Consider the following 110,902-nt stretch of genomic DNA (forward strand, 5'->3'; position numbering starts at 1 on the left):
GTACGAACTGACCCGACTCCTGCGGCGGAGCCGGCGGGCGCGTGTACCCCGTCTCCTGCGGCCGCACGAACTGCCCGGACTCCTGCGGCGGAGCCGGCGGTCGGGCGAACTGCCCCGACTCGGGCGAAGGCTGACGAACGAACCCGGAATCCTGCTGCCCGTTCACCGGCCGGACCGACCGCGTCGGCGGGCCGGAAGGGCCACCAGGGCCACCCGGACCCGCAGGACCAGGACCAGGACCAGGACCAGCCAACCCGCCCGGTCCCTGAGGACCGGCAGGCGGCACAGGAGCAGCAGGCGGACGCTGCAACGGCCCCGACTCCTGCGGCACCGCCCGCGGCGCGGGGGCCGCGGGCCCGTCCGAACGACGACGGCCACCCGCCGAGCGCGAAGGCGGCGGCGGAGTGCCGCCGTCGCTGGTCACGCGGTCGATGATCGCCTGCGGGGCGGTGTCGCTCACACCCGCGGCGCGACGGCCGCTCTCCGGCTGCTGCTCGGGGGCTTCGTCGTCGTCGGCTGCGCGCCGCCTGCGCCGCCGTGAGCCCTCGACCTGCTGCCCGTGCTGGGCGAGCAGTTCGGCCACGGTCTTCTGGGGCGGGGCGCCGTTCTCGTCGGTCATACCGTGCTGTCCAAAGCGCGCTCGGGGTTGGCCACGGCACGTGCCGGCGGCCGGACGCAGGCGGCGCCGCGCGCGCTGAACACCGTGCTGTGCATATCCGTCACCTCTCCACCGTGCCTGTTTTCCGTCACCGAAGTCCAGTCCACTGCTGTCACCGGTCCTCCCCGTTCGCCGAAACGCCGGTGAGGGCGGCCCCAGTTTCGTCCGCGCCGTTGGAATGGTCCAGCCGTCGCAGAATGACACCCTCTCGGAGTGCCCACGGGCAGATCTCGAGTTCTTCGAGGGAGAGCGCCCGCATAGCGGCTTGCGCCACCAGCGCACCCGCCACGAGCTGGTGCGACCGGCTCGAGCTGACCCCCTCGAGTTGCGCGAGGTCCGCTGCGGGCATGCGCGAGATGAAGGCGATGAGCTGGCGCAACGCGGTGTCCGTGAGCGTACGGCGCACGCGCGGGCCTGCCGCCGAGGGGGCCGCACCGGTGAGCCTGGCCAGGGAGCGGAACGTCTTCGACGTCGCCACCACCCGATCGGGTTCACCCCATTTCGCGACCTTCTTCGCGAGCCCGCTGAGCTCGCCCTCCAGCCACGCGGAGGTGGCCACGACCTCCGAGCGCGTGGGCGGGTCGTGGCGGAAACGTGTGCGCGTGGTGCGCCCGGCTCCCAGCGGCAACGACTCCGCGAGCACGGGTTCCTCGTCGCGGCCCATCGCGACCTCCAGCGAGCCGCCGCCGATGTCGAGCACCAGCACCTGGCCGGCCGACCAGCCGAACCACCGCCGCACGGCCAGAAAAGTCAGGCGCGCCTCGTCGACGCCGGAGAGCACCCTCAGCTCGACGCCGGTCTCTTCCGCGACTCTGGCCAGCACCTTCGCCGCGTTCTTGGCTTCTCGCACGGCCGACGTCGCGAACGCCAGCACGTCTTCGCACCCGAGCCGGACGGCCGCGGCGCGCGCCGACTCCACGGCCCGGACCAGCTCGTCGGAGCCCGCACGGCTGAGCTCGCCGGATCGCGTGATCTGCTCGGCGAGGCGCAACACGGCCTTCTCCGAGTGCATGGGCGTCGGGTGCGCACCACGATGGGCGTCGACCACCAGCAGGTGGACGGTGTTTGACCCGACGTCGAGTACCCCTAGGCGCACGAGGATCCAGCGTACCGGTCCCACAGCCAGGTCTCGAAACTGTAACCAACACCACTCGGTCCGGGCTCGACTCTGCGTGGCCGGACGCCCGCACAGGGTGAAAAATGAAGCGTTTCCCCAGGGACCCAAAACGGCCGGAGCGGCAAGAAAAAAACCCGCCACCCCGGCCGTGTTCCGGTGTTTCCCTACCGGCGGCTCACGTCTCGAACTTGTACCCGAGGCCGCGCACCGTCACGAGGTGGCGAGGGGAGCCCGGGTCGGGCTCTATCTTCGAGCGCAGGCGCTTCACGTGGACGTCGAGGGTCTTGGTGTCCCCGACGTAGTCGGCGCCCCACACGCGGTCGATCAGCTGGCCGCGCGTGAGCACGCGGCCCACGTTGCGCAGCAGGTACTCCAGCAGGTCGAACTCCTTGAGCGGCAGCGAAACCTCGGCGCCGTCCACGGTCACCACGTGCCGCTCGACGTCCATCCGCACGGGCCCGGCCGAGAGCACCAGCGGCGCCAGCTCGCCCTCCGCGCCCGGCTCGCCGCCGCGGCGCAGCACCGCGCGCACTCGCGCGATGAGCTCCCGGGCCGAGTAGGGCTTCGTCACGTAGTCGTCGGCGCCGAGCTCGAGACCCACGACCTTGTCGATCTCGCTGTCGCGCGCCGTCACCATGATCACCGGCACGGCCGAACGCTGGCGCAGCTGCTTGCACACGTCCGTGCCGCTCATGCCTGGGAGCATGAGGTCGAGCAGCACGATGTCGGCACCGTTGCGGTCGAACTCCTCGAGCGCCTGCTGTCCCGTCCCGGCCACCGCGGCCGTGAAACCTTCCTTTCGCAACAGGAAGGCGAGCGGGTCGGCGAAGGACTCTTCGTCCTCGACAATGAGAACCCTCGTCACAGGTTTCCTCCATGGTCTGGGCCGGAGAGCTCCTGCCCGGTTGCCACGAGCCGGGGTGTCCGCTCGGGGGTCTTGTCCTGCCGCACCACGGTGGCGGGCTGGGTCTGCTGTTTGCCACGCGCGCCGTCGCCGCCGGGCTCGGGGCTGACGTGCGCGGGGATCCGCAGCGTGAACGTGGACCCGGTGCCGGGTCGGCTCCACAGGCCCACCGAACCGCCGTGGTTGGCCGCGACGTGCTTCACGATCGCCAGGCCCAGCCCCGTGCCGCCGGTGGCGCGGGAGCGGGCCTTGTCCGCGCGGTAGAAGCGCTCGAACACGCGCTGCTGCTCGTCTTCGGCGATGCCGATGCCGCGGTCGGTCACGGCGATCTCGACCATGCCGTCGGCGAGCCGGCGCGAGATCGACACCGGGCTGCCCGGCGACGAGTACGCGACGGCGTTCTCCAGCAGGTTCGACAGCGCCGTGACCAGCAGTGTCCGGTCGCCCTCGATGAGCAGGCCGCTCGCCGTGTCGGTGGTGATGGTGATCTCCGCCGACTCCGCTGACAACGTTGTCCGGCCGAGCGCCTCCCGCACCACGGCGTCGACCTCGACGACGTTGAGGTCCGGCAGCCGTTCGGCGCCCTGCAGGCGCGAAAGCGCGATGAGCTCGGTCACGAGCGTGCCCAGCCGGGTCGACTCGCGGAGGATCTTGCTGCCGAAGCGGCGGACCTCGTCCACGTCGTCGGCGGCGTCGAGCACGGCCTCGGTGAGCAGCGCGATCGCGCCGACCGGGGTCTTGAGCTCGTGGCTCACGTTGGCCACGAAGTCGCGCCGCACGGCTTCCAAGCGGATGGCCTCGGAGTGGTCCACGGCCTCGACCACGGTGAAGCCGTCGCCGAGCGGGCGGACCTCGCCGAGCACCGCCTCGGGCTGTCGCCGCCCGCGGTTCTCGAGCGGCGACAGGTCGATCTCCATCGGCTCGTCGGTCTCCACCACCTGCTCGGCGGCGGCGCGGGCCCGCGGGTCGGCCTGGTTCACGCGCACCAGGCCGAGCTCGTAGGCCCTCGGGTTGTGCAGCACGAGGTCACCGAAGCGGTTGAGGACGACAACGCCGCTCCGGGACGACCGGATCAGCCGTTCGAGGAGCTCCGCCACGGTCGGTCCCGCCGGCCGTGCCGTCTCCTTCCGGGCCCGAGCCCGGGCGATGAGGAACCCGACGACCGCGCCGACGACAAGAGCGCCGATGGCCGAGATCAGGGCAACAGGCGTGGTCACGAGGGAATCGTAAGCATCCCGGTAGCCTTTCGGACCAGTCCTGGAAGCCCGGTCGTGAGGCGCGTGACACCTACAGGGGACAAGTTCGCCCTGGTGTCAGGCCCCGTTCACCCGGCCGAGATCTTCCGGACAAATGTTCACGCTCCGTCGAGCTCGGCAAGATCGTCGGCCGTCAGGCGCAGCTGCGCGGCGGCGACGTTCTGTGCCAGATGGTCCGGGTTGCCCGTGCCCGGGATCGCGAGCACGTGATCACCTTGAGCGAGTGTCCACGCGAGACGGACCTGGGCCGAGGTCGCGTCGTGGCGCTTCGCGACCGTCGCCACCCGCTCTTCGACGGCCGTTTCGTCGGTTTGTCCACTCGCGACGGCGAACCACGGCACGAAGGCCACGCCGTGCTCGCCGCAGAGCCGCAGCAGCTCGTCGTCCTCGCGGACCGCGGTGAGGCCGTACTGGTTCTGCACGCAGACCACGGGCGCGATCGCCAGCGCCTCCGTGAGGTGCTCCAGGCCGACGTTGGAGATGCCCAGCTCGCGGATGAGGCCGGCCTCGCGCAGCTCGGCCAGGGCGCCGAAGTGCTCGGCGATGGAGCCCGAGCCGCGGCCGAGGCCCGTGCCGATGCGCAGGTTGACCACGTCGATGTGGTCGCGCGCGAGCTGGCGCAGATTCTCCTCGACCTGGCCGCGCAGCTGGTCGGGCCGTGCGAAGGGCAGGAACTCGCCGGACGGGTCGCGGCCGGGGCCGACCTTCGTGGTCAGGACCAGGTCGTCGGCGTACGGCGAGAGCGCCGTGTTGATCATCTCGTTGGAGGAGAACTCCGGCGTGAAGTAGAACGCCGCCGTGTCGATGTGGTTCACGCCGAGCTCCAGCGCGCGGCGCAGGACGGTGAGGGCGCGCTCGCGGTCGGCGCCGGTGCCGCCCGCGAACGGGACGAGCCGCATGGCGCCGAAGCCGAGACGGTTGACGGTCAGGGAACCGAGCTGCCACGTGCCGGCGGCCGCGGCGGGAAGTGCTGTCTGGGTCATGACTTCCAGCGTGACCCGGCGGCTTTCGCGTCGCCCGGATTGGCAGGAAGCTGCCACCCGGCAGTGGCCGCGGTCGCTCCACGAGGTGACACTGGAGTGCGTGACTCGAGTCGACGACGTCGTGACCGTGCGCGGCGAACGCGAGCTTTTCGACCGCACCGCCCACCTGTTCGGCAGCGCCACGGACATCGCGTGCGCCGCGAACACCCTCTTCACCTGGGCGGCTTCGCGCCCGGGCACCGGCGTGCCCCCGGTGCCCGACCTGCAAGGCCGGCGGGCGCGCAAGATCTACGTGCCGAGCGTGCTGCTGGACGAGGCGAGCGTCGAGCACCTGCGCCTCCTGCGCGAGGCCGGCGCGCAGATCCGGATCACCGAGCGCGAGATCAACGAGACGATCATCCTCGACGGGCGCCTCGCGATCCTCGCCGCCGAGGTCACGCCGGACGGGCGCAGCTACACCGTCCTTTCGCGACCCGACCTCGTCAACGGGATCTCGTCGCTGTTCGAGGCCGCGTGGCGGTCGTCGACGGATCTCGCGGCGTTCGAAACGCGCTACGCCGAGCTGCGCCGGCACACGCCGCAGCTGCTGGACTTGCTGCTGTCGGGCTGCACCGACGAGACCGCGGCGCGCACGATGGGCGTCGGCCTGCGGACCTACCGACGCTACGTCGCGGAGCTGATGGCAGCGTTGGGGGCGACGTCGCGGTTCCAGGCCGGGGCGCGCGCGAAGGAGGCCGGTCTGCTGTGAAGCGTGGTGTCGTGGTGCTCGCCCTGTTCGCTGCCGGGTGCAGCTCGGCGGTGGGCGGGAAGGCCGTGGTTCCGCCACAGCCCGCCAACCTGGCCTACGTCGACGCGAAGGCCACGAGCGACGCTACGGCGGGGATCAAGAAGGCCATGGAGACCGTGTTCAGCTTCGACTCCACGGACACGGCCGCGGTGGCGAAGAACGAGCAGGAGTACTTCACCGGCAACGCCCGCACGCAGTTCGACCAGACCTTCGCACAGATCAAGACCACTCCGGTGAAGACGCAGACGCACGTGATCGATTCGGGCGTCGCCGCCCTGTCGCCGAGCGGGGCCACGGTGCTCGCCGCGATCAAGCAGCAGAGCCAGACCCCCGACGGCAAGACCAACGCGGCGCTCGCGGTCGTCCTCGTGACCGCCGCGCCGGCCGGCGACCACTGGCGCGTCAGCGACCTGAACCTCAACCCGCGCGGCACCCTCGGCCCGGCCGCCGACCCGGGCGCCCCGCGCCCCGCCGTCACCCGCGACTCCGCCCTCACCGCCGCCCGGCACGCCGGCTCGGTGTTGCTGACCGTCGACGCCCAGAACGCCGACGCCGTGTACGACGGCTACGAGAGCGTCGCCGTCGACCCGCTCCTCACGCAGTTCCGCGCGACCCGCCAGACCACCGTCGACAGCATGAAAAGCAGCGGCGCCAAGGCTTCCTTCAACCCCCAGTCCGCGGCCGCCGTGTCGTCGGCCTCCGCGGACGGCAAGACCGCCACGGTCCTCCTCGACGCCGTCGTCTCGACCCGGCAACAGGGCGGCCCACAGGACCGCACCATCCCCGTCCGCCTCACCCTGGCCCGCCAATCGGACGGCGGCTGGAAGGTGTCGGCGATCGACCCGTTGAACGCTGCCTGAGCCACTCCCGTCTACGCCGAAGGGCCACCGCGCAGCTCGCGCAGTGGCCCTTCGTCCGTGAGTTGGTGAGGCTCAGCGACCCTGGTTCGCCACCGCGGCAGCGGCTTCCTCCGCCGCCTCCGGGTCGAGGTACAGGCCGCCCGGCTTGATGGGCTGGAGGTCGTCCGTGAGGTCGTAGCGCAGGGGGATGCCGGTGGGGATGTTGAGGGCCGCGATGTCCGTGTCGGAGATGCCGTCGAGGTGCTTGACGAGCGCGCGCAGCGAGTTGCCGTGCGCGGCGACCAGGACGTTCTTGCCCGCGCGCAGGTCGGGGACGATCGCGGACTCCCAATACGGCAGGAGGCGCTCGACGACGTCCTTGAGGCATTCGGTCAGGGGAGCGTTGTCGCCGAGGTCGGCGTAGCGCGCGTCGCCGGCCTGGCTGAACTCGTCGGCCGGGTCGATGGCGGGCGGCGGGGTGTCGTAGGAGCGGCGCCAGAGCATGAACTGCTCCTCGCCGAACTCCTCCAGCGTCTGCTTCTTGTTCTTGCCCTGCAGCGCACCGTAGTGGCGCTCGTTGAGCCGCCAGTCGCGCTTGACGGGGATCCAGTGCCGGTCGGCGGCGTCGAGGGCGATGTTCGCCGTGCCGATCGCGCGGCGCAGCAGCGACGTGTGCACCACGTCCGGCAGCAGCTCCGCCTCGGCCAGCAGCTGGCCACCCTGGCGAGCCTCGCGCTCGCCCGTCTCCGAAAGCGGCACGTCCACCCATCCGGTGAACAGGTTTTCCGCGTTCCACGTGCTCTGTCCGTGACGCAGCAGCACCAGCGTCCCAAGTTCGGCCATGGCCCACAGCCTGCCAGAGCGGACCAGGTTCGTGACTGGTGAGTCCCGCTTGAACGATGTTCTACAGAGAGTGTGTTACCCTATAGTAACACCTTCACCCGAACAGAAGTCAGCCCGTCAACAAGCCGCGAAAAGGGTGCAATGTGCTGCGCGCTGTTATCCCGCTTCGCGAAGTTCACTCGAATAGAGTAACGAGTAGTCTTGTGATTACAGGTGGACATCTGACAGGTTTGGCATGTCCCGCTCAGCCGGATTCCACGCACTCCCCGGCTGACGGCGGGCTATGACCGCGGCTCGTCTCCCCCCTGCCGAGCCGCGGCCCGCCGGCCCCGTTGGCATCCCCCTCGTCACCGGGTCCTTGATCGGCGGGAACTTCAGCGGGGCGGCTCGAGATCGCGACTCCCCCCTCCCTCGAGCCGTCCCGCCTTTCCCGTTATCCCGCAGGTCCGGCGGGGACAGCCGCGTCTGCCGTGTCACCGGCCGGCCGTGAACGGCGCCGCTTGCGCACCCACCACCACACCGCCCCGGCCGGGATCCCGAGCACCACGGCGAACGGTGCGATCGCCCCCAGCGCCGTCAGGACGCCGCCGCCGAAGGTCAGGAACGCGTCCCAGCCACCGGCGAGCCCCGCGAGGAAGCCGGGCAAGTCATCGGATGTCTGCCCGGGACCGGTCACGACCTCGGCGGTCACGGACAGTGCCACTGTCGCCATCGCGACACTCCCCGCGAGCGCCTTCTGCTGCTGTTCGAGTGACTCGAGCGCGGCTTCGCGGTTGGTGAGCTCACTCTCCACACTCGCGATCTCGGAGATCGACGTCGCCTTCGCCAGCAACGCCCGGATCCGGTCGACGCTCGCGCGCTGCGTCGCCAGGCGCGCGTCCACGTCGACCACCTGGGCGGTGACGTCCTGGGAGCTCAGCTCCCGCTTGGTGACCTTGCCGAGCCCGGCGAGCTGGTCGAGCACCTCGTCGAGCTTTTCGGCGGGCACGGCGAGGCTCAGGGTCGCGGACGACTCCAGCGTGCTCTCCTGGCCCGTGTACCCGCCGGCTCCGGTCGCGATCACCCGCGCCCGCGAGACGACATCGTCGAGCTTCGGGGTCGAGAGGTCCAGTCGTGCGCTTCGGGCGAGCTTGCGGTCGGTGGTCCCCGCGACCCCCACCGCCGGCGGAACCGGGCCCTTCGTGGTCAGGCCCTGCTGCGGCACACCGGGTTGCGCCACCCCCTGCTGAGGCAGTCCCTGCTGGGGCACGGCCGCGCGCCCGGCGGCCACCCCGCTGTCGGCCTCCGTCGAGCTCGGCCCGTTCGCCGTGCACCCCGCCAGCGCCACCAGCAACCCGGCGCCGGCCAGCACCCATCTCCATCGAGTTCTCATCCGTCCTCCTCCACTCGGGTGGCAGACGGACGGACCCCGGCGTCAGCGGCGTTGCACGGGCCGAGTCACGACTCGGTCAAGCCCGGCTCGTGCGGCTTCTCGGGCGCCACGAGGTGCTTGAACGCCTGGAGGTTCGCCAGCGACTCCCCGCGCGACACACGCCAGTCCCACTCGCGCTTGATCGATGACGCGAACCCGATCTCCAGCAACGTGTTGAAGTCACCGTCGGCGGCTTCGAGCACCTGCCCGAGGATCTTGTCCAGCTCGGCGTCGGTCACGGTCTCCTTGCCGAAGCGCCCGACGAGGTAGATGTCGCCGATACTGTCCACTGTGTAGTGCACACCGTAGAGCCGGGCGTTGCGCTGCAACAGAAAGCGGTACACCTGCTCGTGCGCCTCGTCCGGACGGCGGCACACGAACGCCTCCACGGAGAACGCGTGGTCGCCGTCCACGAGCCAGCAGTTGGTCTGGAGCTTCTTCGTGCCCGGCAACGTCACGAAGTACTTTCCTTCGCCACGCCGGTCGTACGTGAGCTCGGCGGCGTCCAAAGTGGACTTGATCGTCGCGTCCAGGCTCACACGGCCACCTCCGCCCGCACTTCGAGCGCTCCGCGGAACGCCTTGGTCGCCTGAGCATAGATCTCCAGCAGCGAGTCCGTGGTGCGGCTCCAGGAGAAGCGGTGGGCGTGCAGCACGGCGTTGGCACCGAGTTCACGCCGGCGTTCCGGCCGCAGCGCGACGGCCGCCAGCGCGTCGGCCCAGTCGGTGGCCGTGTGCGAAGGCACGAGCAGTCCCGACACGCCGTGCGGCACCGCGACCGGCAGCCCGCCGACCTCGGCGGCCACCACGGGGGTGCCGCAGGCCTGCGCCTCCAGCGCCACGAGCCCGAACGACTCGTTGTAGCTCGGCACGGCGACCACGTCGGCCGCGCGGAACACGTCCACGAGCTTCTGCCCCGGCTGCGGAGGCAGGAAGCGCACCTGCTCCTGGATGCCCAGCGTCCACGCCAGCTCCTTGAGCGCCTGTGGCTGCTCCAGCCCGGTACCCGACGGCCCCCCGACCACGAGCACCACGAGCTTCGAGCGCAGCTCCGGCCGCTGGGTCAGCAGCTCGGCGGCCGCGCGCAGCAGCACGTCCGGCGCCTTCAACGGCTGGATCCGGCCCGCGAACGCCAGCACCACGGCGTCCCGCGGCAGTCCGAACGCGTCGCGCGCCAGCGCCTGCGAACCGGGCGTGAAGCGGTCGAGGTCGACGCCCGGCGGCACGGCGTGCACCGCGTGCGGGTCGGCGCCGTAGAGGTCCACGAGCTGGCGGGCCTCGACCTGCGTGTTGGCGACCAGGCAGTCGGCCTCGGCCACCACCTGGTCCTCGCCCATCACGCGCGTGCGCGGCTCGGGCTTGTCGCCGTCGGCGAGCAGTGAGTTCTTGACCTTCGCCAGCGTGTGCGCGGTGTGGACCAGCGGCACGCCCCAGCGGTCGCGCGCGAGCCAGCCGACCTGGCCCGAGAGCCAGTAGTGCGAGTGGATGAGGTCGTAGTAGCCGGGCTCGTGAAACGCCTCGGCCCGCAGCACGCCCGAGGTGAACGCGCACAGCTGCGCGGGCAGCTCGTCGCGGCCCAGCGGCTCGAACGGGCCGGCCTGCACGTGGCGCACGGTCACGCCCGGCGCCAGCTCGGCCAGCGGCGGCTGGTCCGACGAGGTCGCGCGGGTGAACACCTCGACCTCGACGCCGCGGCGCGCCATCTCGGTGGCGGTCTCGCGCACGTACACGTTCATGCCGCCCGCGTCGCCGGTGCCCGGCTGTTCGAGCGGCGAGGTGTGCACGGACAGCACCGCGATGCGACGCGGCGCAGCGCGGAACCCCGACAGAGAGGAGATGGTCACCTGGTCACTACTCCTGTGTGCGCTACTCGGCTGTTTCCCCGGAGAACCGCCGCAGCGCGGAGTTGAACTCCCCCGCGTCCTCGACGAACGGCAGATGCCCCGCATCAACGAACCAACGCAGAACGGCCCCTGGAATCTTCCCGGCCGAATATTCCGCTGCCGACGGATCGACCACGCGGTCGGCCGTGCCGTGCACGACCAGTACCGGTTTGTCGATCTTGGCCAGCTCTTCCGAGCTCTCCACGTCGCGCTTGAACAGCGCCGCGCGGACAGCCGGCGGCACCGCCAAGGACATCCCGAGCAGGGCTTGCGCGAACGTGCCCGGCACCGAGGCGTTCGCCTGGGCACGGGTGAACTCCACCAACGCCGGCACGGCGACCTCGGGATCGTCCGAGAGCGCCGCGGGCAGCGCGGCCCGCATGACCGATCCGGTCTTACCGCCTTCGCGGCCCCGGCCGATCTCGGTGATGGCACCGACGAGCACGATCCCGGCCAGCCGTGCCGTTCCGTGCACCCGCAGGTAGTCGGCGATCACGAGCCCACCGTAGGACCAGCCGACGACGATCGCGTCGGGGCCGGCGAAATCGAGCACGGCGGCGAGGTCGTCGGCCCACTGGCGCGGGTCGTCGTAGCCGGCCGCCGGGACGTCGGACGCACCGTGGCCCCGCAGGTCCATCGCCACCAGGCGGAACCGCTCCGTGAGCGCCGGGTCGGCCAGCTGGGCCGCCCACGCGCGCGACGACTGGGCCCAGCCATGCACGAAGACGATCGGACGCGAGTTCTGGGCACCCTCGACGCGCAACGCGATACGCACGCCGGAGGTACCGACCACTTCGGTGTTCACGACGTCAGTTCGTAGCACGCTTCACTTGACCGCCGACAGCGTCTTCCAGGTGGACCAGTCGTAGAACCAGTCCTTGACGTCGGAGCCGGTGGGGCTGGAAAGCTGCGAACCGGTCACCTCCACCGGGTCGCCGATGAGCGCGGAGTCGAAGTAGTCCTTCGCGTCGGCTTCCAGCAGGTTGACGCAGCCGTGGGAGTTGTTGGTCTTGCCGATGTTGGCTGCGTTGTCCTGGTTTTCGTGGATGTACTCGCCGTGGTTGGAGATGCGGCAGGCCCACTTCTTGTTGACGTTCGTGTAGCCGTAGCGGGCGTTGTCGAACACCGCCGTGGGCTCCTTCGACATCACGATGAACGTGCCGTTGGGTGTGTTGCGGTTCACATCGGAGTCGAGGCCGTTGGCGCACGGGTAGCTCTTGTACTCGGAGCCGCCGCGGTAGACCTTCATCACGTGGTCGGGGGTGTTCACCTTCACGACCTGGTTGCGCCCGATCTTGAACTTCGTGGTCACGTCAGCCTTGCCGTAGGCGCCGTTGCCGAGGTCGACGCCGTAGAGGTTGGCCTCGACCTCCACGGTCGTGTTCTCGGGCCAGTACTCCTTCGGCCGCCAGTCCACCTGCGTGGCCGAGAGCCAGCCCCACGAGCCCTCGACGTCGGTCTTCACCTTCAACGCCTTCTCCACGGCCGCGCGGTCCTTGGGCGCTTCCTTGAACTTCACGCTGATCGGCATCGCGACGCCCACGTGGGCGTCGTCGGCCGGGTTGAGCGTGGCGCGCAGCTGCTTGGCCGGGTTGACCGTCGCGAAGGAGCCCTTGAGCTCCACGGGCCGGTTGTCGGTGCCGGTGGCCTTGGCGGCGTAGGTGTAGGTCTTGCCGTAGCCGAGGGATTCTGAGCTCTTCCAGGTGAGGCCGTCGGCCGCGAGGTCACCCTTGACGGCGTCGCCGTCGGAGTTGGTGACCTTGACCTCGCTGAGCTTGCCGTCGGTCACCTTGATGACCACGGGCTCGCGGACGTCAGCGTCTTTGGCGTTCACGGCCGGCGTGGCGGTGATCTTCGCCACCGGGTCCACGGGCTTGCCGCCGTCCTCCCCGCTCCCGCCGAGCGGCAACGCCGTGCCGTTCGTGGTGGTCGAACACGCGGCCGCGAGTGCCCCCGCCCCCGCGGCGAGCACCGCCTTGAACACCGTGCGCCGTTCCATCCCCGTGAACCTCCCCTGTTCTTGAACAACGCCGTGCCCGCACCAGCCGATGCTTCCACGCTGTCAGCGCCGGTGAGCGCCTCGACGTTACCTGCCGACGCCGGGTTCACCCAGTGAGTGCGGCCCGCGTCATGTCGACAAGACGTTTCATCCGCCGGGCGGTTCCGCTGGTGACAGCGTTGTGACGGGATCAGAACGAACAGGCGATCAGCAGCGGTTCTGGGTGCAGCGTCACGCCGAAGCGGGACTGGACGCCGTCGCGGACTTCGCGGGCGAGGGTGAGCAGGTCGGTGGTCGTGGCGGTGCCGCGGTTGGTCAGGGCGAGGGTGTGTTTCGTCGACAGCGACGCGCGGCCGCCGGGGCCCGGGTGGCCCTTGGCGAAGCCGGCGCGCTCGATCAACCAAGCGGCGGAGAGCTTCACGCCGGCGTCGGCCGGGTACTGGGGCACGGCGACATCGGCACCGACGACCGCGGTGATCCGCGCGAGCACGGCCTCGACGTCGGACGAAGGGAGGATCGGGTTCGTGAAGAACGAGCCGGCGCTCCACGTGTCGTGGTCGGCCGGGTCGAGGACCATGCCCTTGCCGCGGCGCAGGCCCAGGACCGCGGAGCGCGCGGCGGCGGCGGGGACCTTCGCGCCGATCTCGACACCGAGCGTGCGTGCGAGCTCGGCGTAGCGGATGGGCGCGGACTCGCCGGCCGGGTCGATGCGGAAGCGCACGCTGAGCACCACGCCGCTGTCGGTGCCCTTGAGCACGCTGGTGCGGTAGGCGAAGCCGAGCTCGTCGGCCTTGACCGTGCGCACCTCGCGCGCGGCGCGGTCGTAGAGCTCGATCGAGACGATGGACTCGGCGACCTCGCAGCCGTACGCGCCGACGTTCTGGATCGGTGTCGCCCCGACGGAGCCTGGGATGCCGGACAGGCACTCGAGCCCGCCGATGCCCGCCGCCACAAGCCCGGCGACGAACGCGTCCCACTCCTGTCCGGCGGCCGCCTCGATGACGTCGCCGGTGTCGCCGGCCCAGGTCCAGCCGGTGTTCGCGACCTGGACGAGCGTGCCGGGGAAACCGCTGTCGGCGACCACGAGGTTCGAACCGCCGCCGAGGAGCAGCACGCGTTCGCCGGCGGCGTCGGCCTCGCGCACGGCGGCGACGAGATCGTCGCTGGTCGTGGCCCGCACGAACCGGCGCGCGGGCCCTCCGAGGCGCAGCGTCGTGTACTCGGCGAGGCGCGGCGGCGCGGGCGTTTCGACGGGGTTCACGCTGCCTAACGGTACTGTCCGGCCCATGGGATCCCGGATCGAGCACCGTGCCGAGTTCTCCGCCGGACTCGCGGCCGTGCTGGCCGCCGTGTCCGGTGAGGACGCGTTGCGGGCGCGCCTGAAGGAGCTGGGCGGAGACAGCGCCGCACTCCTGTCACATGCCGTCGACGGCGACACCGTGCGCTACGAGCTGCAGCACGGCATCGCCGCGCAGCGCCTGCCCCAGGCCGTGCAGGCCCTGCACCGGGGCGACATCGTCGTGCACCGCAAGCAGGTGTGGCAGCGCTCCGGCGACGCGTACGCGGGCAAGGTCGACGTCAGCGTGAGCGGCGTGCCGGGCGAGATCGGCGCGCAGACCTTCCTGACGCCGCGTGGTGAGCGCGTGGAGTTCCGGACGTCCGGCGAGGTGCTGGTGCGGATCCCGCTGTTCGGCGGAAAGATCGAGGAGTTCGTGGCCCAGCAGGTGACGAACCTCTTGGCCCGCGAAGCCGACTTCACCACGTCGTGGCTGGCCGAGCACGCCTGAGCCCGGTGGGCGCCCCGACGAGGGGCACCACCAATCCCAATCGGTTACGCAGAGTCGATCGCTGGCTCGCGAACGACCCCGCGGTGACGCGGCTGTTACGGCGAACGCCGGACCCGCTCGTGGTCGACCTCGGCTACGGCGCGTCACCCGTCACGACCATCGAACTCCTGCGCTGGCTACGCCGGGTCCGCGCCGACGTCAGTGTGCTCGGGCTGGAGATCGATCCGGAGCGAGTGGCGTTCGCGCGCCGCGCCGCTGACCCTCCGTGGCTGGACTTCCGCCGCGGCGGCTTCGAACTGGCGGGTGCGCGGCCGATGGTCGTGCGGGCGTTCAACGTGCTGCGCCAGTACGCCGAGCACGAGGTCGCCGGCGCGTGGAAGGTGATGCTCGACGCGATGCCCGACGAGGGGCTGATCGTCGAGGGCACCTGCGACGAGATCGGGCGGCTGGCCTCGTGGGTCGTCGTGGGCGCGGACGGACCGGTGTCGCTGACGGTGTCGATGCGGCTCGCGGACCTGGATCGTCCGTCCATTGTGGCCGAACGACTGCCCAAGGTTCTCATCCACCGCAACGTTCTCGGTGAGCCGGTGCACTCGTTCCTGTCCACTTTGGACGACTGCTGGGCCGCCGCGGCGCCGCACCGGTCGTTCGGGGTGCGGGCGCGGTGGGTGTCGGCGGTGGGGATGCTGCGGGACCGCGGCTGGCCGTTGCTCGGCCGGCCGGAGCGCTGGCGCCTCGGCGAGCTGACGGTGCCGTGGGAAAGCGTGAACCCCCTCTGAAGTGACTACGGACAGTGCCGGACTGGGCTGATCAGTGGGGGTACGAATGCGTCGTCCGGGTACGAATCCCACCTGTTCACCGACCCACCCCCGCGGTGTCACCCGGTGGTGACCTGCGGTGATCACGATAGGCAGGTGGAACTGCTTCAACACGTCACCGACCTGCTGCGCGGCGCGCTGGGTTCGCCGTGGCTCTGGGTGCTCGTGTTCGCCGTCGCGGGGCTGGACGCGCTGCTGCCGTTCATGCCCAGCGAGACGACCGTGGTGACGGTCGCGGTGCTGCTCGGGCCCGACCCGGAGCGGCTGGCGCTGCTGGCGCTCGTCGCGGCGACCGGGGCGTGGGCCGGCGACTGCCTGGGCTACGCGGTGGGCCGGGCGGCTGGACCGCAGGCGCTCGCGCGGCTGCAGCGCGGGCCGGCGGGGCGGCAGCGCTACGAATGGGCGCGCGAGCAGGTGCGGCGGCAGGCGCCGTTGCTGATCATCGCCGCGCGCTACCTGCCGGGCGGCCGCGTGGCGAGCGCCCTGGCCACGGGCAGCCTCGGCTACCCGCTGCGCCGCTTCATGCCGCTCGACGCGGCCGGCGCCGCCGTGTGGGCGGTCTACAGCGTGCTGATCGGGCTGGCCGGCGGCTCGACGTTCGCCGACGAGCCGGTGAAGGGCCTGCTCCTGTCGTTCTTCCTCGGGCTCGGCCTGGTCACCCTCATCGAGTTCGGGCGGCGCCTGCGCTTGCGGCGACTACGGTCGGGCGATGCACCTGACCGAGGCGATCGACATCCACGCCGACCGGCTGAAGGCGGCGGCCCTGACAGCGGGCCCGTCGGCGCGCCTGCGCAACTGTCCGAAGTGGACGATGCACGACCTGGTGACGCACCTGACGACAGTGCTTTCGTCCACGGTGGCGGCGATCACGGACCGACCCACTGAGCCCGCGCCACGCACCGACTGGGCCGACGCGCTCGGCCGGTGGGACGGCCAGCGCCTCGCCGTCCGCGAAGCCCTCCGGCTGCCTGCCGATACCCCGGTGCGGTCGCCGTTCCCCGCCGGCGGACTGCTGACCGTCGGCCGCTGGGTCCGGCGCCTGGCCCACGAGACGGCGATCCACCGGCTGGACGCGGAGAGCGCTCTTCCTGAGCCGCCGGCCACGCGGTACGCGGACGCGTTCGCGGTGGACGGCATCGACGAGTTCTTGACGTTCTTCGTTCCTCGCCGGGCCGCTCACCAGGACGGCGTCGTGCGGATCGAAGCCGGAGACCGGGCGTGGACGGTGGTTCTTCGTCCCGGCGAGACTCCGGTGGTCGAGTCCAGCGGTGCCGCGGACCTCACCGTCACCGGCTCACCCGACGACGTCTACCGCGCGCTCTGGGGCCGCCCCCACGCCGCGCGGATCGTGGGCCACGTCGCACTCTTGGAGCCCCTCGCGGCGCCCTGACCAGCACCGGCGAGAATGGTGGACGTGCCTGATCCCCAGCGTTACGTGCTCACCTTCGGCTGCCCCGACCGCACCGGCATCATCGCCCGCATCTCGGGCTTCCTCGCCGACCACGGCGGGATGATCGTGGAGGCGGCATACCACACCGACCCGGACTCGGGCTGGTTCTTCACGCGACAGGTGGTGCTGGCGGGGTCGCTGTCGTTCGACGCGGACGGGCTGCGGGAGCGGTTCGCGGCAGTCGCGGAGGAGCTGTCGGCCGAGTCGAGCTGGCAGGTGCGCGACACGGGTGAGCGCCCGCGCGCCGTCGTGCTCGTCTCGAAGGCGGGGCACTGCCTGTACGACCTGCTGGGCCGCGTCGCTTCCGGGGAGCTCGACGTGGACATCGCGGCGGTGATCGGCAACCACGCGTCGCTCGCGGACATCACGCGGGCGCACGGGATTCCGTTCTACCACGTGCCTTTCCCGGCCGACGGGAAGGCCGAAGCGTTCGCCCAGGTGCGCAAGCTCGTCGACGGGTACGACCCCCACGCCGTGGTGCTGGCGCGCTTCATGCAGGTGCTGCCGGCCGACCTGTGCGACGAGTGGGCCGGGCGGGCGATCAACATCCACCACAGCTTCCTGCCGTCGTTCATCGGCGCGCGGCCGTATCACCAGGCGCACGTACGCGGCGTGAAACTGATCGGCGCGACCTGCCACTACGTGACGGCCGACCTCGACGCCGGCCCGATCATCGAGCAGGACGTGATCCGCGTGGACCACGGCGACTCCGTCGACGACCTCGTGCGCAAGGGCCGCGACATCGAGAAGGTGACGCTGGCGCGCGGCCTGCGCTGGCACCTCGAGGGCCGCGTGCTGGTGCACGGCAACCGGACGATGGTGTTCTGAGCGCGGGCCGCGCGGCGGCGATCAGGCGCCGATCGTCGACGCGTCGATCACGAAGCGGTAGCGCACGTCGCTGTTCTCCACGCGCTCGTAGGCGGTGTTGACCTGGTCGGCGGTGATCGTCTCGATCTCGGCGCCGATGCCGTGCTCGGCGCAGAAGTCGAGCATCTCCTGCGTCTCGGCGATGCCGCCGATCATCGAGCCGGCGAGCTTCCTGTTGCCGCCCAGCAGCGAGAAGACGTTGTACTCCAACGGTTCGCCGGGCGCGCCGACGTTCACCATCGCGCCGCCGACCCGCAGCAAGCTCAGGTACGCGTCGACCGGGAGCTTCGCGGACACGGTGTTGAGGATGACGTCGAACCGGCCGCGCAGGGTGTCGAAAGTGGCCTCGTCGCTGGTGGCGTAGTAGTCCTTGGCGCCGAGCTTCAGGCCATCTTCCTGCTTCTTCAGGCTCTGGCTCAGCACGGTGACCTCGGCGCCCATCGCGGCGGCGAGCTTCACCCCCATGTGCCCGAGCCCGCCGAAGCCGATCACGGCGACCTTCTTGCCGGGGCCGACGTTCCACTGCCGCAGCGGCGAGTAGGTGGTGATGCCCGCGCACAGCAGCGGCGCGGCGACGTCGAGGCCGATGCCCTCGGGGATGCGGCAGACGAAAGCGTCCTTCACGACGATGCTGCGGCTGTACCCACCGTAGGTGTTCTCGCCGTCGAAGCCGACGCCGTTGTAGGTCTGCACGTTGCCCTTCACGCAGAACTGCTCGGTGCCCGCGACGCAGTACTCGCACTCGCCGCACGAGTCGACCATGCAGCCGACGCCGACGCGGTCGCCGACCTGGTACTTGGTGACGCCGGAGCCGACCGCGGCGACGACGCCGGCGATCTCGTGGCCGGGCACCATCGGGAAGATCGCGGTGCCCCAGTCCTCCTTGACCTGGTGGATGTCGCTGTGGCAGATGCCCGCGAACGCGACGTCGATCAGCACGTCGTCCGGACGCAGGTCGCGGCGCACGATCGTCGTCGGCGCGAGCGGCTGCCCCACGGCCGGTGCGGCGATGGCGGGCGTGGTGGTGGTCATGAAATCCTCCAGACGATTCCGGGCTCAGCCGCCCGGACCATGTAAGACCCCTCTTACATCTTCTATAGTAAGAGGGGTCTTACATCCGCGCGACCGAGATCGGGTGTGATCCACGACATGGGCGGCAAGTACCACCACGGCGACCTGCGCGCCGAGCTCGTGCGCGTCTCGCTCGACCTGATTGCCGAGCAAGGCGTGGAGGGGTTCTCCGTCGCCCAGGTCGCGAAGCGCGCGAACGTCTCCGCCGCCGCGCCGTACCGCCACTTCCCCGACCGGTCCAGCCTGATGTCCGCCGTCGCCGCCGCGGCCGCCTGCCGGCTGCGCGACCTGGTCGACAAGGTCATCACCGAGGAGCCCGACCCGGTCACCCGCCTGGCCTCCGCGCAGGGCACCTACACGCGCTTCTTCATCGACACGCGCCTCGGCTTCCCGGTCCTCTTCGCCGACGGCCTGGCCAACCCCGAGTACACCGAGATGCACGACCAGCGCCGCGCCATGTTCGACACGTTCCTCACCCTCAGCCTCGCCGTCACCGACGGCCACGCCACGGCCCTCGAACTGCTCGAACAACTCAACGCCCAGTCCCACGGCTACGGCGCGCTGTACCTGGACGGGGTGTCGCCGCGCATGGGGTACTCGGCCGACCAGGTGGTGGCCAAGTCGACGAGGGCGGCGCGGATCGTGATCGAGGCCTACCGGACGGCGGGTCAGAGGTAGTCGAAGTACCTGCCGAACCACGTCCACGCAGGCAGGATGTCCTCGTTGGCGCCGTCGTACCGTTGCCAGATCTCCGGCTCGTCCACCAGCCGGTACCCGAGATCGGCCAGCGCCGTCCCGACAAGCCGGCGGTCTTCAGCCTCGAAGCGGACGTCGCGCTCTTCACTGTCGTACACGCCGGGATTGCCCGGGCCCGCGATGGCGAGGGACGCGAAGTTGCTCACCGCCACGTAAATTTGTTCCCCGCCGCGCGTCGCCTCGACCGGGATGTTCAGGCGTGCGTGGAGTGTGGCGTCCTTCGCCCACAGGTCGTTTTCGGTGGGGTGGCCGAAATCCGCGCTCAGCCGCTCGGCGAGCGCGAGGAAGCGGCGGCGGGTCTCGTCGTGGTCATAGTCGTGCGGGATCTCGGGGTTGCCGGGTTCGTCAGCCTCCCTCAGGAGCCGCCACATCGCCTCGCCGGTCAGCACCGGCTTATCCTCCACCACGAGGTGTGCCCGACCCACCGATGGAGTCCGCATGCTCTGCGTGTTCGACGTGAACGAGACACTGCTCGACCTCCGGGCGCTCGACGAGCTGTTCCGCGAGCTCACCGGGAGCCCCACGGCGCGCCAGGAGTGGTTCGCGCTGGTGGTGCACACGGCGTTGACCGTGACGGCGGCCGGCGGCTACCGGGACTTCGCCGAGATCGCCGGGCTGGCCGCCGTGGACACCGCGGACCGGTACGGCCGCGAGCTCACGGACAACGACCTGTCCAGGATCGGCGACGGGCTGCGGTCCCTGCCCGCCCACGCCGATGTCGACGAAGCCCTCCGAACGCTCAAGCGAGCCGGCCACCAGGTCGTCGCGTTGACGAACTCGCCGCTGGCCACCGCGGAGGCGCAGTTGCAGAACGCGGGGCTCGCGAAGAGGTTCGACCGGATCTTCTCGGCGCAGCAGGTCAGCCGGCTCAAGCCCGCGCCTGAGCCGTACCGGCAGGTGCTGAATGCTTGCGGCACAACGAAAGCCGTGATGATCGCCGCGCACGGGTGGGACCTGGCGGGGGCCGAGGCGGTCGGGATGGAAACCGCCCTCATCGCGAGGGACAACCAGCGGCCCCTCCCAGGCCGGCCCGCCACCTACACGGCGACGAGCCTGCCCGAGCTGGCCGCGAAAATCAGCTGAGCCGCACCAGCATCTTGCCGGTGTTCGCGCCGCTGAGGAGGCCCAGGAAGGCGTCCGGCGCGTTGCGGATACCGTCCACAATGGTCTCCGAGTACTTGATCTCGCCGGAGGCCACCAGCGGCGCCACTTCGGAGACGAACTGCTGCTGCAGGTGCCAGTGGTCGAGCACGAGCATGCCGCGGATCGTCAGGCGCTTGGCGATGATCTGCACCAGGTTGCGCGGCGCCGGGGTCGCCTCGGTGGCGTTGTACTGCGAGATCATGCCGCACACGGTGATGCGCCCGTGCAGGTTCATCGACGCGATGGCGGCCTCGAGGTGCTCGCCGCCGACGTTGTCGAAGTACACGTCGATGCCCTCGGGCGCGGCGGCGGCCAGCTGCTGGGCGACGGGGCCGTCCTTGTAGTTGAAGGCGGCGTCGAAGCCGAGATCCTCCACGAGGTGGCGCACCTTCTCCGCCGAACCCGCGCTGCCGATCACGCGCTTGGCGCCCTTGAGCTTCGCCAGCTGGCCGACGAGCGAACCCACCGCGCCGGCCGCACCGGAGACGAACACCGTGTCGCCCGGCTTGAACTCCGCGGTGACCAGGAGCCCGGTGTACGCGGTGAGGCCCGGCATGCCGAGCACGCCCAGGTATGTCGAAAGCGGCGCGACGGAACCGTCGACCTTCACGACCTTCGTCGCGTCGACCACGGCGTGGGTGCGCCAGCCGAGCTGGTGCAGCACGTGGTCACCGGGCTTGAAGCCGTCCACAGTGGACTCCACGACCTCGCCGACCGCGCCGCCGCTCATCGCCTCGCCGACCGCGAAGGGCGGCGCGTAGGACTTGGCGTCGTTCATCCGGCCACGCATGGCCGGGTCGACGCTCATGAACACGTTGCGCACCAGGAGCTGACCGTCGGCCGGCGCCGGGATGTCGGTGTCGACGATGTCGAAGTCGGCCCACGTCGGCATGCCGTGCGGGCGGGCGGCGAGCCGGATCTCGGTCGCCTGGGTCGGTGCGTTCACCACGGGACTCCGTTCATGAAGACTGGTTTCCTGAGACTGGGTAAAACCGGGGCCATCGCCCCGCATATACCCGCCCCAACGAGCCAACCGGGGCGATCATTCCGATTATGCCCGGCCGTGTGGCAAGCGCTACACGATCTCCTCGAGCTTGCCGAGCACGCCGTCGTAGATCTTCTTCAGCCCACCGGGCGCGAACGTCTTCTCGAAGAAGCCGCCGACGCCGCCGGCACCGTCCCAGCTGGTCTGGATCCGCACGACGCTGCCCGAGTCCGAAGGCGAAACGGTCCAGGTCGTGACCATGCTGGAGTTCGCGTCGGTCTCCACGAGGGTGCCCGGCGCCGGCTCGCTCACGGTCGCGGCGACGTCGCGCACGCGCTTCGATGTGGCCTGCAGCTTCCAGCTCGCCTTGGTGCCCGCACCCACGCCACCCTCGGTGACCTCGTAGTCGCGGTAGTGCTCGGTGAGCAGCTTCGGCCGGGTCTCGGCGTAGTCGGCGACCAGCTCGCGAACCCTGTCCACCGGCGCGTCGATCGTGCGCTCCGCGGTGGCCGTGACCTTACCCATCTCACTCCTCGGCTGTACTGGAGAACCCCTCACGCGCCACCTTCGCACACCACCCGATCGGGCACCGCGCCACCAGGGGTTTTCCGCCGAGGGTCACACGAAAACGGGCCGTCCGGAAAGTTCCGGACGGCCCGTTTCCCGCTGAAAACACTCAGGCGAGTCCCTGCTGTGTCAGCCAGTCCTTCGCGACGTCGGCAGCCGGGTCACCGTCGGAGTCCACGCGCTTGTTCAGCTCGCGCATGCCGTCGGTGGTCAACTTCGCTGAAACGGCGTTGACCGCGGCCGCGAAGTCGGCGCCACGCTCGTCGAGCACCTTCTTGTTCACCGCCGGCACCACGTTCTCCGTCGGCACGATCTGCAGGTCGTCCTTGAGCGCCACGTACTGCGGGTCGCCGACGAGCGGGCTCACCGAGTCGACCGGGATCACGGTCGCCGCGCCGGAGTCGAGCTGCTGCACGCGCGGCCCGGCTTCCTGCACGGTCTGGAACGAGGTGTTCGTCAGCTTGTAGACGTCGGTGAAGCCCTTGTAACAAGGCAGCCGCGACTCGCACTCCGGCGGCCCGGCCATGACGACCTTGGGCAGCTTCTTGAGGTCGCTGATGCTCGTGATGCCGTTGGCCTTCGCGAGGTCGGCCTTCATGATGTAGGTGTTCTTGTCCTCGGCCGCGGCGTAGTTCAGCAGCGCGATGCCGTCCGGCGCGAACAGCTCCGTGAGCTGCTGGTGCTCTCCGTCGGCCGTCTTCACGGCGTCCTTGCCGAAGCCCGTGGTGATCGCCGCGCCCTGGTACTCGGGCAGGAACTGCAGCTCACCCGACTTGAGCGACGGGTAGATCAGCTCCCGCGAACCCAGGTTCAGCTTGCGCGTGACGGGGTAGCCCTTGGCCTCGAGCGCACCCGCGTAGATCTCCGCCAGGATCTGGCTGTCGGTGAAGTTGAACGACGCGACGACGATCGGCGCCCCGCCCTTGCTCTGCGCGGCGGGCTGACCACTGTCGGAGCCCCCACCCCCGCACGCGGTCAGGCCGAGCGCGGCCACCGCCACCAGCGCGGCCGCTCGGATGTTCCGGGTCCAGCGCACGTCCCCACACTCCTCGTGTCGCGAACAGAGGATTGGACCCTAACCGTGAGCCACGACAGAAACCACATACCGGGAATCACCGGCATCGAATCTCAACAACCGAAATCGCAGCGCTCGAACGGGGTAACCTTCCGTGGTGCATGCGTCTTCGGTCACCCCGCTGCTCACCGAGAGCAGCCGGCCGATCTTCGAGTGGCGGTGGGTCGAGCGCAACGCCGACGCCATCGGCCAACGCCTCGGTGAACACATCGCCCTCACGGCCACGGCCCTGGGCATCGGCTTGGTGGTGTCGCTGGCGCTGGCCACGCTCTGCCTGCGGTACCGCTGGTTCTACCCGTTGGTGCTGGGCACGGCGGGTGCCCTTTACGTGATCCCGAGCCTGGGGGCGTTCGCGCTGCTGGTGCCGTTCTTCGGGCTCACGTTCACCACGGCGGTGATCCCGCTGGCCACTTACACGCTGCTGATCCTGATCCGCAACATCGTCACGGGCGTGCAGCAGGTGCCCGCCGAGGTGCGCGAGGCCGCGATCGGCATGGGCTTCACGCGCGGACGGCTGCTGTGGCAGGTGGAGCTGCCGCTGGCGCTGCCCGTGGTGATCGCGGGCCTGCGCGTGGCCGCCGTGACCACGATCGGCCTGGTCACGGTCACGTCGCTGCTCGGTATGGGCGGGCTCGGGTACTTCATCCGTGCCGGCATCCAGACGACCACGCCGAACCCGAGCCCGATCATCGTCGGCGTGGTGCTGTCGGTGGTGCTCGCGGTGGTCGTCGACCTGTTGCTGTGGCTGAGCGAGCGCGCGCTGGCGCCGTGGGTGCGGAAGGTGCGGGCGCGATGAACGTCTTCACGCAGCTGGGCGAGTGGCTCTCGGCGCCGAACCGCTGGAGCTGGACCGACCCCGCGGGAGTGCCGTACCGGACGGTGGAGCACCTGTGGTTCTCCGTGCTGTCGCTGGTGGTCGCGGCCGTGCTCACGATCCCGCTCGCGCTGTGGCTCGCGCACTACCGTCGCGGCGCGTTCCTCGCGAGCAGCGCCGTGAACATCGGGCGGGCGATCCCGAGCTTCGGCCTGATCATCCTGTTCTGGTTCCTGGCCAGCCGCTGGGGCGCCGACACGGACTTCTGGCCGCTGCTGCTCGCGCTCGTCGGGCTGGCGCTGCCACCGCTGTTCACCAACACCTACGCCGGCGTGGTGCAGCTCGAACAGGAAACCGTGGACGCCGCACGCGGCACCGGCTACCGCGAGTGGCAGATCATGCTTCGCTTGGAACTGCCGCTGGCCTCGCCCGTGATCGTCGCCGGCGCGCGGGTGGCGTTCCTGCAGCTCGTGGCCACGGTCGCGATCGGCGCCATCGTGAACGACGGCGGCGGGCTCGGCCGCTACATCGTCGACGGCTTCGCCGAAGGCGCCCAGGGCTACGGCGAGATCTTCGGCGGCGGCCTGGCGGTGATCATCCTGGCGCTGCTGTGCGAAGGGATCTTCGCGTTGCTGACCCGCTGGGCGACGCCGAAGGGTGTCGCGCTGCAGGCGGCTCGGCGCGACTAGCGCAGGTCCCTGAACGGACGGCGCTGCTCTCCGAGCCAGATGAAGTTCCTGTTCGCGATCTTCGCCAACCGTCCTGGAATTCGACGATCAGGGCGAACCCGTCAACGAACGGCCTTGTGGTTGACCGCTAGCCGAGGTCCTCGATCAGCCGCGTGATCTCCGGCCCCAGCGAGCGGTCGGTTTCGAGGGGTTCGACGCGTTCGGCGATCCACGCGTAGAGCGGCTCCAGCGCGGGCGCGCCCTTGCCGCGCAGGTAGCGGGCCTGCGCGCCGGCGATCAGCTCGCACGCCGTGATCGCGGTCAGGTGCGCGAGGGCGTCGTGGAGTTCGGCGCCCGCGGCCCACGCGAAGGCCTGCACGTCCTCCTGACCCGCCGACGTGTCGAGTGAGCCGAGGGTGGCGGGCGTGGCCAGGCGGCGCAGCGCGTGCAGCTCGCCGACCGCGCGTTTGTGCAACGGGACGAGCCCCGCCTGCGGTCCCGGGTCGACGGCGAGCTGCGCCGGCAGCCCGCTGAACTGCGGGTCGAGCAGCCGGTGCAGGCGCTGCACCGCGATCTCGGCGACGTGGACGAGCACGGCCTTCAGCGCGTCCATGCGAAGGCCGAGGCCGGCCGCGTGGTAGCCGGTGGTCGTCACGAACTCACCATCCACAAAGGACGGCGAATCGGTGAGCGACGCCCAGTCCGTGGCCAGTTCGGTGCGCAGGTCCGCGATCGTCCGGGCCAGCAGGCCGAGCACGCGGGGCCCGGCCCGCACGGAGACCGGCGCCTGCACCACGCCGGCGCGCGGCTCGGCGCCGGCGATGAGCTCCTGGAACCGCGCCGACGCCTCGAAGCGGTAGATCGCGTGCGGCGCGCCCATGGCGTCGACGGCGATCGCGGCGCACTGCGTCTGCAGGTCGAGCAGCTGTTCGGCACGCCGGGCGCCGAGCCACGCGTCCGCATGCGCCAGCGGTGCGCCCTGGATCAGGCTCGCGCCTTCCTTGGGACCGAGCTTGAAGGGCTCGACACCCCTGCGCGCCAGCGCGGTCGCGGCCGGTGTGAGCACGCCGTCCTCCAGCACGGAGCCGAGGCCGACGAACGTCTGGAACGCGTGCGCGAGCGGGATGATCTCCCCGGCGCTGCCCAGGCCGCCACGCGGGACAGCGGGCAGGAAACCGTCGTTGAGGCGATCGGTGAGGAACGTGACGAGCTCCGGGCTCACCGCCGTCTCGGGCTTCAGAAAGCTGCGCAGGCGCATGAGCAGCAACGCGCGGGTGAGCTCCGCGGACAGCCACGGCGGACCGCCGACGGCGCGGCCGACCAGCAGGTTGTGCTGGTGCTCGGACTGCTGGGCGACGGTGAGCTTGACGCCGGCGAGGCGGCCCATGCCGGTGTTGACGCCGTAGACCGGGCCGTCGGCGGCGTCGAGCACGGCCAGCATCGCGGCGCGGTTCTCTTTGACGTGCGTGAGCAGGTCCGGGTGCAGTTCGAGGGGTTCCCCCGGCTCGCTGCCGGCCGCCAGGACGTCGGCGGGCTCGCGGACGATCACCGGTACGGCAGCATCGTGCCGACGTCCGCCGCTTCCGCGCGCTGCAGGATCATGTGCGCGACGGCGACGTCCGTTGTGGACAGTCCGCGGTGCCAGAAGAGGATGCGCTCGTCGTCGCTTTCGCGGCCGGGGCGGTTGCCCGCGACGACGTCGCCGATCTCGGCGTGGACACCGGTTTCGGTGAGCAGCCCGGCGTTGAGGTGGGGCCGCAGGGCGCCGAAGCGGGGGTTGCCCGACTGCGACTCGCGCCAGTTGTCGACCACGACCTTGTCCACGGCGTCGAGCAGCGTGAGCTCGAGGGCGCTGATGGTGCCGTAGGGCACGAGGAACGCGCCGGGCCGCAGGTACTCCTTGCGCACCAGCGCTTCCGGCTCCGTCAGGCGGGATGCTTCGACGAGCACGTCGGCGCCGTCGAGGGTTTCGGCGGCGGTTTCGCGGACGTGGACGTTCTTGCCGAGGTGTTCGCTCAGCCGTCGGGCGAAGTCCTCGCGTGATTCCGGGCGCTTGCTCGTCACGCGAATCTCGTCGAAGTCGAAGATCGAGTCGAGCAGCACCACGTTCCACCACGCCGTGCCGCGCGCGCCGACGTGGCCGAGCACCTTCGAACCCGGCCGCGCCAGGTGTTTCGCGCCGACGGCCGTCATCGCGCCCGTGCGGGCCTCGGTGATCATGGTGCCGTCGACGATCGCGCGCGGCATGCCCGTCTCGGGGTCGAGCAGGAGGATCAGGGCCATCTCGCTGGGCAGGCCGCGTTCGAAGTTGCCGACGAAGTCGCCGACCACCTTCACGCCGCTGACCTGTTTGGCCGAGAGGTGGCCGCGCAGGATGTTGAAGTGGCCCTTGCCGCCGTTGTCGGGCACGAGGTGCGTGCGCGGCTCGAACACGACGTCGCCGCGGCCGTGGTCGGCCAGCACGTCCTCGACGGCGCCCACGATGTCGGCGTCGGTGATGCCGAGGCTGTCGATGTCCTCGCCGGTCAGGTAGCGCAGCCAGACGGACGTCACCGGGCGAGGTCCTCGATGACCTCGGCGTTGGGGAGCGTCTGCAGGGCGGCGCCGGAGATGAGGAGCTTGCTGCCGCGGATGCCGCTGCCGATCACGAGCTCCGGCGCGGCGGCCACGCGGGCGTCGATGAGGATCGGCCACTCGGCGGGCAGGCCGACGGGCGTGATGCCGCCGTACTCCATGCCGGTGAGGGACACGGCTTCGTCCATGGGCGCGAAGGACGCCTTGCGCACGTCGAGACGGCGCTTGATCACGCCGTTCACGTCGGCGCGCGTGGTAGCGAGCACGAGGGCCGCCGCGAAACGCACCTCGCCGGCGCGCTTGCCGGCGACGACGACACAGTTGGCCGACGCGTCGAGCGGCGAGCCGTAGGTCTCGCAGAAGGCCGCGGTGTCGGCGAGCTCGGGATCGATCTCCGTGACGCCGACCGCGTCGGGCTCCGCGAGGGCGGCGAGCGCCTTCGCGACGGGTTCGGCGAGCAGGTCGATGCGGGTGGGCGCGGGGACGACCGTGAGGCTCCCGGCGATGGTCCAGGTGGTCACGCATTCGAATCTACGCGTGGGCCCGCTACCAGTTGCGGTTGCCTCGCTGCACCTCGATGAGCCGCGGCCGCACATCCACGATGTACACGAGCGCGGCGGCCATCGCGGGCACCCAGAAGATGAACCCGGCACCGCTGACGTTACTGCCGAACAGGACCATCGCGAGCGTCGCGCCGCCGGTGATCAGCAACCAGATCGGCTTGGTCCTGCGGTCCGCCGCCTGGTACGCGTCGGAGCGCTGCAGCAGCGCGTGAACGAAGGCGAAAAGCCCGACCAAGGCGCTGCCCCAGTGGATGACCTGAAGGATCCAAACGGCAACCAGCACGGGCGTCAGCTTACGGCAAACCACCCAACGCGCCGATGGCCCGGCACTTCACTGGCGCCGGGACGTAGGGGTGGTGTGACCTAGTTCTCTGTCCTGGTGGGGATTTTGCGTTCGGCCCTGTGCTTCGGGTTGCCGATGCGGTGGTGTGGCGGGTGGGGAACGGGCTCCTCGGTCCGGCTTTTGAACCGGGGCGGGCGTCCGCGGCAGTCGCGAGAACGCGGTCCCACCGTTGCCGGCCTTACGGCGGGACTCGGCCCGGGGCATGCCCAGCCACCGAGTCAGCCGCGGGCGCCGGCCCGTTCTCTGCTCTCGTGAACGCGCCTGCCCGGCGAAAAGGCGGGGTCGCGCCACGCAGTACGGCGGAATCCGCATCTGCTTCTCGACCATCGCGACCGGCTGCCCGGGTCGTACCGCGGCCGGAAAGCGGCCCGTCCCCGTTTGTCCGCCATCGCGAGCGGCTGCCCGGCGAACGGGCAGGGTTGTCGCGCGCGTCCGAAAAGGCGGCCATCCCTCGTTGCCGGCCATCGGGAGCGGGCCACCTGGTGACCGACCTCGCCGGCCCGGCGGGTGGAAGCGGCCCCGGCGTTGCCGCTCCTGCCACCCGAACCGCGAGAAGCCCGCTCCCCGGCGGCCGACCTGTCGGTGCGGCGCGCCGGGAGCGGGCTGGTGTCGTTCTCGGGCTTACTTCTCGGTCTTCGGCGCGGCGGCCGGCTTCTTCGCGACCGTCGTGGTGGTGCGGCGGGCGGGCGAAGCGGTCTTCGGCGCCGTGCGGTTGGCGGTCTTGCGGGCGACCGAGCGGGTCTCGTGGGCGAGGTCGTCGCCGAGGTCCTCGACGGCTTCGGCGGTCTCGTCGGCGACCTCGGTCACCTTGCGGGCGGCCTTCTCGCCGGCGGAGCGGGTGCGCTTGGTGACCTTGGCCAGCACGCCGTCGACGCGCTCGCGGGTCTCGCCGGCCAGGCCGTCCACGCGCTCCTGCGCGGTGGTCAGCGCGTCCTCGAGCTGGTCGAGGGCCTTCTTCACCTGCGGCTGCGCGGAGATCTTGTCCCAGGTCTGCTCGCCGGACTCGGCCAGCTTGTTGTAGAGCTTGAGCGCGGCCTCGGTGTACTCGTCGATGACCTTGCGCAGCTCGGCCGGGTCGAGCTTGCCGCGGAGGCTCTCGACGTCGGTGGGCAGCTCTTCGAGGTTCTTGCGGGCGTTCTCGCCGCTCTTGCGGGCCTTCGCGACGGCGTCGGTCACGGCCTGGCTCGCGAGGTTGCCGGCGCCGAGTGCGGCGAGCAGCGGGGTGCGGACCTGGTCGATGGCGGTGCTGACGGCCTTGCGGACATCCTCGGTCTTGGGCGAGGTCATGCCGACTCCTCTGTGGTGTCGTGGGTGGTCTTGGTGGTTGCCGGTGGCTCAGCGGGCGTGCCGGCGGCGTTCTCCCGCCGGAAGGACTCGTAGACGTCGAGCAGAACCTGCTTTTGCCGCTCGGTCAGCGCGGTGTCGGCGCGAATCGCGTCGCCGACCGGGCCTCCCGTGGGCACGTCGAGGATTCCCGCCTGCACGTAAAGCGCTTCGGCCGAAATCCGCAGACCTTTGGCGATCTGCTGCAGGATCTCCGCGCTGGGTTTGCGGACCCCGCGCTCGATCTGGCTCAGGTACGGATTGGACACGCCGGCGAGCTTCGACAACTGGCGCAACGAAATCTTCGCCGAACTCCGCTGCTGGCGGATGTACTCGCCGATGTCGGAGGCGATGTCCGCGACCTTCTCGATCGGGTTTTGGGCCCCGCCGGGTTCTGTCATCCGGTCACCTCCTCGCGACACTTCCGACCGTACGCGGACGTGCTAGCTATTGCAAGCACTCTGCTTGCACTAGTGGGTGTGGTTCCGCTCACCCGGCTACGGTGGTCCCATGGCGACTCAGCGATTGCGCCGCAGGCTGGTCAAGCACCTGGTCGACGAGGACGTGCTGCACGACCCGAAGTGGGTCGAGGCTTTTCGCAGCGTGCCGCGCCACGTGTTCCTGCCGCGGTTCTTCACGCGCGTCGACGAGGGCTGGGCGGCTGTCGAACGTGACGATCCGGGGTGGCTGGAGCGGGTCTACTCCCCCGACGTGCTGGTGACTCAGCTCGACGACGATTCGTCCCTGTGGGACAAGGCTCGGCGCGACGGGCCGATCGACGGAGTGCCGACAAGTTCTTCGAGCATGCCCGCGATCATGGCGATCATGCTCGAGGAGCTCCGCGTGGAGGACCGGCAGCGGGTGCTGGAGATCGGGACCGGGACGGGGTACAACGCAGCTCTGCTGAGCCATCGTTGCGGGTCGGGTTCGGTGTCCACTATGGACGTGGATGCGGGGCTGGTTTCGGCTGCGCGTGGGCATCTGCAGGAAGCGGGGTACGCGCCGTCGTGCGAGGTTGGCGATGGGGCGCTCGGGTTTCCGGCCGGGGTTCTGTTCGACCGGGTGCTGTGTACGGCCTCGGTTTCTTCGGTGCCGCCGGCCTGGCTTGAGCAGACGGTGCCGGGCGGTCTCGTGGTCACGACGTTGAACCGGCCGCTGGGCGCGGGGCTGGTCCGGCTGGTCGCCGGCTCGGGCGCGACGGGCCACGGGCGGGTTCTGGCCCGCGACGGTCGCTTCATGCCCCTGCGCGCCCACCGCCTTCCGGCTCCGGCTGCCCTGCCTTCGCCCGCTTCTGCGGATTGGCGGCCGACGCGGCTGCCGGTTGATTTGCTGCTGAAGCCGCACTTGAAGTTCGAGTTCTTCGCCTCCTTGGAACTCCCGGGCGTCCACCCGGTCCGCGAACTCCCCGACGGCTCGACCGACGCGATTTCCTCGGGTGACCCCCATGCGGGCCCCTTCGCCCTCACCCACCCCGACGGCTCGTGGGCCCGCTTCCGCACCCACGGCGACACGTTCGAAACCGCCCAAGGCGGCCCCCGCGGCTTGTGGGACCTCGCCGAGCGCGCCCTCGTCTTGTGGGACTCCCTGGGCCGCCCCGAGCGCGACCGCTTCGGCCTGACCGTGGATGGTTCGCGGCAGGAGTTCTGGCTGGATGAGCCGGATGGGCTTCGGTGGGAGTTGGGTTAGGTCGGACCCAACGGTGTTCGCTGTGCTTGTGGACAAGTCAGTAGGTCCGGCCCAGCCGGCGGGGGGCTGTGGACGGTTGCCGGGGTCGGCCTAGCGTAGATCGCTCGCGGTTGGGTTCGGCCCAATCAACAGCCTGCGCAGGCGCTTCGCGGGCAGGGTTCGACCTATCCACCTCCGCCTCCAGCGCCTGGAAGCTAGGTCCGACCCAGCCCATCCCGCTGGGCAGCCCGGCAGTGAGGCCCGACCCACCCGCGCCCGCCGCCCGCACCCGGAAGCCAGGTCCGACCTCGCCCATCCCGCTGCGCAGCCCGGCGGCCAGGTTCGACCCACCCGCACCCGCCGCCCACACCCCGAACCAGGTCCGACCCAGCCCATCCCCACTGCGCAGCCAGGCGATCAGGTTCGACCTAACCGCCGCCGCCGCCAGAACCCGGAAGCCAGGTCCGACCTCACCCGCCCCACTGGCCGGTCAGCCGATCAGGTTCGACCTAACCCACTTCTCCACTTGGGTGACCACGTCATCGAGCGGGGTGGCGGTCGTGTCGAGGTGCGGGACCTGGGTGCGGATCCACTGGTTGAACTCGAGCATCTCGTCGATGCGCGGCTCGTCCCATTCGCGCCACGCGGGGCGGGCGCGCAAGCGTTTGCGAAGGGCCGCGTCGTCGGCGACGAGGGCGAGGTAGTGCACGTCGGAGAAGAAGGTGCGTTCCGGCAGAGGCTCGATTTCCTGCGGGGCGACGGTGCCGCACAGCACGACCGGCCGGCCGTTCTGGTGCAGCATCGCCGCCATGCGGAGCCAGGCCGCGCGGAAGGCCGGGATGTCGTCGCGGAGGGCGCCCGTCCACAGGACGTCCTGTTCCAGCACCACCGCATCCCCGGCCAGCCGCGCGGCCAGCGCCGGGCCGACAGTGGACTTGCCCCCGCCGCTCGGGCCCGTGAGCGCGAACAGCGGCAGCCGCCGGAACGGCCACCGGTGTCCACAGAGCACACACTCCACCACCGCACCCTCGACCCGCGGGCGGTCGGCACGATCGCCGCACGCGGGACAAATCCGCAGGTCGAGGCCAGGTACCGGATCAAGAGTGGACACCGCACCCGAGGCGGACACCCGGCCCGCGCCGGGCGCCGGACCAGGAGCGAGCACCGGGTCCGACGCGGGTCTCCGACCGAGTTCAGGCGCTGGACCCGAGGCTGCAACGAGGGCGGGCGCCGAACCTGAGCCAGATCCCGAATCAATGGGAGACACCTCGCGTGCCTCGCCCGCGTCGGGAGCCGAACCGAGGGCCGAGTCCGGGCCGAGGGCCGGGTCCGAGCCCGGAGCGGCCATCAGATCGAGCCCAGGCAGCGCGCCTGGCTGCCGACCCGAGACCCGCACCGGGTCCGATGCGGGTCTCCGACCGGGTTCAGGCGCGGGACCCGAGGCCGCAACGAGGACGGGCACCGAACCTGAGCCAGATCCCGCAAGAAAGGGAGGCCCCTCACGTGCCTCGCCCGCGCCAGGCTCCGGCCGAAGAGCCGGCGCCGAGCCCGTGCCGGGACCCTGATCGACGGAAGGCAACTCAGTCGAACAGGTTCTCGAGGAAGCCGCGTTTGCGGTGACCCCCGTGGGGGCGAGGTGAGTCCGCGTAGCCGCGATGCCCGCCGTAGGGCCGCGGCGAGTCCGAGTACCCCCCACCACCGCCATAGGGCCGCGGCGAATCCGAATACCCACCGCCGCGATAGGGCTTCGGCGAGTCGCCATGCCCGCCCCGGTACGGGCGCGGCGAGTCCGCCCGCCCGTAGCGCGGCGGTGGCTGCGCCACGCCGTAGTACGAGCTCTCGGCCCCGGCGATTTGCTCCAGCTCACCGTGGTCCAAGAAGATCCCCCGGCACGCCTCGCACTGTTCGATGTGGATGCCGTTCTTGTCGACGGTCCGCATCCGGTTCTGACACTTCGGACAAATCACGCATCCGAGACTACGCAGATTCCGCCCGGCGCGTCAGCAGGCGCACAGGCAGAACGGATGACCCACCGGATCGGCGTAGACGCGGAAGGTCGAGGGCGAGTCGTCGAGCAGTTTGGCGCCCAGGGAGAGCACACGGGTGTGCGCGGCTTCCAGGTCGTCCACGTCCAGGTCGAGATGGGCCTGCTGGGGCTGCGAAGCCGAGGGCCACTCGGGCGCGCGGTAGTCCGTCACCTGCTGAAACTCCAAGCGCGCGCCGCCGGTCGGGTTGACGAGCCGGGCCCAGGAGCCGTCCGCGCGCACCGCGGGCTCGGGCCAGTCGAGCACCGCGCGGTAGAAGCCGGCGAGCGCGGCGGGGTCCGGGCAGTCGAAGACGGTCGAGCCGAACGTCGGAACAGCACCCATGATCGCGTCTCCCTCCAGTAACCGGTATTCGGATTATGGGAGTTATCAGCCGACGAAGCAACCACCCTCGCTCGTACACTGGTTGCGTGCACACCGACGCGATCCTGGTGGTGGACTTCCTCAACACCGTCGACATCGAGCGCGGCGAGGACCTGCTGGACGACCCCGGACTGTGGCAACACTGGTCAGCCGAACGCGGCGTCTCCCCGAGCAGCGCGGAAGAAGCCCGCGCCATCCGCGACGGGCTGCGCGCCGCCGTCGGAGATCCGCGGCTCCCCCAGGAACAGCTCGAAGTCCCGCTGACGTTCTCGCTGAACAACCAAGGCCCGCAGCTCCTGGGGACAACCGCCGTGTCCGCGGTGCTGGTCGCCGCCACCCGGCTCTCCATCCGCGGCGACTGGGTCCGGCTCAAGATCTGCCCGGCCGACGACTGCCTCGAAGCCTTCTACGACGAGTCCCGCAACCGCTCGCGCACGTGGTGCTCCATGCGCGTCTGCGGCAACCGCGAGAAGGCCCGGACCTGGCGCGCCCGCGCGACGGGTGTGCACAACTGAGCACCTGTGGACAACTCATGCACAGCCACCAGATATGCACGTGCAGCCGCACCGGATCCCCACACCTTGTGGATGAGCATTAGGCCAGATCCGTGAAAAGTTGTGGATAACCCGGGGGATAACTCAGCTTCCTGTGGACAACTGGTTTGAAGGTCCCCCGGGTGTGGTATACGCACCGGCTGCGCATGAATGGCCACGCTCCGACAATCGCAAAGCACGGAACAACACCGAGAAAACCAAGAAAAGCCCAGGTCAGAACAGCAGCTGCGCCACCGTGTAGATCACCAGACCGGCCAACGCGCCCACCACCGCGCCGTTGATCCGGATGAACTGCAGGTCGCGACCCACCTGGAGCTCGATCTTCCGCGACGTCTCCTCGGCGTCCCAGCGCTCGACGGTGTCGGTGATGATCGTGGTGATCTCCTTCGAGTAGTTCTTCACCAGGTACGCGGCGGCGCCCTCGACCCAGCTGTCCACCTTCGACGCCAGCGAGTCGTCCGCGATCAGCCGCTCGCCGAGCGACTGCAGGCCCGCGCGCACGCGCCGGCGCAGCTCGCTCGACGGGTCCTCGGCCGCGTTGAGCAGCATCTCCTTCGCCGTGGCCCACGCGTTGCCGATCAGCTTCTGCACCTCGTCGTGGTGCACGATCTGACCCTTGATCTGCTCGGCGCGCTCCATGGTCTTCGGGTCGTTCTGCAGATCCTGCGCGAACTCGCCGAGGAACTTGTCCAGCGCCAGGCGCATCGGGTGGTTCACGTCGGTCTTCACGGCCCACGCGAACGACAGCACCTCGCCGTAGACCTTGTCCGCCAGCATCTCGTCGACGAACTTCGGCGACCAGCTCGGCGCGCGGTCGGAGACGACCCGCAGCATCGCCTGGTGGTTGTCGCGCACCCACTCGTAGGCCCGGTCGCACATCAGGTCCACGAGCTTGTGGTGCGCGCCGTCCTCGAACACGCCCGCGAGGATCTTGCCCAGCGGCGGGCCCCACGGCCGGTCGACGATGCGCTTGACCACGGCCTGTTCCATGATCGCCTGCACGTCCTCGTCGCGCAGGACCGTGACGGCGCCGCGCACGACCGTGGCCAGCTCCGACGTCACGCGCTCCGCGTTGTCGGGCTGCGAAAGCCACCCGCCGAGGCGGCGCGAAATCTCGACGCGCTTGAGCTTGTCGCGGATCACGTCCTCGGAGAGGAAGTTCGAGCCGACGAAATCGCCCAGGCTGTTGCCGAGCTGGTCTTTCTTGTTCGGGATGATCGCCGTGTGCGGGATCCGCAGGCCCAGCGGGTGGCGGAAGAGCGCGGTGACGGCGAACCAGTCGGCGAGCGCGCCGACCATGCCGGCCTCGGCGGCCGCCTTCACGTAGCCGACCCACGCGGGCCAGCCGGCCGACTCCGCCCAGCTCGTGAGCAGGAAGACGACCGTGGCGCCGAGGAGGAAGGACAGCGCGACCTGCTTCATCCTCCGCAAGCCGCGCCGTTTTTCCGCGTCACCGGCGGCGCCACCGGGCGGGTCTGCGGGCGTGACCTTGGCTGGGGTGAGTTGCTCCACGACGCCATTGTCCGTGAGGATGCGTTTTCGTGCGTGAACCAGCTCTCGTCCCTCGCCTCCGCCCCTTCACCGCGACGATCTTCGCCGAGATGACGGCGCTCGCCGTGAAGCACGGCGCCGTGAACCTCGGCCAGGGTTTTCCCGACACCGACGGGCCCGCCGGCATGCTCGAAGCGGCGAAGAACTCCCTGTTCGGCGGCGACAACCAGTACCCGCCGGGCCCGGGTCGCCCCGAGCTGCGCGCCGCCATCGCGCGGCACCGGCTGCGCTACGGCACCGAGTACGACCCGGACACCGAAGTCCTGGTCACGGCGGGTGCGACCGAGGCCATCACGGCCGCGCTCATCGCGTTGACCGAGGCCGGCGACGAGGTGATCGTGGTCGAGCCGTACTACGACTCCTACGCCGCGGCCGTCGCGATGGCCGGCGCCCAGCGGCGCGTGATCGGCCTGGTCGAGACGGCCGACGGGCGCCTCGAGCTCGACCTCGACGCCCTGCGCGACGCCATCACTCCGCGCACCCGCGCGGTGCTGCTGAACTCGCCGCACAACCCGACCGGCACCGTGTTCTCGCGCGCGCAGCTGGAGGCCGTGGCGGCGCTGTGCGTGGAGCACGACCTCATCGCGGTGACCGACGAGGTCTACGAACACCTCGTGTTCGACGACGCGTCGCACATCCCGCTCGCCACGTTGCCCGGCATGCGCGAGCGGACGGTGTCGATCTCCAGTGCCGGCAAGACGTTCAACTGCACCGGCTGGAAGATCGGCTGGGTCTGCTCGACGCCCGAGCTCGTGGCCGCGGTCAAGGCGGCGAAGCAGTTCATCACTTTCGTCTCGGGCGGGCCGTTGCAGCCGGCGGTGGCGTACGCGCTGGACCACGAGCTGCCGTGGGTGGAAGAGCTGCGGACGAGCCTGCAGGACAAGCGCGACCGGCTGTCGGCCGGACTCGCGGACGCGGGTTTCGCCGTTCGCCCCAGCAGCGGCACGTACTTCGTGACAGCCGACGTCCGCCCGCTCGGTTTCACCGACGCCGCCGAGCTGGCGTGGAAGCTGCCCGAACGCGTCGGCGTCGCGGCCGTGCCCGTGAAGGTGTTCACAGATCACCCGGACGAGTGGAAACACCTGCTGCGTTTCGCGTTCTGCAAGCGGAACGAAGTCATCGACGAGGCCGTCGGGCGACTGCGCAAACTCGTCTGACCACTGCGGTTACCGAATAACGAGTTGCGAGGCGGTTACGCTCCAGATTCGTCGACGATGTGTTAGTGATGCGATACCGAGAGTATGGTTTTGGAATGAAACATCAGGTCAGCAGCCGTGCGGGGATCCGCCCGGATGGCCGCAGAGGGTCCCACCGGGCACACGCTGAGTGATCAACTTCGGCTGATCGGACACCGGAGCCGGTAAGTCCGTTCCGCCTTACGGGGTGGATCGAACGCAGGGAAGATGAAACACTCGCGACCGGTGCTAGAAAGAGTGCAGCCCCGGGGGAACTGCGACCTGGCCGGAGAAGAACCCCAGTTGGATCAGTCTCGTGCGGTAGCCGCATGAGCTTCAGGCGCGGACGGTGGTGGTGGCGTGATCGACACGGCAGCCGCACGCACCGACGCACCACTCGTGAGCAGCGCTGATCCCGGACCGGCTCCCGCCGTTGTGGCTCCTGCCGTTGTGGCTCCTGCCGTTGTGGCTTCCGCTGTTGTGGCTTCCGCTGTTGTGGCTTCCGCTGTTGTGGCTTCTGCGCTTCCGCCCGCCGGCGCTCCGGCGACGGGCTCGGGTTCGAGCGGCCTCGATTCGGTGCGCAGGCCGCGGCCGTGGGCGGCCCCGTTGGCGAGGCCGGCCGCGCGGATCGCGCTGGCAGGCGGGTTGACGTTGGCCGGGTGGCTGCTCGGCGCGTTGGTCGCCGGAGCCGGCGCGGAGGCGGCGGAACAGCCGCACGGCGGGGACGCGTCAGGGAACACCGTGGCGACCGCGCCGGGGCACACCGGGCACGGCGAGGCTCGGGAGCACCGTCGAGAGCCGCGCGGACATCCTTGGCACGGCGTTTGGACCGGGTCCACTACGGACTCGGGTGCTGCGAGAACTTCCGGTCACAGCAAGGGTTCGGGCTCGGCCGCGACTTCGAGCCGGGGCACCACCGCGGCCGCTGCCACAACGGACACTTCCGACACGAGCGCCGCCGACACGAGCGCCTCGGACACGAGCTCTGCCGGTATTAGCGGGTCAAACCACGCTGCGACACCCGCCGATTCCGGCGACAGCACCGACTCCGCTGCCACGATGAGCGCTCTCGACGCGAGCGGGTCAGACCACGCCGCGACACCCGCCAATTCCGGCAGCAGCACCGACTCCGCTGCCACGACCGGCACGAGCCAGGGCGGCACCGACGCCGGCTCCGCCGAGGTCGTGCCCGATGGGTCAGGCGGGGCGAAGCAGCACGGCACCGGCGGCTGCGACGAGACCCACCACAGCGCGACCGACCAGTCCGCCACCGACACCACGGCCACCAGCCCCAGCACTGCCACGGATCCCAGCACTGACACCACAGCGACCAACTCCAGCACCGCCACGGATCCCAGCGCCGACACCGAAGCACCTCTGCGCGCCACGCCGTCGCAGGAACAGGGTGGGCTGCTGGGCGGATTGCTCGGCGGTGCGCTCGGCCTGGTCGACAACACGGTGCACTCGATCACCGGCGTGGTCGGAACCGTGGACGACGTCGGGGAGACCGTGTTGCCGCCGGTCACGACGGTGCCGGGTGGGGATGACGCGCCGCCGTTGATCCCGATCGGGGATGTGCTCGGGCCGGTGTTCTCGGGTGGGACGGTGAGTGGCGGGGTCACGGCGACCGTGCCCGAGCTGACGGTCCAGCCCGGTGAAGTGGTGAGCGCCGCGGTTCCGGCGGTGGTGCCTCAGCCGGCGCCGGTGACCGTGCCCAAGACGGCCGCTCTGGTGCACTACCCGAGTGTCGTGCACCTGATTCCCGCGCAGCAGCGCAGCACCGGCGCGCAGCACGCGAACAACGAGAACTCCCACGTCGGCGTCACAGGTGGCGGCGGCAGTGGGGGCGGCGGTGGCCTGCCCGCGGCGCCCAGCGCGCCCGTCGCGCCGACCACCACCGCCAACCCGGGCCACGACGGCTCGGGCGGCGCGCGGCAGCCGTTCGCCGTCGTCGGGGACAGCGTGACCACCACGCAGCTCAAGCTGATCGGCGTCAGCCGCGACCACGAGGTCGACGGCGCGGGCAGGGACGCAGCCCTGCCCACCACCTCCCCGGACTGACCGGCACCCGGTCCACCGGGGAGAGCCACGTCCAAACCAAGATCAACTTCTTGGAGCGCGCGCCCGTTCGCTGCGCCTGGCTCACCCTTTCGCACAATCATTCGACAAGGGGCGATCCATGCGTACGACCAGCCTTCCCGACCGGCCGACCGCGCCCGGCCGGATCGGGTCCTGGTCCCGGCGCCGCGCTGCCCCCGCGGCGCCGGGACCCACAACGGGCGTGCTCCGGAGGTTCCCGCTCACCGCGCCGAGCGGGAACCTGCGCCAACCGAAGCCCGCCTGAGCCGTCGGCGCTTCCCGGCACGTCGAGGGGCTGTGCCGGGAAGCCGCCGCGGTGCCCGCTCTGAACGGAGCGGGTGACGAACAGCCGGTGCGCCGGATGCGACCACCACCATCCCTGGAGTGGTTGGAACATCCGGTGCACCGGCTGTTTATCGTTGTGGCCCTGTTTCGAGGGAAACCCGAACCTCAGGTCACCGGCACGTTCGCCGCCGGCACGTCCGCGTAGCCGCGCACCGACTCGACGGCCAGGCTCAGCCGCCGCACGGCCTCCAACAGCTGATCGGGTGGCAGGCCGAACGGCAGGCGCAGCCAGCGTTCGAGGCCACCGTGTACGCCGAAACGCGAGGCGGGCGCCAGTTGCACGCCGTGGTTCGCCGCGGAGACGGCGAGGCGCGTGCTCATCGGTTCGGGCAGGCGGCACCACAGCGAAAGGCCGCCGGGCGGGACCTCGAACGTCCACTCAGGACAGTAGGCGTGCACGGCGTCGATCAGGGAATCGCGCTGCAGCCGGAAATCCACGCGGCGCTGGGCCAAGGCCGCGTACCCCTCCGGCTCCAACAGCGAAGCCAGCACCAGCTGGTCGAACACCGGCGCCCCCAGGTCCACGGCGAAGCGCGACGACAGCAGCCGGTCGAGCAGCTCGGCCGACGCGCGGATCCAGCCCAGCCGCAGCCCGCCCCACTGCGACTTCGCGGCCGAACCGACCGTCAGGGCCAAGTCGCCCGCGAACGCGGCCAGCGGCGGCGGCGCGTCGAGCGGATCGCCCTCGTAATCCAGCTCCACCAACGATTCGTCGACCACCACGGGCGTGCGCGAGCGCGCCAGCAGACCGCCGAGGCGTTCTCGGCCGGCCGCGTCGAGGCGCAGGCCCGTGGGGTTCTGAAAGTCGACCACGAGGTAGCCGAACCGCGGCGACGCCTGGCGCAGCGCGGCCTCGATGCCGGTGAGGTCCCAGCCGCGCACGGGGTCGAGTGCCACCGGCACCGGCAACGCGTGGGCGGCGCGCACGGCGTCGATCGCGTTGGGATACGTCGGCTGCTCCACCAGCACGCGGTCGCCGGGGCCGGCCAGCATGCGCAGGCACAGCACGAAAGCCGAGTACGCGCCGGCCGTCAGCATCACCTGGTCGGGAGACGTCGGCAGGCCACGCGCGGTGTAGCGCTCGGCGATCCGCTCGCGCAGCAGCGGCAGCCCGCCGGTGAGGTAGCCGTTGCCGCTCAGGTGCTCCACGAGGTCGAGCCGCGCGGCGTCGACGGCGTTGATCAGGCCGGGCAACGCGGGTGGCGCAGCGCGCGCGAGGTCGATCAGACCGTCGCGTTCGTGCTGGGCCGGCGCCGCCGAACGGTGGCCGGCACCCGAGATCCACGAACCGGCGCCGCGGCGGCTCGCCACGACACCGATGGAACGCAGCCGGTCCAGCGCCGCGCCGATGAGCGTGCGGCTGACGCCGAGGGCGTCGGCGAGCTCGCGTTCCGCGGGCAGCCGAGTGCCGAGGGGGAGCTGGCCGTCGAGCACCTGAAGCTCGACGGCCGCGGCCAGATCCGCCGCGCCCTGCCGAGAGCCGCGCCGACGCCACTCCCCCAGCAACACGGCCAATCGGGTGCCAGAGACGCGGCTACCCAGCGGAAGATGCGAAGTCATAAGACCAATTATCCGACATTGGCCATGGATTACCAGTCCACTTGTCACCGATAGTGGAGAAGTGGCAGTTCTCGACCTCAGTCCCCTCAGCGTCCGCCGGGCACCCGTCCGCCGTGGTGCCCAGCTCCTGGCCGGGCTCGCGCTCTACGGCGCCAGCATGGCCATGCTCACCCGCGCCCACCTCGGCCTCGACCCGTGGGACGTGCTCCACGAGGGCATCACCAAGCTCACCGGATTGAGCTTCGGCACGGTCACGGCCATCGCGTCGGTGTTCGTGCTGCTCCTGTGGATCCCGCTACGCCAGCGGCCCGGCATCGGCACCGTGGCCAACGTCGTGGTGATCTCCGTGACCGTCGACGCCGTGCGCGCGGTGCTGCCCGACCAGCACGCGCTCGCGCTCCAGATCCTGCTGCTCGTCGGCGGCGGGGTGCTCAACGCCGTGGCCACCGCCGTGTACGTCGGGACCCGCCTCGGCCCGGGGCCGCGCGACGGGCTGATGACCGGCCTCACCGCGCGCACCGGCTGGTCGGTTCGGCTGGTGCGCACCGGGATCGAGGTGACCGTGCTCGCCGTCGGCTGGCTGCTCGGTGGCACCTTCGGGGTCGGAACCGTGCTCTACGCCGTCACGATCGGACCGCTCACGCAGGCCCTGTTGCCGCTGGTCACGTGGCGGACCGGGCGCCGCGAAGAGCAGCAGCACTAGCCGGCCTCCCGCTGCGCCACCACGCGGCGCACCGACACGTAGTCGACGCCGTGGGCGGCCAGCAGGTCGGGCACCGGGCCCTTCTGCTGCACGAGCGCGAGCAACAGGTGCTCCTGGCCGAGGTGTTTGTCTCCCAGCTTCACGGCTTCGCACAGGCTGAGCTCCATCGTGCGCTTCGCGTCGGCGGCGAACGGGATGTGGCCGCGTTTGGCGCGTCTGCCACCACCGGCGAGCGCGCCCGGGCCGTGGGTCTCCTCGACGCGCTCGACGATCTGCTCCACGTCGATGCCGAATTCGGTGAGCGCGGCCACGTCGGCGTCGCTGATCCCGCCGCGCCGGCGGATGCGGTCGAGCTCCGCGAGCACGTCCTCGCGCGACACGCCGAGCTCTTCCAGCAGCCGCAGGCCGGCGCCGTTCTCGGTGCGCGCGAGCCCGGCCAGCACGTCGGTGAGCTCGATCTGCCGTGCACCGGCTTCGCGCGCCACGATCTGGGCCTCGACCACGGCCAGCCGCGCGTCGAGCGTGAACCGTTCGAACATCAGTGCCTCCCGTACTTCTTGTGGACGGCCTGCCGGCTGACCCCCAGCTCGGCGGCGATCTCCTGCCAGGACCAGCCGTGCACGCGGGCGCTGCGCACCTGCACGGCTTCGAGTTGTTCCAGGAGCCGACGAAGCGCCGCGACCGCGCGAAGCCCCACCCGGGGATCACGGTCGCCCGCCCTCGCGGCCAGGTCTGTTGCTTCAGTCATGCTGTCAATCTAGGTTGACAGCGTCGCGATTGTCAACTGAAGTTGACAGGCCGGTCGTGGTCAGGCGTTCGGGTTAGCATCGGGTGATGCCCGAGATCGCGATCGCGGAGCGCGCGGGAGTAGGCGCGGACGGCCTGCCTCGCGCGAGCGAAGACCACGTCGTGGTGCTGGACAACGCCGTGCTGCTGCTGGACGGCGCCACGTCACCGAGCCCGGACCTGCCGCCCGGCGGCTGGTACGCGAACCTGCTGGTGCGCCGGCTGGCGGACGAGCTGAGAGAAAGTCCCAAGGAGGACCTCGCCGTCGCGCTGGCGTCGTCCATCGCCGGTGTCGCGGCGGAGCACGGGCTGGAGCCCGGGCACTCGCCGTCGAGCACCGTGTCGATCCTGCGCTGGGACGCGGCCGAGGTCGAATCCCTTGTGCTGGCGGACAGTCCGGTTGTCGCGTTCGGACAGTTCGGGGTGGACGTCGTGGCCGACGACCGGCTGGTCTCCCTGCGCGACGGCGGCCTGCTCCAGACCGGCGCCGACGTCCGCCGCCGGCGCAACGCCGAGGGCGGCTTCTGGGTCGCCGAAGCCGATCCCGCCGCGGCGTCGAAGGCCGTGCGGCGCTCGTGGCCCCGCCCTGAGGTCGACGCCGTGCTGCTCGCCACCGACGGCGTGTCCACCGGGGTCGACGACTACGGGCTCTTCGGCTGGCCCGACGTCCTGCGGCTGGCTCGCGCGAGCGGTCCGAACGCGGTGCTGGATGTCGTGCGAACTGCGGAAACGCAGGATCCCGACGGTTCGCGCTGGCCGCGCGCGAAGCGCCACGACGACCAGGCGCTGGTTCTCGCGGAATTCACCAGCGCGGTCGAATAGGGGTCGAATTCAGGGTGATCCCGGATCACGGATCGCGCCAACCCCGCGACGCTGGGGACCATGGGGATTTCACGGGGGTTGCGGATCTGGCGGACGGGCGCGCTGGTGGCGATCGGGTGGGGGCTGTTCACGATCACCCTGATGCACGTGATCAGCTCGCACGACCCGATCCACGACACGTTGTCCAGCTACACCACCACCGACCCCGGCCTGCTGAGCGCGAGCGTGCTGGCGCTCGCCGTCGGTTCACTGGCCGTGCTCGGCTGCCTGGCCGCCGGTGGCGTGCCGCTGCCGCGGACCACGCGGGTGCTGATTTCGTTGTGGGCCTTGGGTTTGGCAACGGCCGCGGTGTTTCCGGCGAGCTACCCGCCGCACCCGGATCTGGCGAGCGGCGAGATCCACCTGTACTCGTGTGTGGTGGCGTTCGCGAGCCTGCCGGCCGCGGCGCTGACATTGCTGGAACCGTTGCGCGGCACGGCCGAACGCGCACTCTTGGCGCGGTGGCTGCGGTTCGGAGTGGCCGTTTTGGTGGTGTTCGGCGTGAGTTTCCTGTTCGCGCGCCTCGACGAGGCCGGGCTGGGAGTCCACACCGTCACCGAACTGCTACCGGTCGGGGCCACGCAACGGTTGATGCTCGTCGCCGACGTCGTGCTGCTGCTGGGCTTGATCCGCGTGGCGGTTCGGGTCGACGCCACCCGCGCGGCGGCCGAGCTGCAACCGGCCACCGCACGGGACTGACTCACTCCTGCATCGCGGCGACGAACTCCGGCGCATAGCCGTACAGCCCGGGCAGGCCACCGGTGTGCACGAACACCACCGTCTCCTCCGGGTCGAACCGGCCGTCGGCCGCCCATTCGACGAGCGCGGCGGCGGCCTTGCCGGAGTAGACCGGGTCCAGCACTACGCCTTCGGTGCGGCCGAACAGCCGCAGCGCGCCCCACGTCGAGGGCGCCGGGATGCCGTAGCCCTCGCCCATGGTGGAGTCGCTCATGCGCACGTGGTCGAGCGACGGCGTGTCGACGCCGAGCAGCTGCGCGGCCGAGGTGACGAGGTGCGTGAGGTTGTCGGTGGCCTCGTCGAGCGGGTGGCTCACGCACGCGAAATCGGCGCCGAGGTTGCCGAGCAGCGCCGTGCCGAGGGCGAGGCCGGCGGACGTGCCGCCGCTCGCGTGGGGCGCGACGATGCGCGCGGTGTCGAGGCCGAGCGCCGAGAGCTGCTGCGCGAGCTCGTGGGACGCGGCGACGTAGCCGAGAGTGCCGAGCGCGTCGGACCCGCCGACGGGGACGGTGAAGACCTTGCGGCCCTCATAGTCGGCCGACGCGAGCAGCTCTTCGTACGTGCGCTCGGCTTCTTCGGCCGTGGCGCAGATGTGCACGCGGGCGCCGAAGAGCAGGTCGAGCGGGATGTTGCCGGAGTGCTCGTAGGCCTCGCCCTCGCGCGGCACCTTCGCCGTGAGCACGAGCTCGCAGCGCAGCCCGAGCCGCGCACACGCGGCCGCGGTCTGGCGTCCGTGGTTGGTCTGCAGAGCGCCGAAGGTGATCACCGTGTCGGCGCCGGCCGCAAGCGCCGCACCGAGGTGGAAGTCGAGTTTGCGCAGCTTGTTGCCCCCGACGCCGAGTGGGTGCACGTCATCGCGCTTGAGCATCAGCCGCGGCAGCCCGAGCGCCTCGCCCAGCCGCGGCGCCGCGAGCAGCGGCGTCGGTCCGCTGCCGAGCCCCGCCCGCGGGAACGCGTCGAAAACGGGAAACCGGTCGAAGTCGAACGTCATCGATCCTCCGTGGTGCTGGGGCGGGCTGGTGCCGGGATTGGGCACAATCGTCGGCCTCGGGCAGGGCGGCTGTCGAACCAGGGAGCCGGAATCACAGTCCGGTGGTAACGTTCGTTCGAACGAACGAGAACCTCGGGGGTGGCCCGATGACCGTCAGGGCTTCTGAGATCAGCGCAGTCGCGTTCACGACCGTCTCCGAGCAGGTGGCGGCGCTTGAAGCAGGCGAAACGACGTCCGTGGCGCTCACGGCCGCGGCCCTGGCAGAGGCGCACGCGAGCCAACCTGTACTGAACGCCTTCCGCCGGATCCGGGACGAAGCAGCCCTCGTCGAGGCCGAAGAAGCCGATCGACGACGGGCGCGAGGTGACCGGACGCCGTTGCTGGGCGTGCCCGTCGCGGTCAAGGACGACGTGGACCTCGCGGGCCTGCCGACGGCGTTCGGCTGCGCGGGCGACTTCCCCGCCGCGACGCAGGACGCGCCGGCCGTCGGGCTGCTCAAGCGGGCCGGCGCCGTGATCATCGGCAAGACGAACACGCCTGAGCTGGGGCAATGGCCGTTCACGGAAGGGCAGGCGTTCGGGGTCACGCGCAACCCCTGGCACCCCGACCACACGCCCGGCGGGTCCTCCGGCGGCTCGGCGGCCGCGGTGGCCGGCGGCGTGGTCGCGGCGGCGCTCGGCTCGGACGGCGCCGGATCGGTGCGCATCCCGGCGGCGTGGACGGGGCTCGTCGGCATCAAGACGCAGCGCGGACGCGTGCCGCTGGGCGGAGAGTTGTTCCACGGCCTCACCGTGCTCGGGCCGCTCGCCCGGACCGTCGCCGACGCGGCGACCCTGCTCGATGTCACCACGGGCTCCGACAGCACCTTCCGCAGTGCGGCCCGCCGGGAACCCGGCCGGCTGCGCATCGGGCTGTCGACGAGGATTCCTTTCACCGCAACGAAAACCACCCTCGACCCGGTGGTCGAAGCGGCCGTGCGCAACACCGCAGAGGCACTCGCGGACCTGGGCCACGAGATCGTCGAGATCGACCCCGGCTACGGGCTCATCGGGCTCACCTTCCTGCCGCGCTCGCTCACCGGCGTGCGCGACTGGGCCGCTCGCGTGCCCGAGAAGGCCAAGCTCGACCCGCGCACTCGCGGCAATGCGCAGCAGGGCACCGTCCTCGCCGGTGTGTTGAAACTCGCCCGCGCGCTCGAACCCGCGCTGCAGCGCCGCATCGGGTCGGTGTTCGGACGCGTCGACGTGCTGCTCACCCCGACCACCGCGACGCCGCCGCCGAAGACCGGCGCGTTCGACGGTCTCACCGGCTGGCGCACCGACCAGACGATGATCGCCGCATGCCCCTACGCTTGGCCGTGGAACGTGCTGGGCTGGCCGGGGATCAACGTCCCGGCCGGGCAGACGGCGGACGGGCTCCCCCTCGGCGCCCAGCTGCTGGGTCCCTCGCACGCCGAGGAGCGGCTGATCTCCGTTGCCGCGCAACTGGAAGAGGTCCAACGGTGGCACCTGCGCCGGCCCGCAAGGGTGTGGTGAACACCCGCGACGCGATCCTGCGGGCGACGCTCGAGGTCGTCGGCGAGCAAGGCGTCGGCGGGCTCACCAACCGGCGCATCGTGGCCGCCGCGGCCGTCTCGCTCGGCACGCTGACCTACCACTTCCCCAGCCAGACGGAGCTCCTGCGCGAGGCGATGCTGCTGTTCGCCGAGGAGGAAACGGCGAAACTCGCCGCGATCGCCGACGCGCACCGAGCCGACGGCCTCAGCCTCGAGCAGGCCGCTGCCGTGGTGGAGCACGTGATCGAGCAGTTGCCGTTCGGCACCGACGACCTCGCGCCTCACGAGCTGTATCTCCAAGCCGCGCGCGACCCCGGGCTGCGCGAAGCGTCCGCGCGCTGCTTCGCCGCGTACGACGATCTGGCCACGACGATCTTGCGTGCGCTCGGCGTGGCCGATCCCGCGCGGGTGGCCGGTCCCGTCGTCGCGCTCATCGCCGGGCTGCAGCTGCGCCGGCTGTCGACGGGCACCGACGTGCCGGCCGCCGAGCCGCTGATGATGCTGCTGCGCGGAGCCTGACGTGGGGCCGCCGGTCGTGCGGGGCACCGCCGCCTGGCGGTACTTCGGCGACTTCCGCGACTTGCTGCTGGCGGGGCAGGTGCTGGTGCTGCAGGTGGCGCACCCCGTGGTCGCGGCCGGGGTGCGGGACCACTCGAACTACACCGAGGACCCGTGGACGCGGTTGATGCGCACCGGGGCTTCGCTGTCGATCTACGTGTACGGCGGTGCTTCGGGCGCACGGTTCGAGGCTTCGCGGTTGCGGGAGCTGCATCGGACGTTCACCGGGGTGGCCGATGGGCGGCGGTACAGCGGTCTCGACCCTGGCGCGTATGCGTGGGTGCATGCGACGTTGGTGAAGGTTCCGGTTGATGTGCAACGGTTTTTCGGTCGTCCGTTGAGTTGTGCCGAGCTTGACGAGTACTACGCGCAGATGTGCGACATCGGCCGGGTCCTCGGGGTGCGGCAGCGGGATCTGCCGGCGGACTGGGCCGCGTTCGAGCGGTACTACGACGAGATGGTCGCGTCGTTCCGGCCGAACGAGACGATGACGACGTTGTTCGAGACCATCCGCACCGTGCCGAAACCCGTGCGGTGGCTGCCGGATCGGTGGTGGCCTCGGATGCGGAACGCGCAGGCCGCGGGGCAGCTTTTCTTGATCCGGGCGACGTTGCCGTCGGCTTTGCGGGAGCAGCTTGGTCTACAGTGGACGGATGCTGACGAGCGCCGGTTCAGGCGGTTCTGTGGTGTGGTTCGCGTTGTCGGTGTTGTGGTGCCGCCGTCGTTACGGACGGCGCACATGCGGTGGATCGGCAAGCTGAACGTGTGGCTCCGTGCCCACCCGTGGGCGTACCGGCTGATCTCGTGAGTCAGCCGCGGGTGCGGGCGTAGTGGGCCCGGGCCTTGGCGCGGTTGCCGCAGCGGGACATCGAGCACCATTGGCGGGTGCGGCGGGGTGATGCGTCCGCGAAGCGGAGACCGCAGTCGTCGGCCGCACAGACGCGGACGTCCACCGGGCTGGTCACCAGTTCGATCACGTCGGCGGCGATCAGCGCGAAGGCGGCGGCGACCGGGTTACCGGGGATGGGTGCCGCTTTGTGCAGCTCACCGCCCGACAACCGCAGGCGCGCGTTGGGCAGCGGCTCCTCGACGGCTTTGTTGACGAGCTCGACGTCCTCCTGTGCCGGCGGGGTGGTGACCAGCCGGTTCACGGCCTCCCTGAGCCATTTCGCCGTTTCGAGGTCTTCCTCCGTGACGGGCACCCGGCCCTCGGTGAGACCCGCGAGCGAGAGCCACTCGGCGAGCGCTTCGGGCGACGTCAGCTGCTCGAACCCCTCGGCCTGGTAGCGATTGCGCAGCGTGTTGACGAGGTCGAGACTCGGCCGGCCGCCGTCGAAGACCCACTCCATGGGGTGGATTCTAACCCTTGCCACCGGTTAGCCGCCTCCGGTAGCGTCTAACCTCATGATCCGGTTAGAATCTTCGATGGCCCAGGTCGGCGACCTCCGGATGCACTACCTGCGCGGCGGCGACGGTCCGCCTGTCTTCCTGCTGCACGGCTGGCCACAGACGTCGCACTGCTGGCACCGCGTCGCGGGCCCGCTCGCCGAAACCCACACCGTGATCGCGCCCGACCTGCGCGGCTACGGCCGCACCGACAAACCGCGCGGCGGCTACGACAAGCGCACGATGGCCGCCGACCTCGCTCAGCTCGCCGAGCAGCTCGGTTTCGACCGGCTGGCCGTGGTCGGCCACGACCGCGGCGGCCGCGTCGGGCACCGCTGGGCGCTGGACCGGCCCGAGCAGGTCGAGCGCCTGGCCGTGCTCGACATCGCGCCCACACGCGAGATGTGGAAGCGGCTCGACTCCGACGTCGCGAAGGGCTACTGGCACTGGCTGTTCCACCTGCAGCCCGACCTGCCTGAACTGCTGGCGGGCAGCAACATCGCCGCGTACCTCGGCTACTTCTTCGAACGCTGGACGTTCCAGCGCCAGGGCCTGCCCGCCGAGGACGTCGAGGAGTACGTGCGCGCATTCTCCGCCCCGGGCGCCCTGCGCGCCGGCTTCGACGACTACCGCGCCTCCTTCCCGGACGACGCCACCCTCGACGACGCCGACTACGCCGCGGGCAAGCGCCTCACCCAGCCCCTGCTCGCGATGTGGGGCCAGGCCGGCCTCCTCGGCAAACTCCCAACGCTCGACATCTGGCGCGACTACGCCGACAACGTCACCGGCGTCGGCCTCGACAACTGCGGCCACTTCCTGCCGGAGGAACAACCGGAGGTGGTGGTGTCACACCTGCGTGAGTTCTTGGGCTAGGCCTTGATCAGCTCGTCGACGACCCAGTGCGCGACGCCCTCAGGGAACGGCGACGGCAGCCCGAGAACCACGTGTTCGAAGCCGGCGTCGACGGCCTCGGCGATGGCTTTGCGTGTGAGGCCGGAGTCCTCGTAGGACGCCTGCAGGTGGATCGAGCGCGTGATCTCCGCCGGGTCGCGGCCGAGCTCCATGCAGTAGCGGTCGAGGAGGGTGCTGCGGCTCACGGCGTCTTCGAGGTCGCCACCTGGGATGTTCCAGATGTCGGCGTGGGCGGCGGCCACGCGCAGGGTCGCGGCCGCGCGGCCGCCGATGACGATCGGGGGGTGGGGGCGCTGTACTGGCTTCGGGTTGCCGAACGCGCCGTTGAGCTGGACGGTGTCGCCGACGAAGTCGAAGGGCGTGTCGTCCGTCCACAAGCGACGGATGACCGTGCAGGCTTCGGCGAGGGCCTGGACCGCGTACGTGGTTTCGTGGAACGGCAGGCCGTGGGCTTCGTACTCGCGCCTGGCCAGCGGATGGCTCGGGCGGGAGCCGACGCCGATGCCGAAGTCCAGGCGGCCGGCCGAAACCACGTCGACGGTCGTGGCGATCTTGGCGAGCACGGCGGGCGGGCGGAAGCGGTTGCTGGTGACCATGAGGCCGAGGCGCAGGCGCGAAGTTTGCGCGGCGAGCGCTGAAAGCAGGGTCCAGCCTTCGAAAATCGGGCCGTCGGGGTCGCCGGCGATGGGCAGGAGGTGGTCGAAGAGCCAGGCGTGCTCGATCTCCGGCAGCGCGTCGGCTTCGCGCCAGACGCGCACGAGGTCGTCGTAGCCCACCTGCATCGGGGCGGTCATGATGCCGAACCGAGGTGGCATGGGAGGTTCCTTTCAGCGGCGACGCAATGAGGGATCGAGCAGAGCGGGTGGGGTGTCGAACTTTTCGTGCGCGGCCAGGTCCACGCCGGGCGCGACGATCTCGTCGATCGCGTCCAGCACGTCGGCGGAGAGCGCGGTGTCGGCGGCCGCGAGGTGCGAACGCAGGTGCTCCAGCGTGCGCGGGCCGATGATCGCGCTGGTCACGGCCGGGTGCGCGGTCACGAAGCCGAGCGCGAGCTGGATCAGCGTGAGGCCGGCGTCGGTGGCGACTTTCGCCAGTCGCTCCACGGCGTCGAGCCGAGCCTGGTTGGCGGGCAGCGTCAAGTCGAACCGCTGAGGCAGAACCTGCGAGCGGCTCGTGGTGATCTCGCGCCCCTCGCGAACGGCGCCCGACAGCCAGCCGGACGCGAGCGGGCTCCACGCCAGCACGCCGAGGCCGTACTCCGCGGTCATCGGCAGCACGTCGGCCTCGATGCCACGTTGCAGGATCGAGTAGCTGGGCTGCTCGGTGACGTAGCGGCTCAGGTGATGCTCACGCGCGGCCCACTGCGCCTGCACGATCTTGTACGCGGGGAAGGTCGACGAGCCGAAGTAGCGGATCTTCCCCGCGCGCTGCAGGTCGGTGAGCGCGGAAAGCGTCTCCTCGTCGCTGGTCGCGGGATCCCAGCGGTGGATCTGGTAGAGGTCGACGTGGTCGACGCCGAGCCGGCGCAGGCTGTTGTCGAGCTCCGTGACGAGCCAGCGGCGCGAGCCGCCGCGGTGGTTGCGCTCGTCGCCCATCGGCATGGCGGCCTTCGTGGCCAGCACGAGGTCGTCGCGGCGGCCGGCGATGGCCTTGCCGACCATCACCTCCGACTCGCCGGCGCCGTACATGTCGGCCGTGTCGACGACGTTGATGCCGCCTTCGAGCGCCGCGTCGACGATGGCCGTTGCGTCGTCCTGCGTGGTGCGGCCGATCGCACCGAAGTTCATGGCGCCGAGCGCGAGCGCGCTGACCTGCACACCGGTGCGGCCCAAGGTGCGGTACTGCATGGGATGGTCCTCCGAGAAACAAGCGGAACGTTGCTCCGTTAACCATACGGAGCATCGTTCCACTTTTCAAGGATGCAGTTCAAGGACGCCGTGCAAGGAGACCGGCACCTCAGGGTCGGCATCCCCCGAACCGGGGATGGATCTTCCCCCGCTTCCGTGACGATTCGGCCGCCGTGACCTCGCTACCTTTTCCCTCGATGGGGACCACGAAGAGAACGGCGCTGCTGATGGTGCTGTGCGCGCTGGGCATCGCGCTCGGCGGCGGCACGGCGCACGCCGACGGGGCGCCGGTCGGAGCCGACATCCAGGTGGCGCAAACGCTCGGTGCCCGCGAGCTGACCGTGATCATCCGGCGGATCGACGTGACACCGGGCGACCTGCACGTCGACATCGCCACACACGCGGGCACCGCACCCGGGACGCTGCGCCTGGCAGCGGCCGCCGACGGCGTCGTGTTCTCCCGCGGCGACGTCGTACTCGGCGCGACACCCGGGCTCTACCCGGGCACGGTCGGCGTCGACCACGCCGGACCGTGGGAACTGCGGCTGGCCGGCGGGACGACCACCGCGACCATTCCGTTCGTCGTCCCGGCGCGCGTGGTGCCGCCGTGGGAGAAGGCAGCGTACGGCGGTTTCGTTGCGGCAGGGGCGTTTCTGCTCATCGCCTTGGTCGTGGCGGTGCGGTCACGCAGAACCGCCTACGCCCTGCTGCCGGCGGGCGGGATGGTCGCGGCACTGGCGGTCGCGGTCACCGGCGCGCTGCTGTCCACCAGCACTCCCCCTCCGCCCGCGCCCGGCGTGCAGCTCGACGCGACCGTCGACAACGTCACCGATCCATACGCGCTGTCGCGCCTGCCCGGCACAGACTACTCGCGGCCGCCGGTGAACCTGAGCGTTGGCACGCAAGGAAAGTCTCTCGCTCTCGACTTCACCGACGGCTCCACCGGCCGGCCCGCGGACGACCTCGTGATCCACGACGACGCGCTGGTGCACCTCATCGTCGTCTCACCTTCGGGCCGGTTGTGGCACCTGCACCCCGTGCGGGTGGCGCCCGGCGAATACCGCGTCGACTTCACCCCGCCGGAACCCGGGACCTACGCGGTCGCCGCGGAACTCGAACGGCGGGGCGGCGGAGTTCAGCTGGCAAGGTCCACCGTGGACTTCGAGGGCGTCACCGGCAGCTCCGCCGAAGTCCCCACAGGGCCGGGAAAACGCGTCGTCGATGGAGTGCCGATCGACGTGACCACCACGACGGTGCAAGCCGGCACGTCGGTCACCGTGACCGCACACTTCCCCACCGGCGATCTCCAGCCGTGGCTGGGCATGCTGGGCCACCTGATCGTCGTCGGGCCGCTGCCCTCGGAAAACGACCTCGGCGCCGTGGCCGCCACCGCACCGACGTGGGCCCACGCGCACGCGATGCCGCCGTACGTACCGGGCCTCACGGGCGTGCCGGACGAGACCGTCGCCGCGTATGGGCCCAACGTGCCTTTCACGTTCACCTTCCCCGCGCCCGGCCGCTACCGGCTGTGGCTGCAGGCCGAACGCGGCTGGTCCGTGCTGACCGTGCCGGTGGTGCTCGACGTGCCGGCTGTTCCTGGAGGGGGCCAATGAAAACGAAACCTCCGGTGACGCTGATCGGCGTCGTCGTGGTGGTGGCCGCGGTCATCGCGGGCTGGCTGCTGTTCGGCGGTGGGTCGAGCGGTCCCACCGTGCTGAAGTCGACGACCGGTCCGTACACCGTGCAGCTGTCCGCGGACGCGCCACGCGTCGGTGGCAACACGTTCGCGTTCGCGGTGACCGGTCCCGCCGTCGACGGCGTGACGGTGGAGCCGGTGATGCCGCAGATGGGCCACGCCATCACGCCCGTGCCGGCGACCGCCGACGGCCCGGGGCACTTCCGCGCCGCCGACGTCGGCCTGCCGATGGCGGGCCAGTGGGAGATCACGGTTTCCCTGCGTGGGCCGGCGGGCACCGGTCAAGTCGTGTTTCCCGTGTTGGTCAACCAGTAAGGAGGGGGCTGGGGATGGATCTCACCGCGTCGGGGGCCCGGGTGGTCACCGCGACGAGAAGGCCGGGGCTGGCGCCCGCGTGCACGGTGCTCGCGGGTTCGGTGATCTCGATGGTCGGGCTCACCTGGGACGTGCAGTGGCACGACGACGTCGGCCCGGACACGTTCTTCACGCTGCCGCACCTGTTCCTGTACTCGGGCAGCGCGATCGTCGGGCTCGCGAGCCTGGCCGTGGTGCTGCTGACCACGGCCGCGCAACGCGCCGGGCGGCCGGTGGACCCGCGCATCGGCGGGCGCGCGATCGGCGTGTTCGGCCGGACGTTCGCGGCGCCGGCGGGCTACCTCGTGTCCGGCGTCGGCGCCGCGTTGTTCCTGCTCTACGGGCTGTGGGACCAGTGGTGGCACGGACTGTACGGCTTCGACGCCGTGATCGACTCGCCGCCGCACATCGGGCTGCTGCTCTCGGTGACGCTGTCGATCATCGGCACCACGATGGTCTTCGCGGCCGCGCGGGAGCACCGCTGGGGGCGGATCGGGGTGTTCGGCTCGCTGGCCGTGCTGATCGCGTTCAGCGCTGTGACGGCGCTGGGCCTGCAGCAGGTGGACCTCGACCCGGTGGAGGCGACGTCGGTGGGGTCGGCGCTGTTGTCCGTGCTGCTCGTCTTCGCCGGCGCCGGGTTCCTGCGCCGGCCGGCTGGCGCCGTGGCGACAGCGGCGATCCTGGCCGTGATCCAGGCCGTCTTCTGGTGGTTCTCGCCGTGGGCCGCGCGCTCGTACGCCGATCTCGTCGGGCTACCGGTGCGCGACTACGTGAGCGGCGTGCCCGACATGCCCGCACTGATGCCGATGGCGCTCCTGCCGGTGGCCGCGTTGGTCGAGGCCTACCTGCTCCTCGCGCGACGACGAGGCTGGCAGCTGGGCCGCGTGCCCGCGCTCGCGGGCGGGCTGGCCGGGCTGCTGGTCGGCGCGACCCTGCTGGTGCAGCGCGGCTTGGTCTACTCCGGTCACGTCGGTGACCTCACGGCGGTTCTCGCGACCGGCCTCGCCGCCGGCGTGCTGGGTTTGGCGGGCGGCTTCGCGGGCTGGCGCTTCGGCGGCATGCTCCGCCTGCTCGCCCCGGCTTCGGAGGTGCAGACCCATGCGTAAGACACTGCTGGCACTGGGCGCGGTCATCGGCCTGCTGCTCGCCACCGCGCTGCCGGCCAACGCGTACGAGCCGGTGAACATCGTCCACACCGAACGCGTGCAGGCCGGGCCCTACGGCCTCACCGTCGGCTTTTCGACGTGGCCCCTGCGGGCCATGCAGTCACTCGACTTCACCTTCATCCCCGACGGCGGGATCGGCACCAAAACGGGCACGCTCGCCATGCACAACCCGTCGGTCGCCGCGTTCCAACGGCCGCAGCCGCTGGCGCGCCACCCGCGGAAGCGCGAGGCCTGGGGTCTGGACATCCGCGCCCTGCCGACGGAAGGCACGTGGGCGTTCCACTTCACGATCAACGGCCCCCAGGGCCAGGGCACGGGCGAGCTGAAGAGCCTGCCGGTGCTGGCACAGCCGGGACCGCCGATGGGGCTGAGCTGGGCGATCAGCAGCCTGCCGTTGGTCGGCCTGGTGGTGCTCGTGGTCATCGCCTGGCGCCGCACGCGAGGCCGGCTGCGCGGCGGCGGGGTTCCGGCCGCCGCTTGATGCGGTTCCGGCCGGGGGTACCGATGAGGTGCTCCCGGCCGGTTGATCACCAGCCCTCTCCCGCTGACCACCCTGGGTCAGCGCAACTCACTCGTTCGAGTGACAGTTGGTGAACCATTCACGTCAAGGCCCGTATGCGGACTCTTGCGCAAATCGCGAACCGCGCGTCAAGCGCCGGGCGGCAGGTCGAACTGCCCGGCCTTCACCGCCACCAGGAACGCCTCCCACTCGCCCCGGTCGAACACGAAGACCGGACTGGACGCGAGCTTCGTGTCGCGGACGCCGACGAGGTCGGAACGGCCCAGGTTGACCTCGACGCAGCTGCCGCCGTTGGGCTCACTGGCGAACGACTTCTCCCAGGCAGCGTCCTCGAACAGCCCCTCGGCCTTGCCCGGGTCGTAATCCTGGAGCGACGGATAATCCGTCATGGGTCGTACCTCCGAGCCTCCTGCAGGGCGTGCGGTCGCCACGCACGTCCCCGGCTTCTTTCTGTCACTACGGAGCAAACCGCAGGGCCAAGCGGGTGATCAACTCGACCCGATCTCGACATGAAGATTATTCCAGGAGTAGGATTAATCGCATCGATCGGGGCGTCGGTGGTGGGTGAATGGCTTGCTGCATTCGGCCCAGCCCGCCAACGGAGCCCACGAACCGTCGCCGACCTCGGGGGGAGGGACCGCGTGATCATCCAGGACAGCATGACGGCGAACGTGCTCATGACGGGCAGGCTCGCTCCCGGCAGGGCCGGCGAATCCCGCCGTGTCGTGCACGTGTTCGAGGTGGACACAGCCGGTTCTTCCACTGTGGTGCTCGCGCGCTGCGGGGAATCACTTCCCCGGACGCACGTCGAGTGGCTGGCGCCGGGTGTGGGCATGCCGTGCGAAAGCTGCCTCGGTCTCGCCGGAGCGGATCTGCCCCGGTCACCGCTATCGGAACTAGGGGTGTGATCTCATGGCCGTCCGGCTCACCACGCTCTTCCGCCGTGAGGATGAACACACCCACGGCCGGCGTGGGATCAACCACGAGCTGCGGAGCCGCTTCGGCTTCAGCCTGATCCAGGCACCGCTGCGCAGCCCGGTCACCTGGGACACCGATCTCGACGTGCCCGCCCCACGCCAGCCGGACCTGGTCCGCGCCACGAGGCCGCTGGAGGCGCGCGTCGACCTCGCACCACTCGTCCACGGACTGGGCCCGTCCCGCGCGTAGGCGCGACACAGACCACCGAACCAGCGCGCCCCGGGTCACCCTCCCGGGGCGCGCTTTCGTCGTTACGGCTTCCGTCCCACGGCGCAGATGCCGCCGCTGAACGACGGGTCGGCAGCCATGCGGTCGCTGTTGCGCGACTCGCCTTCCTCCGGCCGCCACTCCGAAACCCAGACCACCCCGGGGTCCACGAGCTCCAGACCGTCGAAGAACTCCGCGAACTCCGCGCGCGAGCGGAAGTGGATCGGGGTGCTGGACTGCTTGTACTGCTCGTGGATCGACTCGCGGCTGTCGCCGTCGGACTCCGGCACGCCGTCGAGCGTGATGTGCGAGGCCATGAAGAACGAGCCGGAAGGCACGAGCGAGAGGTACTTGCGCACCATCTCGTGCGCCCCCTCCTCGCGGCCGATGAAGTACAGGACGCCGGACATGATCAACCCGATCGGGCGCTTCGGGTCCAGCACGCCGGTGTCGAGCGCACGCGGCCAGATGTCCCCCGGGTGGCGCAGGTCGCCCTGCAGCACCGCGTGCCGGTCGGCGACGCCCTCGCGCTCCAGCAGGATCTGCGAGTGGGCGACGGCCACGGGCTCGTTGTCCACGTACACGCACCGCGCGTCGGGGTTCACCGACGTGGCGATCTGGTGAACGTTGCCCGCCGTGGGCACACCGGAGCCGAGGTCGAGGTACTGGTCGATGCCGTTGCGCGCCATGTAGCGCACGGTGCGGCCGAGCAGCTCGCGCCCGGACTTCGCGATCGTCTTGATCATTGGAAAGGTCTGGACCGCGCGTTCGCCGAACTCGCGGTCGATGGCCCAGTTGGCCGTGCCGCCGAGGAACCAGTCGTAGATACGGGCCGCGTTGGGCCGATCGAGGTCGATGCCCTCAGGGGCTTCGGGATCCGGTACCTGTGTCATCAGCTGTCCCTTTCCGACCCGCGGTGTGCTGGTGCGGACCAGTCTGCCGATCTCCCGGCGCGTCCCGCAGCCGACCCCCGATCAGGTGACACCCGATCGGGGCTTGTGATGACGAGAACCCAGGAAAAACGACGAGACCGGCCCCGTCGTCAACCACTATTTTGCCGGGAATGCGCTTCCTCTTCACCTTCGTCGGCGGCCCCGGCCACTTCGATCCGACGGCGCCCGTCGCGCGGGCCGCCGCGGCGCGCGGGCACACCGTCGCCGTGGCGGGGGCGGGCAGCCACGTTCCGGCGATCGAGCGCGCAGGGTTCACGACGCTGGCCACGAGCGCCCCCAGGGCCGACGTGGCGCCGGTGCGCGAGCCACTGCCGCCCGTCGACCCGGCGCGCGACGATTGGGAGATCCGGGAGCTCTTCGCCCGCCGTGCCGGCCGTGAGCGCGCCGCCGCGTTGCTGGACATCATCCGCGACTGGCGGCCCGACGTCGTGATCCGCGACGAGGTCGATTTCGGCGCCGCGATCGCCGCCGAACGGCTGGGTGTGCCATGCGTGAACGTCCTCGTGCTGGCCGCGGGAACGTTGCTGCGCAAGGACCTCGTGGCCGAACCATTGCACGAGATCCGCGCCGCGCACGGCCTGCCGGCGGACCCGGAGCTGACGATGCTGGAGGGGCAGCTCGTACTGTCGCCGTTCCCGCCGTCGGTTCGCGACCCGGCCTCGCCGTTACCGCCCGGCGCGTTCTCCTTCCGCCAGGGCGACCCGATCCCGCCGCGGCCACCGCACGAGCCGCCCGGCGTGTACTTCACGCTCGGCACGGACTTCAACACCGCGTCCGGCGACCTCTTCGAACGCGTGCTGGCGGGGCTCGCGCGGCTGACCGCGAACGTGACCACCACCGTCGGCACCCAGCTCGACCCGGCCGTCTTCGGGCCGCAACCCGCGCACGTGCGCGTCGAACGCTTCGTGCCCCAAGCCGAGCTGCTGCCGTCGATCGATCTCGTGGTGTCCCACGGCGGGTCCGGCAGCCTGCTGGGCGCGCTGGCCCACGGCCTGCCGTCGCTCGTGTTCGCCATGGGCGCCGACCAGCCCGGCAACGCCCGCCAGGCCAACCGGCTCGGCACCGGCGTCGCGCTGGACCCGGAAACCGCGACACCGGACGAAATCCACGAAACGGCCGTGCGGCTGCTCACCGAACCGCGGTGGCGCGAGACGGCTCAGCGCGTGCAGGAGGAGATCAACGGCCAGCCCGGCGCGGCAGAAACCGTGCCATTGCTGGAAATCACTGCGACATCTGCGCCCGGTAGCCCTCGGCGAGCTCCTTGAGGAACTGCCGCGTCTCGGCGCGCTCCAGCGCCGCACCGCGCAGCCGGTCCCACGAGTCGACGAAGATGTTGAAGTCCTTGACGTCGTCGAGGTAGAGCCCGCCCGCGGAGTGTTCGATGTAGACGAAGTCCCGTGTGCGGTCGGGGAAGCGCATGATCGTGAAGTCGTTGGGCACCGCGGCGAGCTTCGCGCCGAAGGGCAGCACGTGCACGTACACGCGGGGGTAACGGTCGAGCGCCAGCATGTGCTCGACCTGGTCCAGCATCACGGCCGGGGCCGACCCGCCGGGAGCGCGGCGCAGCGCGCCCTCGCTCACGATGAACCGGTAGTACGGCGGCTGCTGCTGGTCGAACACGGCCTTGCGGTCGAGCCGGTTGCGCACCAGCGACGTGACGTCGGTCGCACCCGCCTCCGTGAACTGCTTGAGCATGTAGTGCTCGGACTGCAGCGGGCCCGGGATGCGCTCACCGTGCCAGGTGAGGATCTCCGCGGCGGCCGGCTCGAGGTCGGTGAAGGTGCGGAACCAGTGCGGCACCACCGAGCGGTAGCCCGACCAGTGGCCGCGCTGCCCGGCGGCGGCGCGGGCCAGGTTCATCAGGGTGTCGGCTTCTTCGCCGTTGATCCCGAACGCGTTCAGCATCGATCGCACATCTCCGAGCTTGACCCCCACTGCTCCGGACTCGATCTTGTTGACCTTGCCCTGGGTGCAGCCGAGAACTTCGGCGACCTGCTGCTGTGTCATCCGCGCGGCGTTTCGAGCATGCCGGAGCTCGTTTCCGAGCTGCTTCCGGCGCGAGGTGACGGTGCTCGCCATCAGCCTTGCTCTCCCGGACCACTAACCGCCGTAGCGGTCTCTCGACCACTGCCGACGCGCGAACGTTCGAACCACCCAGGTTAGTACCTTTACCCAACGGGGTTCGATGATGACACCGCGCAGCGTTCCAGGAAATGATCCGAAAAGCCAGTCACCCCGGGTGTCACTCGCCTGGACCAGGCCATCCAGCGCCTTTTGGACACTGCCACTGCTCCATCCGGACTACTTCGCCCGTGGTTCCGCGGCGCTGGGCTCTGCGGCATAGTGGCGGACGTGATCGATCGCTCCCCCGGCGCCGCGAAGGTCGAGCGCCTCGCAGACGGTGTCTTCGGCTACGTGCAGCCCGACGGTTCCTGGTTCATCAACAACTGCGGGTTCGTCGCGGCCGGCGACCACACCGTGCTCATCGACACGTGTGCCACCGAACGGCGCACGCGCGCCCTGCTGGCCACCGCGGAGGCCACGACGGGACCCGTCACGACGCTCGTGAACACCCACCACCACTCCGACCACACCAACGGCAACTACCTCGTCGGCGGCGCGACGATCATCGGCCAGCGCAAGACGCGCGACGCGATGCTCGCCGCCGGCATCGAGACCTACGACGGCGTGCTCGTCGGCAACGACTGGGGCCACCTGGAGCTGCGCGCGCCCGACGTCGTGTTCGACGACCGGCTGACCGTCCACGCGGGCGACACCGCGATCGAGCTCGTGCACCCCGGCCACGCCGCCCACACCACCAACGACGTGCTCGCCTGGCTGCCCGAGCAGCGCGTGCTGTTCGCGGGTGACCTGGTTTTCCACGGCGGCAGCCCGTTCGCGTTGATGGGCTCGGTCGCCGGCTGGCGCGCGGCGCTCGACGTGATCCGCGAGCTGGAGCCGGCGCTGATCCTGCCCGGCCACGGCGGCCCGTGCGGACTGGAGACGGTGGACGTCGTCGACGCGTACCTGAAGTTCGTGCAGGAGACGGCCGAACGCGGCAAGGCGGCCGGCCTTTCCCCGTTGCAGCTGGCGAAGGAGACCGACCTCGGGACCTTTTCGGACTTGTCCGAAAAGGAACGGCTGGCCGGCAACCTGCACCGCGCGTACGCCGAGCTGGACGGTGCGGAGTGGGGCGCGCCGATCGACCTGGTCGCCGCGATCACCGACATGGTCGCCTACAACGGCGCGCCCATCCGCTGTTTCTCCTGACGTTCACAGGAAAGACGCGAGCATCTCCGCGGTGGCCTCACGCAGCCGTGCGCGCGTCGCGAGGTCGTAGGTCCCTTCGTGCGCGGGGGCCGGGTTCAGTCCGTCGAAGTACCGGCCACTGCGCTCGCCGGCCGCGCCGGTCGCCACGTTGAGCACGGCCTTCGCGCCGGTGCCGACGGTCGACATCGGCGGGATCAGCGACTCGCGGACCATGTGCGTGTTCATCAGCGACGCCGGGTGCACGCAGTTGACGGTGACGTCGCGGCCGTCGAGCTCCGCGGCGAGGTCGAAGGTGAACGCGGCGAGCGCGAACTTGCTGCGGAAGTACGCCTCCGAGCCGCGGTAGCCGCGATCCAGGCGCAGGTCCGCGAAGTCCACCGGCGCCTGGCCGACCGAGCCGACGTTGACGATCCGGGCGCCGGAGCCCAGCCCGGACAGCAGCCGCCGGGTGAGCAGCACCGGCGCGAGGTAGTTCACGGCCAGCCGCAGCTCATGGCCGTCGGCGCTGAGCTCCCGCTTGCGGTACGGCGGCCGGCCCGCGCCGACCCCGGCGTTGTTGACGAGCAACCCGACTTCGCCCACCTGCTCGGCGAGGTCGCGCACCTGCGCGAGCGAACCCAAGTCGACGAGGCACGCCTCGGCCTTGCCGCCCGCCTCGGCGATCCGCTCCACGACCGCGTTGGCGCGCTTGGCGTCGCGCCCGTGCACGACGACGTGCGCGCCCTGCTCCGCGAGCGCCAGGGCCACCGCGCGGCCGAGCCCGGCGGTCGCACCGGTCACCAATGCCTTCTGTTCCAGCATGAACGTCTCCACATGTACTCAAGGACATGTACCCCAGGACACGACGGATCTTCCACATGTCCCTAGGGACATGTTAAGGTAGGCTTCGCGCCGGAGGTGTCGCCTTGTCGTTGCGGTATGGGCTGCTCGGCCTGCTCGCCGAGGGGCCGGCCAGCGGCTACGACCTGGCCCGGCGGTTCGAAGAGGCGCTCGGCCCGGTGTGGCCGGCGCAGCACCCGAAGATCTACGCCGAGCTGTCCCGGCTGGCCGAGGCCGGCTTGATCGAGGTCGACAGCCACGGCCCGCGCGGGCGCAAGGCGTACCGGATAACCGAGACCGGGCTCACTGCCGTGCGTGCGTGGTTGGCCGCAGGCGAGGTCGACCACACGTTGCGCACGGAGTCGGTGCTGCGGTCGTTCTTCTTCTGGCTGATGGAGCAGGACGACCTGACCGAGCACCTGCGTCGCGAGCACGAGTTCTTCAGCGGCACCGCCGAAACCATGCGTGCCTACGCGGCGGCCAAGGACCGCAGTGACTTCGGCACGAGCCCGCAGACCAAGGCGATGCGCGTGGCCGTGGAGGCGGCGATCCGGATCTACCAGGCGATGGCCGACTGGGCCGAGTGGGCACAGACCGTGCCCCCGGCGACAACGGCCGAGGACGGGCCATTCCCGAACTCCCGGTGAATGTTCTCGCAGGTTCGCCGCGGCCCGAACGACGCTAGGCTCGCACCGGAGAAGAGACTTCTGAAAGGGTTCGGATGAGCAAGAAGGCGAGCATCGGGGTCACCGGCTTGGCGGTCATGGGCCGCAACCTGGCGCGGAACCTGGCCCGGCACGGGCACACGGTCGCCCTGCACAACCGCTCCGAGGCGCGGACGCGCACGCTCGTCGAGCAGTTCGGCGACGAGGGCGACTTCATCCCGGCGTACTCCGCGCAGGAGTTCGTCGACGCGCTGGAGCGGCCGCGGCAGATCGTGATCATGGTGCAGGCCGGTGGGCCCACCGACGCCGTGATCGAGGAGTTCGCACCGCTGCTGGAGCCGGGCGACGTGATCGTCGACGCCGGCAATGCGCACTTCGCCGACACCCGCCGCCGCGAAGCCGCGCTGCGCGAGCGCGGGCTGCACTTCGTGGGCACGGGCGTGTCCGGCGGCGAGGAGGGCGCGCTCAACGGCCCGAGCATCATGCCGGGTGGGTCGAAGGAGTCGTACGAGTCGCTCGGCCCGCTGTTCGAGGACATCTCGGCCAAGGTCGAGGGCGAGCCGTGCTGCACGCACATCGGCGCGGACGGCGCGGGCCACTTCGTGAAGATGGTCCACAACGGCATCGAGTACGCCGACATGCAGCTGATCGCGGAGTCGTTCGACCTGCTGCGCGGCGCCGCCGGCTATTCGCCCGCGGAGACCGCCGACGTGTTCTCGACGTGGAACACCGGCCGGCTCGAGTCGTACCTCATCGAGATCACCGCCGAGGTGCTCAAGCACGTCGACGGTTCGGGCAAGCCGTTCGTCGACATCGTCGAGGACGCGGCGGAGCAGAAGGGCACGGGCCGCTGGACCGTGCAGATCGGTCTCGACCTGGGTGTGCCGATCAGCGGCATCGCCGAGGCCGTGTTCGCGCGTTCGCTCTCGGGCTCGAAGCCGCTTCGCGCGGCCGCCCGCGGGCTGGCGGGGCCGGCGCGTACGCCGCTGAAGGGCGCCGCACTGGAGACGTTCGCCGACGACGTCGAGCAGGCGCTGTACGCGTCGAAGGTCGTCGCGTACGCGCAGGGCTTCAACCAGATCCAGGCCGGCGCCACGGAGTACGGCTGGGACATCGACCTGGGCGCCGTCGCGTCGATCTGGCGCGGGGGCTGCATCATCCGCGCGAAGTTCCTGAACGACATCACCGCGGCCTACGCCGAGGACCCGGCTCTCCCGACGCTGCTGACCGCGGGCGCGTTCCGGAAGGCCGTCGAGGACGCGCAGGATTCCTGGCGTTCGGTCATCTCCACGGCGGTGCAGCTCGGCATCCCGACGCCGGGCTTCTCCACCGCGCTCGCCTACTACGACGGCCTGCGCGCCGACCGGCTGCCGGCCGCGCTGGTGCAGGGTCAGCGTGACTTCTTCGGTGCGCACACGTACCGGCGGGTGGACCGCGAGGGTTCGTTCCACACGCTGTGGGCCACGGATTCCCGTGACGAGGTCGGTGCTTGATCTTTTGCTGAAGGGACCCCCGCCGTTTCTCGGCGGGGGTCCCTTTTTCATTGCGTGTACTGGGTGAGCCAGGGCGGGACCTGCGGGCGGCGGTAGGTCTTGAGGTCGTCGCGGTAGTGCTGCGGCGGCAGGAGCTGGTGCGGCGGGAAGGGTTCGTCGCCGTAGTCGTAGGTGACGCTGAGCTGACCGCTGTTGAGGACGCTGAGGATCAGGCGCCACCACGGACCGGCGGACATCTGCGCGGCGACGTGGCGCTGGTTGCGCAGCATGGCCGTGATGGGCTCGGGGACGTAGACGTCCTGGTGCTGGTTGCCGGCGAAGAAGCGCAGGAGCGCGATTTCCGCGGAGACGGTGAAGGAGAACTCGGCGGAGAACCATTCCCAGCCTTGCGGGCCGAGAAGTGCCAGCTGTTGCACGATCGGCTCCAGCAGGCGGCTGGCTTCGGCGGCGAGGGTTTCGTCGTTGTCCGGCGGCGGGGTGTCCACGATTTCGAAGCTCTGGATGGCGGGAGGGCCGTCGCCTTGGGCGTCTTCGAACGCCTGGCGGAACTCTTCCATGAACCGGTCGGCCATCGCGCCAGCCTAGGGGTCAGACGGTCGCCGCCACCAGAGCTAGGGCAACGACGACCGCCTGGGCATTCACTGCCCTCGCGCGGCCAGGATTTCGGCCAGGGCTTCGCGGATCTTCGCCTCCGCCGGCTCCTTCGTGATGCCCAGCCCGGCGAGCACCTCATAGCCGGCGCCTTCGCCCTGCTCCAGGATCGCCAGCAGGATGTGCTCGGTGCCGATGTAGTTGTGGCCGAGGCGCAGGCCTTCGCGCAGGGTCAGCTCGAGCGTCTTCTTACCGGCCGCGGTGAACGGCATGGGGTCCGGCACCGGGTCGACGGGCTCGGGCAACCGCGCCTGCGCCGCTTCCTTCACGGCGTCGAGGCTCGCACCCTGGAACACCATGATCCCGGCGGCCAGCGCGGCCGGTTCGGTGAGCAGCCCGAGCACCAGGTGCACGGTGTCGATGCCCGGGCTCTTGGCGTCCTTGGCCGCCTGCTGCGCCGCCACGACGACGTGCCGCGCGCGATCGGTGTAGCGGCCGTAGAGGCGCTCGATCATCCCGCCCGGATCACCTCCCGGGTCCACCTTCGGCACGAACCTCTTCTGAGCCGCCTGCTTCGAGACACCCATGCTCGTGCCGATGTCCGTCCACGAAGCGCCGGACCGCCGCGCCTGGTCCACGAAGTGCCCGATGAGGTGATCGGCGAGCTCCCCGAGGTGCTCCCCCATGTACACGGCATCCGACAGCTGCGCGAGGGCGTCCTTGTCGTTGTTCGCCTTGATGGCGCTGATGAGGTCGTCGAGCTTTACTGGGTAGGTCATGGCGTCAACTGTAGGTTGACGATCTCCCATCGTCAACCCTGGGTTGACGATGTCCGTCAGACGGCCGAGACCGGGATCTGCAACTCGGTCACCCAGCCCGTCTCGTCGCCGTCGGTGTGCAGGTAGACCTCGCGCGCGTGGCCCGGTTCGGCGCGGTAGCCGTTGTCGTCGATCCAGCGCGCGAGGGCCTGGTACGACTCGGCGATGGTGGCCATCGTGCCGCGGTGGACGAGCGTCGCGGCGCGGGCGAGGCTCGGCAGCTCCACCTCGTCCAGCCCGGTGCCCTCCGGCGACCCGACGTAGGGCGCGCAGGCCTGCACGTGCACCCGATCGTCGGCCGGCTCGTACCAAGCGATGGCCGGCCCGGCGAACTTCAAGCCCGCACGCTCCATCCGTTCCGCGAGACTCGCGCACAGCCCGCCGACGACGGGCCCGATGTCGTCGTACTCGAACGACTCGGCAATCCCGCCGACCGCAACAACGCGAGCACCCTCGACCGGCTTGACCACAACGTCCACTTCGGACATGGTGTCCTCCACTTCGATCAACCGGAGCCTCGCCTCGACGCGCGCCAGCCGCGCCGTCTCCGCCGCGACCCGCTCCGCCAGCTCCCCGCGGCGCAACCTGAGCATCCCGCGCAGCTGCTCCGCGCTGGGCCGCTCGTCGAGCACCTCGGCGACCTGCTTGAGCCCGATGCCGAGATCACTCAACGCCAGGATGCGGTTGAGCCGCGCGAGCTGGTCCGCCGCGTAGTAGCGGTACCCACTGTGCGGATCCACCCGCGCCGGCCTCAGCAGCCCGAGCGCGTCGTAGTGCCGCAACATCCGCACGGACACGCGGCCGACCTTGGCGAACTCTCCGATGCTGAACATGACACCACCTACGTTCGGGTCTCACACGGTGTCAGAGTCAAGCGCGCTTGGCGGGTGGTTCGCAATCGGTGCGACTTGGGGGCGCCGGCGGTCCTCTCGCGTCCGGAGCCCCGGCCCGAACGGTCCCCTCGCATGCAGAGCCCCGACCCGAACGGTCCCCTCGCGTCGTTCGCCAGCGCGCGACAGGTCCCTTCGCACCCCGGGGCAGGATAAATGGTCCCGCTGTGCCCGCACCGCCGCGCGAAACGTCCAGTCGCGCCTCAGCCGTGACACGAGCGGTCCAGTCGCGCAAACTCCACCGCACGAAAGGTCCACTCGTGGCATCGCGGCGGTCCGGCCGGTCCAGTCGCAGCGGCACTACACGGAGGTCCCTCCGCACCGTCGCGGCAGCGCGAAAGGTCCACTCGCACCAGCGCCGGCGCGCGAGCAGTCCACTCGCGACCTCAGCGTGGCGCGAAAGGTCCACTCGCCCGCCGGCGAGACTGAAGCGTCACGCCGCGAACGGCAACCCCACGTAGTTCTCCGCCACGCTCGTCGCCGCGGCGCGCGACGAAGCCGTGTAGCGAAGTTGCGAGAGCTGCAGCCGGCGGGCGAAAGCGTCGGCGCCCGGGTCGACGTGGAGCATGGTCGTCATGAACCAGGAGAAGTGTTCGGCGCGCCAGACGCGGCGGAGGCACGTGTCGGAGTAGGCATCGGCCAGGGAAGGGTCGCCCTTGAGCAGGGTGACCAGAGCGCGGGAGAGCACGCGGACGTCGGCGACGGCGAGGTTCATGCCCTTGGCGCCGGTCGGCGGCACGATGTGGGCGGCGTCGCCGGCGAGGAAGAGCCTGCCGTGGCGCATGGGTTCGGCGACGAAGCTGCGCATGGGCGTGATGCCCTTGTCGAGGATCGGGCCTTCGCGCAGGGTGAACTCGCCGTCGACCGCCAGGCGCACGGACAGCTCGGACCAAATGCGGTCGTCGGACCAGGCCGCGAGGTCCTCGTGAGGGTCGACCTGCAGGTAGAGGCGCGTGATTTCCGGCGAGCGCATGCTGTGCAAGGCGAAGCCACGTGGGTGATGCGTATAAATCAGCTCCTCGTGCGAAGGCGGCGTCTGCGCCAGAACACCCAGCCACGCGAAGGGGTATTCGCGCTCGAAGAACTGCAACACACCGTCCGGAATGGACGGACGAGACACGCCGTGGAAACCGTCGCAGCCGACGATGGCGTCGCATTCGAGAACCTGCGAAGCACCAGCGGAATCCACATACCGGACCACTGGCCGAGGTGTGTCCACATCAGACACGGCGACGTCCGAAACCTCGAACTCCAATGGCAAAGCCTGACGCTCATGCGCGTCCACGAGGTCCTTGACGATCTCCTGCTGCCCGTACACCGTGATCGACCGACCGGTGAGCTCGGTCAGCGCGATGCGGTGGTCCTGGCCGTCGAACCGCAGCGAAAAACCCTCGTGCGGCAGGCCTTCCCGGGCCAGCCGGTCGCCGAGCCCGATCTCCGTCAACAGCTCGACCGTCGGTTGTTCGCAGACCCCCGCGCGCACGCGTTGCCGCACGTACTCGCGGTCGCGCGCCTCCAGTACGACGGCGTCCACGCCTTCGGAGTGGAGCAGGTACGAAAGCAGCAGACCGGCCGGGCCGGCGCCGATCACAGCGACCTGGGTGCGCAACGGGGGTACCTCCGAACGAATAAACGTCAAGCCGCGGAACGCGACTTCACATGGGCTTTCAAATCGAACGAGCTGGCTTCGAGGTCGGCGTACGACGGGCGCAGCTCCGCCGTGAACAGCCGGCGCGCGGCGATGTGGTCGGGCGGGCGGTTCACGGACTCGACGGCGATCAGCACACCGTCGCGGAAGGACAGCACCGAAAACCGTCCCTCGGCCCGCTCGCCGGTCACCACGGTCTGGTCGGCGTTCGCGAGGATGCCGACGATCTGCAGCTTCGCGCCCGTCTGGTCGGTCCAGAACCACGGCAGGCTCTCATACGGCGCGGCGTCGCCGGTGATCGCGGCGGCGACGCATCGCGCCTGGTCAACGGCGTTCTGCACCGACTCCAGCCGCGTCGCCGCGCCCGCGTGGACGCACGGGAAGTTGGCGCAGTCGCCGATCGCGAAGATCTTCGGGTCCTCGGTGCGCAGGTGCTCGTCGACGACCACACCGTTGGTCACCGTCAGCCCGGCCTGCGAAGCGAGCGTCGTCTCGGGCACCACACCCACGGCGACCACCACCAGGTCGGCCGGCAGCCGCGAGCCGTCGGCCAGCTCCACGGACTCGACGTGGCCGGTGCCGTGCAGAGCCGTAACGCCTGTTCCGAGCAGCACAGTGTGCCCAGCCTTTTCGTGCAGCTCCTTGAAAAACGACGACACCTCGGGCGACGCCACGCGCGCCAGCAGCCGGTCCTGCGCCTCGACGACCGTCACCGGCCGGCCGGCGTGCGAAGCGAACTCGAGGCCGATGAAGCCGCCGCCGATGACCACGACGTTCGAAGCCCCTTCCAGGGAAGCCCGCAGCCGATCCGCGTCATCCCGCGTCCGCAGCATCAGCACGCCGTCGAGATTCGCGCCGGGCACCGGCAGCACCCGGTTCCGCGCGCCGGTGGCGAGCACGAGGTGGTCGTAGGAAAGCTTCTCGCCCGACTCGAGAACCACCCGCGAAACAGCCCGATCCACCGAAGCCACCCGCCCCGGCATGAGCTCGATGCCCTTCTCCGCGAAGAAGTCCTCCGGCCGCAGCCGCAGCTGCTCGTCGCCCGCCGTGCCCTTGAGGTAGGCCTTCGACAGCGGCGGCCGCTGGTACGGCACGCCCGGCTCGTCGCCGACCAGGACCACCCGACCGGTAAAGCCCTTGTCCCGCAACGAAGCCGCGGCCTGGAAACCGCTCTGGCCGCCGCCGGCGACGAGGACGGTCTCGGGCGAGGATCCTGTGGTCATAACTGCTCCTCCGGCAAGCGCAGGACCAGACCGTCGAGGTCCTCGGTCACCGGTAGCTGGCAGGACAGCCTGCTGGTGGCCGCCCTCGGGCTGGCCGTGCAGTCCAACATCTCCTCTTCATCTGAGCACAAGGGCCCAAGATCGTCGAGGCGCGCCGGGTCGACGTAGACGTGACAGGTCGCACACATGGCGTTACCGCCGCACTCGGCCACGATCCCGTCCACACCGTGGTCGATCGCCACCTGCATCAGGGAGTGACCGACGATGGCGTCGACGGTGCGGGAGGTCCCGTCGGGCTGTACGTAGGTGACCTTCGGCATCCCGCTCACCGGACCCGCACCGGTAGCGACGCGAGGCCGCGCAGCGTGTTGGAGAGCTGGAGCCGCGGCTCGCCGGCGAGCTCGATCGTCGTGACGCGCCGGGCCAGCTCTGCGAGCAGCACCTCGCCTTCGAGCCGCGCGAACATCTGGCCGACGCACGCGTGGACACCCGAGCCGAACCCGACGTGCCCGGCCGCGCGCCGCGTGATGTCGAACGTGTCCGCGTCGGGCCAGCGCCGCGGGTCGCGGTTGGCGGCCGCCAGGAAGAGCAGCACCTTCTCCCCCGCCGGGATCCGCTCGCCGCCGATCTCGACGTCGCGCGTGGTGGTGCGGAAGAACGTCTGCACCGGCGACGTGAACCGCACGACCTCTTCGAACGCCGCGCGCGAGCGTTCTGGCTTCTCGCGCAGGGCGGCCCACTGGTCGGGATACGACGCGAAGCACAGCACGGCGTTGCCCAGCGCGTGGACGGTCGTGTCGACGCCGGCGCTCAAGAAGGAGCGCACGAGCAGTGCGCGCTCTTCTTCGGTGAATTCTGAAGCGGCTTCGTGGATCCTCGCACCGAGCCCGCCCGGCGCGAGGTTCTCGGCGCGGCAGTGCTCGGCAATCCACTCGCGGGCCACCGCGCCGCGCTCCATGGCCTCGGTGAAGAGGTGGTTGCGGGGGCCGAAGCCGTTGAACACCAGGGCGCCGTACGGCAGGAGGTGCTCACGGCCTTCGGCGGGCAGGCCGACGGCGTCGGGGAACACCTTGAGCGGGAAGGCCTCCGCGAAGTCGGCAACAGCGTCGAACTCGCCGCGCTCGACCAGCGCGGCCACGAGCTTCTCCGCTTCACGCGCGAAGGTGTCCCGGTAGGTCTTCACGACCTTCGGTGTGAGCACGCTCGTCACGGTGTGGCGGGCCCGGTCGTGCTCCGGCGCGTCGGCCTCGAGCAGCAGGCTCGGCGGACGCCACGGCGTCTCCTTGCGGAAGTCGCTGAGCCCCACGCCGGCCGACGAGCAGAACGTCTCGGGATCGTTCAACGCCTGCGTGACCTCTTCGATACGGGCCATCGCCCACACGTCGTAGCGGCCGAGGCGCACGACGGGACCGGCGTCGCGCAGCCGGCGGTGCAGCGGCACGGGGTCGGCGAGGACTTCGTCGGAGAACGGGTCGTCGTCGAGGGTGATCACCGGGCCTCCTCACGTCGTCGGGATGGCCCTCAGGGTGCTGCGTCGGCGCCCTTCACCACACCCCAGCTTCCACTGGATGGAAGGTTCAATGCGTCTCGCGGTGTGCGTCTTCGGAAAGCCGCAGCGTGGCGCCGAGCGTCCGTGAAATACCGCGCGCCGCCGCCCGCACGGCCGGCACCAGCGTCAGCGGGTCCGTCCCCTCGGCCGGCACGACCACGGAAATCGACGCGACCACCGTGTCCGACGCGCCGTGCACCGCCGCCGCGACGGAGAGGGCGGGCAGCTCGATCTGGCCGTCACTCACCGCGTAGCCGTTGCGGCGGACGTCGGCGAGCACGCGGCGCAGCTGCTCGGGCGAGTGGATGGTTTTGCCGGTGTAGCGCTTGAGCGGCAGCCCGAGCACCTGCTCCTGCACCTCGGCCGGCGCGTGCGCGAGCAGCACCAGCCCCACCCCCGTCGCGTGCAACGGCAGCCGCCCGCCCACGCGCGAGATCACGTTCACCGCCCGGCGCCCGGAAAGGCGTTCGAGGTACACGACCTCGGCCCCGTCGAGCACGGCGAGCTGCACGTTCTGGTGCGTGGCCTCGTAGAGGTCCTCGAGGAACGGCATCGCGCTCTCCCGCAGCTGCGCCCCGTGCGGCGCGAGCGACGCCACCTCCCACAGCCACAGCCCCACGCGGAAGTGCCCCTGCTCGTCGCGCTGCAACGCCCCGCGCCGCACGAGCTCGCCCGCCAGCCGGTGCGTCGTCGACAACGGCAGCCCGGCCCGCCGGCTCAGCTCGGACAGCGTCAGCACCGGTCGCTCGGACGTGAACGCGCCCAGCACGTCCAACACCCGCTCCACGACCGACGGTGGCCGCTGCGCGTTGTGCCGCATGGGTATCAGTCAAGCACCCCTCGGCGGTGGGTGCCGCAGGTGAGCAGCGGGCGCGAGCGGCACGGCGCGCGCCCGGCCCGTCACACGCCCTCGGCCGTGGGTGCTACGGCGCCGACAGCAGATCCGGATCCTTCCTCGCCCCCAGGTGGTTGAACAGCAGGTTCAGCAGGAACGCCAGGATCGACGCCAGCGTGATCGGGCTGCCGCAGATGGTCTGGAGCCAGGCGGGGAAGTGCTGGAAGAAGATGGACGTGCCGAAGCGGTCGGTGGCGAAGGCGGGCAGGAGGCCGACGCCGAGGGCCACCGCGACGATGAACGTGTTGTGGTTGCCCGAGAACTCCACCTTCTTGAGGTTCTGCACGCCCACCGCGGCCACCATCGCGAACATGACCACCGCGACGCCGCCGACGACCGGCTCGGGGATCGCGGCGATGGCGGCGCCGACCTTCGGGACCAGTCCCATCACCACGAGCAGGCCGCCCGTCACGGCGACGACCCAGCGGCTGCGCACGCGTGTCATCTGGACGAGGCCGACGTTCTGGGCGAACGCGGTGTCGGGGAAGGAGTTCATGAAGCCGCCGAGGATCGCCGACAGGCCGTCGGTGGCGAGGCCGCGGGCGACGTCCGCGCCGGTGGCCGGGCGGCCCGTGATCTCGCCGACGGCGATCATGTCAGCGGTGGACTCGGTGAACGTCACCAGCATGACCACGCACATCGACAGCACGGCGGCGATCGGGAAGGTCGGCGCGCCGAAGTGCAGCGGGGACGCGAGCCCGAACCAGCTCGCCTGCCCCACGCCGCCGAACTGCGTCAGGCCAAGGGGAATCGCCACGATGAGGCCGACGGCGAGCGCCACCAGCGGCGCGATCTGCGCGACGAATCCGCGCAGCACCCGCGTGAGGAGCACGATCAGCGCCACCACGCCGAGGGCGATGGCGAGGTGCGACGGGGTGGCGTAGTCGGGTGCCTCCGTGTCGTGGCCGGCGATCATCGCGGCGCCCGGGCCGAGCAGCGAGACGCCGATGACCAGCAGCAACGTGCCCGAGACCAGCGGCGGGAAGAACCGGATCATCTTCGCGAACGGCCGCGCCAGCAGGAGCCCGAACACACCCGAGGCGATCATCGAGCCGTACACCGCGGTGAGGCCGTACTGCGAGGCGATCAGGATCATCGGGTTGACCACGGTGAACGTCGCGCCCGCGACCACCGGCAGCCGCACGCCGATGAGCTTGCCGATGCCGATGGACTGGACCAACGTGGCGATACCGGCCACGAAGAGGTCTGCGTTGACCAGCAACGCGATCGTCGCCGCGTCGAGCTTCAGGGCGCTGCCGACGATCAGCGGCACGGCGACCGACCCCGTGTACATGATCGCCATGTGCTGCAGGCCGAGCAGGAGCAGCCGCCCGGCGGGCAGGCCTTGGTCGACCGGGTGTTTGGTCATGGGGGCAGCCCTTTCACGCGGATCCGATCGCGCATCTTCTCACGACGCATACCGCCGGTTTGTGTGTGACGATGCGAGGATGACTCCGCGTCCCCCCTTCCGCGCCGATCACGTCGGGAGCCTGCTGCGGCCGCCGGTTCTGCGCGATGCCCGCCGCCGGCACACCGCGGGTGAGATCACCGCCGAACAGCTGAAGGCCGTCGAAGACGACGCGATCCGCGACGTGATCAAGATGCAGAAGGTCGCCGGCCTGTCCTCGGCCACCGACGGCGAGTTCCGCCGCGCGTCGTGGCACATGGACTTCATCTACTCGATCGGCGGCATCTCGCAGAGCGACGAGCGTCTGCACGTGAAGTTCCACAACCTCGCGGGCGACCTCGAGTTCAGCCCGCCCGGCCTGCAGGTCGACGGCCGCGTTCGGCTGGACCAGCCGATCTTCGCCGAGCACTTCGAATTCCTGAAGTCCCACGTGGACTCCGGCATCACGCCGAAGCTCACGATCCCGTCGCCGAGCATGATCTACTACCGCGGCGGCCGGGCGGCGGTGAGCGAGACCGTGTACCCGGATCTGGAGGAGTTCTTCGCCGACCTGGCCACGGCGTACGCGGCGCAGCTGACGGCGATGGGCGAGCTCGGCTGCACGTACCTGCAGCTCGACGACACCAGCCTCGCGTACCTGAACGATCCGGCGCAGCGTGAGCTCGTCGCGCGCATGGGCGGCGACCCGGACACCCTGCACCTGCGCAACATCCAGCAGATCAACGCGGCGCTGCGCGGCCGGACCGAGGGCATGAGCGTGACGACCCACCTGTGCCGCGGCAACTTCCGCTCGTCGTGGGCGGCTTCGGGCAGCTACGAGTTCGTGGCCGAGGCCCTCTTCGGCGAGCTCGGCGTCGACGGCTTCTTCCTTGAATTCGACGACGAACGCTCCGGCGGCTTCGAACCGCTGCGCTTCGTGCCGCCGGGCAAGCGCGTGGTGCTCGGGTTGGTGACCACGAAACGCCCCGAGCTGGAAGACGCGGACGATCTGGTGCGCCGCATCGAGGAAGCCTCGCGGTTCGTCGACATCGACCAGCTCTGCCTTTCGCCGCAGTGCGGCTTTTCCTCCACGGAGGAGGGCAACGAGCTCACCGCGGACGACCAGCTGCGCAAGCTCGAGCTCATCGTCTCGACCGCAGAACGAGTGTGGGGCCGGTGATCACCTGCGTGGTCGACTACGTCATCGATCCCGCGAAGCTCACCGAGTTCGAACGCTTCGCGCAGGCGTGGATGCGCCTGGTCACCCGCGAGGGCGGCGTGCACCACGGCTACTTCCTGCCCGCAGAGGGCGCGAGTGACGAGGCCAGGGCGTTGTTCAGCTTCGAAAGCCTTGCCGCGTACGAGCAGTACCGCGCGCTATTCGGCGTCGACCCGGACTTCATCGCGGCCGACCGCATCCGCGACGAGTCGGGCTGCGTCGTGCGGTACCGCCGCAGCTTCATGCGCCCGCTGATGCCGGACGACGACAGGTGACCCACGAGCGGCGCCGGATTCCGGGCACCGCAACACTTCCCGCGCCACGGGGTTTCGAAGTCGGACGCGTCGGAGCAGCCGGACTCAAATGCAGAGGATACCCAGCACGCACGGCCGGTTGGGCTTCGTCGTGGTCGAGGGGGGCGGAGGCGGCGGCTGGTTGTCCGACGAGGCACCACCCGAGCCGGGCTGAGTGGCGGTGGGTGAGGTCGGCGAGTCGGAGCCGCTGGTCGTGGTGCCGGAGTCGCTGCTCGACGTCGTGCCGGGCTCTCCGCCGCCGCGCGGGTTGAGCGGGTCGATGATGGACGTGATCTTCGGGGCGCTGGGCTCGGTGGTCTCGTCGTCACTCGACGAGCCGGAGTCCGAGTCCTGACCCTCGCCGGACCCCGCGATCGTGGCCGGTGGCGGGCTCGACTCCGAGACGCCACCCGCACCGTCGGTGCGGTCGGGCATCTCGATGACCTTCATCTCGGTGAGGCGCGTGGCCTCGTCGTTCGCCGTAGTGCCGAACGACACCAGGATCGCCGCGGCGCCACACCCGACGACCACGGCCACCATCACCGCGACCATGCGCCAGCGCGAGCGCGAAGGCGGTGGCAGACGTTCGCCCCAACCTTCGCGCACGAGTAGTTCGGCGACCGAAACCTCTTCGTCCACCAGCGGGCCTTTCACCAGGAGTGGGCCATTCATACCGCACCAGGCCACCGAACGGGTGAATAATGACAGAAAGTTCTACGCAGTGTGCGTCACTCTAGCGGGTGAGAATCACAGCGCTTTCACAGCTGCCCTTAGCGAAACTCCCAGGATGCCCGGAGAGCCTGGAGTAATGCTGCTGCGAGCCCGACAGCCGGTCACCCTCCGAGACTGGTGGACCCACCGGCTCGTGGGCGAGGCCGCGCCTGCCCGGGTGACGCTGACCTGGCGAGCGGTGGCCCGCAGCTTTGCGCGGGCGCTGCCGACCCCGCGGTCCACACCGTTCACGTTCGGTTACCTCATCGTCCTGCTCGGCACCACGCTCGTGCTGCGCTTCGCCGACCCGGTCGTCACGGCGAAGCTGCTGCAGCTCTCCAGCACCGACGCCCACAACCTCTGGCGCCGCCCCCTCGTCTCCCTCCTCAGCAGCGCGCTGTGGCTCGAAGACGGCGGCTGGCTCGCCTACGCGATCATCTTCACCATTGCCCTCGCCCCGCTCGAACGCCGATTCGGGCCGGGCCGCACGGCGATCGTGTTCTTCAGCGGCCACGTGCTGGCCACGCTCGCCACGGAAGTGCCCGTGATGCTGCTGATCAGCGGCGGTGTGCTGCCGACGACCGCGAGCCGCTGGCTCGACATCGGCGTGAGCTACGGCTTCTTCACCACGGCGGGCGCGCTCGCCTTCCTGCTGCGCGGCCGGCCGCGGGTCGTCGCGCTGGTGGTGATGGAGCTGTTCATCGCGGCAGTCTGGGTGTTCGATTCGCCCGGCAGCCTCGATTCCGTCGTCACCGTGCTCGGCCACGCGTGCGCGGCGCACTTCGGCCTCTTCTACTGGGGTCCGCGGCTTCGCAACTCCGCGAACCGGCGTCTGCCGGGCGCGACACCGACGGAATTCGCGAAGCCGGGCCCCGACGGCACGTGATATACGAAGGTTCCCCGGCGCATATACACGACAGATCCCTTGGTGGTGTAATCGACGGGCCACACGCCGACACAGGGGGACCGGACGCACTATGGAGCCCGACGCCCTAGCCAAGGCGCAGCTCGCGGAGCTGGCCGAACGCTACCGGCGGCTCGTGGAGCTCAGCGCCGACGCCACCTGCGTGCACGAACTCGGCGTGATCACCTACGCCAACCCCGCGGCGCTCGATCTCTTCGGCGCACAGTCGACTGCCGAGGTCGTGGGCCGGCCGGTCACCGACTTCGTGGTGGCCGAACGCGATCGCGGCGAGAACCCCGGGGGCGAACCGGTCGAAACGGTCGTGAAACGGGTGGACGGCAGCACGTTCGCCGTCGAGACGGTGTCGCTGCGCACCGGTGACGAGGCCGCGTCGGCGATCCAGGTCGTGATTCGCGACGTCGCCGGGCGCCGGGCCGCCGCAGCGCAGGCCGCTCTGGTGTCGCAGGTGAGCGACGCGATCGTCGCGGTGACCGCGGACGGCATCGTCACGAGCTGGAACCCCGCGGCCGAGACCGTGTACGGGTGGACTGCGGCGGAGGCCCTCGGCCGTCCGGCGCGCGAGGTGCTCGGCGCCGATCCCGATCCCGCGGCGATCCAGCTCGCGGGAGGCGTGGTGCAGCAGACGCACCACCATCGCGAAGGGGCTCCGCTCTCGATCCGCGTTTCCGCAGCTGAGATGAATGACGGCCACGTGCTCGTATGCGCTGACGAGACGGCCCGCCGCCGAGCGGAGCAGCACTACCGCACGGTGGTCGCCGCGCTCGACGAAGGCGTGCTGGTCGTGGGTCCGAAAGGCCTGATCGAGTCGGTCAACCCCGCGGCGAGCCGCATCCTCGGTGTGCCGGCCGACAAGCTGATCGGCGTGCCGTGCTCGTCACTCGTGCTCTTCGACGAGTCCGGGCACCGGCTGCCCGAGGACGAGCTGCCGTCGATCTCCACGCGCCGCACCGGGATCACGCAGAATGGCCTAGTCCTGCGCTTGCGCCGCGCCGACGGCCGTGATGTGTGGGTGGCGCTGACGTCGCGACTGCTCAACCCGGACGACCCCGCCGGCGTCTCCGTGGTCACGTCGTTCACCGACATCACCGAGCGCCGCGCGATCAGCGCCCGCCTGGCGCACGACGCGACCCACGACCCGTTGACACGCTTGGCGAACCGCACGCTCGTGCTCGACCGGCTCGATCGCCGCGACCGCGTCAGCCCGACCACGGTGTTGTTCCTCGACCTCGACAAGTTCAAGATCATCAACGATTCCCTCGGCCACTCCGTCGGCGACCAGGTGCTGCGAATCGTCGGCGAACGCCTGCGCCGCGCCACCGCCGCGGTCGACGTGGTGGGTCGCTTCGGCGGTGACGAGTTCGTGGTCGTCACGGCCGGGGCCACGGCCGATGCCGAGGTGCGCTCGCTCGCGGCGCACCTGCGTTCAGTGCTGGCGGAGCCCATTTCCGTGCACGGTCGCGAGCTCCACGTGGACGCGAGCATCGGCATCGTCCTCGTCGCGGCGGGCGACCAGCGCAGCGCCGAAGACCTGCTGCGCGACGCGGATGTCGCGATGTACCATGCGAAAGCCCTCGGCCGCGGCCGGTACGAGTTCTTCGACGTCGCGCTGCGCGAACGCATGCAACGACGGCTGCGCATGGAGCAGGACCTGCGCGACGCCGTCCACAGTGGACAGCTGTGGCCCGCGTACCAGCCCGTGGTCGACCTCCACACCGGCGAAATGGTGGGCGTGGAGGCGTTGCTGCGCTGGACCCATCCCGGCCACGGCGCGATCTCGCCCGCGGAGTTCATCCCGCTGGCCGAAGAAAGCGAGCTGATCAACGAGATCGGCAAGTTCGTGCTGCGCGACACCACGCGTGAAGTGGCTGCCTTGCGTTCGTCCCACGGTCTGGACCTGTCGCTGAAGGTGAACCTTTCCGTGCGTCAGCTGGAAGACCCGCAGCTGGTGCCGGCCGTGCGCGACGCCCTGGCGACGACGGGTCTTCCGCCGTCCGCGCTGTGCCTTGAGGTGACGGAGAGCGCGCTGATGCGCGACGAGGTCGCCGCCGCGGAAGTGCTGGCAGCACTGCGTTCCCTCGGCGTACTCCTCGCGATCGACGACTTCGGCACCGGCTATTCTTCGCTGGCCCAGTTGCGCCGCCTGACGCTCGACACGCTGAAGATCGACCGCTCGTTCATCACCGGCATCGCCGACTCCCGCGACGCCGCGGCGATCGTCGCGAGCATCATCGCGATGGCGCACGCGGTCGGCTTGACCGTGGTGGCCGAGGGCGTGGAGACGGCCGAGGAGCTGGCGCTGCTGCGTCAGCTCGGCTGCGACCAGGCCCAGGGCTACCACCTGGGCCGGCCGGTCCCTGCCGCGGAGCTGTTCGCTCAGTAGATCTTTTGTCGGTATTCCACTCCCCGGTCATGCCGACCGGGGTGCTACCTCCACCGCGGCGCAGGTCAAGCCTCGTGCACGACCGGCCGCACCTCCACCGCGGTGTGCTTCGCCTCCGGAACCTGCGCGGCGAGCTCGATCGCTCGCTCCTTCGTGGGGACGTCGACGACGTAGTAGCCGCAGAAGAACGTCTCGCTGCCGTGGATGAGGCCGGTCTCGTGGATTGCCTTGCCGTCGCGCACCTTGACGATCACGCTCTCGGCGGGTGCGGCCAGCGCCTTGGTCTCGACGAACTCGGCGGCGTTGTTCTTCATGAAGGCGCCGTGGCCGTCGTACACGTCCTGCTTGGCGCTGTCGGGGAGGGCGTCCCAGAGGGCGGGGGTCATGTTGATGGTGAGGAGGTACTTCATGGTGGCTCCTTGGGTCTCGGCGTTTGCCCTGTTCGCCGAGTGGTCGGAGCCGGCGCGGCAGTCCGGACACGGCTGCCCGAAGTTTTTCGCGGGTTCAGCCGAAGTGGGCCTTCAGCCGATTCACCACGGCCCCGAGCAGGCCCGCGGTCACCCCGACCGTGTTCGGGCCGAGCGAGACGTTCGAGACGTCGGAGATGCTGAGGTGGATGGCCAGGTTGTCGAACACGGCCTTGGCTTGGCCGTCTTGGATGGTCGCGTGATCCCACGGCCCGGCAACCTTGTCGGCCCAGGGCGCGCCGAACCGGTGGCCGGCCTCGGCGAGGGCGTCTTCGCCGTTGAACCGCTGGATGTCGAGGTGGAGGGTGCGGGTGTTCGAGCGCTCGACCTCGTAGCCGTCCTGGCGGGCGTAGATGACGTCACACGCGGTGGATTCGTAATCGACGTCGGTCACTGCCATGCTCTCATCGGGCCACGAGCCCTCGTGGTGCAGACCAACCGTCACGGGCGCGACGACGTCACCTTCGAGCACCACGCACGGATCGATCGTCTCCTCGAACCGGTGCCGCCCGCCTCCGCAAGCGGCGCACAAGAGCACCAGGCCCACGACGAGCAGCCTCGACCACCGCGCCATCCCCCCACCCCCCACGAGCGGCCGCCATCCCGGCAGCTCCCCGACACGATCGTAGCCACGACCCGCCTTCAGGCCCGGCTGATCACCACGTACCGCTCATCCTCGATGCCGGCACCCCACAACGCCGGGTCGTCGAGTTTCGTGACGTGCGCCTCTCGCCGGTGGGCCAGCACCAGTGCCCGGCACTGCGTCGCCGTCAGCCCGGCCCCGGTGGACCAATGCCCCTCGATGAGCACCAGCCGCCCGCCGGGCCGCAGCAGCCGCGTCCAGCGCTCCACCGCGGCCGCGGGATCGGGCATGGCCCACAGCACATGCCGAACGAGGACCACGTCGTACGCGTGTGGTTCGCACGGCGGGTCAGCCGCGTCGCCGTGGCGGAAGTCGACCTGGGCCTCTGCCGCCGCGGCCTTGCGCTCAGCGAGCGCGAGCATCCGGCGGGACAGATCCACCCCGCACACCTCGAAGCCCGCCTCGGCCAACAGAACGGCGAGACTTCCCGTGCCACAACCGAGATCGACCACGGACGCCGGCGCCTTCGGCAGCAACGACAGCAGCAGCTCCCGCCACGCCGCCCGTACAACGGGGTCGCGCAACCCGTGATCGGGCTGCTCGTCGAACGCGTCGGCGTGCACGTCCCAAACGTCTTCTGTCATCCTGCGAAGTCTTCACGCACAGCGGATAAAGCCCGTGCACAGGTCACTGCGAGTGATCACAAGTGGATCTCCGAGAGCGGGATTTCCGGGAAAGTCCGGCAGGATTCGGTGCATGCGTTTGTCTCGAAGATTCATCGCCGCCGCCTTCGTAGCGGCGGCTGCGGCGGGCTGTTCGAACGGTGGGAGCGGAGTGGTGGCAGCGCCGTCCTCCAGCAGTCCGGCGCCCAGCAAGAGCACCAGCCCTCCCCCGGCGCCGTTCGTGCCCGCGGCGTCGCCGGCCAAGGTGACTGCGGCGTGTCCGTTTCTGGATCCGGCGGAGATCGCGAAGGCGTTCAGCGACCCGAACACTTACGACAGCAGCGAACAAATCCCGTCAGTTCAGGGCGGGCTGACCGTCTACACCTGCAAGTACCACCGCGCCGACGACCCCGGTTCCCCTCTGGGAACCCTCGAAGTCGCCGAGACGCCGACAATGGTCGCGGAGAAGACACTGCTGCAAGCCGCCGAACAGGAATGCGCCGACAAGGCGCAGCCGATCGGTGAAGCCGCGATCTACTGCCTCAGCAAGGGCAACGGCACCGACATCGCGGTCGTCGAGCCGAGCCACGGCGTGACCCGTATCGCCCACCTCTCCTTGGCCGCTCCCCGCAACGACGGGTTCCGCGCCGGCTACACCACGCTGGCGAAAACCCTCGCCGACCGGTTGTGATCACTTCAGCGCCCGGGCCCAGCTGACACAGAGGCGCGTACTTCGCCCCGCATCCCTGCGGGGCGAAGTACCGCGGGGCTCGCTCATCGCGCACGAGCAAACCCAAGGTTGCCAGGTGAACGCAGACGACCACGATCTCGAACGTGAGTGGGCGCTGTTCACGCACTTCATCGACCCGCACGGGTACGCCGCCATCAGAATCCCGGGAGCTTTGCTCGACGACTGGGTGCGGCAGGCGACCGACGCGAGCGAAAGCCTGTACCGAAGAGACGGCGATTTCTGGCGCTCACCCGAGTGATCGAGCTCTGAAGACCCAGATAGGTCGCAGTCTGCCGCCAAGGCCACGATCAACCCCGGAAACGAGAAAACCGCCCCGACCTAAGTCGAGGCGGTTCTGGGCTGTGGCCAGGGCCGGGGTCGAACCGGCGACCTTCCGCTTTTCAGGCGGACGCTCGTACCAACTGAGCTACCTGGCCGGGAACGCCGGCTAGGTAGCCGAACGATCTTGCGACCCTGACGGGACTCGAACCCGCGACCTTCGCCGTGACAGGGCGACGCGCTAACCAACTGCGCCACAGGGCCTTACTGGTACTGCGTTTACTGCGTACTCCCAACGGGATTCGAACCCGCGTTGCCGCCTTGAAAGGGCGGAGTCCTAGGCCACTGAACGATGGGAGCCCAGCCGGTTTCGGCGAACCGACCAGCTGCGCTCTCAGGTTCCCCCGGGAGCGATTACAAGCATAGGGCACGCCCCCACCGCTTTACACCGGGGGGTGACTAACTCTCCGGCAAGCTCATGACCTGCAACAACAGTGATCCTACGCGTCGGCGAGGCGGCCGAGCCGAACGTCGGCCCCGCCGGGGGTCGATCAAGCCCTCGGCGGCCGCGAAGCAGGCGAAGCGATCAACCCCGGGCCCTCGGGTGCCGAAGAGCCGGCGTCTCGAGAACCGTCAACAAGTCACACGACAGCCCACGCCGAGCCACCGAGTCACTCCGAGCAACCCCGACCCCAACCGACGACGGACCTCAGCGCTGAACCGGCGCCTGTCCACCCTCGTCGAGATCGAGGCCGAGCATCTCCAACAGCTGGGAGCAGTCCTCGACCCCCAGTGCGCCGTTGGCGACGGCAAGGCGGGCTCGCCGCACTTGATCGTCGGAGACGCGTTGGCCGTCGGTGGCCCCGCGTTGCGTCGGCACGCCGCCGCCGGTCAGCGACGTGCTTCCGCCATCGGCACCTTCGTACCGAAGGAGGAACTGTCGAACTTCCACAGACCCGCTCATGGCCCCTCCGCCCGGTTCTGAACAACTGGCCGCGAGGCTAGCCAGAGCGAAGCGCCACAGGCAGCCCCCCGGAGAGTGAACCTGGGAACACTCTCCGCACAACCCTGCGCAATCGCCGAACACATTCACAAGATCGTGAATGTGAACCGGAGTGTGGATTTCTCACAGGTTCCACTCGCCCAAGCCCGGAACTCGTGCAACAATCGATGGTGCTGACACACCCCCGGTCAGCGCCTGTGGAGATCCCCTCCGACCCCCGCGTTCCTCCCCCTGGCGCGGGGGTCTCTCCATTTCCGCACTTTTGTGTGACGACCTGCTGAAACTCGCCTTGCGCGAGGCGTGAACAGCACATCCACAGACGGTCATTGAACAGCGTTTACCACTGGGCTGATCAGGTGATCGAATAGGCTCAATGAGCGACTGAATTGCTTGTGTCGTGTCTCACAGTCGATTGTTTGCCGAGACCCAACCGTTATCGTGTCCGGGTGCCTCTTCCCTCACTCGGCCGCCTCGGCAGCCGTACGAACCTCAAGGCCGTCTCGTCCGGACGGCACCGCAACGCCGCCAAGTCGGCGGGCGAAGAAGTCGTCGAGGACAAGGAGCTCACCAGCTACCTCGCGGCTCTCGCTCCGGACTCCGACCCCGAAAGCACCGGGACCGGCAAGCGCTTCGGCGAAGCGCAGGTCTACCAGCTGCGCATGAACCTCATCGCGAGCCAGCAGCTCAAGGACATCGCCAACGAGCGCGACATTTCCCCTCAGGCGCTGGCGATGGAGTGGATCCTGGAACGCCTCTCCTGGGAGGGCCAGGCCGCGTCGGCGCAGGAACGCCGGCACTCCGACGCCATGACCGACGAGTTCAGCTTCCCCCAGGGCTCCTTCGACGAACCGCTTCTCCCCCGCTGATCGAAGCGCAACGAACGCAGGCGAGAAAGCCCCCGGTGCACCAGTGCCGGGGGCTTTTCCATGATCGGAAGTCACGCTGCGTCAGTGAAACCACGCTGTGTCAACAAAACGGTGTCACACAACAACTTGTCACGAAAAAAGGAACTCCCGGCGAGTGACTCACCGGGAGTTCCTTACTCAGGCCTGAGCAAACGCGTTGGGCTTGTCTCAGATCGGGCGGACCTTCTGGGCCTGCGGGCCCTTCTGGCCCTGGCCAACCTCGAACTCCACTCGCTGGTTCTCCTCGAGGGTGCGGAAGCCGCGCCCGTCGATCTCCGAGTAGTGCACGAACACGTCACCCTCACCGCCGTCCTGAGCGATGAAGCCGAAGCCCTTCTCCGCGTTGAACCACTTCACAGTGCCTTGCGCCACCGCTGTACTCCTCGTAACAGATCCGCTTCGAATGCCACCGAAGCGGCACCCCAGGCCGTCCCGGGCGGTTCCAACGAGTCGAGCGAAGAGCTGTCGGGCCCCACGGCTCGCGTCAGAAGTTCCGCGAGTGTGAAGCCACGAACACGCAAAACGACGGCCTGCTCAGCAGCCTACCGAGATCTGGCCAAATCTGAAGCCCGTGATCTCGCAGATCGGTTCACAGACTCGCACGTCACCGGAACGTCGTATTGCCGCCTACGGAGCGCGGTCGGTCCATCCGGTTAGGCTGACCGCGCACGGCCGCGCCGGACATCACCGTGCACGTCTTGAAGTCGCCTGGGCCCCGTACGTGAGCTTCGCGAGGGTTGGTGTGACATTGGTCACTACCCCATCGATCAACGTTCGGGCTCTTCGGGACGTCTGGGTGGTTGGGGTTGTCCAGGGGAGATTGGGGATCGGTGTGACTATCCGACACTTCGCGCGCCGTAGAGCGGGCATCGCGGTTCTGGGGGTCGTCGCCGCGCTCACGCTCGGTGCGTGCAGTAGCGATCCGACCACCGTGAGCGCCAGCGGCAACACGGGCGGGGGCCCGACGAAGGCCGCGCCGGTCGCCAAGCCGGCCACCCTCACGCTCGCACCCGCGGCGAACGCCAAGGACGTGGCGCCGGGTGACCCGGTGAAGGTGACCGTCACGGACGGCACGCTCGACTCCGTCACGCTGACGAACCCGGACGGCAAGCAGGTGCAGGGCCAGCCGTCGGCGGACAAGAAGAGCTGGGCCACCACCGAGGACCTCGGCTACAGCAAGACGTACACGTGGTCCGGCCAGGCGACCGGCAGTGACGGCAAGCCGGTGCAGATCAGCGGCGCCTTCACCACCGTGAAGCCGCGCCGGCAGATGGCCGGCAGCCTGAACGTCGGCGACGGCCAGACGTACGGCATCGCGATGCCGATCGCGCTGACGTTCCCGAGCGCCGTGAAGGACAAGGCGGCCGTGGAGAAGGCGCTGTCGGTGGAGACCACGCCGAAAACCGAGGGCTCGTGGGCCTGGCTCAACGGCGACACCTCCGTGCACTGGCGGCCGAAGGAGTACTTCGCGCCGGGCACCGAGGTGAAGGTCAACGCGAACATCTACGGCGTGTCCATGGGCAGCGGCACGTACGGGCGCCAGGACCTCTCCGCGAGCTTCAAGATCGGGCGCTCGCAGATCGTCAAGGGCAACACCACGCAGCACCGCATGCAGGTCATCCGCGACGGCAAGCAGGTGATGGACTTCCCGGTCAGCTACGGCCTCGACTCCGACCCGGGCCGCGTCACCCACAGCGGCGTGCACGTGGTGATGTCGAAGCACGCCACCTACTCGATGAGCAACCCGCGCTACGGCTACACCGACGTGAACGTCCCGTGGGCCGTCCGCATCTCCAACAACGGCGAGTTCATCCACGGCCTCGCGGGCTCCATCTGGGCGCAGGGCAAGAAGAACATCTCCCACGGCTGCCTCAACCTGTCCCCGGCGAACGCGAAGATCTACTACGACAGCGTGCTGCCGGGCGACCCGGTGGAGATCACGGGCAGCACCCAGACGCTCACGTCGAAGGACGGCGACTACAGCGACTGGACTTATGACTGGGCTTCGTGGAGCAAGTTGTCCGCGGTGTGAGTTCGAGTCGTGCGGTGAACGGCCGGGGGTTGGTGCCTCCGGCCGTTTGTCGTTGATGGGGGTTGTCTGGTGGGGCGCAAGCGTTTGCGGTCTGGCCGGGGTGGGCGGGTCAGGCCCGGTTCGCAGGTCGGCGCCGGGCACTCGGCTGCGAGTCACAGCGAAGCGGGGGTGGACCTCTGGCAGAGCCTTGTAACCCAGCGAGGCGCCCGGTCCTGCTGCCGGCCCCGGGGCGGGTCGCATTTGGTTCGACCACGATGGCCAGCGAGGCAGCGGGTGTCGGCGGCCAAGTCGCATTGGTTGTGCTCCGGCCGAGCCTCACGGCAGAGGCACGGCGCCAATCCACGAAGCCGCGACCCCCTCCGAGACCCGCAGCCAGGCCGCGCGTGGTTCGACCACGGTGGCCAGCGGGGTAGTAGGTGTCGGAGGACAGCTCACATGGGTTGTGCTCCGGCCGAGCCTCACGGCGCAGGCACGGCGCCAATCCACGAAGCCGCGCCTCTGCGAAACTCGCGGCCACGCCGCGTGGGTTCGACCACCGCGCCCGGCGGGACAGCGCGCAGCGGCCGCCAGCTGGCACGGTTTGCGCTCCGGGTCGAGCCGCATGGCGGAGGCGCGGCGGCGATCCGCGAAGCCGCGACCCCCTCCGAGACTCGCAGCCAGGCCGTGCGTGGTTCGACCACGGTGGCCAGCGGGATAGTGGGTGTCGGCGGCCAGCTCGCAACGGATTGTGCTCCGGTCGAGCCTCACGGCAGAGGCACGGCGCCAATCCACGAAGCCGCCCCCTCGGAGGCTCGCGGCCAGGCTGCGTTTGGTTCGACCATGGGGCCCGGCGAAACAGCGCAGCGGCGGCCAACTCACATGGGTTCCGCTCCGGGCCGAGTCTCATGGCGCAGGCACGGCGCCGATCCGCGAAGCCGCGCCCCTTCGAGACTCGCGGTCAGGCCGCGCCGGCTGGGCTCCGGGGCGGGCCGCGGTCGACCCCGGCGACCGGCGGAACATGTGTCGGCGGGCAGCGTGGGCGTCAGGCTTGGTGGGGCGTCGGTGAGGGCAGGGCGTTGGCGGGGTGGACGTGGGATGGGCCCGAACGCCGGCGTGGGATGCGGGAAAAACTTGGCGAACTCGATGCAACCCGGTGCGACACCGGCGGCATGACTAGGGGCAGAAGAGGCGCCGCCGACCGGGGTGCTCGTGAGTCTGAGGAGCTGTTTTGCGTATTCGTTTCGCGTTGAGTGTCGGTGCGTTGCTGCTGGTCGGGGGTGCCGTGACGGGTGGGGCGGTGGCGTTCGCGCAGCCGGCGCCGCCGAGCGCCGCGACGCAGCCGACGGTGCCGGCCCAGGAGCCGCCGTCGGCTACGACGCGGCCGACCTTGCCGGCGCAGCGTCCGACCGAGGTGGCGCCTCCGACCGCAGTGCCGACGCGGATGCCGGCGCAGGCTCCGGGTGTGCGGGCGCCGAGCGGCGTGCGCGTGCCGACGGCGATCCCCGCGGGGCCGACCGGCGACCTGAACCTGCCGGACATCTGGGGCTGATCGCGCAGGTGATCTCCCGCTCCCGTCCGGTGTCCGGGCCGAGCTCGCCGTGGGACGGCGAGTTCGCCCAGTACTTCGGCGAGCGCGCGCACAGCCTGCGCGCCACGGCATACCTGCTGTGCGGCGACTGGCATCGCGCCGAGGACCTCACGCAGGCCGCGCTGCTGAAGCTGTACCTCGCGTGGCCGCGCCTGTCGCGGCACGACAGCCTGGACGCGTACGCGCGCAAGATCGTGCTGCGCACGTTCCTCGCCGAGAACCGCCGCAGCCGCTGGAAGCGGGAGCGCCTGACCGACGCTCCACCCGACGTCCCAACCACGGACGCCGAAACCGAACACGACATGCTGGTGCGCCAGGCCCTCGCGGTTCTGGCGCCCCGTCAACGCGCCGTGCTGGTGCTGCGGTACTTCGAGGACCTGTCCGTCGACGAGACGGCCGCCGCCCTGGGCTGCAGCACCGGCACGGTGAAGAGCCAGGCCGCCCGCGGCTTGGCCACTTTGCGCAACCGGCTGGGGCCGCACTTCGTGGCTGTGGCTGTTCCTGGAGGGAGGTGACTGTTCCGGTGAACCGTGATTTTGGTGGTGTTGACGGCTTTGGGCGAAGGCCGGGGTCGGGAGGCTCTGACGGCTTTGGCGTGGGCCCGGGCTCGGGCGACTTCGGCTCGGGCTCGGGCGACTTCGGCTCGGGCTCGGGCGACTTCGGCTCGGGCTCGGGCGGGTCTGGCGGCTACGGCGGTGACTCGAAAGGCTCGGGCGGCTGTGGCTCGGGCGGCTCTGGCTCTGGCGGCTCTGGCTCTGACGGCTCTGGCTCTGACGGCTCTGGCTCGGGCGGCTCTGGCTCTGGCTCTGGCTCTGGCCGCGACTTCGACTCGAGCTTGGATCGCGACTTCGGCTCGGGCTCTGACCGCGACTTCGCCCTCGGCTCGGATCCCAACACCAGCTCCGACGCCGACCCGACCTCCAGCACCGACATCCGCGCCCTGTTCTCCACCCTCCCGGACGGCCCGCCTCTCACCCTCTCGGCCGCCGACATCATCAACGACGGCGCCCGCATCCGACGCCGCCGCAAACGCTTGGCCGTGGCCGGCACCTCCGTGGCCACCGCGGCGGTCCTCGTGGTGGCCGGCCTGGCCGTGAGCTTCGCCGCCGGCCACCACGGCCCGCCGACGCCCGTCCAGCCCGCCGGCCCCGGCTTGTCGACCATCGCGCCGACCCCTTCGCCGTCGAGCTCCCTGCCGACCACCGCACCCACCGCCGACACGACCGCTCCGCCCGGAAACCCGACGCCGACCCGCTCGGCGGTCCAGGCACCGGGCCAGCCGCCGGAGTCCCTTCCGTCTTTCCCCCGCACGCCGGTCCGTCTGCCCCCGTCGGCCACCACGATCCCCACGCACGCCAGCGCCCCACCGATCGCCACAACGCGCTGAGACACCGCCACCCCGCGCGAGTGGACCGCTGGACCTGGCCGATCCGCGCGACTGGCCCTTGGAACCGCGCCCGTCGCACGAGGGGACCCATCGAGCCACCACCGCTGCACGAGTCGACCACTCGCGCACAGCTCCCAGCGCCACGCACCCGCCGCGCGACCCGGCGCGAACGGACCAGCAGAGCCACAGCCACCGCGCGACCGGCCACTTCGTGCCGCGCCCGTCGCACGGAAGGACCCATCGAGCCCACCGCCGCCGCACGAGTAGGCCAGTTGTGCACCGCCGGCCGCACGAGGGGACCCATCGAGCCACCAACCGTTGCACGAGTGGACCAGTCGTGCACGACTCCCAGCGCCAACGGACCCGCCACACGGCACGGCACGAACGAACCTGTCGAGCCGACAACCACCACGCGACTGGACCTTTGGAACCGCGCCCGCCGCGCGAAGGGACCCATCGAGCCACCGCCGCTGCGCGAGTGGACCACTCGTGCACGACTCCCAGCGCCAACGGACCCGCCGCGCGGCACGGCACGAGCGGACCCGTCGAGCCGACAACCACCACACGATGGGCGCTTTCGAACCGCGCCGTCAGACGAACGGACCCATCGAGCCACTGCCGCTGCACGAGTGGACCACTCGCGCAGCGACTCCCCGCCCCAACGGACCCGCCATGTGGCACGGCACGAGCGGACCCGTCGAGCCGACAATCACCACGCGACTGGCCCGCTGGAACCGCGCCCGTCGCACGAAGGGACCCATCGAGCCACCGCCGCCACACGAGTGGATCAGTCGTGCAGGGCTCGCAGCGCCAACGGACGTGTCACGCGGCCCGGCGCGAACGTACCGGTCGAGCCACGACCACCACACGACTGGACCATTCGAACCGCGTTCGCGCGGCGACTGGACTGGTCGAACCACGTGAGCGCCGCGAGGGGACCGGTCGCGCCGTGCGGTGCGAGCGGACCGGTCTCGCCGAGCGGTGCGGTGCCGTGAGATGCGAGGGGACCCGTCGCGCCAGCAGGCGAGGCGGCGGGAGGCAAAAGCCGAGCCACCAGCGCCCCAAACTCTCACTCAGTGAGGCACCAATCCCCTGTTCAGACCACAGTTACCGCGCCACAACCAGGGTGGCCGACGTCACCCCAGCCAAGTGGGTTTTCGGCGAAATATCCGGGCGCCTTGTGGCGATGTTTCCTGTGGTGGTCGACGAAGGCCGCCGACATCCGTGCTCAGCCGGTCGAACAAGAGCGAGCCGGCCCGAGAACTCGAGGAGGAAGCAAAAATGGTGTTCGCCGCACTCATGATCGAAACCGTAGTAGCTGTTGTGGTCGCCGGTGGGTTGGCGACTTGGGCGCGCAAGCGTTTCGCTGCTCCTCGCCCGGTCGAGGTCGCCGAGGTTCGCTGAGCGGAGCAGCCCACGGGCTGTCCACAGTAGACACAGTAGACATAAAGCGGCCCGTCCCCCTGTACAAGGGGACGGGCCGCGAACCAATAGACCCGAACTCAGCGAGCAGCACCCGCCAGCTTGCCACCCGTGTCCGCGGTGTCGATCTGCTCGATCGGCACCTGCGAAGTCTCCGGGATCTTGAAGATCGGCACCAGCGCGATCACGGCGGCGATCATCAGGTAGTACGCCGGCCAGTCCTTGTTGCCCGTGCTCTGGATCAGGGCCGTCACGACGACACCACATGTACCACCGAACAGCGACGTCGAGATGTTGTAGCCGATCGCGAACGAGCCGTAGCGCACGCGGGTCGGGAACATCGCCGGGAAGGTCGAGCCGATCACGGCCAGCATCAGCACCAGCAGGAACGCGACGATGCCGAACCCGACGATCAGCCACAGGATGCTGCCCGACTGCATCAGCTTGATGCTCGGCCAGCTCAGCACCAGGAACCCGATCGCGGCGGTGATCAGCAACGGTTTTCGCCCGATGCGGTCGGACAAAGCGCCCAGCGGCAGGATGATCGCGGCCTGCACGATCTCCACGCCGATGATGATCAACGTGGACGTGTTGTCGTTGATCTTCAACGTATCCGTGAAGTACGTCGGCATGGTCGTGAGCAGCATGTAGTCCGCGATGTTCAGCAGCAGCACGATGCCGATGAGGTTGAGGATCATCCGCCAGTTGCGGGTGAAGGTCTCCTTCAGCGGCGCCTTCTTCGGCTTGTTGCCCGAAGCCTCGAGCCGTTTGAACTCCGGCGTGTCCTCGAGCCTCGAGCGCAGGTACAGACCGATGAGGCCCAGCGGCAGCGCGACGAAGAACGGGATCCGCCACGCCCACGCCTCGACCTGGTCGGCCGGCAAGGAAAGCGTGACCGCGAGCACGACGACGTTGCCCAGCACGTAGCCGCTCAGGGTCCCCAGTTCCAGGAACGATCCGAAGAAACCACGGCGTTTCGTCGGCGCGTACTCGGCGATGAACGTCGCCGCGCCGCCGTACTCACCGCCCGTGGAGAAGCCCTGGATCAAGCGCAGCAACAAGATCGCGATCGGTGCCGCGATGCCCATGCTGTACGGGCCCGCGTACGTCGGCAGCACGCCGACCAGGAAAGTACAGCCCGACATCAGCAGAATGGTGATCGCGAGGACCTTCTGCCGCCCCAGTTTGTCGCCCAACGGGCCGAAGAACGCCCCGCCGAACGGCCGCACGATGAACCCGACGGCCACCAGCGCGAGCGACTTCAGCACCGCGTTGCCCTCGCCGGGGAAGAAGACCGTGCCGATGCTCGTGGCGATGGCGCCCGAGGTGAAGACGCCGTAGTCGTACCACTCGGTGGCGTTACCCATCGCCGACGCGAGGACCGCCCGTTTGACGGTTCTCGGGTCCACGTCCGGTGTTTTCGCCGTTGCCTCGCTCATCCCCGCGACGACCTCCTCGTACGCGACCCAGTAGCTCCGATGCAGCTCATTTCCCGAGTGTTGCCCCGCTGGGATTAATCGGCAGTGTGAGTCGCGAAAGTTCTACCGTACGGAATTTTCCGACTACTGTGCGCTTAGGAAAACGCGCGCCGCAGGTCAGGCCGCGTACCGCGAACGGCTACTCGCGGGTTAACGTCAGCGCATGAGTCGTGTTTCTGGACCGTGGCCGCCGGTGTCCGTGGAGCCACCCGCCGTGCACCCGAAGGCCCCCGCTCCCGGCACCGAGCTCGGCGTGCATTTCGACGAGTGTTTCGGCTGCGGCGACGAGGTGGACGCGGGCCTGCGCCTGCGTTCGGCCGTCGGCGAGGGGCACACGATGCTCTCGAAGTTTACCGTCACGCCCGCTCACCAGGGCGCGCCCGGCCTCGCGCACGGCGGGCTGCTGGCGTGCGCGTTCGACGAGGCGCTGGGCAGCGCGGTCGGCAACCTGCTGCGGCGCCCGGCCGTGACCGGCAAGCTCGAGACGGACTTCCGCCGGCCCGTGCCCGTCGGCTCGACGCTGCATATCGAGACCCGTTTGGACGGCACGGCTGGGCGCAAGATCTACGTTTCCGCTGATGGTCACCTCGACGCGCCCGACGGGCCGGTCGCCGTGACCGCGCGCGCCCTGTTCGTGGCGGTCGGGTTCGAGCACTTCACCACGCACGGTGACCCGGCAGCGTTGCAGAAGCTGGCCGACGCGCGCGAGAAGCAGCGGCGCGCGCAGGACGGTCATGAGTGGGAGATCAATCCCTGACCTCGGGTTTCGCGTACAGGATCTCGCGGGCCTGCTCCGCGGCGCGGGCGATGCTCTCGCCGACGAAATCGACACTGCAGGGTTGGTGCTGGGGATGGCGGGGGCTGGAGTGGAGCCGGACGGTTGGGTCGGCTCTGCTCCTTTGCCCTTTGCCCTTGGGCCCGGCCTGGACAGGCCCCCGCCCTCCCGAGGGGGGCGTCCCCGAGTCCATTCTATCGGCCCCCACCGACAAAAAGCCTGGTGAGAGCCGGTTTAGGGGTAGTTGTCCACAACCCGGACGAGTGAATGAAGTCAGCGTAGGGCGAGCGAATGCCGAGGTCGGGTGGGTCTGCGATGGGGGGCTGAAACCGACCTGGCCGGCGGGCTGTCGCAGGCCGAGTAGCCGACAGACGCCTACGCGGCGGGAACCGAACCTGCGTAGCGCAGCCCAGCGCGAACTCAACTCACGCCCAGGTGGCCGGGACCCCAAGCGCGCAGCTCAACGCGAACGCGACTCACGCCCAAGTGGCCTGAACCCCAAGCGCGCAGCCCAGCCCAAACTCAGCGCACACCCAAGCGGCCTGAACCCCAAGCGCGCAGCCCAGCGCAGGATCACGTGTTTTGGACCCGAAGCGCGCAGCGCAGCTCAGCACAACTCAGCGCAGGCCCACACGGCCTGGACCCGAACCCGCAAGCACGCAGCCGAAACCCACACCGCGATCCCGAGAACGACCTACGTGAACGTCCGCGGACGGATCGAGTTGGCTCGGTCCACCAGCGCTACCCGGTCCTCCGTAGTCCCCGCCAAGCGAGCCAAAGTGCGGTAACACCGCTCCAAACCGAACCGCACATCGCGCTCCTCCAGGGCGTACCCGAGGACTTTCGAGGTCTCGGCCGGGGAAGGCGCGGAGGGCGTGCGAAGCCAGTCGTACGCGGCTTCGAGGACTTCGGCGGACAGGCGGGTTCGGCGTTCGGCGTCGAGGTTGAGGCGTTCGAGGCGCAGGGAGGCGTCGAGGAGGTCCTGTTCGGAGATGCGGGACTGCTCCGTGGCGGCGCTGGATTGGGTTTTGATCTTGATGGCGGCGACCTGGGCGTCGATGTAGTGCGTGGAGGTGGCGGGGACCATCTCCAAGACCTCGACGGCGCCGGCTCGGGCGCCCTGGGCCAGGTAGACGCGGGCGAGGCCGAAGGCGGCGCTCACGTAGGTGCGGTCGGTGCGCCAGACCAGTTCGTAGTAGCGCGCGGCGCCGAAGTAGTCGCCGACGCCCTCAGCGCTGACAGCCAAAGCGAGTTTGGGCGCGATTTCGCCGGGGAGGTCGTCGTACACGGCTTCGAAGGCGACGTGGGCGACGCGCGGGCGGGCGCCGGCCAGCTCGATCAGGCCGCGGTACCAGTCGATGCGCCAGTCGTGCGGGAAACCGTTGCGAATGGCCAGGTACTGGGCCGCCTGGAGCTGGCGCTGGGCTTCGACGAACTCGCCCAGCTCGATGCGCGCGCGGACGATGCGCAGGCGCACCTCGATGGACTCGCGCGGCGCGCCGGCGAGGGCTTCGATGGCTTCGCGCGGGTCGAGCGCGGTGGTGGTCGCCAGGACGCCGGCCGCGGGGTCGTCCGTGTCGACCTGCGGGATCGGCAGGCCGGCGACGACCTCGGCGGGCTCGGGCAGCGGCACGGTCGTGCCGGCTTCGGGGACGACGAGGTGCACGCCGAACGTCCGGCTCTCCGGCCCGAAGACCGTCGACGCGGCGGGCCGCGGTTTGCCCGTACCGAGCGCCATGATCTCGCGCAGCACGCCCGTGAGCTGGTCGGCCATGTCCTCGGCGGCGAGGAAGCGGCGGTCCGGGTCGACGTGCGTCGCGCGCTTGAGGAAGCGGTAATACGAACCGAAAAGCGCGAACAGCGGCACGGCGTCAGGGCCGGGCAGCGTCGACTTGAACTTCGTGGTGTAGCCCTGGAACTCGAAGCTCAGCACGGCGAGCGTGCGGCCGACGGTGTAGAGGTCGCTCGAAATCGACGCACCCTGCGTCGCCAGCTCGGGCGCGCTGTAGCCGGTGGTGAAGAACAGCGGGCTCTCGTAGTCGTCGAGCCGCCGGACGGCACCCAGGTCGATCAGCTTGAGCTGCTCGTGGGTCTGGATGACGTTGTCGGGCTTGAGGTCGCAGTAGAGCAGGCCCTGACTGTGGAGGTAGCCGAGGGCCGGGAGGATCTCGAGGCCGTACGCGATGACCTGCCCGATCGGCAACGGCTCGGGCCGCTTGCTCTCCCGGTGGTGCTGCAGGGCGAGCTGGCGCAGCGACTGGCCGCCGACGTACTCCATCACGATGTAGCCGACGGACGTGCCGGTCTGCGCGTCCGGGTGCTGCACGAAGTTGTGGATCTTGACGATGTTCGGGTGCTCGACCTCGGCGAGGAACCGCATCTCGTTGGCGGCGGCGGCCATGGCGGTCGCGTCGCCCGTGTCGATCAGGCCCTTGAGGACGACCCACCGGTCGGAGACGTTGTGGTCCTGCGCGAGGTAGATCCAGCCGAGGCCGCCGTACGCGAGGGCGCCGAGCACCTCGTACTGGCCACCGACGAGCTCGTGGGGCTGCAGCTTCGGCAGAAACGAGAAGGACGTGCCGCAGTTGTCGCACTTGCCTTCGGGGGTGGCAGGTTTGCCGTCCTTGGCGCGGCCGACTTTCGAGCCGCAGTTGCCGCAGAAGCGCTTTTCCTCGGAGACGACGGGGTTCGCGAGCACGGCCGTCGCGGGGTCGCGGTACGGCACGGGCGGGACGTCGATGAGGCCGGCGCCGAGGCGGCCGCGACGGGAGCGTCGGCTGGAGGTGCGGGAGCCGGTGCGCCGGGAGGTGCCGGGGAACGAGCCGGTGCCGCTGCCCTGGGAGCCGCTGCCGGTGCCGGTTCCTTCGCTGCGGGTGCCCGTGCCGTGGCCTTCGCTGCGGCTCGCGGCGACGACGCTGTCCGTGCCCGGGTCCGGCAGGGATTCCTGCGGCTGGAGGCGCGGCGACGGCGGCATGATGCTCTGCGTACCGGGGCTCGGGTTCGCGAGGACGCTGGTGGGCATCGGCGCGGCGGGGTCGACGGGGGCGACCGGCTGCTGGGACTGCGGGAGGATGACCGGAGCCAGGTCGCCCGGGGGGCGGGTGGGGTCTTCTGGCTTGGCTTCGGCGTTTTCCGCGCGGGCCGGGTCTTGTAGCTGCGCGGGGTCTCGTTGCTGTGCCGGGTCTTGTTGCTGTGCCGGGTCGTCGGTTGCGGTCGGTTCGGCTACGCGGTTGGCCTGCTCGGAGGGCTGGCGGCCGGTGAAGGTGGTCTGGTTCGGGTCGGTGGCTTCGCTGCCGCGGTTTCCGGGCTGGGTCTCGGAAGACTGCTGGGCGGAGCCGGCCTGGTTCGGGGTGTCGGACTCGGGGGCGCGAGTTCCGGGCTGGACTTGCTTCCAGGGAATCGCGGTGGAGTCGGGGGTGCGGCTGGGCTGCGCGGAAGTGCCTGGGTTCGGGCCAAGCTCGGCCGGGCGGCCGGGCTGCGCGGAGGTGCCCGGGGTTTGGACGCCGGTCGCGCTCGGGTCAGCGGCGCGGTTCGGCTGCGCGGAAGTGCCCTGGTTCGGGGTGCCGGTCGCACCTGGGTCGGCCGGGCGGCCGGGCTGGGGCGAGGTGCCGGGGTTCGAGCCGGGCTCGGCGACGCGGTTGGGCTGCTCGGGGGCCGGGCGGCCGGGGGCGTACTGGGAGCCGGGGTAGGGCTGGCCCTGGGTGCCGGGCCGGGCGGGGTGGCGTTGCTGGCCCGTGTGGGACGGGGGCGGGTAGCCCGGAGTCTGCGGGTACGCGCGGGATGGGGACTGCGGGTGAGGCGGGTAGGGCTGGCCTTGTGACGGGGGCTGCTGGCCGTAGGGAGGCTGGGGGTAGCCGTGTTGGCCCTGCTGGCCTGGACCCTGCTGGCCGGGAGCGCCCTGCGGCTGGCCCTGCATCTGCTGGCCTGAACCAGGTTGACCCTGGCCGCCCTGAGGCGGCTGGCCCGGACCAGCTTGGTACGGCTGGCCCGGGTACTGCGGCTGCTGCGCACCTTGCGCCGGAGTCTGCTGACGGTAGACCGGGGTGTTGATCACGGTCGGCGACTCGGGGTCCGGCCGAGCGGCCGGGTCGAGGCGCCCGGGCACCGACGGCTCCGGCGTGTCCCAGCGGACCGGCGGCGGCGGAGTCCACGAGGGCGTCTCGGCGCCCGCGTTCTCGTCCGGCGCGGCGTGCCGAGGACGGCGCGGCTCCTCCGACACAACTACCTCCCGAGATCCCCGCGGAAAAAGTCCCTCATTGATCCTAGTCGGGCACCACGACGCGGGGGTCCAGACGCCTCAGGTCCGCCCGAAGGGACCTGCCGCGCGCCGGCGCTTGGCCGACGGAACCGGCTGCGGAGCTGGGAACCGGCGCGACTGGACGATTCGCGCACGGATTCGGGACCGCCGGTCCACTCGCGCGCGCCGCCGCGAACGGTCGAGTCGCGCGGCCGCCGCGGTGCGAGAGGTCCAGTCGCACGGCCGAACCGGTGCAAGCGGTCCCCTCGCACACCGGCATTGGTGTGAGAGGGCCAGTCGCGAGGCTAGAGCGGCCGAGCGGTCCCCTCGCACTGCCGAACCGATGCGAGAGGTCCAGTCGCGCAGCGGCGGTGGTCCGAACGGTCCCCTCGCCAGGCTAGAGCGGCGCGAGCAGTCCCCTCGCACGACCGAACCGATGCAAGCGGTCCCCTCACGCACCGACACCGATGCGAGAGGGCCAGTCGCACGGCCGAACCGGTGCAAGCGGTCCCCTCGCGCACCGGCTGATGCGAGAGGGCCAGTCGTGCGGCCGCCGCGGTGCGAGAGGGCCAGTCGCGCAGCGGCGGCGGTCCGAACGGTCCCCTCGCGAGGCTAGAGCGGCACGAGCAGTCCCATCGCGAGGTGAGAGCGGCACGAGAGGTCCAGTCGCGCGGGCACGAGAGCGGCGCGAGAGGTCCAGTCGTGCGGGGTGCGCGGCGCCAAGGGGCCGTTCGGGCGAGGGGCCGTGGCGGAGGGGTGCGCGAAGCGCATCGGGCTACTTGTACGTCGGCGAAGGGGGCGTGGCCGGGCCGAGGCGGGCGCCGACCCATTTCTGGTAGCTGGAGGACCACGTGCCGTCGGTGCGGGTGGTTTCGAGGACCGAGTTGACGTAGCGGACGAGGTCCGGTTGGTCCTTGGGGATGCCGATGCCGTAGTTCTCGGTGGTCATGGGCGCGCCGGCGACCTTGACGGTGGGGTCTTGGGCGGCCATGCCCGCGAGGATGGTGTCGTCGGTGGAGACGGCGTCGACCTGGTGTTGCTGGAGCATGATGAGGCAGTCGGACCAGTTGTCGACCGAAACGGCTGTGGGGTGGGCCGGGTCGGTGGCGATTTTGGCCAACGAAGTCGACTGTTTGGTGGCGCAGACGCGTTTGCCCTTCAAATCAGACAGGGATTCGGCGTTGGAGGCTTTGGGGACCAGGATCTTCTGGCCGGCGACGTAGTACACCGACGAGAAGGCCACGTCCTTCAGGCGCGCACACGTGATCGAGTAGGTGCGGACGACGATGTCGACCTGGTGGTCCTTCAGCACCTGCTCACGTTGCGACGACGCGATCGCCCGGAACTGCACGTGGCCCTCGGCCGAGCCGAAGATCGCGGCGGCGATCTGGTTGACCATGTCGATGTCGAAGCCCTCGAGGTTGCCCGACTTCGGATTCCGGAAGCCGAACAGGTACGTGGTCTGGTCGACGCCCGCGATGAGCTTGCCGCGGGCCTTGATCTTCGCGACCGAAGGCGAGCTGACCGAAGCGCCGGCGGGAGAAAGGCTGGCCGTCGGGTCGCAGCTGGAGTCGGACGAGCCACCGGCGGAGGCGTCGGGGCCGCCGACGTCCGCGGGCATCGGCCAGGCCGCGTCACTCACCGGGGCCGGGTCGATCGGCTGGGGTGCCGAGCCGCACGCGGTGGCCAATACCGCGACCACCGCCAGTGCGGCCGCCCGGAACAAGTGACGCGACCGAATCACCGGGACTCCCTCAATCTCCGCCGTCCGCAGGTCACGATGCCCGCAGTCGCCGATCTCCATCTCACGCCGTCAGCCCACGCCGAACCCCGCCGAGCGCACGACACGGCAGCCGCCGGCCGTGCGGAGGACGTCGGGGAGGGAGCCGGGGTCACCGGTACTCCCTCAGGCGTTCGCGGACGCCGACCGTCACGCCGCCGGCGGCGAGCACCGCGAGGAAGCCCACGCCGGGGGCCAACGCCGTCAACGCGTTGTCGCCGGCCTGGGTGTCGTCCAGGAATTCCTGGCGGCAGACTTCGATGGCGTCCTGGAGGTTGGCGTCGAGGCGGGCGAAGGCGGCCGCGGCGCTGCCCTGGCTGACGGAAGTCGCGAAGTCGACGGCCTGCTGGTACTGGCCGGAGTCGTCGAGTTTGCGGACTTCCAGGTGGGCCAGGGACCACTCGCGGGCGGCTTCTTCGGCAGCCTCGATCTTCTGCTGGCCGGGGGTGCCGGCGGCGAGGTCACGGGCCTGGCCCAGCAGGCCGCCCGCGCCGTCGGCGCCGACCAGCTTCTCGGCGAGCTTGATGAACTGCTGTTCGTACGTGCCGCCGTCGCCGCGGGCGACCAGGGTCAACGTCTCGTCGGCGCGGGCCTGCAGGGCGGCGATGCGCGCGCGGGCGAGCACGTCGACCTGCGAGCTGCCGTCGGTCTTGCCCGCGCCGACCAGGCTGCCCTGCACGATGAGCGCCACGGCGCCCCACAGCATCGACAGCACGATGCACGCCGTCGCCACCAGCAGGCCGATGTTGACCACGCGGTTGGTCTTGCGCGTGAGGTACACCTGCGTGACGACCAGCGCAGCCACCAGCGCGAGCAACAGCGCGACGGCCGCCCACGGAAAACCGGTGCTGTCGTCCTGCTCGGCGGAGAGCTTGTCGGTGTCCGCGCGGTACAGCGCTTCCGCCGCGGGCAGGATCGTCGTCCGCATCAGCTGCGAAGCCTCGCGAAGGTACGAAGCACCCGAAGGGAAGCCCTGACGGTTGTTCGCGCGCGCCGTCTCGACGATCCCGGTGTACACGGGGATCTTCTGGTTCAGGATGTCCACCTGGTGAGCGGCGTCACCCACATCGGCGGTGTCCGACGCGGCCTTCGCCAGCGCCGAACCCGCCTCCGCGATGTCCTGCTCGTACTTCTTGCGAAGCTCCGGCGGCTCGGTGCCCACCGATAGGAACGTGGTCGCCGCCGTCGCGTCCGCGTCGGACAGCGAGCGGAACACCTGCTGCGCCGCCGATGCCAGCGGTTCGCGGTAGCTGATCAGTCCACCGATGGTGTCGTCTTTGTCCTGTGCCGACAGCGTGCCCACAAGCCCCGCCACCAGCGACAGCAACACCAAGCCCACGGCGATCACCGAAAGACGGCCCGGCGTCGTCGCCGCCGATCTCACGATCGCGCGCACCGCCTGGCCCGGCAGCTCCAGCAAGCCCGCGATGCCGCTGCGGCCTTCCGGTTCCTCAGGCGGGGGCGCGGAAGCACCCGTACCGCCAGCGCCCGCAGACGTCTCCGGCCGCGTCACCGTGCTGGTCATCCCCGATCCTCCCCGTACGCCACCCGCAGAAGGTAGCCGGTCGCGGAGAGCCGGGCGAACCTCACCCGGAAGGTGTCACCAGCACGTGATCTCGATCAGCGCCCGGCAGGGGCGGCTGCAGAGGCGAGGAACGCGGTCCAGGCTTCAGCCGAAACGGTGAGGTGACCCGCGCCACGGTCCTTCGTGTCTCGCACCCCGATCTCGACCGACGGGGTGGCAATCACCTCAACGCAGTTCGCCTGGGTGGAGCTGTGGGAGCTCTTGTTCCACGCGCCGACCTCCACACAGTTGGACTCGGAGGTGCTGTACGAGCTCTTGTGCCAGGCACCAACCTCGACACAGTTGGCCTCGGTGGAGCTGTAGGAACTCTTCCGCCAAGCGGCCTGGACGGGATCGGTGGCGATCATGGTTCGGGCTCCTCGGTCGCGTTGAGATTGCCGATCAATCTGGCAATCAGACTAGCGGAGTCCGCCGGTGACAAGGCGCAGCGAAGTAGGCCACGCCAGGCATGCTGAACGCGAGCCATGGAGGCTTCGTCCTCCAGAAAGCTGCTGGCTCCGCGAGTTTCCGCGTAGGCGAGAGTGGGCTGCGCGGCGAAGTCGAGCAGGACCAAGGGCCCTTCCAGCCCGGGGTGGCCGCCGACCGAGAACGGCACGACTTGGATGGTGACATTCGAGCGATTCGCCATCAGCTGCAAGTGTTGCAGCTGCCCGCGCATCACTTCTGGACCACCAACCAATCGCCGCAACACACCCTCTTCGATCAGCAGGTGCACGACAGGACCGTTCAACCGGCCGAGCACAAGCTGGCGGCTCACCCGCGCAGCGATCAGCTTCTCGACATCGAGCTCCTCCAACCGCCGATCGATGCTCTGCATCAAGGCGCGCGTGTACTCGGGAGTCTGCGCGAGGCCTGGAATCAAGAGTGGCTCGTAGTTTTTGATTCCAGCTGCTTCGTCCTCGAAGCGGATCAGCTGCTTCCAATTGGGTGGCAACTTGCCGTGGATCTCGTGCCAGTTCCGCTCTTCCCCTTCGCGCAGCAGGGTCAGCAGCTCCTGGCGTTTCTCCGTTGGAGCGTGCAGGAACCCGAGGATCGCGGAGACGTCGTCGACGTAGAGGCCGCGGTCGCCGGTCTCCATGCGGCTGATCTTGCTCTCCGAGAAGCCGAGGCCCTCGGAAACCTCTCGGCACGTGAGGTTCGCCTTGATCCGCAAGGCCCGCAGCTCGGCGGAGACCCGGCGCTGCCGCACCGAAGTTCGCTTGGTCATGGTGCACACCATCGCCGCTTGCCACGCGGGCAAGAAAGATCACTCACACCAATGGTGGTTGCGCGTACGCGGGGCAACCCGCGCGTGCCGTTGCTTCGCAAGGCAAAACTAGCCCGCAGCGTCAACCAGCGATGGCCGAACCGTGCACGACGACTTCGAGGTTGTCGGCGAAGCGATAGGGGCGGCCGACGATGATCCCGCCGACGATCCGCCGCAGCCGGGAAACCTCGGCGCGGACGGTGACCGTGCGCGTCGCGTCGCCGAACAACACCGAGGACAATTGTGAAGCGCTGCAGCCGTTTCGGTGGGCGGCGAGGGCGTACAGCAGCTGCGCGTGACGCGGGGAGACGCGGTGGGTCCATTCGCCCGCGGAGCCGTAAACCGTGAGCAGCGGTTCGCCAGGGATGCGCAGGTCCAGGGAAACCCGAGTCGGTGGAGCAGCTTCGGAGTCGGTCAAGCGAATGAGCCAGCCGCCGGGCAGTGGTTCGACCACGCAGTGGCCGTGGGCGGGCAGCCACAGCGGGCCGGGGCCGACGGACGCGGGCAACGGCAGGCGGCCGGCGGGCGCGAGGCCGGTGGCGGCAGAGATCGCGGAGGGAGTGGTGGTGGCGATCCAGCCGTGCTGATCGGTGACCAGCACGCGGCCGGAAACCTTGGCCAGCAAAGGAACCGCGATGCCGCGCAGCCGTTCGAGGTCGGTCAGGTGCGTGGTGCGCAGCTGGGATTCGGCGAGGCGGCCGACGGCGTCGACGAGGGCGAGGGTGGTGGCGTGGACCGTCGAGGCGGGGCCGGAGAGGTCGACGACGCCGAGGAGCCGGCCGTCGCGGGGGTCGTGCAGCGGGGCGGCGGCACAGGTCCAGTCGTGCTGGGCGCGGACGTAGTGCTCGGCGGAGTAGACCTGCACCGGGCGCCGAGCCACGAGCGCCGTGCCGATGGCGTTGGTGCCGACGGCTTCCTCCTGCCAGTCGACGCCCTCGACGAACCCGAGGCGGTCGGCACGGCGGCGGACGTGGACCGAGCCGTCGCGCCAGAGGACGTGGCCGGCGGCGTCGACGATCACCATGATGTGCGCGGCCTGCTCGGCCAGGCTGAGCTGGCCGCCGCGCAGTATCGGCAGCAGCGGGGTGAGGCCGCTTTCGCGGCGGCGTTCTTCGAGCTCGGCGGCGTCGAGGATCGGCGAGGACGCGCCGCGGTCCGGGTCGATGCCGAGCCGCCGCACGCGGGACCAGGACTCGCTGATCACCGAGCGCGGAGCGCTGGGCAACGCTTCGCCCGCGATGGCGGCTTCGTGGACGCGGGCGAGAGCGCGCGCGTGCCGCCGGGGGTCAACCCCGACCGGCAACGCTGCCTCGAGGTGCTGCTGGCCCAACAACCACCCGCTCCTAGTCCGACTCCCCCACCGTGGCGTTCGGTGCTCCATCCATGCCCCCGCCACCACCCTCAACGGAGACGCTGCGCGCCCACGCCCCATTCCACGCAACGAATGCCGCGTGGGGGTGCTCCTCACCCGGCCTCCGGCGCCAGTGTGCCGGTGGCCGGGCCGTGATCGGAAGGGGCGGTGACTTCACCGACAGAGTCGAGCAAGGGTCGAGCAGTGGTCGAGGAAGGGTCGAGCAAGGCCGTAACGGTGTCGGTCAAGGCCGTGCCGAGCTCTCCGTCGCCCCGGCAACCACCTCGACCACCACCTCGACAACGGCCGACGGTTTCTCCAAGTGGACCAGGTGGCCGGCGCCGTCGACGGAGTGGACGTCCGGGAGGCCGGCCGCGTTTTCGGGTGGGAGGACGGCGTCTTCGCTGCCCCAGACCACGGTGAACGGGCCTTCGTACTGGGCCAGGAGCGGGGCGATGTGCAGGGCCGGGGTGTCGTCGTCTTCGAGCAGGGTGCCGAGGAGTTTCTCCAGGACTCGGTCGACGCCGTCGAGGCGTTTGTACTTGAGGAGGTCGTCGGCGAGGCGGCGCGTGACCAGGTCCGGGTCGGCGAAGAGGGCGCTGAGGTGGGGCTTCAGCTCTCTCCTCGACGTGGCCGTGGCGAAGGCGCGAAGGTAACCGGCGTTGATGCGGTCGCCGAAGCCGGCCGGGGCCACCAGCGTGAGCGAAGAGACCTTCGCGGGTTGCGCCGCGGCGGCGGCCACGACAACGGCGCCGCCGAGCGAGTGGCCGACGAGGTGCGCCTTGGTGACGTTGAGTGTTTCGAGGAAACCGAGGACGGCGTTGGCGAGGGTGGTGAGGGAGCCGTCGCCGACGTCCTTGGTGGACTCGCCGTGACCGGGGAGGTCGAGGGCGTGGACGGTACGGCCGTCGGCGAGCGGCTCCTGGACGAAGAGCCAGGAATTCTTGTCGCCGCCGTAGCCGTGGACGAGCACCACCACTTCGCCATCAGAACCGCCGGCGTCACCGAGCGTGGCGTAGCTGAGGGTGCGGCCGTCGACCTCGACGGTGCCGGTGACCGGTCCCGCCGCCTCCTCGACCACGCCTTCGGCCAGCTCCCGCAACGCGGTTTCGGCGGCTTCGTCGACCTCGGCGTCGGCGACGGAGGTGGGCGCGACCAGGGCGATCGTCGCGCCGACGGGCACGTCCTCCCCCGCCGGCGCGATCACCCGGCGCAGCACGCCGGAGCCCGGAGACTCCAGCGTGCCGGTGATCTTGTCGGTGTCGATGTCGACAAGGTCGTCACCCTCGGTGATTTCTTCGCCTTCGGCGGCGAGCCAGTCGGTGATGCGGCCCGTTTTCATCGACAGACCCCACTTGGGCATGGTCACGCGCTGGATCTCGGCCATCACCGAGTCCAGCCCACCACGGCTTTCGCCGCGTTGACCACCTGCTGGGGGCCCGGGATGTAGAGGTCTTCGAGCGCATCGGAGAAGGGCACGGGCGTGTGCGGCGGCGTGACCATCTCGATGGGTGCGCGCAGGGATGCGAACCCTTCGCGGGCGACGAGCGCGGAGATGTCGGTGGCGAGGTTGCAGCGCGGGGAAGCCTCGTCGACGATCACGAGCCGGCCGGTGTTCTCGACGCTTTCGAGGATCGTCTCGGTGTCGAGCGGACTGGTCGTGCGCGGGTCGATCACCTCGGCCTCGACCCCGGTCGAGGCCAGCTCGCGCGCGGCTTCCTCGGCGACGCCGACCATGCGGCCGATGGCGACGATGGTGACGTCCTCGCCGTCGCGGACGACGTTCGCTTCGCCGAAGGGAATGGTGTAGCTGTCTTCGGGGACTTCGCCGGAGGTGTCGTAGAGGGCCTTGTGCTCGCAGAAGATCACGGGGTCGTCGTCGCGAATGGACTGGATGAGCAGGCCCTTGGCCTCGTACGGGCTGGAGGGCACCACGACCTTGAGGCCCGGGATGTGCGTGAAGATCGGGTACAGGCACTGGGAATGCTGGGCGGCGGCCCGCAGACCCGCTCCGTACATCGTGCGGATCACCACGGGCGTGCGCGCGTTGCCGCCGAACATGTAGCGGAACTTGGCCGCCTGGTTGAAGATCTGGTCGAAGCAGACGCCCATGAAGTCGATGAACATCAGCTCGGCCACGGGCCGCTGGCCGGCCGTCGCGGCGCCGATGGCCGCGCCGATGAAGGCCGATTCGGAGATCGGTGTATCGAGCACCCGGCCGGGGAAACGGTGGAAAAGTCCTTTGGTGACACCGAGAACGCCGCCCCACGCGTCGTCCTCGCCGGGGCTGCCCGCGCCGCCGGCGTTGTCCTCGCCCATCACGATCACCGACTCGTCGCGCTGCATCTCCTGCGCGAGGGCCTCGTTGATCGCTTCGCGGTAGCTGATCGTGCGTGCCATGACTCGCGCTCCCTTCAGTACGAGACGTAGACGTCGGTCTCCAGGTCGGCTCGGGTGGGTTTGGGTGCGGCTTTGGCTTCCGCCACGGCTTCTTCGACAAGTTTCGCGACTTCGGTGTCGACCTTGTCGAGGCTTTCCTCGGACAGCTCGCCACTTTCGACCACGCGCGTGCGGAAGCGCTTGAGGCAGTCGAGGTTTTCGCGGGCGTGAGCGACCTCGTCGGCGCGGTAGGCCTGCTGGTCGCCCTCGAAGTGGCCGAAATAGCGCGTGAACTTCATTTCCAGGAGCGTGGGACCGCCGCCGGCGCGGGCGCGGTCGATGGCCTCACCGGCGGCTTCGGTCACGGCGAAGAAGTCGTAGCCGTCGACGATCACGCCCGGCATGCCGAAGCCGGCGGCACGGTCGGCGATGTTGTCCGAAGCAACGGACCAGGTACTGGAGGTGGCTTCGGCGTAGCCGTTGTTCTCGGCGACGAAGACCGCGGGCAGGTTCCAGACGGAAGCGAGGTTGAGGGCTTCGAGCGTGGTGCCCTGGTTGCTGGCGCCGTCGCCGAAGAAGGCGACGCCGACGCCACCGGTGCCCTGCTGCTTCGCGGCGAGCGCGGTGCCGCAGATGAGCGGCGGGCCGCCGCCGACGATGCCGTTGGCGCCGAGCATGCCCTTCGACAGGTCGGCGATGTGCATCGAGCCGCCCTTGCCGTGGCAAGATCCTGTGGTGCGGCCGTAGATCTCGGCCATCATGGCCTTCACGTCCACGCCCTTGGCGATGCAGTGGCCATGGCCGCGGTGGGTGCTGGCGATGGTGTCGCGGCGGTCGAGGTGGCTGCAGACGCCGGTGGCCGAGGCCTCCTCGCCCGCGTAGAGGTGGACGAAGCCGGGGATGTCGCCGGTGGCGAACTCCTCGTGCACGCGTTCCTCGAACGCGCGGATCGTGCGCATGGTGCGATAGGCCTCCAGCAAGGTCTCCGTCATCGTCGACGCTCCTTTCCCTTCGTAGGCGCACCGCCTTCGGTGGATGTGGTGCGCAACAACCCTCGTTGGGCCGCTTCGGCCATCACCGCGCGCACGTCGACGCACCACGGCCCGTCGGACCGGAGCTCGACGTACGCGCTCTCCCCTGGCTTGAGCTCGAGCTCGCGTTCACCGTCGACGGCGATCACGCCACCGCCCGCGGCGAGGTCCACGCGCATGCCCTGCTGGAGCACGCCCCAGCCGCGCACGCCGACGGCTTTCACCAGGCCGGGGGCGATGGGCGCGTGGACCACGTGCGGGGTGACGCCGACGGGCCCGAGCTTGAGGGCGACACCGTCGGCGCTGGAGCGCGGGCTCGGGCAGAGCTGGCCCGCGATGCTGGAGAGGCCGATGCCGTCGGGCTCGGCGAAGGTGCAGTAGAGCTCGGTCAGCGACGCCGGATCCCACAGCGCCTTCGCGCCGACGTGCTTGCTCAGGGTCACCGCGACGTCCACCAGGGCGATCTCGCGCCGCGCCTTGGTGACGACTTCGAGCTTGCTCACGCGGTGGGTGACCAGGTCGGGGTCGATCTGACCGCTCGCGATGAAGCCGGCGGCGAGACCAGCGACGGTCGCTTCGCGCATCTGCGGGAAGGCGTTGTTGGTGCCGGTCGACAGCGCCAGCAGCGGCACCTCGCCGCACGCCTTCGCGGCGACGCGGGCCGTGCCGTCGCCGCCGAGACAGACGATCACGCCGGCCCCCGCATCGACCATCCGGCGCACGGCGTTGATCGTGTCCTGCGCGGTGCCCGTGAGCGGGTCTTTGTCGCAGAACTCGACACCCGCCAGCGGCTCGCGGCCCAGCCGTCGGTGCACAGCCGCGGAAATGCCGCCGAGGTCGGTGGAAACGAGCGTTCTCTCGACGCCCGTGATGGCGAACGCGGCCAGCACGCGCTGGACCATATTGGCCTTCTCGGCCGTCGGGAACACAGACGCCTGCGCCACCAGCCGCCGGATGTCCCGCCCCGACGCCGGGTTGGCGACGATGCCCGCCACACCTGGGCCCACCACAGATCTCCTTGTCCTGCTTGTGCCGGTTCAGCAGACCGTGTAAAGCCGGATTGGGGAAGGGTTGCGGAGGGTTGCAGCTCGATTGCTCACCCGGACGGCCCAGTCCCTCGGCCGGGGGAATCACCCACCCGAGGCAGGCACGAAGGGGCACACCATGCGGCACGACGTGCGCCGATCCGGTGACGAGCCCCGGCGAACGGGTCGATCGTGTCAGACCGGCGGGTAAATCCCTTCCCCGGAAAGCGGTGCGCGACGTTCGCCCGCAGGTCATCCCCGAGTGGGCGGCGCAGGCCGAGGAGTCCGGCTTTTCCTCGTTGGGCACCGTCGGCCGGATCGCCTACCCCGGCGTGATGGACACGGTGGCGCTGGCCGCGGCGGCCGGCGCGACCAAGTCGATCGGGCTCGTGAGTGGTGTCCTGCTGGCGACGGTGTGGCCGGCGCCGTTGTTTGCCACGGAGCTCGCGGACATCGACGGTGTGTCCGGTGGCCGACTGTCGGTCGGCTTCGGAATCGGCGTGCGCCCGGACGACTTCGTCGTGGACGGGCTCGGCTCCAAGGGCCTCGGGGCGCGCATCGATCGCGACCTCGAGACGTACCGTTCGATGTGGACGGGGCAGCCCGTCGGCGGCGGCGACAACCCGGGCGTGCCGGCCGGGACCCGTGAGGTGCCGATACTCTTCGGCGGCATGGCGCCGGCGTCGATCAGGCGCATGGCGAAGTGGGGCCAGGGCTACATCGGCGGCTCGGCCCCGGCGCAGTTCGTGGCCGGCCACTTCGAGCAGGCGCGCGCCGCGTGGAAGGACTCCGGCCGCGCCGGTGACCCCTACCTGGTGGCGCTCGCGTACTTCGCGCTCGGCGACATCGACAAGGGCCGCGCCAACGTAGGTGACTACTACGCCGGCGCGGGCGAATTCACCGACCTCGCCGTGTCCGGCGTGTGCGGGACGCCCGAGAAGCTGAAGGCGACCATGGCGTCGTTCGCGGACCTCGGGTGGACGAGCTGATCTTCAACCCGGGCACCGACGACGTCGACGACATCAAGCGGCTCGCGGACGCAGTGCTCTCATCCGCGGGTTCTGACCCGCTAGACGAGTGCCGCGGTGCCTTCGTAGGTGTAACCCGCTTCTTCGACGGCACCGCGGACGGCGTCCTCGGTGAGCTCTTCGGCGCTGCGCACGACGACGCGGCCGGTTTCGACGTCGACCTCGACGCTTTCGACGCCCGGAAGTTCGGTGATTTCCTCGGTGACCGACTGTGCACAGTGGCCGCAGGACATCCCGGAGACGGTGTAGCCGTTCTCGATCATGGCGCGCAGCCTACGAGGTCCACCTCGGACACGATCGGGTGATAGCGGGGTGACCTGGAGGCACGGAAGTCGTTGTCCGGCAAGGGAAACCAGATCGTGAGACAGCCCGCGAAAGAACACGACAGCGTTGCCACGCGCCAGGCTCGCAACGACAGCGCTGGTAACGAAAGAGGGCCGCCACCCGTAGCGCGGGTGGCGGCCCCTTCACGAAGGTCTAGGTCAGATGACGGTGACCGACGTGGCCTGCGGGCCCTTCTGGCCCTGGCCGATCTCGAACTCCACGCGAGCGTTCTCTTCGAGGCTCTTGAAGCCGTTACCCTGGATCTCGCTGTAGTGAACGAAGACGTCGCCGCCACCGTTGTCGGGGGTGATGAAGCCGAACCCCTTCTCGGAGTTGAACCACTTCACAGTGCCCTGAGTCATTAAATATCTCCATACATAACACCAAACGGGAAGCCACATCAGCACCCCGAGTCAAACCCGGGCGGTTTGCTTCCTCGAGTGAGGAGACACTACGCCCGCTGATATCTGCGAGCGTAACTCACAAAAATCGAGACCATCGAAAGTAAAGCACAGCTTGTGGCACGTGGACAACCCGAGCCACCCGGACTCACCCTGGTGAACAGGCGTGAGCCAGGCCGGGTGAGCTATTCGCCACTCGCCGGACGCAGACCGCCGCCGAACGGCGAACGCCAGCCGGTGTCCTGGTCACCGACCACGACGGCCACGTCGTGGGCCTCCGCGACGGCGCTGAACAGCACCGGCACGACACCCGAGGTCTCGCGGACCTGCTCCGTCGCCGTGCGCGCCCCGGCGGCACGCGCCGCCGCGGTGCGGGCAGACGAACCACGCGAAACCGTGGTCTTTTCGTCGGCCATGTTGAAGCTCCCCTCGTTCCCACCCGCCTCCCAGCGGGCGATGCCGTGATGATGTCACCCGGCACCGACAGAAACCGGCCGTTCCCGTCCGGACCAGACCACTGAATCGGTAACCCTCGCACTGTGGAAGCGTGCGCGGCGCGTCCCGATGTGACTCTGCATGTGACTGCCGGATCCCGGTTCTCCCGCGAACCCCTGGGAACACCGTCAGGCTACCGGAGCCACCCCCCTGCGGCCACTGAACTTTCCCGGCGTTTCCCGTGGCGCGCCGGAGAAAAATCACTGCCCGGGTGATTGCGGGCGAACCGCGCTCAGCAAGGTGCTCAGGCGGACGTCGGGCGTTACGACATCCGGGTCCGTCCTCACATCGATCACACACGGACGCTGGCGCACCAACGCACTCGCGACGATCGCCTCGAGCTCTTCGCGATCGTCCACCGTGTACCCGGCGGCGCCGAGCCCGCGGGCCCACGACGCGAAGTCCGTGAGCGGGATGGTGACACCCGAGAGCCGGCCGTGCGCGCGGGCCTGGTGCATGGCCAATGCCCCGTGGACGCCGTTCTGAAACACGACCACCATCACGGGCGCGCGATAGCGGACGGCGGTCTCGATCTCCTGGCCCGTCATGAGCGTGCCGGCGTCGCCGACCATCGCGACGACGGCGCGGCGCGGTTCGGCGAGCTTGGCCGCGATGGCGGCGGGCACGGCGTAGCCCATGGCCGCGTTGCTCGGGCCGAGCTGGCTGCGCGGCGCGGTGAAGCACCAGTAGCGGTGCATGAACTGCGCGAAGTTGCCCGCGTCACTGGTCACGATGGTGTCCTCGGGCGCGAGCTTGCGCAGGGCGCGGATCACATCGACGGGGTGCACACGTGTGTTGCCGCTCGTGTCGGGCGGGGTCATGAAGGTGTGCACGGCGGCGTTGGCGGCCGACGCGCGGCGCGTGCGCGGGGTCGCGATCGAGCGCAGCTCGCGCAGGAACGGTTCGACCTCGGAGTCGACGCGGAAGGTGAGGCCGCGGCGGCGCTGCTCGTCGATGCCGGTGCCGACCAGCACGAGCGTCTGCTGCGACGTCGGGTAGCGGTAACCCTGGGTGGTCACCTCGTCGAGCTGGGTGCCGAGGGCGAGCACGAGGTCGGCGCGTTCGAGGGCGTCGAGCTGGCGCGCGGGGATGCCGAGGCCGAGGTGGCCGGCGTAGCGCGCGTGCGTCTCGGGGAAGGCGTCCTGGCGGCGGAAGGCGTTGTAGACGGGCAGGGCGAGCTCGTCGGCGACGGCGATCAGCTCGTCTCGCGCCGAGCGCGCGCGGCCGCCGACGATGACCACCGGGTAGCGGGCCTCGTCGACGAGCCCGGCGACGGCTTCGGCCGAACGGCCCAGCGTCCCGGTGATCGGCGGGCGCACCTTGGCCACCGGCTTGGCCGAGTCGTACGGGACTCCCCACGCGTCGCTGGGCACGCCGAGCACAACCGGTCCCGGACGGCCTTCGCGACAGCGCGTGAGCGCTTCGGCAAGCAGGCCCGGCACCGCGTCGGGGTCTTCGGCGCGTACGCACCACTTCGCGATGGACTCGAACATGGCCGTGAGGTCGGAGGTCGGCAGCTCACCGGTGATCGCGCGGTCGAGCGCCGGCGTCTCGAGGAGGACGACCATCGGCGTCTCGTCCTGGTAGGCCGTTTGCACGCCGATGGCGAGGTTCGCGGCGCCCGGACCACGGCTCGCGAGCAGCACGGCGGGGCGCTCGGTGAGCTTGCCCTCGGCTTCGGCCATGAACGCGGCGCCCGAATCGTGGCGCGCGGAGACGAGAGTCACTTCGCGCTCGCGCTGCAACGCGTCGAGCAGCTCCAGGAACGCTTCGCCGACGACCGCGTACACCCGGCGGACCTGGGCCTCGGTCAGGATGCGCACGGCCGTCTGGGCGACGGTCGCTCCTACTTGGTATCTAATGAGGAGAGCTTAGGGCGGCACGGTTCACCGCAGTCAAGTGATCTTCGGGGAATGACCGCGAAAATGGGACGAATGTCCGCTTTGACCGCCAGCTGGCAGGAAGCGAGGACCCAGGCCTTGACGTCCACCGAGCATGAAACCGTTTTCACCTACGGCGCGCCCGCGTTGAAGTACGGCACGGGATCCAGCGACGAGATCGGTTACGACCTCACGCAGTACGGCGTTCGCCGGGTACTCGTGGTCACGGATCCGACCGTCGCCGCGACGGGATGGCCGGCGCGGATCGCCTCGGGGATCGAGTCGTACGGGATCGCGACGGAAGTCTTCGACGGCGTCCACGTGGAGCCGACGGACGTGAGCATGCAGAAGGCCGTGGACTTCGCGCGCGGGACCGGGCCGTACGACGCGTTCGTGGCCGTGGGTGGCGGGTCGAGCATCGACACCGCGAAGGCGGCGAACCTGCTGACGTCCAACGAGGGCTCGCTGATGGACTACGTCAACGCGCCGGTGGGCGGCGGGCGGGCGCCGGCGAACCCGTTGAAGCCGCTCGTGGCCGTGCCGACCACGACGGGGACCGGGTCGGAGAGCACGACGGTGTGTGTGCTCGATGTGTTGTCACTGCGGGTGAAGAGTGGGATCAGCCACCTGCGGCTGCGGCCGACGCTGGCGGTGGTGGACCCGCGGCTGACGGTGACGCAGCCGGCCGGGGTGACGGCCGCGTCCGGGATGGACATCCTCTGTCACGCGGCGGAGAGCTACACGGCGAAGCCGTACACGTCGTTCGACCGGAAGAAGCCCGAGCAGCGGGTGCCGTACTGCGGGTCCAACCCGTTGGCGGACATGTTCGCGGAGAAGTCGTTGTCATTGCTGTCGTGGGCGTTGCCCAGGGCGGTGGGCGACGGTTCGGACCTGGAGGCACGCGAGGCGATGGCGCTGGCCGCGACGTTCGCGGGGCTGGGGTTCGGCAACGCCGGGGTGCACATCCCGCACGCGAACGCGTACCCGATCGCGGGGCAGGTGCGGGAGTTCCACCCGGACGGTTACCCGGGCGACGAGGCGAT

115 protein-coding genes and 3 tRNA genes (2 of these 118 only partly in view) are annotated in these 110,902 nt (G+C 70.0%); 45 read left to right on the top strand and 73 right to left on the bottom strand.

The window, feature by feature from the left end; genetic code table 11:
• The 6 genes from AB0M56_RS06140 to AB0M56_RS06165 form a co-directional block, all read right to left on the bottom strand.
• Nucleotides 1-619 carry the beginning of a hypothetical protein gene (locus AB0M56_RS06140; RefSeq protein ID WP_364171572.1) on the bottom strand. The gene continues 1,196 nt to the left of window position 1, outside the view, so the window shows 619 of its 1,815 coding nt (coding positions 1-619); the start codon lies at nt 617-619; its stop codon lies off the left edge, out of view.
• Nucleotides 616-774 carry a hypothetical protein gene (locus AB0M56_RS06145; RefSeq protein ID WP_364171573.1) on the bottom strand — a complete coding sequence of 53 codons (159 nt, stop codon included), beginning with the start codon at nt 772-774 and terminating at the stop codon, nt 616-618. The genes AB0M56_RS06140 and AB0M56_RS06145 overlap by 4 nt, the downstream gene beginning before the upstream one ends.
• Nucleotides 771-1,754, bottom strand: a complete 984-nt coding sequence (locus AB0M56_RS06150) for a Ppx/GppA phosphatase family protein (protein ID WP_364171575.1) — start codon at nt 1,752-1,754, stop codon at nt 771-773. The genes AB0M56_RS06145 and AB0M56_RS06150 overlap by 4 nt, the downstream gene beginning before the upstream one ends.
• A 196-nt stretch (nt 1,755-1,950) precedes the next feature.
• On the bottom strand, nt 1,951-2,640 hold the full coding sequence (locus AB0M56_RS06155; protein WP_204091841.1) for a response regulator transcription factor: 690 nt from the start codon (nt 2,638-2,640) through the stop codon (nt 1,951-1,953).
• Nucleotides 2,637-3,896 carry an ATP-binding protein gene (locus tag AB0M56_RS06160; protein WP_364171577.1) on the bottom strand — a complete coding sequence of 420 codons (1,260 nt, stop codon included), beginning with the start codon at nt 3,894-3,896 and terminating at the stop codon, nt 2,637-2,639. Before AB0M56_RS06160 ends, AB0M56_RS06155 begins: the two co-directional genes overlap by 4 nt.
• Nucleotides 3,897-4,033: 137 nt before the next feature.
• Nucleotides 4,034-4,918: an aldo/keto reductase gene (locus AB0M56_RS06165; protein WP_364171579.1), complete on the bottom strand. Its 885-nt coding sequence runs from the start codon at nt 4,916-4,918 to the stop codon at nt 4,034-4,036.
• Between the two features lie 100 nt (nt 4,919-5,018).
• On the opposite strand from AB0M56_RS06165, the gene AB0M56_RS06170 reads away from it, so the two are divergent.
• Nucleotides 5,019-5,666, top strand: a complete 648-nt coding sequence (locus AB0M56_RS06170) for a DNA-binding response regulator (RefSeq protein WP_364171581.1) — start codon at nt 5,019-5,021, stop codon at nt 5,664-5,666.
• Nucleotides 5,663-6,565, top strand: coding sequence for a hypothetical protein (locus tag AB0M56_RS06175; RefSeq protein ID WP_364171583.1), 903 nt, complete (start codon nt 5,663-5,665; stop codon nt 6,563-6,565). The genes AB0M56_RS06170 and AB0M56_RS06175 overlap by 4 nt, the downstream gene beginning before the upstream one ends.
• 72 nt (nt 6,566-6,637) lie before the next feature.
• Here AB0M56_RS06175 and AB0M56_RS06180 read toward each other — a convergent pair whose 3' ends face one another.
• From AB0M56_RS06180 to AB0M56_RS06210, 7 genes are all read right to left on the bottom strand, one after another.
• The gene (locus AB0M56_RS06180; RefSeq protein ID WP_364171585.1) at nt 6,638-7,387 is read right to left on the bottom strand and encodes a phosphoglyceromutase; all 750 of its coding nucleotides are present in this window, start codon (nt 7,385-7,387) and stop codon (nt 6,638-6,640) included.
• A gap of 433 nt (nt 7,388-7,820) precedes the next feature.
• Entirely contained in the window at nt 7,821-8,759 is a 939-nt protein-coding gene (locus tag AB0M56_RS06185) for a DUF4349 domain-containing protein (protein WP_364171587.1), read from the bottom strand.
• 65 nt (nt 8,760-8,824) lie between these two features.
• A complete protein-coding gene (locus AB0M56_RS06190) occupies nt 8,825-9,337 on the bottom strand; it encodes a YbjN domain-containing protein (protein WP_364171589.1) in 513 nt (170 codons plus the stop codon).
• Entirely contained in the window at nt 9,334-10,641 is a 1,308-nt protein-coding gene (mshA, locus tag AB0M56_RS06195) for a D-inositol-3-phosphate glycosyltransferase (RefSeq protein ID WP_364171591.1), read from the bottom strand. The genes AB0M56_RS06190 and mshA overlap by 4 nt, the downstream gene beginning before the upstream one ends.
• Nucleotides 10,642-10,663: 22 nt before the next feature.
• The gene (locus AB0M56_RS06200) at nt 10,664-11,485 is read right to left on the bottom strand and encodes an alpha/beta hydrolase (protein ID WP_364171593.1); all 822 of its coding nucleotides are present in this window, start codon (nt 11,483-11,485) and stop codon (nt 10,664-10,666) included.
• Nucleotides 11,486-11,506: 21 nt separating this feature from the next.
• Nucleotides 11,507-12,679, bottom strand: coding sequence for an Ig-like domain-containing protein (locus AB0M56_RS06205; RefSeq protein ID WP_364171595.1), 1,173 nt, complete (start codon nt 12,677-12,679; stop codon nt 11,507-11,509).
• A 190-nt stretch (nt 12,680-12,869) separates the two neighbouring features.
• Complete coding sequence (locus AB0M56_RS06210; protein ID WP_364171596.1) at nt 12,870-13,940, bottom strand: UDP-N-acetylmuramate dehydrogenase; 1,071 nt, start codon at nt 13,938-13,940, stop codon at nt 12,870-12,872.
• A gap of 25 nt (nt 13,941-13,965) precedes the next feature.
• On the opposite strand from AB0M56_RS06210, the gene AB0M56_RS06215 reads away from it, so the two are divergent.
• The 5 genes from AB0M56_RS06215 (at nt 13,966) to purU (ending at nt 17,562) form a co-directional block, all read left to right on the top strand.
• Entirely contained in the window at nt 13,966-14,466 is a 501-nt protein-coding gene (locus AB0M56_RS06215) for a DUF2505 domain-containing protein (protein WP_364171598.1), read from the top strand.
• The gene (locus AB0M56_RS06220; RefSeq protein WP_364171600.1) at nt 14,445-15,245 is read left to right on the top strand and encodes a class I SAM-dependent methyltransferase; all 801 of its coding nucleotides are present in this window, start codon (nt 14,445-14,447) and stop codon (nt 15,243-15,245) included. Before AB0M56_RS06215 ends, AB0M56_RS06220 begins: the two co-directional genes overlap by 22 nt.
• Nucleotides 15,246-15,380: 135 nt before the next feature.
• The gene (locus tag AB0M56_RS06225) at nt 15,381-16,169 is read left to right on the top strand and encodes a VTT domain-containing protein (RefSeq protein ID WP_364171602.1); all 789 of its coding nucleotides are present in this window, start codon (nt 15,381-15,383) and stop codon (nt 16,167-16,169) included.
• Nucleotides 16,072-16,674: a maleylpyruvate isomerase N-terminal domain-containing protein gene (locus AB0M56_RS06230; protein ID WP_364172002.1), complete on the top strand. Its 603-nt coding sequence runs from the start codon at nt 16,072-16,074 to the stop codon at nt 16,672-16,674. The genes AB0M56_RS06225 and AB0M56_RS06230 overlap by 98 nt, the downstream gene beginning before the upstream one ends.
• A gap of 15 nt (nt 16,675-16,689) precedes the next feature.
• Nucleotides 16,690-17,562 (top strand): formyltetrahydrofolate deformylase, encoded by an 873-nt coding sequence (gene purU / locus AB0M56_RS06235; protein ID WP_364171604.1) that lies wholly within the window; start codon nt 16,690-16,692, stop codon nt 17,560-17,562.
• 21 nt (nt 17,563-17,583) lie between these two features.
• Here the strand turns inward: purU and AB0M56_RS06240 are convergent, their stop codons facing one another.
• Nucleotides 17,584-18,633 (bottom strand): NAD(P)-dependent alcohol dehydrogenase, encoded by a 1,050-nt coding sequence (locus tag AB0M56_RS06240; RefSeq protein ID WP_364171606.1) that lies wholly within the window; start codon nt 18,631-18,633, stop codon nt 17,584-17,586.
• 105 nt (nt 18,634-18,738) lie between these two features.
• On the opposite strand from AB0M56_RS06240, the gene AB0M56_RS06245 reads away from it, so the two are divergent.
• Nucleotides 18,739-19,350 carry a TetR/AcrR family transcriptional regulator gene (locus tag AB0M56_RS06245; RefSeq protein WP_364171608.1) on the top strand — a complete coding sequence of 204 codons (612 nt, stop codon included), beginning with the start codon at nt 18,739-18,741 and terminating at the stop codon, nt 19,348-19,350.
• On the opposite strand, the gene AB0M56_RS06250 is transcribed toward AB0M56_RS06245, so the two are convergent.
• The gene (locus AB0M56_RS06250; protein WP_364171610.1) at nt 19,341-19,817 is read right to left on the bottom strand and encodes a hypothetical protein; all 477 of its coding nucleotides are present in this window, start codon (nt 19,815-19,817) and stop codon (nt 19,341-19,343) included. The two genes, AB0M56_RS06245 and AB0M56_RS06250, sit on opposite strands and share 10 nt — an antisense overlap.
• Nucleotides 19,818-19,866: 49 nt before the next feature.
• On the opposite strand from AB0M56_RS06250, the gene AB0M56_RS06255 reads away from it, so the two are divergent.
• Complete coding sequence (locus AB0M56_RS06255) at nt 19,867-20,511, top strand: haloacid dehalogenase type II (protein ID WP_364171611.1); 645 nt, start codon at nt 19,867-19,869, stop codon at nt 20,509-20,511.
• Here AB0M56_RS06255 and AB0M56_RS06260 read toward each other — a convergent pair.
• The 3 genes from AB0M56_RS06260 to AB0M56_RS06270 form a co-directional block, all read right to left on the bottom strand.
• Entirely contained in the window at nt 20,504-21,517 is a 1,014-nt protein-coding gene (locus tag AB0M56_RS06260) for an NADP-dependent oxidoreductase (RefSeq protein WP_364171613.1), read from the bottom strand. The genes AB0M56_RS06255 and AB0M56_RS06260 overlap by 8 nt on opposite strands.
• A gap of 129 nt (nt 21,518-21,646) precedes the next feature.
• Nucleotides 21,647-22,081: an SRPBCC family protein gene (locus AB0M56_RS06265; RefSeq protein ID WP_364171615.1), complete on the bottom strand. Its 435-nt coding sequence runs from the start codon at nt 22,079-22,081 to the stop codon at nt 21,647-21,649.
• A gap of 151 nt (nt 22,082-22,232) precedes the next feature.
• Nucleotides 22,233-23,159 carry an ABC transporter substrate-binding protein gene (locus AB0M56_RS06270; RefSeq protein ID WP_364171616.1) on the bottom strand — a complete coding sequence of 309 codons (927 nt, stop codon included), beginning with the start codon at nt 23,157-23,159 and terminating at the stop codon, nt 22,233-22,235.
• A 136-nt stretch (nt 23,160-23,295) separates the two neighbouring features.
• Here AB0M56_RS06270 and AB0M56_RS06275 point away from each other — a divergent pair, with 136 nt between their 5' ends.
• Entirely contained in the window at nt 23,296-23,994 is a 699-nt protein-coding gene (locus tag AB0M56_RS06275; RefSeq protein WP_354866993.1) for an ABC transporter permease, read from the top strand.
• A complete protein-coding gene (locus AB0M56_RS06280) occupies nt 23,991-24,701 on the top strand; it encodes an ABC transporter permease (protein WP_364171619.1) in 711 nt (236 codons plus the stop codon). Before AB0M56_RS06275 ends, AB0M56_RS06280 begins: the two co-directional genes overlap by 4 nt.
• 127 nt (nt 24,702-24,828) lie before the next feature.
• Here the strand turns inward: AB0M56_RS06280 and AB0M56_RS06285 are convergent, their stop codons facing one another.
• From AB0M56_RS06285 to AB0M56_RS06310, 6 genes are all read right to left on the bottom strand, one after another.
• Nucleotides 24,829-26,226, bottom strand: coding sequence for an aromatic amino acid lyase (locus AB0M56_RS06285; RefSeq protein ID WP_364172003.1), 1,398 nt, complete (start codon nt 26,224-26,226; stop codon nt 24,829-24,831).
• Nucleotides 26,226-27,233 carry an ornithine cyclodeaminase family protein gene (locus AB0M56_RS06290; protein ID WP_364171621.1) on the bottom strand — a complete coding sequence of 336 codons (1,008 nt, stop codon included), beginning with the start codon at nt 27,231-27,233 and terminating at the stop codon, nt 26,226-26,228. Before AB0M56_RS06290 ends, AB0M56_RS06285 begins: the two co-directional genes overlap by 1 nt.
• Complete coding sequence (locus AB0M56_RS06295; protein WP_364171623.1) at nt 27,230-27,775, bottom strand: YbaK/EbsC family protein; 546 nt, start codon at nt 27,773-27,775, stop codon at nt 27,230-27,232. Before AB0M56_RS06295 ends, AB0M56_RS06290 begins: the two co-directional genes overlap by 4 nt.
• Nucleotides 27,776-27,800: 25 nt before the next feature.
• Nucleotides 27,801-28,100 carry a DUF2516 family protein gene (locus AB0M56_RS06300; protein ID WP_364171625.1) on the bottom strand — a complete coding sequence of 100 codons (300 nt, stop codon included), beginning with the start codon at nt 28,098-28,100 and terminating at the stop codon, nt 27,801-27,803.
• A 681-nt stretch (nt 28,101-28,781) separates the two neighbouring features.
• Nucleotides 28,782-29,447 (bottom strand): hypothetical protein, encoded by a 666-nt coding sequence (locus AB0M56_RS06305; protein ID WP_364171627.1) that lies wholly within the window; start codon nt 29,445-29,447, stop codon nt 28,782-28,784.
• Nucleotides 29,444-29,884 (bottom strand): helix-turn-helix transcriptional regulator, encoded by a 441-nt coding sequence (locus AB0M56_RS06310; protein WP_364171629.1) that lies wholly within the window; start codon nt 29,882-29,884, stop codon nt 29,444-29,446. Before AB0M56_RS06310 ends, AB0M56_RS06305 begins: the two co-directional genes overlap by 4 nt.
• 109 nt (nt 29,885-29,993) lie before the next feature.
• Here AB0M56_RS06310 and AB0M56_RS06315 point away from each other — a divergent pair, with 109 nt between their 5' ends.
• Nucleotides 29,994-31,169, top strand: coding sequence for a methyltransferase domain-containing protein (locus AB0M56_RS06315; protein WP_364171631.1), 1,176 nt, complete (start codon nt 29,994-29,996; stop codon nt 31,167-31,169).
• 469 nt (nt 31,170-31,638) lie between these two features.
• Here the strand turns inward: AB0M56_RS06315 and AB0M56_RS06320 are convergent, their stop codons facing one another.
• The 3 genes from AB0M56_RS06320 to AB0M56_RS06330 all read right to left on the bottom strand — a co-directional run bounded on the left by AB0M56_RS06320 (nt 31,639) and on the right by AB0M56_RS06330 (nt 33,517).
• Complete coding sequence (locus tag AB0M56_RS06320) at nt 31,639-32,259, bottom strand: AAA family ATPase (protein ID WP_364171633.1); 621 nt, start codon at nt 32,257-32,259, stop codon at nt 31,639-31,641.
• A gap of 469 nt (nt 32,260-32,728) precedes the next feature.
• A complete protein-coding gene (locus tag AB0M56_RS06325) occupies nt 32,729-33,115 on the bottom strand; it encodes a zf-TFIIB domain-containing protein (RefSeq protein WP_364171635.1) in 387 nt (128 codons plus the stop codon).
• Between the two features lie 33 nt (nt 33,116-33,148).
• Nucleotides 33,149-33,517 (bottom strand): VOC family protein, encoded by a 369-nt coding sequence (locus AB0M56_RS06330; RefSeq protein WP_364171637.1) that lies wholly within the window; start codon nt 33,515-33,517, stop codon nt 33,149-33,151.
• An 86-nt stretch (nt 33,518-33,603) separates the two neighbouring features.
• On the opposite strand from AB0M56_RS06330, the gene AB0M56_RS06335 reads away from it, so the two are divergent.
• Entirely contained in the window at nt 33,604-34,071 is a 468-nt protein-coding gene (locus tag AB0M56_RS06335; RefSeq protein ID WP_364171639.1) for a CGNR zinc finger domain-containing protein, read from the top strand.
• Nucleotides 34,072-34,323: 252 nt separating this feature from the next.
• On the opposite strand, the gene AB0M56_RS06340 is transcribed toward AB0M56_RS06335, so the two are convergent.
• Nucleotides 34,324-35,622, bottom strand: a complete 1,299-nt coding sequence (locus tag AB0M56_RS06340; RefSeq protein ID WP_364171641.1) for a DUF445 family protein — start codon at nt 35,620-35,622, stop codon at nt 34,324-34,326.
• Nucleotides 35,623-35,651: 29 nt separating this feature from the next.
• Between AB0M56_RS06340 and AB0M56_RS06345 the strand changes: the two genes are divergently transcribed.
• The gene (locus AB0M56_RS06345) at nt 35,652-36,818 is read left to right on the top strand and encodes a pyridoxal phosphate-dependent aminotransferase (RefSeq protein ID WP_364171643.1); all 1,167 of its coding nucleotides are present in this window, start codon (nt 35,652-35,654) and stop codon (nt 36,816-36,818) included.
• 887 nt (nt 36,819-37,705) lie between these two features.
• On the opposite strand, the gene AB0M56_RS06350 is transcribed toward AB0M56_RS06345, so the two are convergent.
• A complete protein-coding gene (locus AB0M56_RS06350) occupies nt 37,706-37,894 on the bottom strand; it encodes a hypothetical protein (protein ID WP_364171645.1) in 189 nt (62 codons plus the stop codon).
• Between the two features lies 1 nt (nt 37,895).
• On the opposite strand from AB0M56_RS06350, the gene AB0M56_RS06355 reads away from it, so the two are divergent.
• On the top strand, nt 37,896-38,897 hold the full coding sequence (locus AB0M56_RS06355; RefSeq protein ID WP_364171647.1) for a hypothetical protein: 1,002 nt from the start codon (nt 37,896-37,898) through the stop codon (nt 38,895-38,897).
• A gap of 468 nt (nt 38,898-39,365) precedes the next feature.
• On the opposite strand, the gene AB0M56_RS06360 is transcribed toward AB0M56_RS06355, so the two are convergent.
• The gene (locus AB0M56_RS06360; RefSeq protein ID WP_364171649.1) at nt 39,366-40,820 is read right to left on the bottom strand and encodes a PLP-dependent aminotransferase family protein; all 1,455 of its coding nucleotides are present in this window, start codon (nt 40,818-40,820) and stop codon (nt 39,366-39,368) included.
• Nucleotides 40,821-40,881: 61 nt separating this feature from the next.
• Here AB0M56_RS06360 and AB0M56_RS06365 point away from each other — a divergent pair, with 61 nt between their 5' ends.
• Nucleotides 40,882-41,523 (top strand): hypothetical protein, encoded by a 642-nt coding sequence (locus AB0M56_RS06365; RefSeq protein WP_364171650.1) that lies wholly within the window; start codon nt 40,882-40,884, stop codon nt 41,521-41,523.
• On the opposite strand, the gene AB0M56_RS06370 is transcribed toward AB0M56_RS06365, so the two are convergent.
• Nucleotides 41,520-42,062, bottom strand: coding sequence for a Clp protease N-terminal domain-containing protein (locus AB0M56_RS06370; protein WP_364171652.1), 543 nt, complete (start codon nt 42,060-42,062; stop codon nt 41,520-41,522). The two genes, AB0M56_RS06365 and AB0M56_RS06370, sit on opposite strands and share 4 nt — an antisense overlap.
• Nucleotides 42,062-42,271 carry a sigma factor-like helix-turn-helix DNA-binding protein gene (locus tag AB0M56_RS06375; RefSeq protein WP_004559389.1) on the bottom strand — a complete coding sequence of 70 codons (210 nt, stop codon included), beginning with the start codon at nt 42,269-42,271 and terminating at the stop codon, nt 42,062-42,064. The genes AB0M56_RS06370 and AB0M56_RS06375 overlap by 1 nt, the downstream gene beginning before the upstream one ends.
• Before the next feature lie 86 nt (nt 42,272-42,357).
• On the opposite strand from AB0M56_RS06375, the gene AB0M56_RS06380 reads away from it, so the two are divergent.
• Complete coding sequence (locus AB0M56_RS06380) at nt 42,358-43,131, top strand: hypothetical protein (protein WP_364171654.1); 774 nt, start codon at nt 42,358-42,360, stop codon at nt 43,129-43,131.
• A gap of 60 nt (nt 43,132-43,191) precedes the next feature.
• Nucleotides 43,192-43,869 (top strand): DUF998 domain-containing protein, encoded by a 678-nt coding sequence (locus AB0M56_RS06385; RefSeq protein WP_364171656.1) that lies wholly within the window; start codon nt 43,192-43,194, stop codon nt 43,867-43,869.
• Nucleotide 43,870: 1 nt separating this feature from the next.
• Here the strand turns inward: AB0M56_RS06385 and AB0M56_RS06390 are convergent, their stop codons facing one another.
• Nucleotides 43,871-44,899: a D-cysteine desulfhydrase family protein gene (locus AB0M56_RS06390; protein WP_364171658.1), complete on the bottom strand. Its 1,029-nt coding sequence runs from the start codon at nt 44,897-44,899 to the stop codon at nt 43,871-43,873.
• 146 nt (nt 44,900-45,045) lie between these two features.
• Here AB0M56_RS06390 and AB0M56_RS06395 point away from each other — a divergent pair, with 146 nt between their 5' ends.
• From AB0M56_RS06395 to AB0M56_RS06405, 3 genes are read left to right on the top strand one after another with little or no spacing between them, the layout of a single operon-like run.
• A complete protein-coding gene (locus AB0M56_RS06395) occupies nt 45,046-46,434 on the top strand; it encodes an amidase (protein ID WP_364171660.1) in 1,389 nt (462 codons plus the stop codon).
• Entirely contained in the window at nt 46,401-46,973 is a 573-nt protein-coding gene (locus AB0M56_RS06400; protein WP_364171662.1) for a TetR family transcriptional regulator, read from the top strand. The genes AB0M56_RS06395 and AB0M56_RS06400 overlap by 34 nt, the downstream gene beginning before the upstream one ends.
• Nucleotide 46,974: 1 nt before the next feature.
• Complete coding sequence (locus AB0M56_RS06405) at nt 46,975-47,820, top strand: oxygenase MpaB family protein (RefSeq protein ID WP_364171664.1); 846 nt, start codon at nt 46,975-46,977, stop codon at nt 47,818-47,820.
• A 1-nt stretch (nt 47,821) separates the two neighbouring features.
• On the opposite strand, the gene AB0M56_RS06410 is transcribed toward AB0M56_RS06405, so the two are convergent.
• Nucleotides 47,822-48,361, bottom strand: coding sequence for a CGNR zinc finger domain-containing protein (locus AB0M56_RS06410; RefSeq protein WP_364171666.1), 540 nt, complete (start codon nt 48,359-48,361; stop codon nt 47,822-47,824).
• Between the two features lie 55 nt (nt 48,362-48,416).
• Between AB0M56_RS06410 and AB0M56_RS06415 the strand changes: the two genes are divergently transcribed.
• The gene (locus AB0M56_RS06415; RefSeq protein ID WP_364171668.1) at nt 48,417-49,271 is read left to right on the top strand and encodes an alpha/beta hydrolase; all 855 of its coding nucleotides are present in this window, start codon (nt 48,417-48,419) and stop codon (nt 49,269-49,271) included.
• On the opposite strand, the gene AB0M56_RS06420 is transcribed toward AB0M56_RS06415, so the two are convergent.
• Both AB0M56_RS06420 and AB0M56_RS06425 read right to left on the bottom strand, forming a co-directional pair.
• Nucleotides 49,268-50,125 carry an LLM class flavin-dependent oxidoreductase gene (locus AB0M56_RS06420; RefSeq protein WP_364171670.1) on the bottom strand — a complete coding sequence of 286 codons (858 nt, stop codon included), beginning with the start codon at nt 50,123-50,125 and terminating at the stop codon, nt 49,268-49,270. The two genes, AB0M56_RS06415 and AB0M56_RS06420, sit on opposite strands and share 4 nt — an antisense overlap.
• Before the next feature lie 12 nt (nt 50,126-50,137).
• Nucleotides 50,138-51,157 carry an aldo/keto reductase gene (locus AB0M56_RS06425; protein WP_364171672.1) on the bottom strand — a complete coding sequence of 340 codons (1,020 nt, stop codon included), beginning with the start codon at nt 51,155-51,157 and terminating at the stop codon, nt 50,138-50,140.
• Between the two features lie 197 nt (nt 51,158-51,354).
• On the opposite strand from AB0M56_RS06425, the gene AB0M56_RS06430 reads away from it, so the two are divergent.
• Genes AB0M56_RS06430 through AB0M56_RS06445 form a run of 4 tightly spaced genes read left to right on the top strand, consistent with a single transcriptional unit; the run spans nt 51,355 to nt 54,854 of the window.
• Nucleotides 51,355-52,770, top strand: coding sequence for a hypothetical protein (locus AB0M56_RS06430; RefSeq protein ID WP_364171673.1), 1,416 nt, complete (start codon nt 51,355-51,357; stop codon nt 52,768-52,770).
• Nucleotides 52,767-53,168 (top strand): FixH family protein, encoded by a 402-nt coding sequence (locus AB0M56_RS06435; protein ID WP_364171675.1) that lies wholly within the window; start codon nt 52,767-52,769, stop codon nt 53,166-53,168. The genes AB0M56_RS06430 and AB0M56_RS06435 overlap by 4 nt, the downstream gene beginning before the upstream one ends.
• A gap of 14 nt (nt 53,169-53,182) precedes the next feature.
• Nucleotides 53,183-54,313, top strand: coding sequence for a hypothetical protein (locus AB0M56_RS06440; protein WP_364171677.1), 1,131 nt, complete (start codon nt 53,183-53,185; stop codon nt 54,311-54,313).
• A complete protein-coding gene (locus AB0M56_RS06445) occupies nt 54,306-54,854 on the top strand; it encodes a hypothetical protein (RefSeq protein WP_364171679.1) in 549 nt (182 codons plus the stop codon). The genes AB0M56_RS06440 and AB0M56_RS06445 overlap by 8 nt, the downstream gene beginning before the upstream one ends.
• Before the next feature lie 167 nt (nt 54,855-55,021).
• Here AB0M56_RS06445 and AB0M56_RS06450 read toward each other — a convergent pair whose 3' ends face one another.
• Nucleotides 55,022-55,282, bottom strand: a complete 261-nt coding sequence (locus AB0M56_RS06450; protein WP_364171681.1) for a DUF397 domain-containing protein — start codon at nt 55,280-55,282, stop codon at nt 55,022-55,024.
• 523 nt (nt 55,283-55,805) lie between these two features.
• On the opposite strand from AB0M56_RS06450, the gene AB0M56_RS06455 reads away from it, so the two are divergent.
• A complete protein-coding gene (locus AB0M56_RS06455; RefSeq protein ID WP_285970871.1) occupies nt 55,806-56,060 on the top strand; it encodes a hypothetical protein in 255 nt (84 codons plus the stop codon).
• Nucleotides 56,061-56,122: 62 nt separating this feature from the next.
• On the opposite strand, the gene AB0M56_RS06460 is transcribed toward AB0M56_RS06455, so the two are convergent.
• On the bottom strand, nt 56,123-56,971 hold the full coding sequence (locus AB0M56_RS06460; protein ID WP_364171683.1) for an SAM-dependent methyltransferase: 849 nt from the start codon (nt 56,969-56,971) through the stop codon (nt 56,123-56,125).
• 170 nt (nt 56,972-57,141) lie between these two features.
• On the opposite strand from AB0M56_RS06460, the gene AB0M56_RS06465 reads away from it, so the two are divergent.
• Nucleotides 57,142-58,296 carry a glycosyltransferase gene (locus AB0M56_RS06465; protein WP_364171685.1) on the top strand — a complete coding sequence of 385 codons (1,155 nt, stop codon included), beginning with the start codon at nt 57,142-57,144 and terminating at the stop codon, nt 58,294-58,296.
• Here the strand turns inward: AB0M56_RS06465 and AB0M56_RS06470 are convergent.
• On the bottom strand, nt 58,253-59,110 hold the full coding sequence (locus AB0M56_RS06470; RefSeq protein WP_364171687.1) for a helix-turn-helix transcriptional regulator: 858 nt from the start codon (nt 59,108-59,110) through the stop codon (nt 58,253-58,255). The two genes, AB0M56_RS06465 and AB0M56_RS06470, sit on opposite strands and share 44 nt — an antisense overlap.
• Before the next feature lie 273 nt (nt 59,111-59,383).
• On the opposite strand from AB0M56_RS06470, the gene AB0M56_RS06475 reads away from it, so the two are divergent.
• A complete protein-coding gene (locus tag AB0M56_RS06475; protein WP_364171689.1) occupies nt 59,384-60,301 on the top strand; it encodes an MBL fold metallo-hydrolase in 918 nt (305 codons plus the stop codon).
• 3 nt (nt 60,302-60,304) lie between these two features.
• Here AB0M56_RS06475 and AB0M56_RS06480 read toward each other — a convergent pair whose 3' ends face one another.
• Nucleotides 60,305-61,102 (bottom strand): SDR family NAD(P)-dependent oxidoreductase, encoded by a 798-nt coding sequence (locus AB0M56_RS06480; protein WP_364171691.1) that lies wholly within the window; start codon nt 61,100-61,102, stop codon nt 60,305-60,307.
• A 104-nt stretch (nt 61,103-61,206) separates the two neighbouring features.
• Here AB0M56_RS06480 and AB0M56_RS06485 point away from each other — a divergent pair, with 104 nt between their 5' ends.
• Together AB0M56_RS06485 and gndA are read left to right on the top strand one after the other, a co-directional pair.
• The gene (locus AB0M56_RS06485; protein ID WP_364171693.1) at nt 61,207-61,767 is read left to right on the top strand and encodes a PadR family transcriptional regulator; all 561 of its coding nucleotides are present in this window, start codon (nt 61,207-61,209) and stop codon (nt 61,765-61,767) included.
• 74 nt (nt 61,768-61,841) lie between these two features.
• Nucleotides 61,842-63,278 carry an NADP-dependent phosphogluconate dehydrogenase gene (gndA, locus tag AB0M56_RS06490; RefSeq protein WP_364171695.1) on the top strand — a complete coding sequence of 479 codons (1,437 nt, stop codon included), beginning with the start codon at nt 61,842-61,844 and terminating at the stop codon, nt 63,276-63,278.
• Nucleotides 63,279-63,325: 47 nt separating this feature from the next.
• Here the strand turns inward: gndA and AB0M56_RS06495 are convergent, their stop codons facing one another.
• The 9 genes from AB0M56_RS06495 to AB0M56_RS06535 all read right to left on the bottom strand — a co-directional run bounded on the left by AB0M56_RS06495 (nt 63,326) and on the right by AB0M56_RS06535 (nt 72,261).
• A complete protein-coding gene (locus tag AB0M56_RS06495) occupies nt 63,326-63,850 on the bottom strand; it encodes a hypothetical protein (RefSeq protein WP_364171697.1) in 525 nt (174 codons plus the stop codon).
• A 66-nt stretch (nt 63,851-63,916) separates the two neighbouring features.
• Nucleotides 63,917-64,648 (bottom strand): Clp protease N-terminal domain-containing protein, encoded by a 732-nt coding sequence (locus tag AB0M56_RS06500; RefSeq protein ID WP_364171699.1) that lies wholly within the window; start codon nt 64,646-64,648, stop codon nt 63,917-63,919.
• Nucleotides 64,649-64,704: 56 nt separating this feature from the next.
• Complete coding sequence (locus tag AB0M56_RS06505; protein WP_364171701.1) at nt 64,705-65,520, bottom strand: MerR family transcriptional regulator; 816 nt, start codon at nt 65,518-65,520, stop codon at nt 64,705-64,707.
• A 490-nt stretch (nt 65,521-66,010) separates the two neighbouring features.
• Nucleotides 66,011-67,186: a 4-hydroxybenzoate 3-monooxygenase gene (locus tag AB0M56_RS06510; RefSeq protein ID WP_364171703.1), complete on the bottom strand. Its 1,176-nt coding sequence runs from the start codon at nt 67,184-67,186 to the stop codon at nt 66,011-66,013.
• Between the two features lie 26 nt (nt 67,187-67,212).
• Entirely contained in the window at nt 67,213-68,448 is a 1,236-nt protein-coding gene (locus tag AB0M56_RS06515) for an FAD-dependent oxidoreductase (protein WP_364171705.1), read from the bottom strand.
• A complete protein-coding gene (locus AB0M56_RS06520) occupies nt 68,445-68,768 on the bottom strand; it encodes a 2Fe-2S iron-sulfur cluster-binding protein (protein WP_364171707.1) in 324 nt (107 codons plus the stop codon). The genes AB0M56_RS06515 and AB0M56_RS06520 overlap by 4 nt, the downstream gene beginning before the upstream one ends.
• 5 nt (nt 68,769-68,773) lie before the next feature.
• Nucleotides 68,774-69,940, bottom strand: a complete 1,167-nt coding sequence (locus AB0M56_RS06525; protein WP_364171709.1) for a cytochrome P450 — start codon at nt 69,938-69,940, stop codon at nt 68,774-68,776.
• An 85-nt stretch (nt 69,941-70,025) separates the two neighbouring features.
• Nucleotides 70,026-70,817, bottom strand: a complete 792-nt coding sequence (locus AB0M56_RS06530) for an IclR family transcriptional regulator (protein ID WP_354873146.1) — start codon at nt 70,815-70,817, stop codon at nt 70,026-70,028.
• A 103-nt stretch (nt 70,818-70,920) separates the two neighbouring features.
• Nucleotides 70,921-72,261, bottom strand: coding sequence for a nucleobase:cation symporter-2 family protein (locus AB0M56_RS06535; protein ID WP_364171711.1), 1,341 nt, complete (start codon nt 72,259-72,261; stop codon nt 70,921-70,923).
• 79 nt (nt 72,262-72,340) lie between these two features.
• Here AB0M56_RS06535 and AB0M56_RS06540 point away from each other — a divergent pair, with 79 nt between their 5' ends.
• Both AB0M56_RS06540 and AB0M56_RS06545 read left to right on the top strand, forming a co-directional pair.
• Complete coding sequence (locus AB0M56_RS06540; RefSeq protein WP_364171713.1) at nt 72,341-73,459, top strand: 5-methyltetrahydropteroyltriglutamate--homocysteine S-methyltransferase; 1,119 nt, start codon at nt 72,341-72,343, stop codon at nt 73,457-73,459.
• Entirely contained in the window at nt 73,456-73,773 is a 318-nt protein-coding gene (locus AB0M56_RS06545) for an NIPSNAP family protein (RefSeq protein WP_364171715.1), read from the top strand. The genes AB0M56_RS06540 and AB0M56_RS06545 overlap by 4 nt, the downstream gene beginning before the upstream one ends.
• A gap of 84 nt (nt 73,774-73,857) precedes the next feature.
• On the opposite strand, the gene AB0M56_RS06550 is transcribed toward AB0M56_RS06545, so the two are convergent.
• On the bottom strand, nt 73,858-74,463 hold the full coding sequence (locus AB0M56_RS06550; protein WP_364171717.1) for a hypothetical protein: 606 nt from the start codon (nt 74,461-74,463) through the stop codon (nt 73,858-73,860).
• 136 nt (nt 74,464-74,599) lie between these two features.
• Between AB0M56_RS06550 and AB0M56_RS06555 the strand changes: the two genes are divergently transcribed.
• Nucleotides 74,600-75,388 carry a rhomboid-like protein gene (locus tag AB0M56_RS06555; RefSeq protein WP_364171719.1) on the top strand — a complete coding sequence of 263 codons (789 nt, stop codon included), beginning with the start codon at nt 74,600-74,602 and terminating at the stop codon, nt 75,386-75,388.
• Nucleotides 75,389-75,479: 91 nt separating this feature from the next.
• Entirely contained in the window at nt 75,480-77,807 is a 2,328-nt protein-coding gene (locus AB0M56_RS06560; protein ID WP_364171721.1) for an EAL domain-containing protein, read from the top strand.
• Nucleotides 77,808-77,872: 65 nt separating this feature from the next.
• Here AB0M56_RS06560 and AB0M56_RS06565 read toward each other — a convergent pair whose 3' ends face one another.
• The 3 genes from AB0M56_RS06565 to AB0M56_RS06575 all read right to left on the bottom strand — a co-directional run bounded on the left by AB0M56_RS06565 (nt 77,873) and on the right by AB0M56_RS06575 (nt 79,501).
• Nucleotides 77,873-78,217 (bottom strand): YciI family protein, encoded by a 345-nt coding sequence (locus tag AB0M56_RS06565; RefSeq protein ID WP_354873133.1) that lies wholly within the window; start codon nt 78,215-78,217, stop codon nt 77,873-77,875.
• 94 nt (nt 78,218-78,311) lie between these two features.
• The gene (locus AB0M56_RS06570; RefSeq protein ID WP_364171723.1) at nt 78,312-78,848 is read right to left on the bottom strand and encodes a hypothetical protein; all 537 of its coding nucleotides are present in this window, start codon (nt 78,846-78,848) and stop codon (nt 78,312-78,314) included.
• A gap of 68 nt (nt 78,849-78,916) precedes the next feature.
• Nucleotides 78,917-79,501 (bottom strand): class I SAM-dependent methyltransferase, encoded by a 585-nt coding sequence (locus AB0M56_RS06575; protein ID WP_364171725.1) that lies wholly within the window; start codon nt 79,499-79,501, stop codon nt 78,917-78,919.
• A gap of 193 nt (nt 79,502-79,694) precedes the next feature.
• Between AB0M56_RS06575 and AB0M56_RS06580 the strand changes: the two genes are divergently transcribed.
• Both AB0M56_RS06580 and AB0M56_RS06585 read left to right on the top strand, forming a co-directional pair.
• Nucleotides 79,695-80,210 carry a hypothetical protein gene (locus AB0M56_RS06580; RefSeq protein ID WP_354873128.1) on the top strand — a complete coding sequence of 172 codons (516 nt, stop codon included), beginning with the start codon at nt 79,695-79,697 and terminating at the stop codon, nt 80,208-80,210.
• A gap of 115 nt (nt 80,211-80,325) precedes the next feature.
• Nucleotides 80,326-80,508 (top strand): hypothetical protein, encoded by a 183-nt coding sequence (locus tag AB0M56_RS06585; protein WP_364171727.1) that lies wholly within the window; start codon nt 80,326-80,328, stop codon nt 80,506-80,508.
• A gap of 104 nt (nt 80,509-80,612) precedes the next feature.
• Here the strand turns inward: AB0M56_RS06585 and AB0M56_RS06590 are convergent.
• The 4 genes from AB0M56_RS06590 to AB0M56_RS06605 form a co-directional block, all read right to left on the bottom strand.
• Nucleotides 80,613-80,686: transfer RNA gene (locus AB0M56_RS06590), tRNA-Phe, on the bottom strand.
• A gap of 32 nt (nt 80,687-80,718) precedes the next feature.
• A tRNA-Asp gene (locus tag AB0M56_RS06595) sits at nt 80,719-80,792 on the bottom strand.
• Between the two features lie 23 nt (nt 80,793-80,815).
• Nucleotides 80,816-80,888: transfer RNA gene (locus AB0M56_RS06600), tRNA-Glu, on the bottom strand.
• A 349-nt stretch (nt 80,889-81,237) separates the two neighbouring features.
• Entirely contained in the window at nt 81,238-81,492 is a 255-nt protein-coding gene (locus tag AB0M56_RS06605; RefSeq protein WP_354873124.1) for a hypothetical protein, read from the bottom strand.
• A 485-nt stretch (nt 81,493-81,977) separates the two neighbouring features.
• On the opposite strand from AB0M56_RS06605, the gene AB0M56_RS06610 reads away from it, so the two are divergent.
• Nucleotides 81,978-82,397 carry a hypothetical protein gene (locus AB0M56_RS06610; RefSeq protein WP_364171729.1) on the top strand — a complete coding sequence of 140 codons (420 nt, stop codon included), beginning with the start codon at nt 81,978-81,980 and terminating at the stop codon, nt 82,395-82,397.
• A gap of 207 nt (nt 82,398-82,604) precedes the next feature.
• Here AB0M56_RS06610 and AB0M56_RS06615 read toward each other — a convergent pair whose 3' ends face one another.
• Nucleotides 82,605-82,808 carry a cold-shock protein gene (locus AB0M56_RS06615; protein WP_020669570.1) on the bottom strand — a complete coding sequence of 68 codons (204 nt, stop codon included), beginning with the start codon at nt 82,806-82,808 and terminating at the stop codon, nt 82,605-82,607.
• A gap of 460 nt (nt 82,809-83,268) precedes the next feature.
• On the opposite strand from AB0M56_RS06615, the gene AB0M56_RS06620 reads away from it, so the two are divergent.
• The 4 genes from AB0M56_RS06620 to AB0M56_RS06635 all read left to right on the top strand — a co-directional run bounded on the left by AB0M56_RS06620 (nt 83,269) and on the right by AB0M56_RS06635 (nt 87,422).
• Nucleotides 83,269-84,468: an Ig-like domain-containing protein gene (locus tag AB0M56_RS06620; protein WP_364171731.1), complete on the top strand. Its 1,200-nt coding sequence runs from the start codon at nt 83,269-83,271 to the stop codon at nt 84,466-84,468.
• Between the two features lie 1,207 nt (nt 84,469-85,675).
• The gene (locus AB0M56_RS06625) at nt 85,676-85,996 is read left to right on the top strand and encodes a hypothetical protein (RefSeq protein ID WP_364171733.1); all 321 of its coding nucleotides are present in this window, start codon (nt 85,676-85,678) and stop codon (nt 85,994-85,996) included.
• An 8-nt stretch (nt 85,997-86,004) separates the two neighbouring features.
• Nucleotides 86,005-86,550 (top strand): SigE family RNA polymerase sigma factor, encoded by a 546-nt coding sequence (locus AB0M56_RS06630; protein ID WP_364171735.1) that lies wholly within the window; start codon nt 86,005-86,007, stop codon nt 86,548-86,550.
• 320 nt (nt 86,551-86,870) lie between these two features.
• A complete protein-coding gene (locus AB0M56_RS06635; RefSeq protein WP_364171737.1) occupies nt 86,871-87,422 on the top strand; it encodes a hypothetical protein in 552 nt (183 codons plus the stop codon).
• 1,502 nt (nt 87,423-88,924) lie between these two features.
• Here AB0M56_RS06635 and AB0M56_RS06640 read toward each other — a convergent pair.
• Nucleotides 88,925-90,283 carry an MFS transporter gene (locus AB0M56_RS06640; protein WP_364171739.1) on the bottom strand — a complete coding sequence of 453 codons (1,359 nt, stop codon included), beginning with the start codon at nt 90,281-90,283 and terminating at the stop codon, nt 88,925-88,927.
• 202 nt (nt 90,284-90,485) lie between these two features.
• On the opposite strand from AB0M56_RS06640, the gene AB0M56_RS06645 reads away from it, so the two are divergent.
• Complete coding sequence (locus AB0M56_RS06645; protein ID WP_364171741.1) at nt 90,486-91,079, top strand: hotdog fold domain-containing protein; 594 nt, start codon at nt 90,486-90,488, stop codon at nt 91,077-91,079.
• A 712-nt stretch (nt 91,080-91,791) separates the two neighbouring features.
• Here AB0M56_RS06645 and AB0M56_RS06650 read toward each other — a convergent pair.
• From AB0M56_RS06650 to AB0M56_RS06695, 10 genes are all read right to left on the bottom strand, one after another.
• Entirely contained in the window at nt 91,792-94,119 is a 2,328-nt protein-coding gene (locus AB0M56_RS06650; RefSeq protein WP_364172004.1) for a tetratricopeptide repeat protein, read from the bottom strand.
• Nucleotides 94,120-96,109: 1,990 nt separating this feature from the next.
• Complete coding sequence (locus AB0M56_RS06655; protein ID WP_364171743.1) at nt 96,110-97,078, bottom strand: glutamate ABC transporter substrate-binding protein; 969 nt, start codon at nt 97,076-97,078, stop codon at nt 96,110-96,112.
• A gap of 148 nt (nt 97,079-97,226) precedes the next feature.
• Nucleotides 97,227-98,639 carry a hypothetical protein gene (locus AB0M56_RS06660; RefSeq protein ID WP_364171744.1) on the bottom strand — a complete coding sequence of 471 codons (1,413 nt, stop codon included), beginning with the start codon at nt 98,637-98,639 and terminating at the stop codon, nt 97,227-97,229.
• Nucleotides 98,640-98,734: 95 nt separating this feature from the next.
• Entirely contained in the window at nt 98,735-99,046 is a 312-nt protein-coding gene (locus tag AB0M56_RS06665; RefSeq protein ID WP_364171746.1) for a DUF397 domain-containing protein, read from the bottom strand.
• A complete protein-coding gene (locus AB0M56_RS06670) occupies nt 99,043-99,906 on the bottom strand; it encodes a helix-turn-helix transcriptional regulator (RefSeq protein ID WP_364171748.1) in 864 nt (287 codons plus the stop codon). Before AB0M56_RS06670 ends, AB0M56_RS06665 begins: the two co-directional genes overlap by 4 nt.
• Nucleotides 99,907-100,027: 121 nt before the next feature.
• On the bottom strand, nt 100,028-101,275 hold the full coding sequence (locus tag AB0M56_RS06675; RefSeq protein ID WP_364172005.1) for a GAF domain-containing protein: 1,248 nt from the start codon (nt 101,273-101,275) through the stop codon (nt 100,028-100,030).
• Nucleotides 101,276-101,540: 265 nt separating this feature from the next.
• Nucleotides 101,541-102,683 (bottom strand): acetoin dehydrogenase dihydrolipoyllysine-residue acetyltransferase subunit, encoded by a 1,143-nt coding sequence (locus tag AB0M56_RS06680; RefSeq protein WP_364171750.1) that lies wholly within the window; start codon nt 102,681-102,683, stop codon nt 101,541-101,543.
• Entirely contained in the window at nt 102,683-103,696 is a 1,014-nt protein-coding gene (locus AB0M56_RS06685) for an alpha-ketoacid dehydrogenase subunit beta (RefSeq protein ID WP_364171751.1), read from the bottom strand. Before AB0M56_RS06685 ends, AB0M56_RS06680 begins: the two co-directional genes overlap by 1 nt.
• A gap of 14 nt (nt 103,697-103,710) precedes the next feature.
• Nucleotides 103,711-104,667 carry a thiamine pyrophosphate-dependent dehydrogenase E1 component subunit alpha gene (locus tag AB0M56_RS06690; RefSeq protein ID WP_364171753.1) on the bottom strand — a complete coding sequence of 319 codons (957 nt, stop codon included), beginning with the start codon at nt 104,665-104,667 and terminating at the stop codon, nt 103,711-103,713.
• On the bottom strand, nt 104,664-105,713 hold the full coding sequence (locus AB0M56_RS06695) for an NAD(+)/NADH kinase (protein ID WP_364171755.1): 1,050 nt from the start codon (nt 105,711-105,713) through the stop codon (nt 104,664-104,666). The genes AB0M56_RS06690 and AB0M56_RS06695 overlap by 4 nt, the downstream gene beginning before the upstream one ends.
• Nucleotides 105,714-105,961: 248 nt before the next feature.
• Between AB0M56_RS06695 and AB0M56_RS06700 the strand changes: the two genes are divergently transcribed.
• On the top strand, nt 105,962-106,720 hold the full coding sequence (locus AB0M56_RS06700; protein WP_364171757.1) for an LLM class flavin-dependent oxidoreductase: 759 nt from the start codon (nt 105,962-105,964) through the stop codon (nt 106,718-106,720).
• An 80-nt stretch (nt 106,721-106,800) separates the two neighbouring features.
• Here the strand turns inward: AB0M56_RS06700 and AB0M56_RS06705 are convergent, their stop codons facing one another.
• The 4 genes from AB0M56_RS06705 to AB0M56_RS06720 form a co-directional block, all read right to left on the bottom strand.
• Entirely contained in the window at nt 106,801-107,022 is a 222-nt protein-coding gene (locus AB0M56_RS06705; protein ID WP_364044573.1) for a heavy-metal-associated domain-containing protein, read from the bottom strand.
• A 219-nt stretch (nt 107,023-107,241) separates the two neighbouring features.
• Nucleotides 107,242-107,445 (bottom strand): cold-shock protein, encoded by a 204-nt coding sequence (locus tag AB0M56_RS06710; protein WP_013222289.1) that lies wholly within the window; start codon nt 107,443-107,445, stop codon nt 107,242-107,244.
• A 224-nt stretch (nt 107,446-107,669) separates the two neighbouring features.
• Nucleotides 107,670-107,900 (bottom strand): hypothetical protein, encoded by a 231-nt coding sequence (locus AB0M56_RS06715; protein ID WP_364171759.1) that lies wholly within the window; start codon nt 107,898-107,900, stop codon nt 107,670-107,672.
• Between the two features lie 279 nt (nt 107,901-108,179).
• Nucleotides 108,180-109,841: a thiamine pyrophosphate-dependent enzyme gene (locus AB0M56_RS06720; protein ID WP_364172006.1), complete on the bottom strand. Its 1,662-nt coding sequence runs from the start codon at nt 109,839-109,841 to the stop codon at nt 108,180-108,182.
• Between the two features lie 117 nt (nt 109,842-109,958).
• Here AB0M56_RS06720 and AB0M56_RS06725 point away from each other — a divergent pair, with 117 nt between their 5' ends.
• Nucleotides 109,959-110,902, top strand: the 5' portion of a protein-coding gene (locus AB0M56_RS06725) for a hydroxyacid-oxoacid transhydrogenase (protein ID WP_364172007.1). Its footprint extends 337 nt past the window's final position; 944 of the gene's 1,281 nt are visible here — the first part of the coding sequence; it begins with the start codon at nt 109,959-109,961; the stop codon falls past the right edge of the window.

The sequence above is a fragment of the Amycolatopsis sp. NPDC051372 genome, from assembly GCF_040682095.1.
GTDB lineage: Bacteria > Actinomycetota > Actinomycetes > Mycobacteriales > Pseudonocardiaceae > Amycolatopsis.

Excerpts from the sequence above, each read along its gene's own strand:
- AB0M56_RS06165 (WP_364171579.1), bottom strand. The coding sequence starts at position 4,918 with ATGACCCAGACAGCACTTCCCGCCGCGGCCGCCGGCACGTGGCAGCTC.
- AB0M56_RS06180 (WP_364171585.1), bottom strand. The coding sequence starts at position 7,387 with ATGGCCGAACTTGGGACGCTGGTGCTGCTGCGTCACGGACAGAGCACG.
- AB0M56_RS06185 (WP_364171587.1), bottom strand. The coding sequence starts at position 8,759 with ATGAGAACTCGATGGAGATGGGTGCTGGCCGGCGCCGGGTTGCTGGTG.
- AB0M56_RS06205 (WP_364171595.1), bottom strand. The coding sequence starts at position 12,679 with ATGGAACGGCGCACGGTGTTCAAGGCGGTGCTCGCCGCGGGGGCGGGG.
- AB0M56_RS06215 (WP_364171598.1), top strand. The coding sequence starts at position 13,966 with ATGGGATCCCGGATCGAGCACCGTGCCGAGTTCTCCGCCGGACTCGCG.
- purU (WP_364171604.1), top strand. The coding sequence starts at position 16,690 with ATGGTGGACGTGCCTGATCCCCAGCGTTACGTGCTCACCTTCGGCTGC.
- AB0M56_RS06240 (WP_364171606.1), bottom strand. The coding sequence starts at position 18,633 with ATGACCACCACCACGCCCGCCATCGCCGCACCGGCCGTGGGGCAGCCG.
- AB0M56_RS06255 (WP_364171611.1), top strand. The coding sequence starts at position 19,867 with ATGCTCTGCGTGTTCGACGTGAACGAGACACTGCTCGACCTCCGGGCG.
- AB0M56_RS06265 (WP_364171615.1), bottom strand. The coding sequence starts at position 22,081 with ATGGGTAAGGTCACGGCCACCGCGGAGCGCACGATCGACGCGCCGGTG.
- AB0M56_RS06280 (WP_364171619.1), top strand. The coding sequence starts at position 23,991 with ATGAACGTCTTCACGCAGCTGGGCGAGTGGCTCTCGGCGCCGAACCGC.
- AB0M56_RS06305 (WP_364171627.1), bottom strand. The coding sequence starts at position 29,447 with ATGACCTCGCCCAAGACCGAGGATGTCCGCAAGGCCGTCAGCACCGCC.
- AB0M56_RS06310 (WP_364171629.1), bottom strand. The coding sequence starts at position 29,884 with ATGACAGAACCCGGCGGGGCCCAAAACCCGATCGAGAAGGTCGCGGAC.
- AB0M56_RS06315 (WP_364171631.1), top strand. The coding sequence starts at position 29,994 with ATGGCGACTCAGCGATTGCGCCGCAGGCTGGTCAAGCACCTGGTCGAC.
- AB0M56_RS06330 (WP_364171637.1), bottom strand. The coding sequence starts at position 33,517 with ATGGGTGCTGTTCCGACGTTCGGCTCGACCGTCTTCGACTGCCCGGAC.
- AB0M56_RS06355 (WP_364171647.1), top strand. The coding sequence starts at position 37,896 with ATGAGCGCTCTCGACGCGAGCGGGTCAGACCACGCCGCGACACCCGCC.
- AB0M56_RS06360 (WP_364171649.1), bottom strand. The coding sequence starts at position 40,820 with ATGACTTCGCATCTTCCGCTGGGTAGCCGCGTCTCTGGCACCCGATTG.
- AB0M56_RS06370 (WP_364171652.1), bottom strand. The coding sequence starts at position 42,062 with ATGTTCGAACGGTTCACGCTCGACGCGCGGCTGGCCGTGGTCGAGGCC.
- AB0M56_RS06375 (WP_004559389.1), bottom strand. The coding sequence starts at position 42,271 with ATGACTGAAGCAACAGACCTGGCCGCGAGGGCGGGCGACCGTGATCCC.
- AB0M56_RS06380 (WP_364171654.1), top strand. The coding sequence starts at position 42,358 with ATGCCCGAGATCGCGATCGCGGAGCGCGCGGGAGTAGGCGCGGACGGC.
- AB0M56_RS06385 (WP_364171656.1), top strand. The coding sequence starts at position 43,192 with ATGGGGATTTCACGGGGGTTGCGGATCTGGCGGACGGGCGCGCTGGTG.
- AB0M56_RS06390 (WP_364171658.1), bottom strand. The coding sequence starts at position 44,899 with ATGACGTTCGACTTCGACCGGTTTCCCGTTTTCGACGCGTTCCCGCGG.
- AB0M56_RS06395 (WP_364171660.1), top strand. The coding sequence starts at position 45,046 with ATGACCGTCAGGGCTTCTGAGATCAGCGCAGTCGCGTTCACGACCGTC.
- AB0M56_RS06410 (WP_364171666.1), bottom strand. The coding sequence starts at position 48,361 with ATGGAGTGGGTCTTCGACGGCGGCCGGCCGAGTCTCGACCTCGTCAAC.
- AB0M56_RS06415 (WP_364171668.1), top strand. The coding sequence starts at position 48,417 with ATGATCCGGTTAGAATCTTCGATGGCCCAGGTCGGCGACCTCCGGATG.
- AB0M56_RS06420 (WP_364171670.1), bottom strand. The coding sequence starts at position 50,125 with ATGCCACCTCGGTTCGGCATCATGACCGCCCCGATGCAGGTGGGCTAC.
- AB0M56_RS06425 (WP_364171672.1), bottom strand. The coding sequence starts at position 51,157 with ATGCAGTACCGCACCTTGGGCCGCACCGGTGTGCAGGTCAGCGCGCTC.
- AB0M56_RS06430 (WP_364171673.1), top strand. The coding sequence starts at position 51,355 with ATGGGGACCACGAAGAGAACGGCGCTGCTGATGGTGCTGTGCGCGCTG.
- AB0M56_RS06435 (WP_364171675.1), top strand. The coding sequence starts at position 52,767 with ATGAAAACGAAACCTCCGGTGACGCTGATCGGCGTCGTCGTGGTGGTG.
- AB0M56_RS06440 (WP_364171677.1), top strand. The coding sequence starts at position 53,183 with ATGGATCTCACCGCGTCGGGGGCCCGGGTGGTCACCGCGACGAGAAGG.
- AB0M56_RS06445 (WP_364171679.1), top strand. The coding sequence starts at position 54,306 with ATGCGTAAGACACTGCTGGCACTGGGCGCGGTCATCGGCCTGCTGCTC.
- AB0M56_RS06450 (WP_364171681.1), bottom strand. The coding sequence starts at position 55,282 with ATGACGGATTATCCGTCGCTCCAGGATTACGACCCGGGCAAGGCCGAG.
- AB0M56_RS06455 (WP_285970871.1), top strand. The coding sequence starts at position 55,806 with ATGGCCGTCCGGCTCACCACGCTCTTCCGCCGTGAGGATGAACACACC.
- AB0M56_RS06460 (WP_364171683.1), bottom strand. The coding sequence starts at position 56,971 with ATGACACAGGTACCGGATCCCGAAGCCCCTGAGGGCATCGACCTCGAT.
- AB0M56_RS06465 (WP_364171685.1), top strand. The coding sequence starts at position 57,142 with ATGCGCTTCCTCTTCACCTTCGTCGGCGGCCCCGGCCACTTCGATCCG.
- AB0M56_RS06470 (WP_364171687.1), bottom strand. The coding sequence starts at position 59,110 with ATGGCGAGCACCGTCACCTCGCGCCGGAAGCAGCTCGGAAACGAGCTC.
- AB0M56_RS06480 (WP_364171691.1), bottom strand. The coding sequence starts at position 61,102 with ATGCTGGAACAGAAGGCATTGGTGACCGGTGCGACCGCCGGGCTCGGC.
- gndA (WP_364171695.1), top strand. The coding sequence starts at position 61,842 with ATGAGCAAGAAGGCGAGCATCGGGGTCACCGGCTTGGCGGTCATGGGC.
- AB0M56_RS06495 (WP_364171697.1), bottom strand. The coding sequence starts at position 63,850 with ATGGCCGACCGGTTCATGGAAGAGTTCCGCCAGGCGTTCGAAGACGCC.
- AB0M56_RS06500 (WP_364171699.1), bottom strand. The coding sequence starts at position 64,648 with ATGACCTACCCAGTAAAGCTCGACGACCTCATCAGCGCCATCAAGGCG.
- AB0M56_RS06505 (WP_364171701.1), bottom strand. The coding sequence starts at position 65,520 with ATGTTCAGCATCGGAGAGTTCGCCAAGGTCGGCCGCGTGTCCGTGCGG.
- AB0M56_RS06515 (WP_364171705.1), bottom strand. The coding sequence starts at position 68,448 with ATGACCACAGGATCCTCGCCCGAGACCGTCCTCGTCGCCGGCGGCGGC.
- AB0M56_RS06520 (WP_364171707.1), bottom strand. The coding sequence starts at position 68,768 with ATGCCGAAGGTCACCTACGTACAGCCCGACGGGACCTCCCGCACCGTC.
- AB0M56_RS06530 (WP_354873146.1), bottom strand. The coding sequence starts at position 70,817 with ATGCGGCACAACGCGCAGCGGCCACCGTCGGTCGTGGAGCGGGTGTTG.
- AB0M56_RS06535 (WP_364171711.1), bottom strand. The coding sequence starts at position 72,261 with ATGACCAAACACCCGGTCGACCAAGGCCTGCCCGCCGGGCGGCTGCTC.
- AB0M56_RS06540 (WP_364171713.1), top strand. The coding sequence starts at position 72,341 with ATGACTCCGCGTCCCCCCTTCCGCGCCGATCACGTCGGGAGCCTGCTG.
- AB0M56_RS06550 (WP_364171717.1), bottom strand. The coding sequence starts at position 74,463 with ATGAATGGCCCACTCCTGGTGAAAGGCCCGCTGGTGGACGAAGAGGTT.
- AB0M56_RS06555 (WP_364171719.1), top strand. The coding sequence starts at position 74,600 with ATGCTGCTGCGAGCCCGACAGCCGGTCACCCTCCGAGACTGGTGGACC.
- AB0M56_RS06560 (WP_364171721.1), top strand. The coding sequence starts at position 75,480 with ATGGAGCCCGACGCCCTAGCCAAGGCGCAGCTCGCGGAGCTGGCCGAA.
- AB0M56_RS06565 (WP_354873133.1), bottom strand. The coding sequence starts at position 78,217 with ATGAAGTACCTCCTCACCATCAACATGACCCCCGCCCTCTGGGACGCC.
- AB0M56_RS06570 (WP_364171723.1), bottom strand. The coding sequence starts at position 78,848 with ATGGCGCGGTGGTCGAGGCTGCTCGTCGTGGGCCTGGTGCTCTTGTGC.
- AB0M56_RS06575 (WP_364171725.1), bottom strand. The coding sequence starts at position 79,501 with ATGACAGAAGACGTTTGGGACGTGCACGCCGACGCGTTCGACGAGCAG.
- AB0M56_RS06605 (WP_354873124.1), bottom strand. The coding sequence starts at position 81,492 with ATGAGCGGGTCTGTGGAAGTTCGACAGTTCCTCCTTCGGTACGAAGGT.
- AB0M56_RS06640 (WP_364171739.1), bottom strand. The coding sequence starts at position 90,283 with ATGAGCGAGGCAACGGCGAAAACACCGGACGTGGACCCGAGAACCGTC.
- AB0M56_RS06645 (WP_364171741.1), top strand. The coding sequence starts at position 90,486 with ATGAGTCGTGTTTCTGGACCGTGGCCGCCGGTGTCCGTGGAGCCACCC.
- AB0M56_RS06650 (WP_364172004.1), bottom strand. The coding sequence starts at position 94,119 with ATGCCCACCAGCGTCCTCGCGAACCCGAGCCCCGGTACGCAGAGCATC.
- AB0M56_RS06660 (WP_364171744.1), bottom strand. The coding sequence starts at position 98,639 with ATGACCAGCACGGTGACGCGGCCGGAGACGTCTGCGGGCGCTGGCGGT.
- AB0M56_RS06665 (WP_364171746.1), bottom strand. The coding sequence starts at position 99,046 with ATGATCGCCACCGATCCCGTCCAGGCCGCTTGGCGGAAGAGTTCCTAC.
- AB0M56_RS06670 (WP_364171748.1), bottom strand. The coding sequence starts at position 99,906 with ATGACCAAGCGAACTTCGGTGCGGCAGCGCCGGGTCTCCGCCGAGCTG.
- AB0M56_RS06680 (WP_364171750.1), bottom strand. The coding sequence starts at position 102,683 with ATGGCCGAGATCCAGCGCGTGACCATGCCCAAGTGGGGTCTGTCGATG.
- AB0M56_RS06685 (WP_364171751.1), bottom strand. The coding sequence starts at position 103,696 with ATGGCACGCACGATCAGCTACCGCGAAGCGATCAACGAGGCCCTCGCG.
- AB0M56_RS06690 (WP_364171753.1), bottom strand. The coding sequence starts at position 104,667 with ATGACGGAGACCTTGCTGGAGGCCTATCGCACCATGCGCACGATCCGC.
- AB0M56_RS06705 (WP_364044573.1), bottom strand. The coding sequence starts at position 107,022 with ATGATCGAGAACGGCTACACCGTCTCCGGGATGTCCTGCGGCCACTGT.
- AB0M56_RS06710 (WP_013222289.1), bottom strand. The coding sequence starts at position 107,445 with ATGACTCAGGGCACTGTGAAGTGGTTCAACTCCGAGAAGGGGTTCGGC.
- AB0M56_RS06715 (WP_364171759.1), bottom strand. The coding sequence starts at position 107,900 with ATGGCCGACGAAAAGACCACGGTTTCGCGTGGTTCGTCTGCCCGCACC.